The sequence below is a fragment of the Pseudomonas abietaniphila genome, from assembly GCF_900100795.1.
Taxonomy (GTDB): domain Bacteria; phylum Pseudomonadota; class Gammaproteobacteria; order Pseudomonadales; family Pseudomonadaceae; genus Aquipseudomonas; species Aquipseudomonas abietaniphila.
The window spans coordinates 115,343-230,685 of the sequence record NZ_FNCO01000003.1 but is presented as its reverse complement, the minus strand read 5'-3'; the positions used below and the strand labels follow the sequence as shown (position 1 = coordinate 230,685).

Annotated in this window: 87 protein-coding genes (2 of these 87 running past the window's edge); 52 read left to right on the top strand and 35 right to left on the bottom strand. The window is 60.7% G+C overall.

Going from position 1 to position 115,343, the window contains the following annotated elements:
- Positions 1 to 80 carry the 3' portion of a metal ABC transporter ATPase gene (locus tag BLS87_RS07775; protein WP_074751760.1) on the top strand. The gene continues 892 nt to the left of window position 1, outside the view, so 80 of the gene's 972 nt are visible here — the last part of the coding sequence; the start codon falls outside the window, past its left edge; it ends in the stop codon at positions 78 to 80.
- 127 nt (positions 81 to 207) lie between these two features.
- Here BLS87_RS07775 and hldE read toward each other — a convergent pair whose 3' ends face one another.
- Positions 208 to 1,629: a bifunctional D-glycero-beta-D-manno-heptose-7-phosphate kinase/D-glycero-beta-D-manno-heptose 1-phosphate adenylyltransferase HldE gene (hldE, locus tag BLS87_RS07770; protein ID WP_074751758.1), complete on the bottom strand. Its 1,422-nt coding sequence runs from the start codon at positions 1,627 to 1,629 to the stop codon at positions 208 to 210.
- Between the two features lie 309 nt (positions 1,630 to 1,938).
- Entirely contained in the window at positions 1,939 to 3,741 is a 1,803-nt protein-coding gene (gene msbA / locus BLS87_RS07765) for a lipid A export permease/ATP-binding protein MsbA (protein ID WP_074751756.1), read from the bottom strand.
- 106 nt (positions 3,742 to 3,847) lie between these two features.
- Between msbA and BLS87_RS07760 the strand changes: the two genes are divergently transcribed.
- Positions 3,848 to 4,510, top strand: a complete 663-nt coding sequence (locus BLS87_RS07760; protein ID WP_074751754.1) for a phosphotransferase — start codon at positions 3,848 to 3,850, stop codon at positions 4,508 to 4,510.
- Between the two features lie 3 nt (positions 4,511 to 4,513).
- On the opposite strand, the gene BLS87_RS07755 is transcribed toward BLS87_RS07760, so the two are convergent.
- The 7 genes from BLS87_RS07755 to BLS87_RS07725 form a co-directional block, all read right to left on the bottom strand.
- On the bottom strand, positions 4,514 to 5,629 hold the full coding sequence (locus BLS87_RS07755; protein WP_143024328.1) for an O-antigen ligase family protein: 1,116 nt from the start codon (positions 5,627 to 5,629) through the stop codon (positions 4,514 to 4,516).
- Positions 5,630 to 5,724: 95 nt separating this feature from the next.
- The gene (locus tag BLS87_RS07750; RefSeq protein WP_074751752.1) at positions 5,725 to 6,609 is read right to left on the bottom strand and encodes a glycosyltransferase family 2 protein; all 885 of its coding nucleotides are present in this window, start codon (positions 6,607 to 6,609) and stop codon (positions 5,725 to 5,727) included.
- 156 nt (positions 6,610 to 6,765) lie between these two features.
- Positions 6,766 to 7,722 carry a glycosyltransferase family protein gene (locus BLS87_RS07745; protein WP_074751750.1) on the bottom strand — a complete coding sequence of 319 codons (957 nt, stop codon included), beginning with the start codon at positions 7,720 to 7,722 and terminating at the stop codon, positions 6,766 to 6,768.
- 66 nt (positions 7,723 to 7,788) lie between these two features.
- Positions 7,789 to 9,198 carry a PIG-L deacetylase family protein gene (locus tag BLS87_RS07740; protein WP_074751748.1) on the bottom strand — a complete coding sequence of 470 codons (1,410 nt, stop codon included), beginning with the start codon at positions 9,196 to 9,198 and terminating at the stop codon, positions 7,789 to 7,791.
- Positions 9,195 to 10,091: an antimicrobial resistance protein Mig-14 gene (locus BLS87_RS07735; protein WP_074751746.1), complete on the bottom strand. Its 897-nt coding sequence runs from the start codon at positions 10,089 to 10,091 to the stop codon at positions 9,195 to 9,197. The genes BLS87_RS07740 and BLS87_RS07735 overlap by 4 nt, the downstream gene beginning before the upstream one ends.
- Positions 10,091 to 11,221, bottom strand: coding sequence for a glycosyltransferase (locus BLS87_RS07730; RefSeq protein WP_074751744.1), 1,131 nt, complete (start codon positions 11,219 to 11,221; stop codon positions 10,091 to 10,093). The genes BLS87_RS07735 and BLS87_RS07730 overlap by 1 nt, the downstream gene beginning before the upstream one ends.
- Positions 11,205 to 12,962, bottom strand: coding sequence for a carbamoyltransferase family protein (locus tag BLS87_RS07725; RefSeq protein ID WP_074751742.1), 1,758 nt, complete (start codon positions 12,960 to 12,962; stop codon positions 11,205 to 11,207). Before BLS87_RS07725 ends, BLS87_RS07730 begins: the two co-directional genes overlap by 17 nt.
- Positions 12,963 to 13,203: 241 nt before the next feature.
- On the opposite strand from BLS87_RS07725, the gene BLS87_RS07720 reads away from it, so the two are divergent.
- Positions 13,204 to 19,113: a membrane-targeted effector domain-containing toxin gene (locus BLS87_RS07720; protein WP_083370632.1), complete on the top strand. Its 5,910-nt coding sequence runs from the start codon at positions 13,204 to 13,206 to the stop codon at positions 19,111 to 19,113.
- A gap of 57 nt (positions 19,114 to 19,170) precedes the next feature.
- Here BLS87_RS07720 and BLS87_RS07715 read toward each other — a convergent pair whose 3' ends face one another.
- The 8 genes from BLS87_RS07715 to glnE form a co-directional block, all read right to left on the bottom strand.
- The gene (locus BLS87_RS07715; protein WP_074751741.1) at positions 19,171 to 20,610 is read right to left on the bottom strand and encodes a lipopolysaccharide kinase InaA family protein; all 1,440 of its coding nucleotides are present in this window, start codon (positions 20,608 to 20,610) and stop codon (positions 19,171 to 19,173) included.
- A 77-nt stretch (positions 20,611 to 20,687) separates the two neighbouring features.
- Complete coding sequence (locus tag BLS87_RS07710; RefSeq protein WP_074751739.1) at positions 20,688 to 21,443, bottom strand: lipopolysaccharide kinase InaA family protein; 756 nt, start codon at positions 21,441 to 21,443, stop codon at positions 20,688 to 20,690.
- A complete protein-coding gene (locus tag BLS87_RS07705; RefSeq protein WP_074751737.1) occupies positions 21,440 to 22,174 on the bottom strand; it encodes a lipopolysaccharide kinase InaA family protein in 735 nt (244 codons plus the stop codon). Before BLS87_RS07705 ends, BLS87_RS07710 begins: the two co-directional genes overlap by 4 nt.
- Complete coding sequence (rfaP, locus tag BLS87_RS07700) at positions 22,174 to 22,980, bottom strand: lipopolysaccharide core heptose(I) kinase RfaP (protein ID WP_074751735.1); 807 nt, start codon at positions 22,978 to 22,980, stop codon at positions 22,174 to 22,176. The genes BLS87_RS07705 and rfaP overlap by 1 nt, the downstream gene beginning before the upstream one ends.
- Entirely contained in the window at positions 22,977 to 24,101 is a 1,125-nt protein-coding gene (locus tag BLS87_RS07695) for a glycosyltransferase family 4 protein (RefSeq protein ID WP_074751733.1), read from the bottom strand. The genes rfaP and BLS87_RS07695 overlap by 4 nt, the downstream gene beginning before the upstream one ends.
- Positions 24,101 to 25,165, bottom strand: coding sequence for a lipopolysaccharide heptosyltransferase I (waaC, locus tag BLS87_RS07690; protein WP_074751731.1), 1,065 nt, complete (start codon positions 25,163 to 25,165; stop codon positions 24,101 to 24,103). Before waaC ends, BLS87_RS07695 begins: the two co-directional genes overlap by 1 nt.
- A 1-nt stretch (position 25,166) precedes the next feature.
- Entirely contained in the window at positions 25,167 to 26,201 is a 1,035-nt protein-coding gene (gene waaF / locus BLS87_RS07685; RefSeq protein WP_074751729.1) for a lipopolysaccharide heptosyltransferase II, read from the bottom strand.
- Between the two features lie 259 nt (positions 26,202 to 26,460).
- Positions 26,461 to 29,412 (bottom strand): bifunctional [glutamate--ammonia ligase]-adenylyl-L-tyrosine phosphorylase/[glutamate--ammonia-ligase] adenylyltransferase, encoded by a 2,952-nt coding sequence (gene glnE / locus BLS87_RS07680; RefSeq protein ID WP_074751727.1) that lies wholly within the window; start codon positions 29,410 to 29,412, stop codon positions 26,461 to 26,463.
- Positions 29,413 to 29,799: 387 nt separating this feature from the next.
- Here glnE and aceE point away from each other — a divergent pair, with 387 nt between their 5' ends.
- The 4 genes from aceE to msrA all read left to right on the top strand — a co-directional run bounded on the left by aceE (position 29,800) and on the right by msrA (position 38,157).
- A complete protein-coding gene (aceE, locus tag BLS87_RS07675) occupies positions 29,800 to 32,448 on the top strand; it encodes a pyruvate dehydrogenase (acetyl-transferring), homodimeric type (RefSeq protein WP_074751725.1) in 2,649 nt (882 codons plus the stop codon).
- A gap of 150 nt (positions 32,449 to 32,598) precedes the next feature.
- On the top strand, positions 32,599 to 34,257 hold the full coding sequence (aceF, locus tag BLS87_RS07670) for a dihydrolipoyllysine-residue acetyltransferase (RefSeq protein ID WP_074751723.1): 1,659 nt from the start codon (positions 32,599 to 32,601) through the stop codon (positions 34,255 to 34,257).
- Between the two features lie 401 nt (positions 34,258 to 34,658).
- The gene (locus BLS87_RS07665) at positions 34,659 to 37,352 is read left to right on the top strand and encodes a putative bifunctional diguanylate cyclase/phosphodiesterase (protein ID WP_074751721.1); all 2,694 of its coding nucleotides are present in this window, start codon (positions 34,659 to 34,661) and stop codon (positions 37,350 to 37,352) included.
- A gap of 142 nt (positions 37,353 to 37,494) precedes the next feature.
- A complete protein-coding gene (gene msrA / locus BLS87_RS07660; protein ID WP_074751719.1) occupies positions 37,495 to 38,157 on the top strand; it encodes a peptide-methionine (S)-S-oxide reductase MsrA in 663 nt (220 codons plus the stop codon).
- A 155-nt stretch (positions 38,158 to 38,312) separates the two neighbouring features.
- On the opposite strand, the gene BLS87_RS07655 is transcribed toward msrA, so the two are convergent.
- Positions 38,313 to 39,155 (bottom strand): 23S rRNA (adenine(2030)-N(6))-methyltransferase RlmJ, encoded by an 843-nt coding sequence (locus BLS87_RS07655; RefSeq protein WP_074751717.1) that lies wholly within the window; start codon positions 39,153 to 39,155, stop codon positions 38,313 to 38,315.
- A gap of 331 nt (positions 39,156 to 39,486) precedes the next feature.
- On the opposite strand from BLS87_RS07655, the gene BLS87_RS07650 reads away from it, so the two are divergent.
- On the top strand, positions 39,487 to 39,753 hold the full coding sequence (locus BLS87_RS07650) for a hypothetical protein (protein WP_062379143.1): 267 nt from the start codon (positions 39,487 to 39,489) through the stop codon (positions 39,751 to 39,753).
- A 134-nt stretch (positions 39,754 to 39,887) separates the two neighbouring features.
- Here BLS87_RS07650 and gbdR read toward each other — a convergent pair whose 3' ends face one another.
- A complete protein-coding gene (gene gbdR / locus BLS87_RS07645; protein WP_074751715.1) occupies positions 39,888 to 40,991 on the bottom strand; it encodes a choline metabolism transcriptional regulator GbdR in 1,104 nt (367 codons plus the stop codon).
- A gap of 511 nt (positions 40,992 to 41,502) precedes the next feature.
- Entirely contained in the window at positions 41,503 to 42,879 is a 1,377-nt protein-coding gene (locus BLS87_RS07640) for an L-serine ammonia-lyase (RefSeq protein ID WP_074751712.1), read from the bottom strand.
- A gap of 476 nt (positions 42,880 to 43,355) precedes the next feature.
- Here BLS87_RS07640 and BLS87_RS07635 point away from each other — a divergent pair, with 476 nt between their 5' ends.
- The 12 genes from BLS87_RS07635 (at position 43,356) to yccS (ending at position 62,041) form a co-directional block, all read left to right on the top strand.
- Entirely contained in the window at positions 43,356 to 44,303 is a 948-nt protein-coding gene (locus tag BLS87_RS07635; RefSeq protein WP_074751710.1) for a choline ABC transporter substrate-binding protein, read from the top strand.
- A gap of 64 nt (positions 44,304 to 44,367) precedes the next feature.
- Positions 44,368 to 45,216 (top strand): choline ABC transporter permease subunit, encoded by an 849-nt coding sequence (choW, locus tag BLS87_RS07630; protein WP_208605151.1) that lies wholly within the window; start codon positions 44,368 to 44,370, stop codon positions 45,214 to 45,216.
- Positions 45,213 to 46,394: a choline ABC transporter ATP-binding protein gene (gene choV, locus BLS87_RS07625; protein ID WP_074751706.1), complete on the top strand. Its 1,182-nt coding sequence runs from the start codon at positions 45,213 to 45,215 to the stop codon at positions 46,392 to 46,394. Before choW ends, choV begins: the two co-directional genes overlap by 4 nt.
- 447 nt (positions 46,395 to 46,841) lie before the next feature.
- Positions 46,842 to 47,435, top strand: a complete 594-nt coding sequence (gene betI, locus BLS87_RS07620) for a transcriptional regulator BetI (protein ID WP_074751704.1) — start codon at positions 46,842 to 46,844, stop codon at positions 47,433 to 47,435.
- A gap of 77 nt (positions 47,436 to 47,512) precedes the next feature.
- Positions 47,513 to 48,985, top strand: coding sequence for a betaine-aldehyde dehydrogenase (betB, locus tag BLS87_RS07615; RefSeq protein ID WP_074751702.1), 1,473 nt, complete (start codon positions 47,513 to 47,515; stop codon positions 48,983 to 48,985).
- A 178-nt stretch (positions 48,986 to 49,163) separates the two neighbouring features.
- Positions 49,164 to 50,867: a choline dehydrogenase gene (gene betA / locus BLS87_RS07610; RefSeq protein ID WP_074751700.1), complete on the top strand. Its 1,704-nt coding sequence runs from the start codon at positions 49,164 to 49,166 to the stop codon at positions 50,865 to 50,867.
- Between the two features lie 536 nt (positions 50,868 to 51,403).
- Positions 51,404 to 52,846 carry a TldD/PmbA family protein gene (locus BLS87_RS07605; RefSeq protein ID WP_074751698.1) on the top strand — a complete coding sequence of 481 codons (1,443 nt, stop codon included), beginning with the start codon at positions 51,404 to 51,406 and terminating at the stop codon, positions 52,844 to 52,846.
- Positions 52,846 to 54,171 carry a TldD/PmbA family protein gene (locus tag BLS87_RS07600; protein ID WP_074751696.1) on the top strand — a complete coding sequence of 442 codons (1,326 nt, stop codon included), beginning with the start codon at positions 52,846 to 52,848 and terminating at the stop codon, positions 54,169 to 54,171. The genes BLS87_RS07605 and BLS87_RS07600 overlap by 1 nt, the downstream gene beginning before the upstream one ends.
- A gap of 158 nt (positions 54,172 to 54,329) precedes the next feature.
- Positions 54,330 to 55,772, top strand: coding sequence for a multidrug transporter subunit MdtD (gene mdtD / locus BLS87_RS07595; protein ID WP_074751694.1), 1,443 nt, complete (start codon positions 54,330 to 54,332; stop codon positions 55,770 to 55,772).
- A gap of 249 nt (positions 55,773 to 56,021) precedes the next feature.
- The gene (dbpA, locus tag BLS87_RS07590; RefSeq protein WP_074751692.1) at positions 56,022 to 57,401 is read left to right on the top strand and encodes an ATP-dependent RNA helicase DbpA; all 1,380 of its coding nucleotides are present in this window, start codon (positions 56,022 to 56,024) and stop codon (positions 57,399 to 57,401) included.
- Between the two features lie 134 nt (positions 57,402 to 57,535).
- The gene (locus BLS87_RS07585; RefSeq protein WP_074751690.1) at positions 57,536 to 58,714 is read left to right on the top strand and encodes a BaiN/RdsA family NAD(P)/FAD-dependent oxidoreductase; all 1,179 of its coding nucleotides are present in this window, start codon (positions 57,536 to 57,538) and stop codon (positions 58,712 to 58,714) included.
- A gap of 1,119 nt (positions 58,715 to 59,833) precedes the next feature.
- Complete coding sequence (gene yccS, locus BLS87_RS07580; RefSeq protein WP_074751688.1) at positions 59,834 to 62,041, top strand: YccS family putative transporter; 2,208 nt, start codon at positions 59,834 to 59,836, stop codon at positions 62,039 to 62,041.
- Here the strand turns inward: yccS and BLS87_RS07575 are convergent.
- Positions 62,022 to 62,759 carry a substrate-binding periplasmic protein gene (locus BLS87_RS07575; RefSeq protein WP_074751686.1) on the bottom strand — a complete coding sequence of 246 codons (738 nt, stop codon included), beginning with the start codon at positions 62,757 to 62,759 and terminating at the stop codon, positions 62,022 to 62,024. The two genes, yccS and BLS87_RS07575, sit on opposite strands and share 20 nt — an antisense overlap.
- A 326-nt stretch (positions 62,760 to 63,085) precedes the next feature.
- Here BLS87_RS07575 and BLS87_RS07570 point away from each other — a divergent pair, with 326 nt between their 5' ends.
- On the top strand, positions 63,086 to 63,544 hold the full coding sequence (locus tag BLS87_RS07570) for a GNAT family N-acetyltransferase (protein WP_074751684.1): 459 nt from the start codon (positions 63,086 to 63,088) through the stop codon (positions 63,542 to 63,544).
- 150 nt (positions 63,545 to 63,694) lie between these two features.
- Here the strand turns inward: BLS87_RS07570 and BLS87_RS07565 are convergent, their stop codons facing one another.
- The 3 genes from BLS87_RS07565 to BLS87_RS07555 are packed head-to-tail and all read right to left on the bottom strand — an operon-like array spanning position 63,695 to position 66,729.
- Positions 63,695 to 63,991: a winged helix-turn-helix domain-containing protein gene (locus BLS87_RS07565; RefSeq protein WP_074751682.1), complete on the bottom strand. Its 297-nt coding sequence runs from the start codon at positions 63,989 to 63,991 to the stop codon at positions 63,695 to 63,697.
- A gap of 32 nt (positions 63,992 to 64,023) precedes the next feature.
- Entirely contained in the window at positions 64,024 to 64,536 is a 513-nt protein-coding gene (locus BLS87_RS07560) for a YgjP-like metallopeptidase domain-containing protein (protein ID WP_074751680.1), read from the bottom strand.
- A 39-nt stretch (positions 64,537 to 64,575) separates the two neighbouring features.
- Positions 64,576 to 66,729, bottom strand: coding sequence for a two-component system response regulator (locus tag BLS87_RS07555; protein WP_425262204.1), 2,154 nt, complete (start codon positions 66,727 to 66,729; stop codon positions 64,576 to 64,578).
- Positions 66,730 to 67,035: 306 nt separating this feature from the next.
- On the opposite strand from BLS87_RS07555, the gene BLS87_RS07550 reads away from it, so the two are divergent.
- Positions 67,036 to 67,707 carry a polysaccharide lyase family 7 protein gene (locus BLS87_RS07550; RefSeq protein ID WP_074751676.1) on the top strand — a complete coding sequence of 224 codons (672 nt, stop codon included), beginning with the start codon at positions 67,036 to 67,038 and terminating at the stop codon, positions 67,705 to 67,707.
- A gap of 70 nt (positions 67,708 to 67,777) precedes the next feature.
- Here the strand turns inward: BLS87_RS07550 and putP are convergent, their stop codons facing one another.
- Positions 67,778 to 69,262 carry a sodium/proline symporter PutP gene (gene putP, locus BLS87_RS07545; RefSeq protein ID WP_074751674.1) on the bottom strand — a complete coding sequence of 495 codons (1,485 nt, stop codon included), beginning with the start codon at positions 69,260 to 69,262 and terminating at the stop codon, positions 67,778 to 67,780.
- Positions 69,263 to 69,613: 351 nt separating this feature from the next.
- Here putP and putA point away from each other — a divergent pair, with 351 nt between their 5' ends.
- Positions 69,614 to 73,567: a trifunctional transcriptional regulator/proline dehydrogenase/L-glutamate gamma-semialdehyde dehydrogenase gene (gene putA, locus BLS87_RS07540; RefSeq protein ID WP_074751672.1), complete on the top strand. Its 3,954-nt coding sequence runs from the start codon at positions 69,614 to 69,616 to the stop codon at positions 73,565 to 73,567.
- A 258-nt stretch (positions 73,568 to 73,825) separates the two neighbouring features.
- Complete coding sequence (locus BLS87_RS07535) at positions 73,826 to 75,628, top strand: acyl-CoA dehydrogenase (protein ID WP_074751670.1); 1,803 nt, start codon at positions 73,826 to 73,828, stop codon at positions 75,626 to 75,628.
- A 9-nt stretch (positions 75,629 to 75,637) separates the two neighbouring features.
- Here the strand turns inward: BLS87_RS07535 and BLS87_RS07530 are convergent, their stop codons facing one another.
- Together BLS87_RS07530 and BLS87_RS07525 are read right to left on the bottom strand one after the other, a co-directional pair.
- The gene (locus BLS87_RS07530; RefSeq protein ID WP_143024327.1) at positions 75,638 to 78,211 is read right to left on the bottom strand and encodes a dermonecrotic toxin domain-containing protein; all 2,574 of its coding nucleotides are present in this window, start codon (positions 78,209 to 78,211) and stop codon (positions 75,638 to 75,640) included.
- Between the two features lie 93 nt (positions 78,212 to 78,304).
- Positions 78,305 to 80,920 carry a dermonecrotic toxin domain-containing protein gene (locus BLS87_RS07525; protein ID WP_074751666.1) on the bottom strand — a complete coding sequence of 872 codons (2,616 nt, stop codon included), beginning with the start codon at positions 80,918 to 80,920 and terminating at the stop codon, positions 78,305 to 78,307.
- A gap of 245 nt (positions 80,921 to 81,165) precedes the next feature.
- On the opposite strand from BLS87_RS07525, the gene BLS87_RS07520 reads away from it, so the two are divergent.
- From BLS87_RS07520 to selO, 3 genes are read left to right on the top strand one after another with little or no spacing between them, the layout of a single operon-like run.
- On the top strand, positions 81,166 to 82,908 hold the full coding sequence (locus tag BLS87_RS07520) for a potassium/proton antiporter (protein WP_074751664.1): 1,743 nt from the start codon (positions 81,166 to 81,168) through the stop codon (positions 82,906 to 82,908).
- Between the two features lie 36 nt (positions 82,909 to 82,944).
- A complete protein-coding gene (gene mscK, locus BLS87_RS07515) occupies positions 82,945 to 86,325 on the top strand; it encodes a mechanosensitive channel MscK (protein WP_074751662.1) in 3,381 nt (1,126 codons plus the stop codon).
- 48 nt (positions 86,326 to 86,373) lie between these two features.
- Positions 86,374 to 87,837 carry a protein adenylyltransferase SelO gene (gene selO / locus BLS87_RS07510; protein ID WP_074751660.1) on the top strand — a complete coding sequence of 488 codons (1,464 nt, stop codon included), beginning with the start codon at positions 86,374 to 86,376 and terminating at the stop codon, positions 87,835 to 87,837.
- Here the strand turns inward: selO and BLS87_RS07505 are convergent.
- The 3 genes from BLS87_RS07505 to BLS87_RS07495 form a co-directional block, all read right to left on the bottom strand.
- Positions 87,821 to 88,717 carry a hypothetical protein gene (locus BLS87_RS07505; RefSeq protein ID WP_074751658.1) on the bottom strand — a complete coding sequence of 299 codons (897 nt, stop codon included), beginning with the start codon at positions 88,715 to 88,717 and terminating at the stop codon, positions 87,821 to 87,823. The genes selO and BLS87_RS07505 overlap by 17 nt on opposite strands.
- A 67-nt stretch (positions 88,718 to 88,784) precedes the next feature.
- The gene (locus tag BLS87_RS33655; RefSeq protein WP_074751656.1) at positions 88,785 to 89,234 is read right to left on the bottom strand and encodes a hypothetical protein; all 450 of its coding nucleotides are present in this window, start codon (positions 89,232 to 89,234) and stop codon (positions 88,785 to 88,787) included.
- A gap of 150 nt (positions 89,235 to 89,384) precedes the next feature.
- Complete coding sequence (locus tag BLS87_RS07495; protein WP_074751654.1) at positions 89,385 to 90,389, bottom strand: hypothetical protein; 1,005 nt, start codon at positions 90,387 to 90,389, stop codon at positions 89,385 to 89,387.
- A 303-nt stretch (positions 90,390 to 90,692) separates the two neighbouring features.
- On the opposite strand from BLS87_RS07495, the gene trxC reads away from it, so the two are divergent.
- From trxC to BLS87_RS07480, 3 genes are all read left to right on the top strand, one after another.
- On the top strand, positions 90,693 to 91,127 hold the full coding sequence (trxC, locus tag BLS87_RS07490) for a thioredoxin TrxC (RefSeq protein WP_074751652.1): 435 nt from the start codon (positions 90,693 to 90,695) through the stop codon (positions 91,125 to 91,127).
- A 136-nt stretch (positions 91,128 to 91,263) separates the two neighbouring features.
- On the top strand, positions 91,264 to 91,644 hold the full coding sequence (locus tag BLS87_RS07485; RefSeq protein WP_074751650.1) for a PAAR domain-containing protein: 381 nt from the start codon (positions 91,264 to 91,266) through the stop codon (positions 91,642 to 91,644).
- Between the two features lie 366 nt (positions 91,645 to 92,010).
- Positions 92,011 to 92,292 carry a hypothetical protein gene (locus tag BLS87_RS07480; protein WP_074751648.1) on the top strand — a complete coding sequence of 94 codons (282 nt, stop codon included), beginning with the start codon at positions 92,011 to 92,013 and terminating at the stop codon, positions 92,290 to 92,292.
- 89 nt (positions 92,293 to 92,381) lie between these two features.
- On the opposite strand, the gene BLS87_RS07475 is transcribed toward BLS87_RS07480, so the two are convergent.
- Positions 92,382 to 93,161: a ParA family protein gene (locus BLS87_RS07475; protein WP_074751646.1), complete on the bottom strand. Its 780-nt coding sequence runs from the start codon at positions 93,159 to 93,161 to the stop codon at positions 92,382 to 92,384.
- 286 nt (positions 93,162 to 93,447) lie between these two features.
- Between BLS87_RS07475 and BLS87_RS07470 the strand changes: the two genes are divergently transcribed.
- The 21 genes from BLS87_RS07470 to BLS87_RS07370 all read left to right on the top strand — a co-directional run bounded on the left by BLS87_RS07470 (position 93,448) and on the right by BLS87_RS07370 (position 111,360).
- Positions 93,448 to 94,176: a beta-ketoacyl synthase chain length factor gene (locus BLS87_RS07470; protein ID WP_074751644.1), complete on the top strand. Its 729-nt coding sequence runs from the start codon at positions 93,448 to 93,450 to the stop codon at positions 94,174 to 94,176.
- Positions 94,152 to 94,964, top strand: coding sequence for a lysophospholipid acyltransferase family protein (locus BLS87_RS07465; protein ID WP_074751642.1), 813 nt, complete (start codon positions 94,152 to 94,154; stop codon positions 94,962 to 94,964). Before BLS87_RS07470 ends, BLS87_RS07465 begins: the two co-directional genes overlap by 25 nt.
- Positions 94,939 to 95,199: a phosphopantetheine-binding protein gene (locus tag BLS87_RS07460; protein WP_074751640.1), complete on the top strand. Its 261-nt coding sequence runs from the start codon at positions 94,939 to 94,941 to the stop codon at positions 95,197 to 95,199. Before BLS87_RS07465 ends, BLS87_RS07460 begins: the two co-directional genes overlap by 26 nt.
- Positions 95,200 to 95,208: 9 nt before the next feature.
- Positions 95,209 to 95,463 (top strand): acyl carrier protein, encoded by a 255-nt coding sequence (locus BLS87_RS07455; RefSeq protein WP_074751638.1) that lies wholly within the window; start codon positions 95,209 to 95,211, stop codon positions 95,461 to 95,463.
- Positions 95,460 to 96,005 (top strand): COG4648 family protein, encoded by a 546-nt coding sequence (locus BLS87_RS07450; RefSeq protein ID WP_074751636.1) that lies wholly within the window; start codon positions 95,460 to 95,462, stop codon positions 96,003 to 96,005. The genes BLS87_RS07455 and BLS87_RS07450 overlap by 4 nt, the downstream gene beginning before the upstream one ends.
- Complete coding sequence (locus BLS87_RS07445; protein WP_074751634.1) at positions 96,002 to 97,681, top strand: acyl-CoA synthetase family protein; 1,680 nt, start codon at positions 96,002 to 96,004, stop codon at positions 97,679 to 97,681. Before BLS87_RS07450 ends, BLS87_RS07445 begins: the two co-directional genes overlap by 4 nt.
- 65 nt (positions 97,682 to 97,746) lie before the next feature.
- The gene (locus BLS87_RS07440) at positions 97,747 to 98,481 is read left to right on the top strand and encodes a glycosyltransferase family 2 protein (RefSeq protein WP_074751632.1); all 735 of its coding nucleotides are present in this window, start codon (positions 97,747 to 97,749) and stop codon (positions 98,479 to 98,481) included.
- Between the two features lie 59 nt (positions 98,482 to 98,540).
- Entirely contained in the window at positions 98,541 to 99,422 is an 882-nt protein-coding gene (locus BLS87_RS07435; RefSeq protein ID WP_083370646.1) for an LpxL/LpxP family acyltransferase, read from the top strand.
- The gene (locus BLS87_RS07430; RefSeq protein ID WP_074751630.1) at positions 99,403 to 100,947 is read left to right on the top strand and encodes an HAL/PAL/TAL family ammonia-lyase; all 1,545 of its coding nucleotides are present in this window, start codon (positions 99,403 to 99,405) and stop codon (positions 100,945 to 100,947) included. The genes BLS87_RS07435 and BLS87_RS07430 overlap by 20 nt, the downstream gene beginning before the upstream one ends.
- Positions 100,940 to 101,365, top strand: coding sequence for an acyl-CoA thioesterase (locus BLS87_RS07425; protein WP_074751628.1), 426 nt, complete (start codon positions 100,940 to 100,942; stop codon positions 101,363 to 101,365). Before BLS87_RS07430 ends, BLS87_RS07425 begins: the two co-directional genes overlap by 8 nt.
- The gene (locus BLS87_RS07420) at positions 101,362 to 101,973 is read left to right on the top strand and encodes an outer membrane lipoprotein carrier protein LolA (protein ID WP_074751626.1); all 612 of its coding nucleotides are present in this window, start codon (positions 101,362 to 101,364) and stop codon (positions 101,971 to 101,973) included. Before BLS87_RS07425 ends, BLS87_RS07420 begins: the two co-directional genes overlap by 4 nt.
- Positions 101,963 to 104,329: an MMPL family transporter gene (locus BLS87_RS07415; protein ID WP_244165812.1), complete on the top strand. Its 2,367-nt coding sequence runs from the start codon at positions 101,963 to 101,965 to the stop codon at positions 104,327 to 104,329. Before BLS87_RS07420 ends, BLS87_RS07415 begins: the two co-directional genes overlap by 11 nt.
- 1 nt (position 104,330) lies before the next feature.
- Entirely contained in the window at positions 104,331 to 105,563 is a 1,233-nt protein-coding gene (locus BLS87_RS07410) for an NAD(P)/FAD-dependent oxidoreductase (protein ID WP_425262210.1), read from the top strand.
- Complete coding sequence (locus BLS87_RS07405) at positions 105,560 to 106,306, top strand: class I SAM-dependent methyltransferase (protein ID WP_074751620.1); 747 nt, start codon at positions 105,560 to 105,562, stop codon at positions 106,304 to 106,306. The genes BLS87_RS07410 and BLS87_RS07405 overlap by 4 nt, the downstream gene beginning before the upstream one ends.
- Positions 106,303 to 106,791: a DUF3261 domain-containing protein gene (locus BLS87_RS07400; RefSeq protein WP_074751618.1), complete on the top strand. Its 489-nt coding sequence runs from the start codon at positions 106,303 to 106,305 to the stop codon at positions 106,789 to 106,791. The genes BLS87_RS07405 and BLS87_RS07400 overlap by 4 nt, the downstream gene beginning before the upstream one ends.
- Complete coding sequence (locus BLS87_RS07395; RefSeq protein WP_074751616.1) at positions 106,788 to 107,984, top strand: beta-ketoacyl-[acyl-carrier-protein] synthase family protein; 1,197 nt, start codon at positions 106,788 to 106,790, stop codon at positions 107,982 to 107,984. Before BLS87_RS07400 ends, BLS87_RS07395 begins: the two co-directional genes overlap by 4 nt.
- 5 nt (positions 107,985 to 107,989) lie before the next feature.
- Positions 107,990 to 108,454: a hotdog family protein gene (locus BLS87_RS07390; RefSeq protein ID WP_074751614.1), complete on the top strand. Its 465-nt coding sequence runs from the start codon at positions 107,990 to 107,992 to the stop codon at positions 108,452 to 108,454.
- Positions 108,447 to 109,175, top strand: coding sequence for a 3-oxoacyl-ACP reductase FabG (fabG, locus tag BLS87_RS07385; RefSeq protein ID WP_074751612.1), 729 nt, complete (start codon positions 108,447 to 108,449; stop codon positions 109,173 to 109,175). The genes BLS87_RS07390 and fabG overlap by 8 nt, the downstream gene beginning before the upstream one ends.
- The gene (locus BLS87_RS07380) at positions 109,175 to 110,401 is read left to right on the top strand and encodes a beta-ketoacyl-ACP synthase (RefSeq protein WP_074751610.1); all 1,227 of its coding nucleotides are present in this window, start codon (positions 109,175 to 109,177) and stop codon (positions 110,399 to 110,401) included. The genes fabG and BLS87_RS07380 overlap by 1 nt, the downstream gene beginning before the upstream one ends.
- Before the next feature lie 29 nt (positions 110,402 to 110,430).
- Positions 110,431 to 110,886 carry a hypothetical protein gene (locus BLS87_RS07375; protein WP_074751608.1) on the top strand — a complete coding sequence of 152 codons (456 nt, stop codon included), beginning with the start codon at positions 110,431 to 110,433 and terminating at the stop codon, positions 110,884 to 110,886.
- 27 nt (positions 110,887 to 110,913) lie between these two features.
- Complete coding sequence (locus tag BLS87_RS07370) at positions 110,914 to 111,360, top strand: excinuclease (protein ID WP_074751606.1); 447 nt, start codon at positions 110,914 to 110,916, stop codon at positions 111,358 to 111,360.
- A gap of 123 nt (positions 111,361 to 111,483) precedes the next feature.
- On the opposite strand, the gene BLS87_RS07365 is transcribed toward BLS87_RS07370, so the two are convergent.
- Positions 111,484 to 112,374, bottom strand: coding sequence for a LysR family transcriptional regulator (locus BLS87_RS07365; protein WP_074751605.1), 891 nt, complete (start codon positions 112,372 to 112,374; stop codon positions 111,484 to 111,486).
- Positions 112,375 to 112,489: 115 nt separating this feature from the next.
- Here BLS87_RS07365 and BLS87_RS07360 point away from each other — a divergent pair, with 115 nt between their 5' ends.
- Entirely contained in the window at positions 112,490 to 113,758 is a 1,269-nt protein-coding gene (locus BLS87_RS07360) for an MFS transporter (RefSeq protein WP_074751603.1), read from the top strand.
- Positions 113,759 to 113,773: 15 nt separating this feature from the next.
- Here the strand turns inward: BLS87_RS07360 and gspM are convergent, their stop codons facing one another.
- The 3 genes in view from gspM to BLS87_RS07345 are tightly spaced (each overlapping or abutting the next) and all read right to left on the bottom strand, a layout consistent with a single transcriptional unit that may run on beyond the window.
- Entirely contained in the window at positions 113,774 to 114,235 is a 462-nt protein-coding gene (gene gspM / locus BLS87_RS07355; RefSeq protein ID WP_074751601.1) for a type II secretion system protein GspM, read from the bottom strand.
- On the bottom strand, positions 114,232 to 115,341 hold the full coding sequence (gspL, locus tag BLS87_RS07350) for a type II secretion system protein GspL (protein ID WP_074751599.1): 1,110 nt from the start codon (positions 115,339 to 115,341) through the stop codon (positions 114,232 to 114,234). The genes gspM and gspL overlap by 4 nt, the downstream gene beginning before the upstream one ends.
- On the bottom strand, positions 115,338 to 115,343 hold the end of the coding sequence (locus BLS87_RS07345; protein ID WP_074751597.1) for a type II secretion system minor pseudopilin. 852 nt of this gene lie beyond the right edge of the window; 6 of the gene's 858 nt are visible here — the last part of the coding sequence; its start codon lies beyond the right edge, outside the window; its stop codon occupies positions 115,338 to 115,340. The genes gspL and BLS87_RS07345 overlap by 4 nt, the downstream gene beginning before the upstream one ends.

Below are 115,343 nucleotides of genomic sequence, written 5' to 3'. Positions count from 1 at the left end.
AGACCGGCATCAAGCGTCGCTTGAAAGTGGGTGCCAAGCAGCTGCTGCGCATTGCGCGGCAGAAGCTGCATAAAACTTGATCCAGCGTCGCGGGCCTTGCTCAGCTGTAGGAGCGCGCTTGCCCGCGATTGCTATTTGGCCGGATACATTTGTCGGTTGACATGGCTCAATCGTGGGCAAGCGCGCTACTACAACAAAGCGACCTGATTACTGCCCGCGGATTTTCTCGACGATGGCCGTGGTTGAGCTGTTTGCCACCAGGCCCAGTACGCGCACTTCCCCGCCATACGCCTTGACGATCTCGGCGCCAACCACCTGATCGACACCGTAATCGCCGCCCTTGACCAGCACGTCTGGCTTGACGTGAGTGAGCAGATTCTCCGGCGTGCCTTCAGGGAAGCTGATGACCCAATCCACCGCACCCAGACCCGCCAGAACGGCCATTCGCCGGTCCACGCTGTTGATCGGGCGGCCCGGGCCCTTGAGGCGACTGACGGACGCATCGTCGTTGACCGCGACGATCAGACGATCGCCTTGGGCCCGCGCCTGCTCGAGGTAGGTGACATGGCCCGCATGCAGGATGTCGAAGCAACCGTTGGTGAAGACGATCTTCTCGTTGTGAGCCCGCGCATCGTCGATGGCCAGCAGCAACTGATCCAGGCTCAGCACGCCACGTTCAGACCCTTCGGCGCGCTGAATGGCGCGACGCAGTTCCGGGGCGCTGATGGCTGCCGTACCCAGCTTGCCGACAACGATACCCGCCGCCAGGTTGGCCAACGCCACGGCATGCGGCAATTCTTCGCCCGCTGCAATGGCCGCCGCCAGGGTGGAAATCACCGTGTCACCGGCACCGGTGACGTCGAACACTTCGCGAGCGCGCGCAGGCAAATGCAGCGCTGGCTGGTCGGGACGCAACAGCGTCATGCCGTGCTCGCCACGGGTCACCAACAAGGCACCCAGTTCGAGCTCGGCCATCAGTTGTGCGCCTTTGGCGACCAGCTCGGCTTCATCGACACAATGCCCGACGATGGCTTCAAATTCGCTGAGGTTTGGCGTGATGACGCTGGCGCCACGATAGATCGCAAAATCCTTGCCTTTCGGATCGGCCAGGACAGGAATACCACGGTCGCGCGCCGCTTTGATCAACACCTGATGGTTCTTCAACGCGCCTTTGCCGTAGTCGGACAGCACCAGCACCTTGACGCCATCGAGCAGCGAATCCACCTCTTGGCTCAACGACAGCGCGTCGGTGGCAAACGGTTCTTCGAAGTCGATACGCAGCAGTTGCTGGTGGCGGCTCATGACCCGCAATTTGACGATGGTGGGTTGGTGGGCAATGCGTTGAAAGCGCGCCGTTACGCCCGCAGCCTGAAGGCTGTTGCTCAGGCTCTCAGCGGCCTCGTCCTGGCCGGTGACGCCCACGAGGGACGCTTTCGCGCCCAGTGCGGCGATGTTCAACGCAACGTTGGCGGCGCCGCCCGGGCGGTCTTCGATCTGATCGACCTTGACCACCGGCACCGGGGCCTCAGGCGAAATCCTGGAGGTACCGCCATGCCAGTAGCGGTCGAGCATGACATCGCCCACTACCAGAACTGGTGCCTGATCGAAACGCGGCATGGACAACTTCATCGAACAACCCGTAACTAAGAATGAACAGGGGCGGAATCTTAGCACAGGGTTTGCGAAGGCTTGAGGCCTTGGGGAAAAGTCGATGTAACGGCAAGCGCAGAAAACACAGTGAGAGCCGCTTGAGGCAAGACAGCTCCCACAGGCCCGAGGTCTGGACATGGGTTCCTGCATCAACCCGGTCTATGTAGGAGACGTCCGAGGTTACGAGGGCAGCGAAGGCGGTGGCTCAATCACCATGGACGCCGCTGACCCACCGCATTCACCATCAAGCCGGCACACATTCAAAGCGCCTGTCGCTGAACTCGCGCGTTAAACGGCGCCCACCGGCGCCGGCTCGTCCAGTCCCATCGCGTGAAGGCGAGCATAGTAGCCGTTCTGTGCCAGCAACTCAGAATGGGTGCCACGCTCGACGATGCGTCCCTGATCCATGACCAGAATCATATCGGCACGCTCAATGGTCGACAGCCGGTGAGCGATCACCAGCGTGGTACGGCCTTTCATCACCTGATCGAGCGCTGCCTGAATGTGACGCTCGGACTCGGTGTCCAGCGCCGACGTCGCCTCGTCCAGAATGAGCAACGGCGCGTTTTTCAGCAGTGCGCGGGCAATGGCCAGACGCTGACGTTGGCCACCGGAAAGCAATACACCGTTTTCGCCCACCTGAGTGTCGAAGCCTTCTGGCAACTGCTCGACGAACTCTTTCGCGTAGGCGTCGGCTGCAGCGGCCTCGATGTCGGCACGCGGCGCGCCAGCCAGATCGCCGTAAGCGATGTTGTTGGCAACGCTGTCGTTGAACAGGGTCACGTTCTGATTCACCTGAGCAACATGCCTGCGCAGGTTACGCAGGCGATAATCTTCGATCTCGACACCATCGAGCAGGATCTGCCCCGATGTATGGTGATAGAAGCGAGGAATCAGGTTCGCCAGGGTTGACTTGCCACTGCCGGACCGCCCCACCAGGGCGATCATCTGACCCGGCGCCGCCGAGAAGCTGATGTCGTGCAGCACCTGACGTTCGGTTTCAGGGTAAGTGAAGTTCAGGTTGCGAACTTCCAGACGCCCCTCGACCCGATCCCTCTCGATGGTGCCGGTATCGACTTCCGGCTCGACATCAAGCTGTTCGAAAATGCTCTCGGCGCCCGCGACGCCTTTCTGGATCGTCGAGCTGACTTCAGACAGCTGACGAATCGGTTTGGGCAGCAGACCGGCTGCGGTGATGTAGGCCACCAGATCACCGGCGGATGCGTCGCCCCTCAGCCACAGAACAAGGAACATCAGCACGGCCATGGCGGTGTAGATCACCAGTTGCAGCATGGGGGTGTAGACCGCCCCGGTCTTGGTCATGCGCAGTTGCTTGTCGGTGTTGCTGGTGCTGGCCTTGGCGAAGCGCTCTTCTTCGTACTTCTCGCCACCAAAGCTGCGAACGACGCGATAGCCTTGAATGGTTTCCGACGCGACGTGGGTCACGTCACCCATCGCCACCTGGATTTTCTTGCTCTGCTTGCGAAACTTCTTGCTGGAGCTGCCGACCATGAACGCGATCAAGGGCAGGATCGCCAGCATGACGATGGTCAGTTTCCAGTTCATCCACACCAGATACAGGAACAGGAACACGATGGTCAGGCCTTCGCGGATCACGACCTTGATCGCATCGGTCGCAGCCCCCGTGACCATGGTCACGTTGAAGGTGATGCGAGAAATCAGATGCCCGGAGTTGTGCGTATCGAAATACCGGTTCGGCAGAACCAACAGCTTGTTGAAGAGTTCGACGCGCAAATCATGCACCAGGCCCAGAGAGACCTTGGCCAGGAAGTAGTTACCCAGATACGACCCCAGACCCTGCCAGGCCGCGATCAGTACGATCAGCAGCGGCACGGCCTGCAGTAGCTGCAGATCCCTGAGATAAGGCACATTGGGGAACAAGGCCGCTTCAGGGTTGGTCAGGCCGTCGACAAAATATTTGAGAATGCCCGCCAGCATGGGCTGGGTGGAGGCAAAGATCACGAAACCCACAATGCTGAGCAGAAAGATGCCCACGTAAGGCTTCACGTAGTTCAACAGTCGAAGATAGATTTTCAGGCTGGAGGATTCGCTTTTTTCTGGCGTGCTCATAGTCATCGATACGGTAGAAAGAGCCGAAATACTAACACACGGCTTGAGCATTGGGCCTCAGATGGCCGGCTGAGGTATCATGGCCGCCATTTTCGAAGGAGCCCGCATGCGCGCACTCGCCTACTCTGACTACCAAGCCTTACGCAGAGATGCTGAAGTCATAGAAGCAGACTTCTTCGGAGACAAGGTTCTACGCTTGGCCGATGGCAATTTTATGAAGCTGTTCCGGCGCAAGAGGCTGATTTCGTCAGCCGCCTTCTTCCCTTATGCGAAACGCTTCGCCAACAACGCATCCATCCTCCGGAAGCGGGGCATCCCTTGCCCACAGGTGCTCGCCACTTACAGGGTCAGCGATATCGCACGCGATGTCGTCCATTACGAACCGCTCCCTGGCAAGACGCTGCGTCAGCTTATCGCCGAGGACGAACACTTCAATGACCCCGCACTGATCCGACAATTCGGACGCTTCGTGGCCGAACTGCACAGTCAGGGGATCTATTTTCGTTCGCTGCATTTAGGCAACGTGGTGATGACGCCGGAGCATGCGCTGGGGCTCATCGACATTGCCGACATGAAAACCCTGCGCCGCCCTTTGCGCAAAAGCCTGTGCCTGCGCAATTTTCAGCACATGCGCCGCTACAAGAACGACCACGCGTGGTTGCTGCAGCGTAATGGGGATCTGTTTTTCGAGAGCTATATCGAACACAGCAAGCATCATTGGAAACGCCAGACACTCAACGAGCATCTGGCGCTGGCTGAACAGGCTTGATAATTAGCTGATTGCCGGTTTGTTCTCGGACTTCCCGAGGCAGAGCGACAGGACGAACGGCATCCACACCACCATCCACATCGCGCGCGCACGGCCAAAGACGGTAAAGACATCAAACTGCTGTGCGACGGTTGCGAACACCCAGACCATCAAAATGGTCATGCCCAATGTTTCTGCACGGTGGCGCCAGGCGCGCAGCCCAAGCCAGCACCACAACCATATCCAGAGCACCGTAAAGGGCAATCCGTATTGCACAGCGGTGTCGAGGATCATGTTGTGGCAGTGCCCGAAGACCTGACCGCCGGCAGAAACCTCATAGTCACTGCTCAGACCGATGCCCAGCCAGGGGCGTTGCTGAATCAGATCGATTGCCCCCCGCATGAGAATGCTGCGCTCTGAGTCCCCACGCTGGAATATCGACGGTTCGAATATCGCGAATACCGCCGCCGCAAGCAGCGCCAAAACCCCTAACGCTCGGTAGAAGCGCCCGCCACCGAGGAGCACCACGACGGCCGCGACCGCCATGAGCGATACCATCGAACCCCGGCTCCCGGTGAGTATGACGAAGGCCACCGAGCACGCCTGGAGCAGGCCCCAGATAACGCGAGCACTCAGCTTCTGTGGCCACCAGGTGCAACTGAGCACGATGAGTGCAGCGATCGTATAGCCTGCCGGATTGGGGTTATCCATAAACCCGCCGAACCCGTACATGCGGTCGATGCCACGCATTGGATAGGCGATCAGCGCCGCTAGGGAATACAGCCCGGCCAGCCCGCCCCAGAGAATCATCATGGCCTGCAAAGGGCGATTGAAGGTGCGGCCCCAGACAATCCATCCAAGAATCAGCAGGAGGAAGAACACCTCACGCTTGATGATCGTGAGGTATCGCTCAGCATCGTGACTCCAGGACAGCGAGATCAGTGACCAGAAAAACAGCAACAGGAATAGCCAAAGCTCCCGCCGGTTAAGAACCGTGTGGCGAAACTCCGAGAAATAACGCGCCACCAGATAAAAGCCTGGCAGGTAGACAAACGCCGTGAGCAGCCAGCTGTAGAACTTCATCGTAGGGGTCAACAGGACACCTGCGACACTCCAGAACAAGCCGAAGGCCAGCACCACGCCGGCAATACCCAGATGATCAACTATCGAGCGCAACTGCGCACTTCCCTGTGAAACGACCCTGCTTATCAATTGCTGATCCTGTAAAGGCTGAATCACTGCGCACCTTTGGGTTTGCGATATTTAAAAACGAAGTGCCTGAATCTCTTCCACGTCAGGCGATTCCAGCGATGCACAGGCACGCTGGCGAACAAGGCGCGCGCGAACTTCTTGTCTGCCACCACCGACTCTTTCAGTGCCTTGTTGATGATCGCCAGACGCCCGGCCTCGTAGGCAGGATTATCCTTGTACGCCTCGATGACCTTCAGGTCGTAGATCAGCTGACTCTTATAAGCAGTCTTTGAGATGTTCGTGGCATGACGACGGTACAGCGTGACCCGGTCGGGCAGGATGTCGACCTGATAGCCCGCCTCGGCGACCCGGAGGGTCATCTGGAAATCCTGCACCTTGATGGAAGGGTCGTACCCGCCCACCTTGTCGATCGCCGTCCGCCTGTACATGGCCACCGGCGCGCCCACCGCATAGGCATCGGCGAGTAACTCATCGAAGCTCCAGCGCTGGACTTGAGGGTCGGTCACGGGCTTGTGCTTGAGCGGTTTGCCGGTGGCATCGATGTAGATGACTTTGGCGCCTAGCAAACCGACTTCGGGATGTTCCTGCATGTAGCTGACTTGACGACGAATCCGCCCGGCGAGCATCACATCATCGGAATCATGGGTAATGATGAATTCGCCGCGCGCATGGCCCAGCGCGTTATTGAGCGCAGCACTGACACCCATGTTTTCTTGCTGATAGAACTGAAAGCCATGAACCTGACGTAGCGCCTCGATTTTCTGAGCGCTGAGATCGGTTGACCCATCATTCACGACAATGAGTTCGAAATTGTCGTAGTCCTGCTGAAGAATACTGAGCAGGCACTCTTCGATATACAGATCGTGGTTGAAGCACGGCACCAGTACCGAGACTAATGGCCAGTTCATGTACGTACCCAATCCCTGGGTTCCGGCTGCGCGCTCACCTGCCGCCCCGGGAAACGGCAGCGGAGCCCAACGCAACCCGACATTGAAAAAAAAGGCATGCGGACGCTATCTGGATTCACATTGATATCATTATTTTCAGCGCCTAACCCGTTCAAATCAAATCCCTATCGCTGCCCGCAACTTCTCCAACCAGCTTGCCGGTGCCCTGGCACGCAACGCAGGTTCAAGCTCGCGCACAATCCGCGCACCGATTGCGCCGAAGCCGAACTGAGACACTGCCAGATCGCGACCATTCACCGCAATACGCTGCGCCAGATTTGGATCACTGCGCAGCACCGCAAGTTTCGCCTGTAGCTGGGGGATGTCGCTGTAAAACACCACGTTGTGCATGTCCTGCAAACCCAGCGCGCGGTTTTCCGCCTCTCCCTGATCATAGGCAAACAGCACGCAGCCGCACGCCATCGCCTCGAAATTCTTGATCATGTACTCGCCCATGCCCACATCGGCACTGACGAAAAACCGGATCCGGTTCAACGTGTCACAGTATTCCTCGCCGGACTTGGTACGGGTCACGACCAGTTTCTCCACCTGGCCAAGCTCATCGAGCAACGCCTTGCGCCCGCTGTAAGCCACGCTGTTGGTGCTGCCGACGAACGCCAGCTCGATGTCACGCTCGCGCCCCTGATCACTCAGGAGCGTCTGATCGTAGCCCTTGGGGACGAAAACAGCGTCGAAGCCTTCTTGGCGCAGACGTTCGCTGACCATGAACCCGGAGCTGATGACACGCACCCAGGGCAATTTGCGATAGTGAGCGCTGAACTTGCCGGTGTATTTGCACGGGATGTAGTTCTGGTAGGCGTCGTGCTCGAGGATCACCAGATTAGGGACGGTGCGAATGAAGCTCGCCTGACGGATCTCCTGCTTGAACCTCAGGAAGAACACGATACGGTCGTATTTCGTGACGTCGACGTGCTGGCGAAAGTAACGACGCAAATGGCGCTGGTCGTCCGAGGTCAACCAGCGCAGGTCGCAATCGCAACTGGCAGCGACGCCTTCATAGAGGCGATCCAGAATCGCGCGCTGCTCTTTCTGGACCAGAAATAAAACCTTCATGGACATCCTTATAAAACCTGATCATGCCTGCCCGGCCGCTCAACACCCTGAAGGCGTCGAGGGCTATCAGAGCTCCCTGCGCCAGAACAGCTCGTGACGACGCACGGCCTTCCTGAAAAACTCGTTCTCACCTTCCGCAGGCCATCGCCGGCCAGCCAACACCTTCTGCAACCATCGCCGGATCCGACGTTTGAGCGGAGCAGGCGGCTGCAGGTCATGCATCATACCCAAGGCCATGGCCTTGTCTCGCTGTTGTTCGGTATTGAGCTGGATACTGTAGGGTACCAACGCTTGCGAAGCATCGAATACCGGGGGCAGCGCCACGCCACTGTAGGCATTGCCCATTGGCCAGCGGTCGTTGTCGTGCAAGTGATTGGCGTACCCGAGAATCACACTCGGCTGCCATTCCAGCCCCGCCAATGCTTCCAGAACTGCTGCTTGAGAACAGATGTGATCGGGATGAGGGTCAATCGTCGCGTGCGGCATCACCACCACCTGAGGTCGCGCCTGCAGCAACAAAGCCCGCAGGTCAGCGATCAGGTTGTTCCAGGTGGGCGCACCGTCGGCATCGCCGGGCAGCGCCATGGCGTTGAATTGTCGAAACAGGCGCGTGTCGCTCAGATCGGCTTCGCGGGAGGCGACAGGCTGATCGGGAGCGGCCTGCATGGCAGGCAATTGCAAGCAGAAATAACCCAGCTGCACACAACGGGATTCCGGCACACCAGCCCAACGCGGCACCGCGATGCTGTCCCAGGCACGCAGCCGACCCTTGATCCGCGCGGCATCGGCGCGATTCATCCCCATCTGCTGGTAATGCTCGGCTTCGATCTCGCCGGCGGTGAGTGTCACGATCCAGCTTTCCTCGGCCTCGGCGTACAAGCCAAACGCCGCCAGCTCGGCATCATCGGCATGCGGCGCGATGACCATGACCCGCTGACGCCGGGCATCGTCATGGCGGAACGACCACAACCGCAGCGCCCCCTGAATACCGCAGCGACGCCCGCGAATGCGCAGCGTGCCTGCGTTCAACGCGTCGTAAAAACCGGTGAGATTCAGGTAGCGCAAACCGTTCACGCCACGCTCGAACGCCTGGCTGTCGTTCATCTCACCGCTGCTCAGCTCGACAGACGGATCGAAAAAACGCCCCAGCCATGTGCTTTTGATCGGCAGCGCCAGGACCAGCGTCTCGGAACCGTCGAGCGTCAATGGCGGATCGACATGCAACAGGTCGCCACGCAGGGCCGCGCCTGGCACCTCGTTTGGCGCAGGGAACCGGTACTGATAGTCATCGCTTGGCGAATAAAACAGATGGTCGGAGAACCACGCCTCGTGGGCGACCCAACCCAGCACCGCCAGAACCAGCGGCAACCACCAGGCCAACAGGACGCCGAGCGCAATCAGCACCATCAGCGCCACCAGCAGTGCCACGCGCTTGTTACGGCGGTGACGCTTGAGCAATGCCTGCTTGCGGCTCACACCTGAAACACCGGAACGGGGTTGCACCAACGATCCTTGTATTCACGATCGGCGCGACCAAAAGAAAAACGCAGCGGCTTGCCCAGCGCCCGTGCGTGTTCCCAGGCACTTTGCGTATTAAGAAAGCTCAGCACGCTACCGGGGCTGAAATCACGGGTCTGGGGGTCGACGCCACCGTTGATGTATTCGACGCTGATCCACTCAGGCGCCTCAACGCGGTACACCAGTTGAATGGCAATCGGCGCATCGTTAAGGAAGATCACTGAACCGATCAGCAATTCGCGCAGCAGCTCGATCACCTCTCCCATCCGCTCGGCGCCGGTGGCCGCGAAACCCCAGCGACGCTGGAACAGGTCGCAGTACATGTCTGCCAGTTCAGCGCTGGTGAAGTCAGCAACGGGACGAACGACGCCACCGGCCTCTTCAAGCAGCCGCAGTTCGCGACGCTGGTTGTAGCGGAATTTCTTCGACAGGTCTTCGGGCGTACGAGCCATGGCCAATGACTCGGCCTGCGGCTTGAGTGTTGCGATGCGTCCCTGGTTTAGCTCCGACAGATAACGACCATGATGGCGCAGCGGAACCTGAGCATCAGCAGCAATCGGCAGGATCAATTCTGCGTTGCCCAGATCGTAAAGACCCTTCTTGCCATGACGCTTGAGCACGTCCTTGGACAACGCCAGCGAACGCCCCCAGGTCGGGATCGCAGCTTTCAGCTCGCCGTCCTGATGCCATCCCAGGTATCGCACCGGGATTTGCGCCAGGCCCGCCAGACGCTCGACCACCAACGGATGCGTGGCGACACTGCCACCAAAACGTTGCCAGGCGTGTTGATAGGCGGCCGCATCGATCTGCGTCCAGCCACGTTCACGCCAGGCTTGAAAACGATTGAGCATCAGGACTCCGCAGTCAGGTCGGTGACTTGCGGTAGACGCCAGAACACCGAGCGCACAGCTTCGTCGGAGAAGCGATCACGCAGGCGGTCCAGCATCATCTCGGCGCAGGACTCACGCTGCCCGGCATCCAGCCGAGACAGATGAACCAGACCTTGAGCCAGGTGCTCGGCATCTTTCAACGGAAACAGAATGCCAACGCCCTCGACCACTTCCTTGGCGCCGCCGCACGAGGTGGCGATCAGCGGCACGCCGGCGACCATCGCCTCCAGCAACACCATGCCGAACGGTTCGTGATCGGAGCTCAGGGCAAAGGCGTCGAACGCCTTAAAGTAACGACTGGCCTGAGGCACTTGACCCAGCAGCATGACCTCGCGACCAACGCCCAACTCCATCGCCTGCTCTCTGAGGTCCTGCTCCAGACGGCCCTTGCCCACGATCACCAGTAGGCTGCTGGCGGGAAGCCTGGGCAATGCCTGAGTGAATCCGCGCAACAGCGTGGCCTGGTCCTTGTCCGGGTGCAGACGCCCGACGTTACCCACAATCCAGGCGTCCTGCGGCAGACCCAGCGCTTCGCGGGCCTCTTCACGGGACAACTGCGTGGCCGCGAGGGCTTCGACGTCGATGCGGTTGTAGAGCGTCTGGATACGTCCGGTCGGCCACTTCGGCAGGCATTGGCGCATGTCGTCGCGCACGGCGTCCGACACCCCGAGCAAGCTCAGGCGCATGCGAAACAGATGGGCGAACAGCTTGCGGCTGCGGCGCTGGTAATCGCCAAACGCGTGATGCACACCGATCACCGGCAAGCGCGTTGCCAGCAGCGCGATGTAGATCGGTTTGAAGCGATGAGCGATGCAGAACGAGAAATTTCGGGAGGCAGCGATTTTGCGCAAATCGCGAATCGCCCCCAGCTTCAAGCCACGAATGGCCTTGGAGCTGTACTCCATGAACAGCACTTCGTCCGAGGCGCAGTTGTCGGCCACCTCGGCGTCCGCAGTGCCGGTCAGGAATACCGTGGTTACCCGGTATCCCTTGCCCGCGAAGAGGCTGGCGTATTGACGGGCGCAGTCGAGAAACGGCCCGTCATAGCCGTGGCAGAACTGCAACACATGCCGCTCAGCCGAGCGTGTCATAGGTGTCCGCGCCGTCTTTGACCACCAGGATGTCTTCCATGATCAGGTACTGCAGATCCGAGCCGAAGAACATGTTCAGGGCATCGGTCGGCGAACAGATCATCGGTTCGCCACGACGGTTAAGCGAGGTGTTCAGTGACACGCCGTTGCCGGTCAGGTTCTCCAGCGCCTTCATCATGTCGTAGTAGCGCGGGTTGTATTCGCGCTTGAGCACCTGGGCCCGGGACGTACCGTCCTCGTGGACGACTTCCGGCACGCGGGTCTTCCACTCTTCGGCGACTTCAAAGGTGAACGTCATGAACGGCGCCGGGTGATCGATCTTGATCATCTGCGGCGCGACGGTGTCGAGCATCGACGGGCAGAAAGGCCTCCAGCGCTCGCGGAACTTGATCTGGTGGTTGATGCGGTCCGCAACGCCGGCCACGCTTGGGCAACCGATGATCGAACGACCGCCCAATGCACGCGGACCGAACTCCATGCGCCCCTGGAACCAGGCGACCGGGTTGCCGTCGACCATGATTTTGGCGATCTGCTCCGGCATGTTGTCGAGCTTGCGCCATGCGGGCGCGCTCGGGTGACGGGCACAGGCCGCGATCACGTCTTCGTTGCTGTACGACGGGCCGAGGTAGACGTGCTCCATCTTCTCGACTGGCACGCCGCGGGCGTGGGAAACGTAGGCAGCAGCACCGACCGCAGTACCGGCGTCACCGGAGGCCGGCTGAACGAACAGCTCTTTGACTTCCGGACGGGCGATGATTTTCTGGTTCAGCTTGACGTTCAGCGCGCAACCGCCCGCGAACGCGATCTTGCCGGTTTCCTTGAGGATGTCGCCCAGGTAGTGATCCATCATCTGCAGCGCCAGCTTCTCGAACAGCGCTTGCATGCTGGCGGCGTAGTGGATGTACGGCTCGTCGGCGATATCGCCTTCGCGCTTGGGACCCAGCCACTCGATCAGTTTTGGCGAGAAGTAGAAACCCTTGCCCTTCTCTTTATAACGACGCAGGCCGATGACGTTGGCGTATTCGGTGTTGATCACCAGTTCGCCGTTCTCAAAGCTGGCCAGACGCGAGAAGTCGTATTTGCTGGCGTCGCCGTACGGCGCCATGCCCATGACCTTGAACTCGCCGTCGAGCATTTCAAACCCGAGGAACTCGGTGATCGCGCCGTACAGACCGCCCAGGGAATCCGGGTCGAAGAATTCCTTGATCTTGTGGATCTTGCCGTTTTCGCCGTAGCCGAAGAACGTGGTGGCGTACTCGCCCTTGCCATCGATACCCAGGATCGCGGTTTTCTCTTTGAAACCGGAACAGTGATAGGCGCTGGAGGCGTGAGCCAAGTGGTGCTCGACCGGCTCGATCTTGACCTTTTTCGGGTCGAAACCCAGTTGCTCCAGGCACCAGACGATCTTGTTGCGGTAGCGCTTGTAGCGACGGTTGCCCATCAGGATGGCGTCGAGCGCGCGGTCCGGGGCATACCAGTAGCGCTTGGCGTAATGCCAGCGCGCCTCGCCGAACAGGCTGATCGGGGCAAACGGAATGGCGACCACGTCGACGTCGGAAGGCTTGATGCCGGCCTGTTCCAGACAGAACTTCGCCGATTCGTAAGGCATGCGGTTCTTCGCGTGCTTGTCGCGAACGAAGCGCTCTTCTTCGGCGGCCGCCACCAGCTTGCCGTCGATGTACAGGGCCGCGGAAGGATCATGGCTAAGGGCGCCGGACAGGCCAAGGATCGTCAATGCCACTAGGGTCTAGCCTCTTAAGTCTGCGTGCAGGCGGCGTGCGCCTGATCAATAAGGTGTGCCTGGCGCTTGGGCGGCGGGCAGCTAAAGGGCGGGATTATAGCGTAATGAAGCGCCATATGGCGCAGGGCAATAGATATGTACCGCTCAACGCCTGTCGAGTGCTGATTGATTGGGGTCATCAATCACGCGGACCACCCGCACCACTCGTGTCCGTCCCAAAAGGACGGATCAGGAACCCCACATGGACGCACGAAACCCCGCCTCAGCTGTTGCCACCCCTGAACAGGACATCGCGCTGGCCGCGCTGGAACAACTCGGCCGATTGAATACGACGCTGGCCGAAGAGCTCCGCGCCCTGCCCCACGCTTCGACCGCATTGCTGGACGCGATACAAGGCAACGACAACATTGAACGAGAGCGAGAAATCACCGCGCTCCTCGAACGTGTCGACGCGTTCTGGATCGCCCCCTCTGCACAAGGAAACAGTCGACGGGCACTGTTTTCAACTGGACTCCAACAGGCCTTGCAACAGGAAATCGCTCTCAAAATCCACGATCGCGACCTCTGGCCAGACGTTGCGATGCTCTGCGCGACAGAGCAGCCTTCTGCCGTCCGGTCCTGCTCGCTGCACGTCAAACTGAGCGAACGAACATGGGTGGAAATCAAAGGGGCGCTGTTTCTAAGAGCGGCGACCGGCCCTGGCCTGCTGGCCTTGCCGGGTATGGGGCTGACTCAATACGCCAATCAGAAGGCGCTGATTGCGACGGTCGTTCAGTGGCTCAACGACGACGGATTACGAGATGCGCTGCTCATCAACGCCGATCGACTGTATCGAGATGCCGTACGCGCCATCGTTGATGATCCTGACCTGATGCTGGAAACGTTTACCGCGACCGACGTCAGGCTGGCGCCGGTTTCAGGCAATCCCTACGCCTACGCAATCAGCCGTCAGTTGGACAAGCAGCGCCGCGATGTTAGACACGTCTGCATTGAGGGCCACAACTGGCAACCGGAAGTGCGCGCGCTCGTGCTTGAAAACGCCCTCCAGATGCCGGGGCTATTCGGCACTGCCGCCATGATCGAACGACGCAAGCAGGCCCGCCTCGAGTTTCAACTTCGGGCGAGCTGGCCCTACTGGATGAAGCTGGCCGATACCCATGATCGTCAGGAATACCACACCCGGATTACCCGTTACGAGGAGGCTCGCCAGCGACTTCATACCGCTCTGAACGGCGCAACGTCACCCGAGACCTACGCCCGTCTGTGCCTGCAAGCCAGGCTGGCGAACGATCACGGCTACGACCTGGACCCGTCTGCCATTACAGTGAGCACCCAACGCCGTTTACCGGTGACCGACGAAACCTACACCGCGCGCCAGTCTCTGACCTTGCTGGCCCTCTACGGCCTGCATTCGGGAGATCGCCTGGCGGGTTCTGATTTCCTGACCCAAACCGCCCTTTCGATTGAGGGCGTCGCGGCAGCGACCCGCTATCCGCAGCTCACGCCCAACTATGTGGCCGACGTGATCGAAGCGTTGAACGCACGTTCAGGTTTCGGCGAATACCAGCGCACCCTTTACAGCAAGGCAGCCAACCAGGCGTTGATGGCAGAGGCCATCCGCCACCAGGTCTCTGCGTTGGGGTATGCGGCGAAAATGCAGGGCCACCTGACGGGCGAAGATTTCAGCCTGCTCGAGTCCATTACCGACTCGACGCAGGATGGCGGCGTCAACCGTGTACACCTTATCAAGCTCAACCCGCACGGAACGCTGGGCAATCTTCTGGTGTTCAGACAAGAAGACGCGAAGGGTCAGCTCGAGCGACTGATCCTGTTCACCGCCGACGCCCCTCGCAATCAGGCGTTTCAGGCCTTCAACAACGAAAGCCAACTGCGCGACGAGCTGATCACATGGAGCGCCGATGCGTCGATGAGCGACTATCTGCCCCGGCAAATGGACGCGTCCGAACGACCCGCGTTCAGGGAAACGCTCAACGCGCAGGCCCGCCTTCCCGCCCGCGACACGCACTTCATTCAGTTGTCGGACCCGATCGCCTACGACAAGGCGCTGCGCGTCATGGCCAGCGAGCACGTCCGAGTGACGCTTGCCGATCAGAAAATCCATACCCCGCACTGGTACACCCAGGCCAGTGCAGACCAACGCCAGCAACTGGCGAAGCTCGAAAGAGACGCAGCGGGTGCTGTGCACAACTACGCAGCGCATCCGCATACCCATGTTCAGCCGTTCGAAGCCTATGTCCATGAGCGCGCGCGCCAGAAAATCAATCTACTGCTGGGCGTCAGCGCTGGCACGGTCGACCCCGACAGCATCGTTATCACCTCGCCGCGCCAGACGCAGACGTACACCCAGATGGTGCGCGACGGTTACGACGACAGCCTCGACTTCATCAACGAGGGCACCGACTCCATGGCAAGCTTTAGCGGGCCGGATGGCGTCGACCTGAGCGCGCTTACGCCTGCCATCGTGACGGGATCGGTGCGCGGCACATGGCTGGCGGACGAATACAGCGCATTGGTCAAACGTACCTTGCTTGACCCTCAATCGCCGGGCTACGAGTACCGCCGCAACGCCAGCACGCTGATCATTCAATTGCAGATGAAAGCCGCCGCACTGAGAAGCCTGCTGCAAGGGCACATCAGCGCGACTCAGTACTCATGGCTCAACCGGTCAATCGCCTTCCTGAATCGTGACGACACCGCCACTCGCGAGCGTTACCCGGTCTACCCGTTGCAGCTTCATGTGGACAAACCCTTCATTGGTTCGGGACTGACCGGCATTGACCAGATCGTCATTCCCGACACCGCACTGATCCACGTCGAGACGGTACAGGGTTGCTTTGCGTTGATGCCGACCGAGGTCAGACTGGCGGCGCTGCTGTACACCCCGCAGGCGCCGGACGGCATCGAATTCCGACCGTTCCGCCACTTTGCCGACTCACTGAAAAACAGCGCAATGATCGACTACTATAAGGATCGTTGCCGTTTCGCTGCGCGCCGGACGCTGTCGTTCTTCCTCAACGACATGAAAGAAGGCAACGCAAACAAAGCCCCGTTTCTGACGCGCGAACCGATCGCCAACGTCGGCGATGTCTGTTTCAACCGGGTCATCGAGCGCAAGCTGCGCGATGTCGATGACACGACGACAAGCCGCAGCGACATGATCACGCACTTGGTCTGGAGCAGCGTCGAGACCATCGCGACGGCCCTGACCTTGCCCTTCCCACCGGCCAGCTTCGCGGTCGGCGCAGCCCTTTCGCTGCGTGACAGTCTCCTTGCGGTAAAGGCACTCACTGGCGAGCACCCGGAAGACGCCAACGCACTCATCCTCGCCTCGGTCTTTAATGCACTGGGCGCCGCAGGTGACGCCGCGTCGGGCTTGAAAGGCTTTGGCGGCTTCGTGCGCAAGCTGGAAAAACACCCCGCCACCCGGTCGGGATGGACGCCGCTGACACCCGACACCCAGTCAATGGACCACGCCGTTATGCACGCTCTCGACGAGGTCATCCCCGATCGGGTTGTGACGCCGGCGCTGCCCGAGGCCACGACCCGTCTGGGCAACCATGCCGACGGTGTTACCCTGGAAAACGGAAGGCACTGCATCACGATGGATGGCCAGACGTATCAGGTGCAATACGATGCCCAACTGCGGTGCTGGAACATCGTTGACCCCGCCAATCCGTTCGCCTTCTTCGGCAAGCAGCCGGTTCGACTCGATGAAAACGGGAAATGGACGTTGCTGAACCGCACAAACCTTCGCGGAGGCGGCCTGGACAGCCGTGCCGGCTTCACCCCTTTGCAGGAAACGCCGTCCGGCGCGACCGCGATGACCACTGACGTGCTCGAGTATGAACTCCCGGCCCATCTCCAGCCCGTGATGACGCGCATCCTGGGAGCAAGTCCCCAGGATCCTACCCACCTTGGCATGGAGGAATACTTCGAACTGGTCTTCGGCCAGGCTCGCCAAACCTACGCCACCTTGAGAGAAAAGCTCTACAGGGACGCTCAGGCATTCTTCGTCCAACCTGCATTGCCGCCCAGACCGACACTGCCCGCGGTAACGCCTTCAACGCCGATGAGCACCTTCGTCGAAAATGTGTTTGCTCACAGCAATGGCCTGGTAATGAGCGAATCGATCCAGTCGGTGGCCAGCAAACGCCTGCTGCTGCTCAACATGCCGCTGCTGGCGCAGCAACGCGTCGAAGTGATTTACATCGAGCACCTGTTCACCGACAAGCACCTGAACAAGCTGGCCAAGTACAAGGCGCAAGGCTCCAGAATCCGCGCCGGGTCCCACGAAATAAAGGACCATCTCGAGTACCTGAACGATGGCGCGTTGAGTAATCACAGCAGCGAATACGATTATTACCACCTGATCAAACAGGCCCATCGACACAACATCGAAGTGCGCCCTTTCAGCTCGTCAGTGAGCTATCCAATGCTTGAGCATCCCGTGGCAATCGCCGCTGGAGACAGCGCCGCCGCCCAAAAAATGAGCAAGTTTTTCGGCCATACACTTATCAGTGCAGACGTGGCCGCTCATCCGTCCCGTCGCTGGGTAGCATTGCTCGACCACACGCTGGCGACCACCCACGGCGACGTCCCCGGCATTGCCGAACTTCAGGGTGCGATCAGCGTGGAAATCAAGGACGTGCCATCCGGGCGTGTCACACGAATCCGTCGCAAGCCTGAATCCACAAGCCCAGACACTCAACTGAGCGTCTGCGACTTTAAGATCGAATGTGCGAATCCACACCTGGCCGAACCACCGGTCATCCCCGCCAAGCCAACCCGGCTGGATGATGCTTTGCTGCAAAAAATGGACAGCGCGTCCATGGGCGGCACGCACACTGGCGACCACGGATTCCGTTGGGACCCCGAGGCGGGCTGGCAGCGGATCGATGCCGAAGACTGGCTGCCCGACAGCCCGCCCACTGCGCTTCAGCAATCCTTCGTCGATCCCGCGTATGAGGTGCCAACCGATGCCAGGACAACGGTGCATGAACTCGCCCATTTCGAACGCAAGGGGCTGAATCAGGAATATCAGCTTGGAGATTCTGACCTGGAATCGGCGAGATGCGATTTCTTCGCGCGACGCGACCAGCTTGAAAAGGACGCCCGAAACATCGTAGCCGCTCAGCTTCCTCCCCGTCCGACAATGCCGGTGCCGGAACCGCAATGGGACCTGCAGACATTCATCCCGCAGCTATACGCGCACACCGACGGGATGGTCATTGGGGAGTTTCACGCCTCCATTGCCAGCAAGAAACTCATCATCGATAACCTGCCGCTGCTTGCAGAGCAGCAGGTTAAAACGCTGTACATGGAGCATCTGTTGACCGATCTGCATCAAGCCGATCTCGACCGATTCATGGACAGCGGTCAGATGAGCAAACGGTTGCTGCACGACCTCAAAGTGCTGGACCAAGGCCATGTGACCGACCCCAGCGGGGTCTACTCGTTTGAAACGCTGGTGATCAAGACGCAGCAGCACGGGCTCGAAATCCGCGCCATCGACTGTGCCGCGAGTTATCACCTCAAAGGGCTCTCACAAGCTACGTTTACCACGCGCCAGCGGATGATGAATTACTTCGCTTCGCGCACCATCCGCCGTCATCAGGCGGTGATGGGGAGCCATCGCTGGGTTGCGCTGGTGGGCAACAGCCACTCCAACACTTACGCCGACATCGTGCCCGGGCTTGCCGAACTTGAAGGCGGGATCGGGTTGCGCGTGCTCGATGTATCGCCAGGCAGCTCACGCGGTATCACGCTGGACCCCGGTGAGAGTGTGCGAATCCCGCTGCGTAATCGGGAGGAGTTCTTGAAAGGTGATTTCAGGGTAGAGCTGGACGTTCGCACAAGCCCCGTGGCAATCAGGCCACCTCAACCGCTGACGCTCGAGGACCGCCTCTCGCGCCCCGGGATGTTCCTGACCGAGCAGAACGAAAGTGGCGAGTACGTCATCGTTCACAGGTCACGGGATAACGAAATCCATCACACGCCTGTTCGGCTTAACGCGGTGGGCAATGTGTTTGTGGAGCGCCCAAGCTGGACCGCCATACATCAGCGGCCCTATGAAGACATGGACGCGCTGGTGCTGGCGCTGGAGGAGATCAACCTGACCCGGGTGGGTTGAGGCACCACTTCGCGGCAAGGCCGTCATCGCAGGCGGCCTTCTTCGCACGGAACCGATTCAAGGCGTCTTTGGCAGGCGCTGCTCCAGCAACCGGTGCAGCGCGCTGTCGGCGGGCCAGTTGCGCATGAACCGTGCGCGGTCCTTGGCATACGCCGCGGCAAACGTGCCTGCTGAGGTGTGCTGACACATGGCATCGAGGTCGATCAGCGCCCAGCGATCCTGCTGCCAGAACACGTTATGCCCTTTCAGATCGCCATGACTGATGCGCTCACGCCGCAACTGCGCAAAAAGGGTATCCAGCGCCTGCAACTCACTTTCCGGTGCATCGCCCGACGCCACGTAGGGCGCGAAACGTTCGATGATGTCCGGTCCCGGCAGGTACTCGGTGACCAGGTACGCTTTGCGGCGCAGCCAGAAGAACCGCTGCTCCAGCAACGCCAACGGCTTGGGTGTGGCAATGCCCAGGAACATCAGACGATTGCCTTCACGCCACGAATGCCAGGCACGGCTCGGTCGCCAGAATCGCTTGAGCCAATGGGCGAAATTCTTGATGTTGTAACGTTTGATCACCAGCGCCCGGCCCGCGATGTCAGCCTTCGCGACACTCGCTGCACCACCGGTCTTGTACAGATGGCCGCTGTCGATCAATGCATCTGCGCTGTCCAGCACCGGCACCATCGCCGTCTCTTCTTCGCGACGAATCGCGCGCAGGCCGAACGGTCCGTCCTTGACGCTGAACAGGCTGCACTCACGCCCGACCTTGATCAGATAATCCTTCAGGCGCCAACTGCTGACCTTGTCGATCTGTTTTTGCAGCGCCTCGACCGGCAAGCCGTGCTCGCCATTGCTCAGGAGATAATGGACCAACAACTCTTCGGTAAACGGCTCGAGCGACTTGGGCAGTTGCGCAAAGAACACGCCCAGGTTTTCCAGGACCTTTTGCCGGGACAACGGTTGTCCGGCGTTCTCCACGCGAATACCCGCGCCATCGATCAGGTACAGCTTGCCGTCGTGACGCAGCAGGTTGTCCAGGTGCAGGTCTTCTTGCCAGAGACCTTTGCCGTGCATTTGACCGATTGCAGCCAGCGCCTCGCCGAGTACGGCCTGTTGTTCATCGGCAAGGGGCGGCAAGGTTTCCACCGTTTTCCAGGCATCGCCGAGGCTCTGCGCCTTATCCAGAAACTCGAACAGCAACCAGCCGCCTTCGCCCTCTTGCAGACCCTCGGCCAGCAACAGCGGGGTGGTCAGTCCTTGCTCGGCGAGCAACTGGACACCGGCGCGCTCACGCTGAAAGTGTCGAGGGGCCTTTTGCCCGACCAGCAGCTTGGCCAGCACCGGACGCCCGCGCCAGATACCCGCGCCCACATACCGATGCCCCGGCAAAACCCGCAGCAGGCTGAGCAGTTGCAATTGAGCAGGACCGGCAGCATCGGCCAGCGTGATGCTCATCGGCAGCACTGGCGTGCGACCGGCGTTTTTCAGTTCAGACAAACGCATCGGCGCCCTCTTCGACCCATCATGAATTCAACAACCAGTGATGACCTGTGGGAGGTATGCATTCACTGAGACCCGGCCTATCGATTGCTACGTTTATGGCTACCGCGCTTGGCCAGCCGTTGCCACCAGGCCTCGACCAGTCCGCTGTTCCCGGGTGCGTGCAGATACGCGGCGAGCATCTCGCGGATTTCAGCTTCGTTCCAGACCGGCGCGCGGCGCAGCAGCGGTTCCAGGTCCTTGACCCGGTCACGCTGGCCAAAGATCGACTTGCGGGTTTTCTCGAGGTCGATCAGCTGCGCCAGATAGGCACCACCGCGTGCCTTGAGAAAGATGTGTTTCGGGTAAAAACAGCCGTGCACCTGACCCGCCTTGTGCAGCGTGCGCGCCAGTTGTCCACAGGCCTGCAGAATCGCCAGACGCTGGGTTGCGGACAACTCACCCCATTGCGTCAGCAACGTGTCCAGATCGGTCCAGCCATCAAGCGCACGGGTCATCAGGATTGCCCGGCGCTCACCCTCGACCTTCTTTTCACCGTAGAACACCGCATGCAACGCCGGGATCCCGAGCGTCTGGTACAGACTGATGTTGCGAAATTCCCGGGAGAAAGAAGGCTCGCCCAACGGGTGATGCAAGGTGCGGGTCAGGTAATTGCTCTGACGCTTGAGGTAATAGCCAGAGCCTTCCAGCTCCAGGCGAAACACGCTGCTCCAGCCGCCACGCCCGGTGTTGGGCTCGTCGACGGCGTCGAGTTCGACCTCCCACAGCGAGTCGAAATCGGCCAGACCATGGCGCTCAAGCAAGGCGCGGTCGGCATCGGCAATGAAATCACTCATTCGCGCCCCTCGAAAAAGCTGACGATGTGTCGAATGCGTTTTTTGTCCGAATCATTCAGGCGTTCGCGCCCACGGTATTGCAGATAAAAACGCAGGCGCTGGGTGGCGGACAGGTGATATTTGGCGACCTTGTCCAGACACGCCAAGTCCTTGGTGATGCGATAGCGCAGCATGAAGCTGACCCAGAACGCGCCGTTGGGGCAGTCGATCAGGAACACGGTCGAATGATCGTCCACCAGCAAGTTGCGCCACTTCAGGTCGTTATGCGTGAAGTGATGATCGTGCATGGTCCGGGTGTAACGTGCGACCTGCTGGCTGATCGTGTTGACCCAGGAGCGGTCTGCCAATCGCGTGTCATGGGTCCGCGCCAACTCGGACAAATCCTCGGTACGCGGCAGCTCGCGCGTGATCAATGCCCCACGATCATAGGCCGTGCCATTGCGTTCAAGGCCCCACGCCACGACTTCCGCCGTGGGAATGCCCCACTTGGCGAAACGCTTGAGGTTCTGCCATTCGGACTTGACGCGCGGTCGCCCCAGATACCGGCGCAGACCTTTGCCGGCGGCCACATAACGCTTGACGTAGTAATTCACGCCGCCGCGCTCGACCCGGATCACCTCGGACAATGGGTCACGGGTCAGACGCTCGCCCTTCAAGGCAAACACGGCATCGAGCGAGCCGAAATCATCGGCCAGCGCAGCGTACTCAGGCTCAAGGATCCAACCTGCCATCAGAGCGCATCCCCGTAACGCAGTTTGCGCTGATAGAGCTTCTCGGCCTTGCCTTCCAGCCAGCTCAGCAGTGCCGCTTCTTCAGCCAGGATCTGGCGCAGCGGTTGCTGGAAATAGCCCTTGAGGAAACGCAGCTTGTCGCGGCGTGTCAGGCCGATGTCCATCGCCGAAAAGTACAACGCCGCCAGATCCTTGTTGCGCCAGCGCATGGTAATCGCCGGGCGGGTCTGGGCACGGTGCAGGTCGATGACCGACAGCTTGAAGTCCTCGGGGGTGACCGGCTTGTCGGTGTGCAGCAGGAAATGGCAGATGTAGCAGTCGCGGTGATTCACACCCGCGCGGTGCATCATGCCGACCAGCCGCGCCACTTCAGCGATGTACGCACGCTTCATGCGGGGCTCGGGCGGCGCTTTCACCCAGTTGATACTGACGTCTTCCAGACTTTCGGTCGGCGCAAGTTCTTCCGTCACGATGAACGAGTGCTGTGCGGCCGGGTTGCTGCCCCGCTCGCCATACGCCACGGCGGTCATGGTCGGCACACCGGCTTCATGCAAGCGGTTGATCGCCTCCCATTCCTGGCCGGCACCGAGTACCGGCAGCTTGGCGGTCAGCAGGTTTTTGGCGACTTCGCCCCAACCGATGCCGCGATGAATCTTGACGAAGTAACCACGCCCCTCGACTTCGGTGCGCAGCGTGCGGCGGTTTTCCAGTTCGCGATAAACCTGACCGTCCAGCGCCTCGACGGCCTCGAACGCATCACGCCCGGCCCAGAGGGTCTTGAAGGGTTCAGCAAGGATCAGTTTCATCCGTGGTGCTCCACCAGAATCACATCCGCAGCGTGCTGCGGCATGCTGTAAAGGTCAGCCGTGTCGGCGAATGCCAGGCCGTTTCGCGCCCAGGTGACGCGCGCGGCATCGTCCTTGAGCATGCGGGCCAGGTATTGGTTGAGCTGATTCTGCTCGAACGGTTCATCGAGCACCAGGCCACTGTCGGCCTCGGCGATGTAGTGGGCATAGCCGCACACCGCGCTGACCAGCACCGGCAATCCGGCGACCAGCGCCTCCAGGAGCACCGTGCCGGTGTTTTCGTTGTAGGCCGGGTGGATCAACAGGTCGGCGCCCAACAGGAAGCGCGGGATGTCGCTGCGCCCTTTCATGAAGGTCACGTTGTCGCCCAACCCCAGGGCGGTGCTTTGCAACTGAAACACCTTGGGATCGTCCTGACCGATGACAAACAGCCGCGTGCGTTTTCTCAGCTCCGACGGCAAAGCCGCCAGCGCTTTCAGACTGCGATCCACGCCCTTGGTCTTGAACCCGGAGCCGATCTGCACCAGCAGCAAATCGTCATCGTTCAGCTGGAACTCGCGACGGAAACCGGCACGAATCTCGGCAGCGTTTTCCGGGGCGCGGCGATCCTGAGAGATGCCGGGCGGCAACAAGTGAAAACGCTTCAGCGGCGTGTCGTAATGCTTGATGAACAGCGGCTGCTGCACTTCGGAAATCATCAGCACTTCCGTCTTCGCATCCTTGGCGAACACTGCACGCTCGTAGTCGGCGAAGTGGCGATAACGGCCCCAGTATTTGTACAGGCCATGGCGCAGATTCTGCGCTTTGTCTTCGTAGCAGCCGTCGGCGGCGTAATACACGTCCAGCCCAGGCATTTTGTTGAAACCGATCAGCCGGTCGACAGGCCGTTTGGCCAGGTCGGCGTTCATCCAGTCGGTGAGCTTTTCATTGCGGCGATGGTTAAAGATCGCCTTGACCGGCGCGACCAGCACTTCAAAGCCCGGTGGCACGTCGCCTTCCCAGATCAGCGTGTAGACGCGGATCGTGTGGCCACGTTGCTGGCACTCCAGGGCGATGCGCATGAAGTCGCGCTGCAGGCCGCCGAACGGGAAGTACTTATAAAGCACGAATGCCAATTGCATTACGGATGTTCCTTTGCCGGCAACAGCGCGCTCAACTGGCTCGCCACTCGCTCGGGATTCAGGCGAGTGAAGCACATGGGCCACTCGCGTTCGGTATCAACCCGACGCTTGTCTTGCGCCGTCGGTTGATAGGTGCATTTCTTTTGCAGGCACGGCGCGCAGGCGGGGTAATCGCCTGCCAGATGAACCTGCGACTTGCCGTATGCGCCAGTCAGGCCCGGATTGGTCGGGCCGAACAACGACAGGGTCGGCACGTCGAGCGCCGCCGCCAGATGCCCGAGGCCAGTGTCGACGGCAACGCACCCTTGTGCGCTGGCCAGCACCTTGGCGACGCCCGCGAGATTGAGTTTGGGGAGCACCACGGCTTTATCAAGGCCTGAGGCAATTCGCTCGGCCCGGGCTTTCTCTGCCGGGTTGCCCCAAGGCAAATGAACTTCAAGCCCTTGATCGATCATGCGTTCGGCCAGTTGCCGCCAGTACAGCTCAGGCCAGTGCTTGGTGACCCAGGTCGTGCCGTGCAGGAACAAGACAAACGGCGCGCCGGTGCCGGCCTGCAGCAAACGACTGCGGTCCAGCCCGTAATCGCCAAGGCCGGCGGGCACTTCGTAGCCCAACGCCTGGGCGAACAACTGCCGCAACCGCTCGACCGCATGTTGACCACGGGCCACAGGGTACGCCCGATCGTACAACCGTGCGGCCAGTGGCTCGCGCGCTGAGTGCTTGTCCAGGCCGGCGATGGGCGCTTTGACGTAGCGGGTCAGCCAGGCGCTTTTCAGCAGGCCCTGGGCGTCGATCACCAGGTCGTAACGGGTGTCGCGCAAACGCTGTTTGAACTGACGCCACTGGCCATTCTTGAACGTCTGCCAGAGGTTCTTGCGCCAGCGGCGGATCGCGACCGGTATCACACCGGCAACCGCCGGGTGCCAGGTCGGTATCTCGGCGAAGCCTTCTTCGACGACCCAATCGAACTGGATACCCGGCAGCGCACGCATGGCGTCGGTCAGCGCAGGCAGGGTATGAATGACGTCACCCAGCGACGAGGTCTTGATCAGCAATACCCGCAAGTCAGGCAACCTCTACCGGGGTGCCGCCCAGCTGGCTCAGGGCCTGGATGACCGAATCCGGTTCCAGCAGGCGCAGGCAGTTGTAGTGACCGAAACGGCACGTGCGCTCGAAACAGGGGCTGCATTCGATGCCCAGTTGAACGATCTCCACCTGATCGGCCAGCGGCGGCGTGAAGCCCGGCGAGGTCGAGCCGTATACCGCCACCAGTGGTCGGTTCAACGCCGCGGCCACGTGCATCAGGCCGGAATCGTTGGAGACAACCGAGTCGGCACAGGACAGCAGGTCAATGGCTTCCGCCAGCGAGGTGCCGCCACTGAGGTTGACCGACTCTTCGCGCAGGCCGGGAATCAGCCGCTCACGAATGCTTTCACCCACCGGATGATCGTTCTTGGAGCCGAACAGCCAGACCTGCCAGCCCTCGCGGATCTTCGCCTCGGCGACTTTGGCGTAATGCTCGGAAGGCCAGCGCTTGGACTCGCCAAACTCCGCGCCTGGGCAGAGGGCCAATACGGGACGATCCAGGCTCAGGCCGAACTTGGCCAACGCGGCATCGCGGCTGGCGGTTTCGATCTGAAGGCTTGGCTTGGGGTACGGGCGCGGGATCTCGGCGCCTTTTTCATAGGCCAGCGCCATGAAACGCTCGATCATCAGCGGGTATTGCTGTTTATCGAGGGTGCGCACGTCGTTGAGCAGGCCGTAACGAAACTCGCCGCGCCAGCCCGTGCGTTTCGGGATGCCGGCGAAGAACGGCACCAGCGCCGACTTCAACGAGTTCGGCAGCAGGATCGCCTGATCGTACTGGCCCTTCAGGGATTTACCGATGCGACGACGGGTCGCCAGTTCCAGCGCGCCGTGGCCGAGCGGGAAGCTCAAGGCCTTGCGCACCTCGGGCATGCGCTCAAGGATCGGCCGGCTCCACTCGGGCGCCAGCACATCGATTTCGCATTGCGGGTGACGCTGTTTCAGGCACTGGAACAGCGTTTGCGCCATCACCATGTCACCGACCCAGCTGGGCCCTACGATCAGAATTCTCATGCTCAATCCAAAAACGACCAGAAACGAGCAGGGAGGCCCATCAGACTGCGTGACGCTTCCACACAGCCTGACGCCTCCCTGTCATAGCTTTATATATGCCCTTCAATTGGGGCGTTGCAGTGCTGTCACTGCCTGGCTCGCCCCCTGTGGGAGCGAATTCATTCGCGATGAGCCAGACCCATCGACACATCTACGTCGCCTGACACATCTTTCGCGAATGAATTCGCTCCCACAGGGGGTGATGTTTCCTGCGCCAACATCAACTCAACCCCAACTGCGCCCAGATCCGCATCACTTCACGCCGCTCGGCCACAAACTGATCGCCGCTGACCACCCCCGCATCCTTCTGCAAGGCCTGTCGGTGAGCGGCCGAACGATACGCCTTGTACACCTCGCGCAGCAGGCTGGCGTCAGCGGCGGGCATGAGACCCGCCTGCTCCAGACCTTCAAGAATGCGGATGTTATCGGTGTATCGAAGCAGCGCAGGATGCTCTCTGGACCACGCCAAGGCCGCGTATTGCACCATAAATTCGATATCGACGATACCACCGGCGTCCTGCTTGAGATCGAACGACGCCGTGGCTTCGAAGGCATTCGCCCCCTTGCCGGCGGTTGTGCCCTTGGTGCCTAGGTTGTCGCGCATCTTGGCGCGCATCTCGCTGACCTCCTGACGCAGCGTGCCCAGATCCCGCTCGCGGCCCAGCACCGCTGCGCGAACCGCTTCAAATCCATGACCCACATCCGTGCTGCCCACCAGCACCCGGGCACGCACCAATGCCTGATGCTCCCAGGTCCAGGCTTCGTTCTCCTGATACCGGGAAAACGCCCCCAGCGAACTCACCAGCAAGCCCGACGCCCCCGAAGGTCGCAGGCGCATGTCCACTTCGTACAACTGACCGGAGTTGGTTTGCGTGGTGATCAAGTGAATGATCCGCTGGCCCAGACGCGTAAAGAACTGCGCACCATCAATCGGCTTGGCGCCGTCGGTTTCAGCTTGCGGATCGCCATCGTGGATGAACACCAGATCCAGATCGGAACCATGCCCCAGTTCGATCCCGCCGACTTTTCCATAACCGACAATCACAAAGCCGGGGTCGCACACTGTGCCGTCCGGGCGCCGTGGCGCACCATGGCGGGCGACCGTGTGCCGCCACGCCAACGCCAACACCTGCTCCAGAATGGCCTCTGCCAGCCAGGTCAGGTAGTCGCTGACCTTCATCAACGGCAGGCTGCCGGTGATCTCCGACGCCGCGACACGCAGGCTGTGCGCCAGCTTGAAGTGCCGGAGCGCTTCCATCTGCTGTTCAAGATCGTCTTCAGGAATGCGCGTCAGGCGCTCGCGCAACTCGGCGCCCAACTCCAGCGCCTGTGGCGGGCTGAACAGCCGGCCTTCATTGAGCAATTCGTCCAGCAGCAGCGGGAAGCGGGCTATCTGCTCGGCGATCCACGGGCTGGCCGCGCACAAGGTCAGCAGCCGGCGCAGCGCCCCAGGGTTTTCGGTGAGAAGCACCAGATAGGCCGACCGCCGCGCCACGGCCTCAACCAATGGCAGCACACGCTCCAGGACCAGATCAGGGTTGCTGTGTTCGACCGCTTGGGCCAACAGGCGTGGAATGAACGCATCGAGCCGCTCACGCCCCAGACGCTGCATCGAGCGCAGCTGCGAACTGTTGCGCAAATTGCTCAGGTGCTTCAGCGCTTTCTGCGCATCCGAGAATCCGCCTTCCTGCAATTGAAGGGAGGCGCTTTCTTCATTCTGAGACTCTTCCCACAGTGGCAACCACTCGCCGCCGACGATCTCTTCGCCGCCGTCCTCCTGACCCTCTTCTTCATCCGGGTCAGCGATGACTTGCCGGAAATGCCAGTCAACCCGACCGCGCCAATACATAAGCTTCTCGTGGAAGCTGTTCCAGTCGGCAAAGCCCATGATGAACGCGATGCGCGCCTGGTCCCGATCATCCTCGGGCAGCATCTGGGTCTGACGATCCGCAATGGCCTGAATGGCGTGCTCGGTGTAGCGCAGGAATTCATACCCTTGGCGCAGCTCGTCAATGACAGCCGAAGGCAGGTAGCCCTGACCGTCGAGCGTGCGCAACACCTTGAGCAAGGGACGCTGCTGTAGGCTCAGGTCGCGGCCGCCGTGAATCAACTGGAACGCCTGAGCGATGAATTCCACCTCGCGAATGCCGCCCGAACCCAGCTTGATGTTCGCCGCCATGCCCTTGCGCCGGACCTCCTGCTGTATCAGCTGCTTCATGGTGCGCAGCGCTTCGATGGCCGAGAAATCCAGGTAGCGCCGATAAACGAACGGTCGCAGCATTTCCAGCAGCTCGTCACCCTTGGCCTGATCACCACCGACCACCCGGGCCTTGATCATGGCGTAGCGTTCCCAGTCGCGCCCCTGATCCTGGTAGTACTGCTCCAGCGCGTTGAAGCTGAGCACCAGCGCGCCGGATGAGCCATAGGGCCGCAAGCGCATGTCGACGCGAAAGACAAAACCGTCGACCGTCACCGGATCCAGTGCCTTGATCAGGCGCTGGCCCAGGCGAATGAAAAACTCCTGATTATCCAGCGGACGTTTAACCCCCTGGGTTTCGCCGCCCTCGGGGTAGGCGAAGATCAGGTCGATGTCGGACGACAGGTTCAATTCGACGGCGCCAAGCTTGCCCATGCCGAGGATGACCATGTGCTGTGGCTCGCCGCTGCGACGACCGGTGGGCGTTCCGAATTGCTGGCAATGCCGCTCATACAGCCACTGGTACGCGAGGTCGATACTGCCATCGGCCATGTCGGAAAGGTCGCGACAGGTTTCGACCAGATCAGCTTGCCGGGTCAGGTCACGCCAGATAATTCGGACTTGCTGCCGCGTCCTCTGCCGACGTAGATTACGCCCCAGCTCATCGTCACTGGCAGCTTCCTGCACTGCGACGGCCATCTGCTGGCGCAGCTCACCGGCTTTATAGCCACGCTCAAGCTCACCGGATTCGGCGAGGTCGAGCAGCATCTGAGGGTCGCGACTCACCTGATCGGCGACAAAGTCGCTGGCCGCGCAAACGCGATCAAAAGCGGCCAGACGTTCAGCGGGCCAGGCATCGAAAGTCGCCTGACCGGCCTCCGTCAGAGAGACAAGCGCAGCGCGGAACGACTGTTGCGCACGAGTGACCAACGGCAGAAGGACGGCCGGCAGATCAGCCAGCAAAGGGAGGCTCATGGTCTATCCTTGGTCGGCGTTCAAAAGACTACCCGCCGTGGAGGTTGTACACACGATACGGACAGGACTGTCGAACAAAGGTTAAAAATTGCTAGCGCTTCATTATTTTTGGTTGCCAGGATCAGCTTTCACTTGATCTGTTTGTTATTTCAACCAACATTAGCGATTTGTTTCACCGCATGACCCGAGCGAAAACATCGTTCACCTGTAGTTTTACTACTGTATATACAAGTCAAAAAGCTGAAACGGCCAAAGATTTGTAGTAAAACTACACAACGCCGGGTACAACTCCGGCCATCCAAGAATTTTTACGTCGTCTGCCCACAAGGCCAGTCGCAACAAACTCAGGCAACCGATTCTGGAAGCCTTTCCGCCCTGGAGCAAGCCATGCAAGACCTCGATCCCGTCGAAACCCAGGAATGGCTGGACGCCCTGGAATCGGTTCTCGACAAAGAAGGCGAAGACCGTGCTCATTACCTGATGACCCGTATGGGCGAGCTGGCCACACGAAGTGGTACCCAGCTGCCGTACTCCATCACCACGCCTTACCGCAACACCATCCCTGTTACCCGCGAAGCACGCATGCCCGGCGACCTGTTCATGGAACGCCGCATCCGTTCGATCGTTCGCTGGAACGCACTGGCGATGGTCATGCGCGCCAACATGCAAGACCCTGATCTGGGCGGCCACATCTCCACGTTCGCGTCCAGCGCCACGCTGTATGACATCGGCTTCAACTACTTCTTCCAGGCCCCGACCGAAGAACACGGCGGCGACCTGATCTACTATCAAGGTCACGCTTCTCCGGGCATCTACGCTCGCGCCTTCCTTGAAGGTCGCTTGAGCGAAGAGCAGATGCTCAAGTTCCGTCAGGAAGTGGATGGCGGCGGCCTGTCGTCGTACCCGCACCCTCACCTGATGCCGGACTTCTGGCAGTTCCCTACCGTTTCCATGGGCCTGGGCCCGATTACTGCGATCTACCAGGCGCGCTTCATGAAGTACCTGGAAAACCGTGGTTTCATCCCGGCTGGCAAGCAGAAAGTCTGGTGCTTCATCGGTGACGGTGAGTGCGACGAGCCGGAAACCCTGGGCGCCATTTCCCTGGCCGGTCGTGAAAACCTCGACAACCTGATCTTTGTCATCAACTGCAACCTGCAGCGCCTCGACGGCCCGGTTCGCGGTAACGCCAAGATCATCCAGGAACTCGAAGGCGTATTCCGCGGCGCTGCCTGGAACGTCAACAAGGTCATCTGGGGCCGCATGTGGGACCCACTGTTCGCTCAGGACGAAGACGGCCTCATGCAGCGTCGCATGGACAAAGCCATCGACGGCGAGTACCAGAACTACAAGGCCAAAGACGGCGCCTACGTCCGTAAGCACTTCTTCGGCGACGATCCAGAGCTGCTCAAGCGCGTCGAGAACCTGTCCGACGACGAGATCTGGAAACTCAACCGTGGCGGCCACGACCCGTACAAGGTCTACGCGGCGTACCACCAGGCGGTCAACCACAAAGGCCAGCCAACCGTCATCCTGGCCAAGACCATCAAAGGTTACGGTACCGGTGCAGGCGAAGCGAAAAACACCGCGCACAACACCAAGAAGGTCGATATCGAGTCGCTGAAGAAATTCCGTGACCGCTTCGACATTCCGCTGAACGATTCCGAGCTCGAATCGCTGCCGTTCTATCGTCCGGCCGAAGACAGCGCGGAAATGAAATACCTGCGCAAATGCCGTGAGAAGCTCGGTGGCTCCCTGCCGCAGCGCAACCGTGGCAACACCAGCATCCCGACTCCGCCACTGGACACCCTCAAGTCCATTCTGGACGGTTCGGGCGACCGTGAAATCTCCACCACCATGGCGTTCGGTCGTATCCTCGCCTCGATGGTGAAAGACAAGGAACTGGGCAAGCGCATCGTTCCGATCCTCGCCGACGAAGCGCGTACCTTCGGTATGGAAGGCATGTTCCGTCAGCTGGGTATCTACTCGCCAGTCGGCCAGCTTTACGAGCCAGTCGACCGCGATCAGGTGATGTACTACCGCGAAGAGAAAGACGGCCAGATCCTGCAGGAAGGCCTCAACGAGGCAGGCGCGTTCTCCTCGTTCATCGCTGCCGGTACCGCCTACAGCAACTACAACACCCCGATGCTGCCGGTCTACATCTTCTACTCGATGTTCGGCTTCCAGCGTATCGGCGACCTGGCCTGGGCTGCTGGCGATGCACAGACTCGCGGCTTCCTGCTGGGCGGCACCTCCGGGCGTACCACGCTCAACGGTGAAGGCCTGCAACACGAAGACGGTCACAGCCACATCCTGGCCTCGACCATCCCGAACGTGCGCAGCTATGACCCTGCCTATGCCTACGAGCTGGCGGTGATCATGCACGAAGGCACGCACCGGATGATGACGTTGCAGGAAAACGTCTATTACTACATCACCGTGATGAACGAGAACTACCACCAGCCAGCCATGCCGGCCGGGGTCGAAGACGGCATCATCAAGGGCATGTACCTGCTTGAGGAAGACAAGCGCGAAGCGGCTCATCACGTTCAACTGATGGGTTCGGGCACCATCCTCAACGAAGTGCGCGAAGCGGCGAAGATCCTGCGTGAGCAGTTCAACATCGGCGCCGATGTCTGGAGCGTTACCAGCTTCAACGAACTGCGTCGCAACGGCCTGGCCGTTGAGCGTGCCAACCGTTTGAAGCCGGGCCAGAAGCCACAGGTGAGCTACGTTGAAGAGTGCCTCAACGGCCGTAAAGGTCCGGTGATCGCTTCGACCGACTACATGAAACTGTTCGCTGACCAGATCCGTCAGTGGGTTCCGACCAAGGAATACAAAGTCCTGGGCACTGACGGCTACGGCCGCAGCGACAGCCGCAAGAAGCTGCGTCACTTCTTCGAAGTCGACCGTCACTTCGTGGTGCTGGCAGCTCTGGAAGCCCTGGCCGACCGTGGCGACATCGAACCGAAAGTCGTGGCGGAAGCCATCACCAAGTTCGGCATCGACCCGGATAAACGCAACCCGCTGGACTGCTAAGGCCTGCGTTAACGATCGCAAAGCGCGCTGCAACATTGCGCACGACAGCCGAGGATGCGGAATTTACTCCGGTAAATGAGCATCCGAGGCTGTTTTGTCGCACTCCCGGCAGCGCAGTCGAGTGAACAGGTTCTCCTAAGGAGAGACATTGTGAGTGAGTTAATTCGTGTACCCGACATCGGCAGCGGTGACGGTGAAGTCATTGAGTTGTTCGTCAAGGTTGGCGATCGCATCGAAGCCGATCAGAGCCTGCTGACCCTTGAGTCGGATAAGGCGAGCATGGAAATCCCTGCGCCGAAGGCCGGTGTTGTCAAAAGCCTGAAAGTGAAAATCGGCGACCGCCTGAAAGAAGGCGACGAGCTGCTCGAGCTGGAAGTGGAAGGTGAGTCTGCCGCTGCTCCTGCTGCCGAAGCTGCTGCCGAGCCCGCCGCAGCGGCTCCAGCACCTGCTGCTGAAAAACCGGCTGAGGCAGCGCCTGCACCTGCCGCCGCGCCAGCCCCTGCTGCCGAAGCCGCCGTTCAGGACATCCATGTGCCTGACATCGGTTCGTCGGGCAAAGCTCGCATCATCGAACTGCTGGTCAAGGTGGGCGACAGCATCGAAGCTGACCAGTCCCTGATCACGCTGGAGTCCGACAAAGCCTCGATGGAGATTCCTTCTCCAGCCGCTGGCGTTGTCGAGAGCATCAGCGTCAAGGTCGAAGACGAAGTCGGCACTGGCGACCTGATCCTGAAACTGAAAGTGGCCGGTGCTGCACCTGCCGCCGCGCCTGCTCAGGCAGCTGCCCCGGCTCCGGCCAAGGCTGACGCGCCTGCAGCAGCGCCAGCCGCTGCACCTGCGCCGAAAGCCGAAGCGGCCCCTGCGCCTGCAGCCGCTCCTGCCAAAGACGGTGCCAAGGTTCACGCAGGCCCGGCTGTTCGTCAGCTGGCTCGTGAATTCGGCGTCGAGCTGAGCGCTGTGACGGCGACCGGCCCACATGGCCGCGTCCTGAAGGAAGACGTGCAGGTTTACGTCAAATCCATCATGACCAAAGCCAAAGATGCACCGGCTGCTGGCGGCGCTGCCGGCGGCATGGGCATTCCTCCGATTCCGGAAGTCGATTTCAGCCGCTTCGGCGAAATCGAAGAAGTGCCGATGACTCGCCTGATGCAACTGGGCGCAACCGGTCTGCACCGCAGCTGGCTGAATATCCCGCACGTCACTCAGTTCGATCAGGCCGACATCACCGACCTGGAAGCTTTCCGCGTTGCGCAGAAAGCCGTTGCCGAAAAAGCGGGCGTGAAGCTGACCGTATTGCCTCTGCTGCTCAAGTCCTGCGCGCACCTGCTCAAGGAGCTGCCGGACTTCAACAGCTCGCTGGCACCCAGCGGCAAGGCAATCATCCGCAAGAAATACGTCAACATCGGTTTCGCCGTGGACACGCCGGACGGCCTGTTGGTCCCAGTGATCAAGAACGTCGACCAGAAGAGCCTGCTGCAACTGGCTGCCGAAGCCGCCGAGCTGGCTGAGAAAGCACGCAGCAAAAAGCTGTCGGCCAACGACATGCAAGGTGCCTGCTTCACGATCTCCAGCCTGGGTCACATTGGCGGCACCGGCTTCACGCCGATCGTCAACGCGCCTGAAGTGGCGATCCTGGGTGTGTCCAAGGCCACCATGCAACCGGTCTGGGACGGCAAGGCTTTCCAGCCACGCCTGATGCTGCCGTTGTCACTCTCCTACGATCACCGTGTGATCAACGGCGCTGCAGCGGCTCGCTTCACCAAGCGTCTGAGCGATTTGCTGGCGGATATCCGTACGATTCTGCTGTAAGCCGTACAAGGCCCGTTTCCCATGAAACGGGCCTTCGCTGTTTTTCGAGCTGCCACGCTCGTACCTCAACCCCGCCCATTTGGCGGGGCTTTTTTTGGGCGCAGGTTTTTGGGGGTTGGTGTTGGTGTTGGGGCTGGGAACGATCACTACAACAACTCTCTAACGAAGGGACATCCGCAACAAAAGCGCCAACCGTGAGCACCAAAATCAGGCACTTACCGGCCTTTCCCGACAAATCCGACCAACAACCTTTAGTTAATCCCCGATTTGCCGACAGATTTATAGCACTAAGCCATCGCGCTCACTTGTCAGCCCGTTCGCCATGATGCAACCTTGCGACACGCGATTTAACGATGGGCTCCTTGCCCATCCGCGACAGTACTCTTAAAGCGAGTTCCTTCATGAAAAGCCAACCTGATGCTGCCGCCCGATCGGCAGCCGAGGTCGTGACGCAATTGCCGGTGCCCTCGCGGCTCGGCATGCTGCGTTTCGAGCGGCTGAATGAACCCAGCTGGGCGATGCTGTACCTGGATCCCAACTGCGAAAAGCAGTTCGACATGCCGGCCATGGAGCTGTGCGCCCTCATCGGCGCGCCTTATGCCAGCCTGATGGAACCGGAGGCTCGCTACCATTTGCACGATGCCGTACAGATGCAACTGGCCAGCAACTCGCATTACGTCATCCGCTACACCCTTCACACGACTCGCGGCCCGCTGGGCCTGCTTGAGATCGGAGAAGGCTACAAGCAGCACAACCGTCACCTGCTGCGCGGCTATCTGATGGTGGTGGATGAGGTGTTCGACGCCAGTGAGCTGGCGTTCAGCCCGGATCTGGAAGTTCAGAACTCGCGCCTGCAGATCGCCCTGGAGCTGAATCAGCGCGCTCAACACGAACAGCTGCAGCACCTTGAACGGGTTCGCGCGCAGCAGAGCTTGATCCTGCGCCTGGCGCGCCATCGCTACAGCTCCAGCAACTCCTTGCAGGAAGCCGCCGAGCTGATCACCAAGAGCGCTTGCGAGATCTACGACATTGATCGCGCGGCCATCTGGAACCTCAACGGCCAGACACTCGAGCCCATCGCCGAGTATCGCCGGGACATCGACGGTTACTTCAAACCCGCCGCCATCGACATCAGTCGCTACCCCAGCTATCTGGAAGCGCTGCACACCAGTCGTGCCATCGACGCCAATGACGTGCAGCTCGACCCGCGCACCCGTGAGCTGGCCGAAAGCCTCGGGCCGCGTGACATCAACGCGATTCTGGACGCCAGCATACGCATCGACGGCCACGTCGTGGGCGTGTTGTGCCTGGAACAGACCGGCACGGCGCGCGACTGGCAGTCCGACGAGATCGCCTTTGCGGGCGAGCTGGCCGACCAGTTCGCGCAGGCGATCAACAACCACAATCGTCGCACCGCCACCAACGCACTGCACCTGTTCCAGCGTGCCGTGGAGCAGAGCGCCAATGCGTTTTTGCTGGTCAATTGCGACGGCGTGGTCGAGTACGTCAACCCAAGTTTCACCGAGATCACCCAGTACACCGCGGATGAAGTCCATGGCCATCGCCTGTCGGAACTCCCCGCGCTGGAAAATCTCAACTCGCTGTTGCTGGACGCCAATTCAAGCCTGGTAAGCGGCAACAGCTGGCAGGGCGAATTCAAGAGCCGTCGCAAGAACCTCGAACCGTACTGGGGCCAATTGTCGATTTCCAAAGTCTATGGCGACAACCGCGAGCTGACCCATTACATCGGCATCTACGAAGACATTACCCAGGCCAAGCTCTCCCAGCAGCGGATCGAGCGCCTGGCGTACACCGACAACCTGACCAATCTGGGCAACCGTCCGGCGTTCATCCGCACCCTCGACGAGCACTTTGCCCGGGACATCGAAACGCCGATCAGCCTGCTGCTGGTGGACATCGACAACTTCAAGCGCATCAACGACAGCCTCGGTCACCAGACCGGTGACAAGTTGCTGATCAGCCTCGCGCGGCGTCTGCGCAACAGCCTGAGCCCGACCGGGATTCTCGCGCGCTTTGCCAGTAACGAGTTCGCCGTGCTGCTCGACGACACCGGTCCCGAGGACGGTCAACGTATCGCCAGTCAGGTGCTGACGACGCTGGACAAGCCCATGTTCGTCGATAACCAGCTGATCAGCGTGACGGGCTCCGTCGGCCTGGCCTGCGCGCCCCTGCACGGTCGTGACCCGCAAACCCTGATGAAGAACGCCGGTCTGGCGCTGCACAAGGCCAAGGCCAACGGCAAGCATCAGGTCCAGGTGTTCACCGAAGCGCTCAACGCCGAGGCCAGCTACAAGCTGTTCGTCGAAAACAACCTGCGGCGCGCCCTGACGCAAAACGAGCTGGAAGTCTTCTATCAGCCCAAGCTGTGCCTGCGCACCGGGCGCTTGTTGGGCATGGAAGCGTTGTTGCGCTGGAACCATCCGGAAAAGGGCATGATCCGACCGGACCAGTTCATCAGCGTCGCCGAGGAGACCGGCCTGATCATTCCGATCGGCAAATGGGTCGCGCGCCAGTCCTGCCGCATGAGCAAGCAACTCACCGCTGCCGGTTACGGCAAGCTGCACGTGGCGATCAACGTCTCGCCCAAACAGTTCTCCGACCCGGAACTGGTGACCTCGCTCGCCAACATCTTGCGCGAAGAACAGCTCGACCCGTCGCTGCTGGAGCTGGAGCTCACTGAAGGCTTGCTGCTGGAAGCCACCGAAGATACGCGCCTGCAACTGGAATCCCTGAAGACTCTCGGCCTGACGCTGGCGATGGACGACTTCGGCACCGGTTACTCTTCCTTCAGCTACCTGAAGAAATTCCCGATCGACGTGATCAAGATCGACCGCAGCTTCATCCGCGACATTCCAGACGATCAGGACGACATGGAAATCACCTCGGCGGTCATCGCCATGGCGCACAACCTCAAGCTGACGGTGGTCGCGGAAGGCATCGAGACCGCCGAGCAACTGGCGTTTCTGCGTCGCCACCGCTGCGACGTAGGCCAGGGTTATCTGTTCGACAAACCCATCCCGGGCGAAGACCTGATCAACGCCTTGCGGCGCTATCCACGCGGGCCGCAGCTCTGACGCCAAAGGTTCGCTCCCCTTCCCCGCTCGTTCCATGTACGGCACACTTGTCGCCTTTCATTTGTAACAACACAATCTGACCCCATATACGTCCTTCACTGACAAACCCTGTCGGTTGTCCTGTCCCTGAGAGGTCTACCTCATGGCCCTGCGCTCGGAAATCCTTGTGAACAAAAACGAACTCCCTACTGCCCAGCAAGCGCTGCCGGGCCGCGAAACCCCGATGTCTCTGCCGGAAACACATTTCGTCAATGGCAAACCGCTGCTGGGCCCGTTCTTTCAAGAGGTCGAATTCGCCATCTTCGGCCTGGGTTGCTTCTGGGGCGCCGAGCGTCGTTTCTGGCAACGTGATGGCGTTGTCAGCACAGTCGTGGGCTACGCGGGCGGGTTTACGCCAAACCCGACGTACGAAGAAGTGTGTTCCGGCCTGACCGGCCACAGCGAAGTGGTGCTGGTGGTGTATGAGCCGGAGAAGGTCAGCTATCAAGAGCTGCTGGCGATGTTCTGGGAACTGCACAACCCGACACAAGGCATGCGCCAGGGCAACGACATCGGCACCCAATACCGATCGGTGATTTACGCCACCACGCCTGAACAGCTGGAAGCAGCCCAAGCCAGCGCCGAGGTGTTTCAGGCGGAACTGACCAAGGCCGGTCTGGGGGACATCACCACGGAGATCGACCAGGCGCCGACCGTGTACTTCGCTGAGGCGTATCACCAGCAATACCTGGCCAAGAACCCGCAAGGCTATTGCGGGATTGGCGGCACGGGCGTTTGCATGCCGCCGAGCCTGAACCAGGCTTGAGCCAAACGGGCTGAAGGATCAACACCGATACACTGTAGGAGCCGGCTTGCTGGCGAATGCGTCAGGTCAGACAACACATTGTTTACTGATCCACCGGTTCGCCAGCAAGCCGGCTCCTACAGCGGCGGTGTTCGCCACACGAGCACCTCAGGCAATCAGCTCTCAGCAATCAGCCAGTCCATCGTCCAGTCACCCTGAGTCTGGCCCAGCTTCTCAGCCAGCCAAGGCAGCAGCTCACGCAGCTCCTCCTCCAGGCCCCACGGCGGGTTGGCGATGGCCATGCCTGAGCCGTTCAGGCTGTTCGGCGTGTCCAGTGGATGCACCAGCAATTCCACACGCAACAGCTTCGGCGCGCCGGTTTCGGCCAGTTCTTGATAGAAACGCTTGAGCGCACGCTGGTCCTTGACCGGATACCAGATGGCGGCAACGGTCTGACGCATGCGGCCAATGGCTTCCTTGAGCGCCACCGAGCAGCGTTTCATCTCGTCGAGTTGCTCGAACGGCGGGTCGATCAGCATCACCGCGCGTTTTTCCTGCACCGGCAGCAAGGCCCGCGGCACATGCCAGCCCTCACCCAGGTGCACCGCCACGCGGCGGTCGTATTTCATGTTGTCCTTGAGCAGCGCGCCATCTTCAGGGTGTTTCTCGTTGAGCAACACGCGGTCCTGCTCACGGGTCAGACGTCGCGCCAGCTCAGGCGAACCGGGGTAGTAGCGCAATTCGCCGGTCTTGCGGTTCATCTGGCGAATCACGTCCAGATAGCCCGCAGCCATCGGCGGCACATCGTGCGCGTCCCACAAACGGCCGATGCCTTCGATCCACTCGCCGGTACGCGTGGCCTGATCACCTTGCAGGTCGTACAGACCCAGACCCGCGTGGGTGTCGAGGTAGGCGAGCGGCTGCTCCTTGCGCGACATCAGCGCGATCAAGCGAGTCAGGACGATGTGTTTGAAGACGTCGGCGTGGTTGCCGGCGTGGAAGGCGTGACGGTAGTTCATGGCGGCTCCTGGAAGGCTGCGGAGTTTAACAAAACAGCCGCCATTGCGCAGACCGCTCGTGCCCCACCGCGCACGGGAAACCAAATCACAGGCAAAAAAAGCCCCGGTTAAGCCGTTACAAAACCGGGGTTGAGGGACATGCGCGGCCCAGAGGGTGACCAAACCGTGGCCCGCGCAATTTGAATGTGGCGATTATGCCGAATGAACTAAATGGTTACATAGCCAAAACCGACGTGCTGTTGCGTATGCCAGACATTGCCGACGACAGGTATTGCCGAGCGTGCGCGGCGCTACCAGAATCGGCTCAATCCCAATAAAAGGAGCGAGCGTCATGATGCATGCGGACCTGATCGACCAGGACGATCTACTGGGTCAACTCAGATCGATCGGCTTTGAAATGCCTTCCGGCGCCACCGCTGAGCAAGCCTGCGCACAGGTTGTGTGTGGCTTGAACGACGACCGCGCCCGAGCACTGCGCCAATTGGTGGAAAAGATGCTCACCAGCAGCGCAACCATCTTGCCAGCGGTGCGTCAGGCGATTGATCAGCAGTTATTGCCGGCGTTGGCGACGTATAACAAAGCTCGTACGCAGGCATAACATCGCGATCTGCTGCGACATTAAACATTGTAGGAGCCGGCTTGCTGGCGAACCGGTCTTGTCAGCGACGCCATCCGTCACTGGCCTACCGCATTCGCCAGCAAGCCGGCTCCTACCGTTTGAAGCGCTGCTTTTTACAACCTCACACTCGCAAACGTCGACTCGTTGCGCGCTTGGCTCATTGCCGACAGCGGGCCGGAGAGCGGTGCCAGGACCATGGCCTGAGGAATCGGCATCATCGCCACTTGTTGCGCGGTGTTGGAGCCTACGCGTTCGTCGCGTGGAGGTATGCCGAAGTATTCGCGGTAGCACTTGGAGAAGTGTGGCGTGGACACGAAGCCGCAGACCGAGGCGACTTCGATGATCGACATCGGCGTTTGCTTGAGTAACTGACGCGCACGGATCAGGCGCAGTTTCAGGTAGTAACGCGATGGCGAGCAGTGCAGGTATTTCTGGAACAGCCTTTCAAGCTGACGCCGGGAAACCGAAACGTAGACCGCCAGCTCGTCGAGGTCAATGGGCTCCTCGAGGTTGGCCTCCATCAGCGCCACGATTTCCTGCAGCTTCGGCTGGTTGGTGCCGAGCATGTGTTTAAGCGGCACACGCTGGTGATCCTGTTCGTTACGAATGCGCTCATAAACGAACATCTCCGAGATCGCGGCGGACAGCTCACGCCCGTGATCGCGACTGATCAGGTGCAGCATCATGTCCAGCGGGGCGGTGCCGCCGGAGCTGGTGAAGCGGTTACGGTCGAGGGTGAACAGGCGCGTGCTCATGGCAACACGCGGGAAAGCTTCCTGCATCGCCGCCAGACATTCCCAGTGCACGCTGCAATCGAAGCCGTCCAGAAGACCGGCACAGGCCAGCGCCCAGCTGCCGGTGCACACGGCGCCGAGGCGACGGGACTGGCGCGCCTGGCTCTGCAGCCAGCTCACGTGTTCACGGGTCACAGTGCGTTGAATACCGACGCCGCCACAAACGATCACGGTGTCCAGCACCGGCGCCTTGTGCATCGAAGCATCAGGGGTGATTTGCAGACCGTCGCTGGCCCAGACCTGGCCGCCGTCAGCGCTCAGGGTGGTCCAGCGATACAGCTCACGACCGGACAACTGGTTCGCCATGCGCAGTGGCTCAACCGCAGATGCGAGCGAGATGAGTGTGAAATTGTCCAGCAGCAGAAAGCCGATGGATTGAGGCGCACGGTTCTGGGGTTGAGCCCCGGAGTTGAACGAAGTCATCACGGTATCTCCTCACACATAAAGCGGTTGATGGCCCCAGTTAGAGGCTCTTGTTGTTTGGCTCTCGTCAGTGGAGAGCTTTGCTATTGCAACGCAAATGCCATGCCTAAAGTTGAATGGGCATTCAATAAACCCTGATTGCGACGTCGCGATGCGTCTATTCGGGAGCGACATGGCTGTTCCGATAGCGACCTATCGATCCCGAAGCCACGGAAACAAAGGGAGGGATGAGCAATTCGGTAGCACTTGTGTGAATTGCCGAAATCTCTGACGCCGACGAGTGTCACCCCAAGCACGGGTGACCGACGGCAGGCCTGTGAACGCGTGTGCAGCATGGCTTTGCGCCATGTCCACAAGGCTCACGCGCCAAAAGGCAGCGGCGGGTTTGAAACGTGATTCAAAAGCGAGCAGAACCGTTTGAGGTGGCCGCTCAGTATCCAGCGCGCCCCCGCCTTACGCTTTCGTGGGCAAGCTCACGAAAGCGTCGGAACAAGCGCCGCCGAGTCACAGGTCAGCACTCAACCGCACTGACCGCCAACCCGCCGCGCGAGGTCTCTTTGTATTTGTCATGCATATCAGCGCCGGTGTCGCGCATGGTGCGAATCACCCGGTCCAGCGAGATGAAGTGATTGCCGTCGCCACGCAGCGCCATCTGTGCGGCATTGATCGCCTTTACGGCGGCAATGGCATTGCGCTCGATGCAAGGCACTTGAACCAGGCCGCCGACCGGATCGCAGGTCAGACCCAGGTTGTGTTCCAGGCCGATTTCGGCGGCGTTGCACAATTGCGCCGGGGTTGCACCGAGGATGTCCGCCAGCCCGGCCGCCGCCATGGCACACGCCGAACCCACTTCACCCTGACACCCCACCTCGGCGCCTGAGATCGAGGCATTTTTCTTACACAGGATGCCGATCGATGCGGCACCCAGGAAATAATCCACCACGTTGGCTTCGCTGACTTCATCGCTGAATTTGACGAAGTAATGCAGCACCGCCGGAATGATCCCCGCCGCGCCGTTGGTAGGCGCCGTCACCATGCGCCCGCCCGCCGCGTTCTCTTCATTGACCGCCAGGGCGAACAGGTTGACCCATTCCATGGCGCTCAATGTCGATCCGATCACGTTTGGTTTGTTGAGCTCTTGCAGGCTGCGGTGCAGGCGCGCTGCACGCCGACGCACGTTCAGGCCGCCCGGCAAAATACCTTCATGTTTGAGGCCATGCTCCACGCAGTCCTGCATGGCGCGCCACAAGCGCATCAGGCCGGAGCGAATCTCCTCTTCGCTGCGCCAGACTTTCTCGTTCGCCATCATCAGTTCCGAGACGCGCAGGCCGTGTTTTTCGCACAGCATCAACAGCTCATCGGCACTGGAGAAATCGTAAGGCAGCACAGTGTTGTCCATGTCCAGCACGCCGCTGGCGGCTTGCGCTTCATCGACCACAAACCCGCCGCCCACCGAATAGTAGGTGTCGCGGTGCAACTCGCCGCTCACATCGAAGGCGATCAAGGTCATGGCGTTGGGATGAAAGGGCAGGTTTTCGTCGATCAGCTGCATGTCGCGCTGCCAGACGAAAGCGATCGGGTGATCGCCGTTGAGCTTCAGGGTGTCGGTTTCACGCAGTTCGGCAATGTGCTGACCGATCAGCGTCGGGTCGATTGCGTCAGGCCATTCACCCATCAAGCCCATGATCACGGCATTGTCGCTGCCGTGCCCGACGCCGGTGGCTGACAGTGATCCGTACAGGCGCACTTCAATGCGTGAAGCCGACGCCAACTGGTCGCGTTCACGCAAGCCTTGAACGAATAACGCCGCTGCGCGCATCGGCCCCACGGTGTGAGAACTGGAAGGGCCGATACCGATCTTGAACAGGTCGAACACGCTGATAGCCATTAACCGCAAACCTCCGCAAAACAGGGTTCCCGGCGCGCCAGGCGGCCGGCGACGGAACTGCTACGCTCAAGCTGCTATCCGTCGAGATGGCGGCATCATCAGCCTTTTATCTCGAAGGGCGGCGTCTCACACCGACCCACTCTTGTCCACGAACGTCGCGGCTACACAGAAGCCTCCAGGAGCACATCCCCCAGAAGAAGAGCCACTGTTTTCGACACTTTTTGCCGCATCGACACTCGAAAACCATTCGGCGACCGGGGAAAAAATCTGTAAGCGACGTCACTGACACTGGATACGACCCCCTCTGTACTGGATACGACGCACCCTGTAGGCGTTTGTTTTTCCCTGTTACATGATCGTTGTCGACTCAATCGCCAGACGCAGTGATAGAGCTGTTTTCCCACTTGACTCGCCGACACCCAAAAACGCGTCAGCCCTGACTGATGACGAGAAGAAAACACCTAAGGAGTCCAACCATGAAAGGTTCACACAAGCTATTGCTGGGCGTTGCGCTGAGTCTGCCCTTGCTGGCCCAGGCCGCAGAGCCCGAGGCGTGCAAGACAGTCAATTTTTCTGATGTAGGCTGGACCGACATTACCGCAACCACCGCCACCACCAGCGTCGTCCTTCAGTCTCTGGGCTACAAAACCAAGACCACCATGATTTCCGTACCGGTGACCTACAAGTCGCTGGCCGATGGCAAAAACATGGACGTGTTCCTCGGCAACTGGATGCCGACCATGGAAAACGACATCAAGGCTTACCGCGACGCCGGCACCGTCGAAGTGGTGCGCACCAACCTCACAGGCGCCAAATACACACTGGCCGTACCGCAAGCGCTGTACGACAAAGGCCTGCATGATTTCGCCGACATCGCCAAATTCAAGAAAGAGCTCGACGGCAAGATCTACGGCATCGAGCCTGGCAACGACGGCAACCGCCTGATCCAGAGCATGATCGACAAAGACGCATTCGGCCTGAAAACCGCGGGTTTCAAAGTCGTCGAATCGAGCGAAGCCGGCATGCTCTCCCAAGTGGACCGCGCCGCCAAGCGCGACACCGCCGTGGTGTTCCTGGGCTGGGCGCCGCACCCGATGAACAAGCGCTTCAAGATCCAGTACCTGACGGGCGGTGACGACTTCTTCGGCCCGGACTTCGGTGCCGCGACCGTGGCCACCAACACGCGCAAGGGCTACACCCAGGAGTGCAGCAACGTCGGCCAGTTGCTGAAGAACCTGCAGTTCACCGTCGACATGGAAAGCGAACTGATGGGCAACATTCTGGACGACAAGATGAAGCCTGAAGCCGCCGCCAAGGCGTGGCTGAAGAAAAACCCTCAAGTACTCGACACCTGGCTGGCGGGTGTCACCACAGTGGACGGTAAACCTGGCCTGGAAGCCGCAAAAGCCGAGCTGACGAAGTAACTCGACACGCAGGCGGGTTCGCCCGCCTGTTGTCCTCTTTTCATCCCGCACGCGGACAATCGATATCATGCTGACTGATCATAAACTCCCCCTAGGCCAGTACATCGCAGGCTTTGTCGAATGGCTGACCCAACACGGCGCCAACACATTCGACGCCATTGCCTCGACTCTGGAAACCATGATCCATGGACTGACCGCCGGTCTGACCTGGTTCAATCCTTTTGTCCTGATCGGCCTGATTGCTCTGCTTGCACACTTCATTCAGCGCAAGTGGGGCCTGACCGCCTTTGTCGTCATTTCGTTTCTGCTGATCCTGAACCTGGGGTATTGGCAGGAAACCATGGAAACCCTCGCCCAGGTGCTGTTCGCCACCCTGGTCTGCGTGGTGATTGGCGTGCCGCTGGGCATTGTTGCCGCGCACAAGCCGATGTTTTACACCTGCATGCGTCCCGTCCTCGACCTGATGCAGACGGTGCCGACGTTCGTTTACCTGATTCCAACCCTGACCCTCTTCGGGCTGGGCGTGGTACCGGGTCTGATTTCGACGGTGGTGTTCGCGATTGCCGCACCCATCCGACTGACCTACCTGGGCATCTGCGATGTCCCGCAAGAACTCCTCGACGCCGGCAAGGCCTTCGGCTGCTCCCGCCGTCAACTGCTGTCACGAATCGAACTGCCCCACGCCATGCCTAGCATCGCGGCCGGTATCACCCAGTGCATCATGCTGTCACTGTCGATGGTGGTGATCGCAGCGCTGGTGGGTGCCGACGGTCTGGGCAAACCTGTGGTCAACGCACTGAACACTGCTGATATCGCACTGGGCTTCGAAGCAGGCCTTGCGATCGTATTGCTGGCGATCATGCTCGACCGTATCTGCAAACAACCCGACGCTAAAGTGAGGGCGGACGCATGAGCATCATCAAATTCGACCAGGTAGACGTCGTCTTCTCCAAAGACCCGCGCGAGGCTCTCAAGCTGCTGGATCAGGGCCTGGCGCGGCCAGAAATCCTGAAGAAAACCGGCCAGATCGTTGGCGTGGAAAAAGCCAGCCTGGAAATCAACAAAGGCGAAATCTGCGTGCTGATGGGCTTGTCCGGCTCGGGCAAATCCAGCCTGCTGCGCTGCATCAACGGCCTGAACACGGTCAGCCGTGGTTCGCTGTTCGTCGAGCACGAAGGCAAGCAGATCAACATCGCCAACTGCACCCCGGCTGAACTGAAAATGATGCGCACCAAGCGCATCGCGATGGTGTTCCAGAAGTTTGCCCTGATGCCGTGGCTGACCGTTCGCGAAAACATCAGCTTCGGTCTGGAAATGCAGGGTCGGCCCGAGAAGGAACGTCGCCAGTTGGTGGACGAGAAACTCGAGCTGGTGGGCCTGACCCAATGGCGTAACAAGAAGCCTGACGAGCTGTCCGGCGGCATGCAGCAGCGTGTGGGCCTGGCCCGCGCGCTGGCAATGGACGCCGACATCCTGCTGATGGACGAACCGTTCTCGGCGCTCGACCCGCTGATCCGCCAAGGCCTGCAGGATGAATTGCTGGCCCTGCAGAAGAAACTGAACAAGACCATTGTGTTCGTGAGCCACGACCTGGACGAAGCCCTGAAGCTGGGCACCCGGATCGCGATCATGAAGGACGGCCGGATCATCCAGTACAGCGTGCCGGAAGAGATCGTGCTGAACCCTGCGGACGAATACGTGCGCACCTTCGTCGCCCATACCAACCCGCTCAACGTTCTGTGTGGCCGCAGCCTGATGCGTCCGATCACCGATTGCACCCGCATCAACGGGTCGCAAGTGTGCCTGGACCCGGGCGACGATTCCTGGATCGATCTGGCAGACGGCAACACGATCACAGGCCTGCGCCAGCACGGCGCGGCGGTTGACCTGCAGAGCTGGGAACCCGGTCAGGCGGTTGAGAACCTGGGTCGTCGACCGACCGTCGTGCACTCGGACATCGGCATGCGTGAAGCGCTGCAGATTCGTTACCACACCGGCAACAAGCTGGTGCTGCAAGAGAACAACAAACTGGTCGGCATCCTGGGTGACAGCGAGCTGTACCACGCGCTGCTCGGTAAAAATCACGGCTAAACGCACCACCCGACTGTAGGGGCGCGCTTGGTCTGGGCCGCATTCGGACGATTGCGTAGTGTCAGGCGCCAACGATGTTAAATGTGCCGACCTCATCGCGGGCAAGCGCGCTCCTACAGGGGAACGATCAGCAATCCGGTAAGCGCGACGTCGGAAACTGTAGGAGCGAGGCTTGTCCCGCGATCTGCCGGGAACCGGCAGCAAAGCCCAGCGAATGCGGTGTGCCTGACACCCTCAAGGTGGATGGATTTACTGCCGCTGCGCACCAGATCGCGGGACAAGCCACGCTCCTACAGGTGATTGGCTTAAGGCACGGAATCAGAGGCTTGCAGGGCCTTTCCGCACGCCCATCATTTTTTGTTGATTGAACGTTCAATAAAAAAGCACTAGACTGGGGGCCGTTTTTCAGTCTTTCACGATCACCCGGCGAGCCACGGAGACTCACAGATGCCCAAGGTCGGTATGCAACCCATTCGTCGTCAGCAGCTGATTCAGGCCACGCTTTCGGCCGTCGATCAGGTCGGGATGGGCGATGCGAGCATCGCGTTGATCGCCAAACTGGCGGGCGTCTCCAACGGCATCATCAGTCACTACTTCCAGGACAAGAACGGCCTGATCGCAGCGACCATGCGCCACCTGATGAATGCACTGATCATCAACGTTGCAGCACGCAGACAGGCACTGACCGATGACAGCCCCCGGGCGCATCTGAAAGTCATCATCGAGGGCAACTTCGACGCCAGTCAGGTCAACGGACCGGCCATGAAAACCTGGCTCGCGTTCTGGGCCACCAGCATGCATTCACCGTCGCTGCACCGGTTACAGCGCATCAACGATCACCGCCTGTATTCCAACCTGTGCTGCCAGTTTCGCCGCGTGCTGCCATTGGATGACGCACGCACCGCAGCCCGCGGCCTGGCGGCACTGATCGATGGGCTGTGGTTGCGCGGCGCGCTTTCCGGCGATGCCTTCGACACCGAACAGGCGCAACAACTCGCCTACGAGTACATGGATTTCCAATTGGCAAAAGCGGCACGCTGACACAGCCGCCCGACATCGACCGGCACTGCGCTCAGCGCACTCGGTCACCGTCATTCACAGACAACTGCGAGGACTTTATGGCCCGTTTCGAACTGCAAAAACTCTACATTGACGGTGGTTACGTCGACGCCAGCAGCGACGCGACCTTCGAAGCCATCAACCCGGCCAACGGCGAAGTGCTTGCCCAGGTCCAACGGGCCAGTCAGGCCGACGTGGAGCGCGCTGTCGTCAGCGCCGAGAAGGGCCAGAAACTCTGGGCTGCCATGACCGCCATGGAGCGCTCGCGCGTTCTGCGTCGTGCTGTCGACATCCTGCGTGAGCGCAACGATGAGCTGGCCGCGCTCGAAACCCTGGACACCGGCAAAGCGATCTCCGAAACCAAATACGTCGACATCGTGACCGGCGCGGATGTGCTGGAGTACTACGCCGGTCTGGTCCCGGCGATCGAAGGCGAACAGATTCCGCTGCGCAGCTCTTCCTTCGTTTATACCCGCCGCGAGCCGCTGGGCGTCACCGTCGGCATCGGCGCCTGGAACTACCCGATCCAGATCGCCCTGTGGAAATCCGCACCGGCACTTGCAGCCGGCAACGCGATGATCTTCAAGCCGAGCGAAGTCACCTCGCTGACCACGCTGAAACTGGCTGAGATCTACACCGAAGCCGGCTTGCCCGACGGCGTGTTCAACGTCCTGACCGGCAGCGGCCGCGAAGTCGGCACTTGGCTGACCGAGCACCCGCGCATCGAGAAAATCTCGTTCACCGGCGGCACCGACACGGGCAAGAAAGTCATGGCCAGCGCCTCCAGTTCGTCGCTCAAGGAAGTGACCATGGAGCTGGGCGGCAAGTCGCCGCTGATCATTTTCGACGACGCCGACCTGGATCGCGCCGCCGACATCGCCATGATGGCCAACTTCTACAGCTCCGGCCAGGTCTGCACCAACGGCACGCGGGTGTTCGTACCGGGCGCACTCAAGTCGGCATTCGAAGCCAAGATTCTGGAACGCGTCAATCGCATCCGCGTCGGCAACCCGGAAGATGACAACACCAACTTCGGCCCGCTGGTGAGCTTCGCGCACATGGAAAGCGTGTTGGGCTACATCGCCAAGGGCAAGGATGAAGGCGCACGCCTGTTGGTCGGTGGCGATCGTTTGACCGAGGGCGAATTCGCCAAAGGCGCATTTGTTGCGCCGACCGTTTTCACCGACTGCAAAGACGACATGACCATCGTCAAAGAAGAGATCTTCGGCCCGGTCATGAGCATCCTCAGTTATGAATCCGAGGACGAAGTGATCCGCCGCGCCAACGATACCGAAATGGGTCTGGCCGCCGGCATCGTGACCAAAGACCTGAACCGCGCCCACCGCGTGATTCACCAACTGGAAGCCGGTATCTGCTGGATCAACGCCTGGGGCGAGTCCGACGCCAAGATGCCGGTCGGTGGTTACAAGCAATCGGGTGTGGGCCGTGAGAACGGGATCAGCTCGCTGGCGCAGTACACCCGCATCAAATCGGTACAGGTCGAGCTGGGTGATTACGCGTCGGTGTTCTGACCGACGCATCATCGGTGCCGCTGAGGCAGCGCCGATATACGTGTAGGAGCCGGCTTGCTGGCGAACGCGGTGAGTCAGTCACCGATGTCGAATGACGTGACGCATTCGCCAGCAAGCCGGCTCCTACAGGCTCCAGATCGCATCTCCCCCCGCCACAACTTTCTGAACGGAGGATTTCATGCCTCAGGAATTCGATTACATCATCATTGGCGCCGGCTCTGCCGGTAACACCCTGGCAGCCCGTCTCACCGAAGACGCGGGCGTCACCGTCCTGCTGCTCGAAGCCGGCGGCCCGGATTACCGCGCCGACTTCCGCACCCAAATGCCTGCCGCGCTGGCGTTCCCGCTTCAGGGCCGTCGCTACAACTGGGCTTACGAAACCGAGCCCGAGCCGCACATGAACAACCGCCGGATGGAATGCGGTCGTGGCAAGGGCCTGGGCGGCTCGTCGCTGATCAACGGCATGTGCTACATCCGTGGCAACGCGATGGACTATGACGGCTGGGCGAAATTGCCGGGGCTGGAAGAGTGGACCTACCTCGACTGCCTGCCGTACTTCCGCAAGGCTGAAACCCGCGACATAGGCCCGAATGACTACCATGGCGGCGAAGGCCCGGTCAGCGTGACCACACCCAAAGCGGGCAACAACCCGTTGTTTGCCGCGATGGTGGAAGCCGGTGTTCAGGCGGGTTATCCCCGCACCGAAGACCTCAACGGCTACCAGCAGGAAGGCTTCGGCCCGATGGATCGCACGGTCACCCCGTTCGGTCGTCGCGCCAGCACGGCACGTGGCTACCTGGACGAGGCCAAGAAGCGCTCGACCCTGACCATCGTCACCCACGCGCTGACCGATCGCATTCTGTTCGAAGGCAAGCGCGCCGTGGGCGTGGCGTATCTGGTGGGCGACAGCGACACCCGCATCGAGGCCCGTGCGCGCAAGGAAGTCTTGCTGTGCAGCGGCGCGATTGCTTCACCTCAGGTGTTGCAACGCTCCGGCGTCGGCCCTGCCGCGCTGCTGAACAAGCTCGACATCCCTGTGGTTCATGACCTGCCGGGCGTGGGTGAAAACCTTCAGGACCACCTGGAGATGTACCTGCAATACGCTTGCAAGGAGCCGGTCTCGCTGTACCCTTCCCTGCTCTGGTGGAACCAGCCGGCCATCGGTGCCGAGTGGATGTTCCTGGGCAAAGGTATCGGCGCCAGCAACCAGTTCGAGGCGGGTGGTTTCATTCGTTCGCGCGAAGAGTTCGAGTGGCCGAACATCCAGTACCACTTCCTGCCGGTGGCGATTAACTACAACGGCAGCAAAGGCGTTCAGGAACATGGCTTCCAGGCCCACGTGGGTTCGATGCGCTCGCCGAGTCGCGGCCGCGTGCAGTTGAAGTCCAAGAACCCGCGCGACTACCCGAGCATTCTGTTCAACTACATGGCCACCGAGCAGGATTGGCAGGAGTTCCGCGACGGCATCCGCCTGACCCGCGAAATCATGCAGCAGCCTGCGCTGGACAAGTACCGGGGTCGCGAGATCAGCCCGGGCATCGAGGTGCAGACCGACGAGCAGCTTGACCAGTTCGTCCGTGAACACGCAGAGACGGCGTATCACCCGTCCTGCTCGTGCAAGATGGGCACGGATGAAATGGCCGTGGTCGACAGCGAAGGCCGTGTGCACGGGATGCAGAACCTGCGCGTGGTCGACGCCTCGATCATGCCGATCATCACCACCGGCAACCTGAATGCGCCCACGATCATGATCGCCGAAAAAATCGCCGACAAGATCCGTGGTCGCGCGCCGTTGCCGCGCAGCACCGCGAAGTACTTCGTCGCAGGCGATGCACCGGCGCGTGGCAAGCCGATGCGTGAAGCTGCCCAAACTGCGCGCTGAGCCAACCGCTCGCTTCCCGGGACAGAACCCCAACCCTGTGGGAGCGAGCTTGCTCGCGAATGCATCAGCACTGCAGCATTGAGGGTGGCTGACACTACGCATTCGCCACCGTCGTAACCTCCGGCAGCTCCTACAGAGAGTGCGTCACACACTGGATTCGTCTGACGCAAGACTCGCTCAGCGGCGAATTTCTGTGTGCTGAGCATTATCCTGTGGGAGCTCCTACAGAGAGTGCGTCACACACTGGATTCGTCTGACGCAAGACTCGCTCAGCGGCGAATTTCTGTGTGCTGAGCATTATCCTGTGGGAGCTCCTACAGAGAGTGTGTGACACACTGGATTTCCTCTGACGCGAGACTCGCTCAGCGGCGAATTTCTGGTTGCTGAGCATTATCCTGTGGGAGCTGCCGGAGGTTACGACGGTGGCGAAGAGGTCGGTACAGCCGATGCATACCCTTCTTAGCTCTCCGCCCGAAGGCTCAAGCGCGCTATGATTCGGACCATTGCCTGTCCGAATCGCCAAGGAGCCTTCCTGCATGTTCGACTTCTCCGCTCAACTCAAGCAGCGGTTCGCCGCCCTGCAGAGCAGCGCCCAGTTTTTCTCCCTGCGCTACGTCAAACAGACCAGTCAGCACCTGTCCGTGCGCAAGAACGTCGCAGAACCACCGCAGCTCAGCACCGATGAAGGCGTGATGCTCACCGTGCGCATTCGTGGCGTCGAAGCGTATGCGGCCACCAACGACCTCTCGCAACAGGGTTTACAGGCCGCGCTCGAACGGGCCGAAGCTCAGGCCCGCATGCTCGCCCCGTACTCACTGCTCGACCTGCGCGAACAGGCGGTCGCGACCAGCCGCGCCGACTACCTCTCACCCAACCTGACCAGCGCCTTCCCGTCGCTCAGCGAGTGTTACGCCCTGCTCGGCAGCGAATCAGCGTCCGTGCCCAAGGACGATCGCCTGGTCAACTGGCAAGTCAGCCTGGGGTTGGAAAACGTCGAACAGATCTACCTCAACAGTGCCGGCGCCGAGATCCGTCAGGCTCAGCGCTTTGTATTCCCCGGTCTCAGCGTCACGGCCTACGACGGCAAAGACAGCCAGACGCGTAGCCTGGGCCGCGAGAACTTCGGCCAGCAAGGCGGTGCGGAAGTCATCACCTCCTGCGGCATCATTGGGGCCGCGGCCAACGTCGCCGATCAGGCGCTGCAGTTGATCCTGGCAACCAACACCCCGAGCGGCCCTCGCGACCTGTTGCTGACGCCGGACCAGATGATCCTGCAAATCCATGAGTCCATCGGCCATCCGCTGGAGTTGGACCGCATCCTCGGTGACGAGCGCAATTACGCCGGCACCAGCTTCGTCAAAGCCAGCGACTTCGGCACCCTGCAATACGGCTCGAACCTGCTCAACGTGACCTTCGACCCGGAGATTCCCGAGCAACTGGCGAGCTATGGCTATGACGACGACGGCACCCCGGCCAGCAAGCAGTTCCTGATCAAGGACGGCATCCTCGAACGCCCTCTGGGCGGTGCGCTGTCGCAATACCGTTCCGGCATGGAAGGCGTTGCCAACAGCCGCGCCTGTAGCTGGAACCGCGCGCCCATCGACCGCATGGCCAACCTCAACATCGAGCCGGGCGATCAATCGATGGCGCAACTGATCAGCGGTATCGAGCACGGCATCTTGATGAGCACCAACCGCTCGTGGTCGATCGACGATGCGCGCAACAAATTCCAGTTCGGCTGTGAATGGGGTCAGTTGATCGAGAATGGCGAGCTCAAGGGTGTGGTGAAAAACCCGAACTACCGCGCCATTTCCGCGCAGTTCTGGCGCAACCTCAGCGCCGTTGGCGACGCGAGCACCTTCAAGGTCCTCGGCACGCCGAACTGCGGCAAAGGCGAGCCCAACCAGGTGGTGCGCGTCGGCCATGCTTCGCCCGCCTGCGTATTTGCAAACGTCGATGTTTTCGGAGGTGACGCCTGATGTCCCATCAAGCCCGATTCAATGCCTTGGCCGACTGGCTGCGCGGCGCTGTCACGCCCCAGGAACGCTTCACCCTGAGCTACAACGCCGAGGCGTCGGATTTCATTCGGTTCAACCACGCCAAAGTGCGCCAGGCCGGTCACGTGCAGCAGGCCAGCCTGCAGTTCAAATTGATCGAAGACGGTCGGCACGCCGACCTGAACCTGACGCTGTCCGGCGACGAAACCGTGGACCGTCAGCGCCTGAACGAAGCACTGCACCAACTTCGCGAAACCCTGACGCTGCTGCCGGTCGACCCTTATCTGCTGCTCAACGACGACGCCTGGCAAAGCAGCAATGTTCAGGACGCGCCGTTGCCCAACAGCGCCCGCGTGGTCGAACAGATCGCGCAACTGGGCGAAGGCCTAGACCTGGTCGGCATCTACGCCGCTGGGCCGATCTATCGCGGATTCGCCAGCTCCAGCGGCGCGCTGGGTTGGCATCAGGCAAACAGCTTTAACGTTGACTGGAGCCTGTTCCACGAAAACGGTCAGGCCGTGAAGGCCAACTACGCGGGTCACGCGTGGGACGACGAGGCATTCGCCCGACGCTTCACCCTTGCCCGCGAGCAGCTGGAGTTTCTGGGGCATCCTTCGCACCCGCTGCCGCCAGGCCAGTACCGGGCGTATCTGGCGCCTGCCGCACTGGAAGAAGTCATGAGCATGCTGTGCTGGGGCGGTTTCTCGGCGCAATCGCTGGCGGACAAGACCAGTCCGCTGCAGCGTCTTTATGACGGTCATGCGACGCTGAATCCGTTGGTGAGCCTGGGTGAGCAGGTCACGGGCTCATTGTCGCCAGCGTTCTCGAGTGAAGGTTATCCACGCGCCGACCTGTCGCTGGTGGTCGACGGTGTTGCGAAGGATCGCCTGATCGACTCACGCAGCGCGGCCGAGTACAACCTGACCGCCAACGGCGCCGGCTGGGGCGAATCGCCCAGCGCGCTGAGCATGAACGGCGGCTCGTTGGCCCTGGACGATGTGCTCAAGGCGCTGGGCACCGGGCTGTACATCAGCAACCTGTGGTACCTGAACTTCTCCGACCGCACCGCCGGACGAATCACCGGGATGACCCGCTTTGCGACGTTCTGGGTGGAGAACGGCAAGATCAAGGCGCCAGTGAGCACCATGCGCTTCGACGACAGTCTTTTCAGTCTGCTGGGCAGCGCCCTCGAGCAATTGACCAGTGAAAGGGAACTCATCCTGTCGGCGAGTACCTACAGTCAACGTCAGACGGCCTCGAATCTGCTGCCGGGCGCATTGGTGAGCAGGCTGACGTTGACCCTCTAGCCAGACGCAATCCATGTAGGAGCGCGCTTGCCCGCGATTGCGGTGGGCCTGTGATGTAGATGTCGCCTGACACACCGCAATCGCGGGCAAGCGCGCTCCTACAGGAACTGCGAGACTTCCCCAAGTTATACACAACCAGTAAGGACCTCGAACTTCACATGCCGACCTCGACGCCGCCACTGGACGCCCGAACCCTGCGCTGGATGCCCTGGGTCATCGCCATTGCGTTTTTCATGCAAAGCCTGGACGGCACGATTCTCAACACGGCCCTGCCGTCCATGGCCCGTTCGCTGTCCGAAGACCCGCTGCGCATGCAGTCGGTGATCATCGCGTACATGCTGACGATTGCCTTGCTGATTCCCGCGTCGGGGTGGATTTCCGACCGGTTCGGGATCAAGCGCATTTTCTTCAGCGCCATCTTGCTGTTCAGCTTTGGCTCGCTGCTGTGTGCGGCCGCCAACTCCCTCGGCATGCTGGTTACCGCGCGGGTGGTGCAGGGTCTGGGCGGCGCTCTGATGATGCCGGTGGGCCGGTTGATCGTGCTACGCGCTTACCCGCGAGCCGAGCTGGTGCGCATCCTGAGCTTCATCACCATGCCCGCCCTGCTCGGCCCGCTGATGGGTCCGACGGTGGGCGGTTGGCTGGTGGAATACTTGAGCTGGCACTGGATCTTTCTGATCAACATTCCGGTCGGCATCCTGGGATGCTTCGCCGTGCGCAAGTTCATCCCGGACCTACAGGGTGGCGGTCGCACGCGTTTCGATCTGGTGGGGTTTGCGCTGTTCGGCGCATCGATGGTGCTGATCACCATCGCCCTGGAAGGCTTGGGCGAACTGCGTCTGCCGCACCTGCGCGTGGTGATGCTGCTGTTCGGCGGGATGGCGTGCCTGGCCGCGTACTGGTTGCGCGCCGGCCACGTGGAGTCGCCGCTGTTTTCGGCCTCGCTGTTTCGCACCCGAAGTTTCGCCGTCGGCATCATGGGCAACCTGTTCGCACGACTGGGCAGCGGTGCGTTGCCCTTTCTCGTGCCCTTGATGCTGCAAGTGGCGCTGGGTTACTCGCCCTCCCACGCCGGGATGAGCATGATCCCGCTGGCGCTGGCGGCAATGTTCGCCAAACCGCTGGCCACCCGGGCCATCGAGCGTCTGGGGTATCGTATTGTCCTGACCGGCAACACGCTGCTGCTCGGGATCCTGCTGGCGAGCATGGCGCTGGTCGATGCCGACACGCCGTACTGGGTATTGCTGATTCATCTGGCGTTTTTGGGCGGTGTGAACTCGCTGCAGTTCTCGGCGATGAATGCGGTCACGCTGATCGATCTCGATGACGCCAGCGCAGCCAGCGGCAACAGCCTGCTTTCCGTGGTGGCTCAGTTGTCCCTGAGCCTGGGCGTCGCCTGCGCGGCCGCGTTGCTGGGCGGGTTTACGGACGACGTGTCGACCGGCGAGGTCAGCAGCGTGCTGGGTGCATTCCAGCTGACGTTCCTGTGCGTGGGCGTGCTGGCCATGCTGGCGGCGTCGATTTTCCTGCAGCTTTCACCGCGCATGCCACCGGAAATTCCGCCACGCAAGCCACAGACCGAGCCGGAAATCGAGGCGTGATGCGATCCGCTGGCTAAACGCGGATCTATTGTGGGAGCGAATTCATTCGCGAGAGGCCGGTGCATCCGACACATGTCTGTCGGCCTTAGAACTTTTCGCGAATGAATTCGCTCCCACAGGGAACCGATGGTTACAGGACAAACGCGAAAAATGAACCGCCCAATTCCCCCACCATTTATCGCCCGCGCCCCCAAGGCAGGGCCCGCGACCTGATACACTGCGCGACATTTTGTTTTGCAGGCCACCCTTGTGACTAACACCGCGTTCAATTCACTGCCCCTTTCCGCTGCCATGCTGGCTAACCTGGAATCCCTTGGTTATGCCGAGATGACGCCGATTCAGGCGCAGAGCCTGCCGGTGATGCTCAAGGGCATGGACCTGATTGCCCAGGCCAAAACCGGCTCCGGCAAGACGGCGGCCTTCGGTATCGGCCTGCTGAACCCGATCAATCCGCGCTACTTCGGCTGCCAGGCACTGATCCTGTGCCCGACCCGTGAGCTGGCGGATCAGGTCGCCAAGGAAATCCGTCGTCTGGCCCGCGCCGAAGACAACATCAAGGTCCTGACCCTGTGCGGCGGCGTGTCCTTCGGCCCGCAGATCGGCTCGCTGGAGCACGGCGCGCACATCATCGTCGGCACGCCGGGCCGCATCCAGCAGCACTTGCGCAAAGGCTCGTTGGTGCTGGACGGCCTGAACACGCTGGTCCTCGACGAAGCCGACCGCATGCTCGACATGGGTTTCTATGACTCGATCGCGGACATCATCGAGCAGACCCCGGAGCGCCGTCAGACGTTGCTGTTCTCCGCCACCTACCCGGTCGGCATCAAGCAACTGGCCTCCAAGTTCATGCGCGATCCGCAGACCGTGAAGGTCGAAGCGCTGCACGCCGACAGCCAGATCGAGCAGATTTTCTACGAGATTTCCCCTGAGCAACGCCTGGAAGCGGTGGTGAAGGTCCTCGACCATTTCCGTCCGCAGTCCTGCGTGGCGTTCTGTTTCACCAAGCAGCAGGTTCAGGAAGTGGTCGATCACCTGACCGCCAAAGGCATGTCGGCGGTGGGCCTGCACGGTGACCTGGAGCAGCGTGATCGCGATCAGGTGCTGGCGATGTTCGCCAACCGCAGCACCTCGGTACTGGTCGCAACTGACGTGGCCGCCCGCGGTCTGGACATCGATGCCCTGGACATGGTGATCAACGTCGAGCTGGCCCGTGACTCGGAAATCCACATTCACCGCGTCGGCCGTACCGGTCGCGCAGGCGAGACCGGCATCGCCGTCAGTCTCGTTGCGCCGGGCGAAAGCCAGCGTGCACGCGCCGTGGAAGAACTGCAGAAAGCGCCTCTTAACTGGCAACAGTACGACCAGCTGACGCGCAAAGAAGGCGGCAAGCTGCTGCCCCCAATGACGACCCTCTGCATCGGCTCGGGCCGCAAGGACAAACTTCGTCCGGGCGACATCCTTGGCGCGCTGACGGGCGAAGCGGGTGTTCCGGGCACTCAGGTCGGCAAGATCGCGATTTTCGATTTCCAGGCTTATGTGGCGGTCGAGCGCAGCATCGCCAAGCAGGCGCTGGAGCGTCTGAACAACGGCAAGATCAAGGGCAAGTCGTTGCGGGTGCGGATTTTGTAAGCATCCGAAACGCCGCATTTGATCGTTCCCACGCTCTGAGTGGCGACGCGGAGCGTCGCACCATGCGTTCCCACGCAGAGCGTGGGAACGATCAAGCCTTCTGACACACCACCGATTCTCCTGAGGACACCGCTTTGCCCGTTACTGACGTTGTGATCATCGGCGCTGGCGCCGCAGGTTTGATGTGTGCGTTTACCGCGGCCAATCGTGGCCGCAAGGTCATGCTGATCGATCACGCGAACAAGCCGGGCAAGAAAATCCTCATGTCAGGCGGTGGCCGCTGCAACTTCACCAATATGTACACCGAGCCCGCCAACTTCCTCTCGCAAAATCCGCACTTCTGCAAATCCGCGCTGGCCCGCTACACCCAGTGGGATTTCATTGAGCTGGTCGGTAAACACGGCGTGCCGTACCACGAGAAGAAACTCGGCCAGCTGTTCTGCGACAACAAGTCCAGCGACATTCTTGGCCTGTTGCTGAGCGAGTGCGAGGCCGCAGGCGTCAGCTTGCACATGGACACGTCGGTGCAGACCATCGAGAAAACCGAGACCGGCTACCTGCTGAGCACGACTCTGGGCGACATCAGCTGCGAGTCGCTGGTGATCGCCACGGGTGGCCTGTCGATTCCGACACTGGGCGCCACAGGCTTCGGCTATCAGGTCGGCAAGCAGTTCGGTCACACCCTGCTGCCGACCCGCGCAGGCCTGGTGCCATTCACCATCACCGATCAGCTCAAAGCGCTGTGCACCGAACTGACCGGCACTTCGGTGGACTGCCTCGTGAGCTGCAACGACGTCAGCTTCCGCGAGAACATCCTGTTCACCCATCGCGGCCTCAGCGGTCCGGCAATCTTGCAGATTTCTTCGTTCTGGCATCCGGGCGATGCCGTGGAAATCAACCTGATGCCCGATCACGACGCCCACCGCTGGTTGACCGAGCAACAAGCCGAACGCCCCAACAGCGAGCTGAAAACCCTGCTCGGCGAGATCTTCACCAAGAAGATGGCCAACCTGATTGCAGACCAGTGGTTCGTGTCCAGACCGATGAAGCAATACACCCACGCCGAACTGGCCGACATCGCCAATAAGCTGTCGAGCTGGCAAGTGGTTCCCGCCGGGACCGAAGGCTATCGCACGGCCGAAGTGACGCTGGGCGGGATCGACACGCGGGAGGTGTCGTCCAAAACCATGGAGTCGCTTAAATCGCCGAAGCTGTACTTCATCGGAGAAGTGCTGGACGTCAGCGGGCATCTGGGCGGCTTCAACTTTCAGTGGGCCTGGGCTTCCGCGTATGCGGCGGCGCAGTACGTCTGAGCCGGCTCCCCGGATTGTGACGCGATGACGCGGTCCCTGTAGGAGCAATCCGAGGTTACGAGGGTCGCGAAGAGGCCGGGGCAGTCAACACACCTCTGGCCGCTGAAAAACCGCATTCGCCACCGTCGTAACCTCCGGCAGCTCCTACAAGGGTACTTCCTGATACCCCCGCAGGTTTGTGTCGGATACTTTGTGCCGGACAGATGGCACCACGCGGTCTCTGTAGGAGCAATCCGAGGTTACGAGGGTCGCGAAGAGGCCGGGGCAGTCGACACACCTCTGGCAGCTGAAAGACCGCATTCGCCACCGTCGTAACCTCCGGCAGCTCCTACAGGGGTACTACCGGATACTCCAACAGGTTTGGTGTCGGATGCTCCCACGGTTTTTGTGTCGGGCAGGAACGATGGCACAACGCGGTCTCTGTAGGAGCAATCCGAGGTTACGAGGGTCGCGAAGAGGCCGGGGCAGTCAACACATCTCTGGCGGCTGAAAAACCGCATTCGCCACCGTGGTAACCTCCGGCAGCTCCTACAGGGGTACTGCCGGATCCCCCGCAGGCTTGTGTCGGATGCTCCCACGGGGTTTGTGCCGGGCAGGACCGATGGCACCACGCGGTCCCTGTAGGAGCAATCCGAGGTTACGAGCGTCGCGAAGAGGCCGGGGCAGTCGACACACCTCTGGCAGCTGAAAGACCGCATTCGCCACCGTCGTAACCTCCGGCAGCTCCTACAGGGGTACTGCCGGATACTCCTACAGGTTTGGTGTCGAATGCTCCCACGGTTTTTGTGCCGGGCAGGAACGACGGCACCACGCGGTCTCTGTAGGGGCAATCCGAGGTTACGAGTGTCGCGAAGAGGCCGGGGCAGTCAACACACCTCTGGCCGCTGAAAAACCGCATTCGCCACCGTCGTAACCTCCGGCAGCTCCTACAAGGGTATTGCCGGATACCCCCGCAGGTTGGTGTCGGATGCTCCCACGGGGTTTGTGCCGGGCAGCGCCCAAAGGGCTGGGCGTCTATGGCGAATTTGGAATAAATTTTGCCAAGCGGATGTACAGCGCGCACCGGGCGCTGTACATATCCCACAGCAGAATTAATCGCGAACAAGGCCGTCAGCGTTCATGGCATCGAAATCGTTGCGCAACACCTTCCGCCGCCTCTGGGCGCTGGACAAGTTTTCCTACAGCGTGCGGGTTTTCATCGCGCTGACCGGCAGCATGGCGCTGTGCTGGTACCAAAATGAAATGTCGCTGGTCATCCCCCTGTTCCTCGGGATTATCGCCAGCGCCCTGTCCGAAACCGATGACAGCTGGCAAGGCCGCCTCAATGCCCTGGCGGTGACGCTGGTGTGCTTCAGCATCGCGGCGCTGTCCGTAGAGTTGCTGTTCCCCTACCCCGTCCTGTTCATTTGCGCGTTCGCCCTGGCGGCGTTCTGCCTGACCATGCTCGGCGCCTTGGGCGAACGTTATGGCGCCATCGCCTACGCGACGCTGATTCTGTCGGTCTACACCATGATCGGCGTGGACCAGCGCGGCGGCGAAGTCACCGACTTCTGGCACGAACCGATGCTGCTGGTGGCGGGGGCCGCGTGGTATGGCTTGCTGTCCGTGCTGTGGCAAATGCTGTTTTCCAACCAACCCGTGCAACAGGCACTGGCGCGGTTGTTTCGCGAACTGGGCCTGTACTTGAAGCTGAAATCGGAGCTTTTCGAGCCGATTCGTACCCTGGACGTCGAAGCCCGGCGCCTGGAGCTGGCCAAACAGAACGGCAAGGTCGTGGCCGCGCTCAACGTGACCAAGGAAATCATCCTCAACCGGGTCGGCAGCGGGCGTCCTGGCTCCAAAGTCAGCCGCTACCTGAAGCTGTATTTCCTCGCCCAGGACATCCACGAGCGTGCCAGTTCCTCGCATTATCCTTACAACTCGCTGGCCGAGGCGTTCTTCCACAGCGACGTGCTGTTCCGCTGTCAGCGCCTGCTGCGCCAACAAGGCAACGCCTGCCGCGACTTGTCGGTGTCTATCCAGTTGCGCCAACCGTTTATCTACGACGACAGCTTCGCCCATGCCCTGGACGACCTGCGCGCCTCCCTCGAACACTTGAGGATTCAGAGCAATCCCGCGTGGCGTGGATTGCTGCGCTCTCTGCGCGCACTGGCGAACAATCTGGGGACGCTGGATCGCCTGCTCAGCGATGCAAGCAACCCGGACGCGCTCGCCGATGCCACCGACAGCAGCCTGCTGGACCGCTCTCCCCGCACCCTCAAAGACGTCGTCACCCGCATCCGTCTGCAGCTGACGCCCACGTCACTTTTATTCCGGCACGCCCTGCGCCTGCCGCTGGCGTTGGTGATCGGCTACATCATGCTTCACCTGATTCACCCGTCGCAGGGCTACTGGATCATCCTGACCACGGTCTTTGTCTGTCAGCCAAGCTACGGCGCCACACGACGCAAACTCGGCCAGAGAATCATCGGCACCGCCATCGGCCTGACCGCCGGCTGGATTCTGTTCGACCTGATCACCACACCGGTTCTGCAATCGATGTGCGCGGTGCTGGCCGGCGTGGTGTTCTTCGTCAACCGCACCACGCGCTACACGCTTTCGACGGCTGCAATCACCGTCATGATCCTGTTCTGCTTCAATCAGGTCGGAAACGGTTACGGGTTGTTCCTGCCACGCCTGATGGACACCTTGCTGGGCAGCCTCATCGCAGGCCTGGCCGTGCTGTTGTTCCTGCCTGACTGGCAAGGTCGTCGCCTGAACAAAGTGCTGGCCAACACCTTGTCCTGCAACAGCATTTATCTGCGTCAGATCATGCAGCAATACGCGCAAGGCAAAAGTGACGACCTGGCGTATCGGCTTGCCCGCCGTAACGCCCACAACGCCGACGCTGCCCTCTCGACCACGCTGGCAAACATGCTTATGGAGCCTGGGCACTTCCGCAAGGAAGCCGACGTGGGCTTCCGCTTCCTGGTGCTGTCGCACACGCTGCTCAGTTATTTGTCGGGCCTGGGCGCGCACCGGGACACCCAACTGCCGGGTGATGCGCGGGAGCAATTGATCGAGGGCGCCGGCGCCAGCCTGGCCGCGAGCATCGATGAGATCGCCCAGAGCCTGGCAACACGTCAACCTGTCGCGGTGCACAGCGATGCCGAGGAGGCGCTGGCCGCGGATCTGGAGCAGATGCCGGAAGAGCTCGACGAGGCTCAGCGGCTGGTGCAGACCCAATTGGCATTGATCTGCCGCCAGCTCGGGCCGTTGCGCACACTCGCCGCGCACTTGATCAAGGCGCCGGAGAAAGTGTCGGACATTACAGACCGTGCAGCTTGAACAGCTTGTCGTAAGTGCCGTCGGTTTTCATGGCCGCGATGGCCTTGTCGAAGTCCGCGACGATTTTTTCGTGATCGGGATTCTTCAGGCTGACCAGAATATGCAGGCTGTTTTCACTCAGTGATTTGGGCAGGAATTCAACGCTGTCGCGCACCTCATCAGGCTCGCGACTGAGCGCAAAACGAGCGGCGTACTCATCTTCAACGGTTAATTCCACTCGCCCCGCCGCCAACATCCGCACGGCGGTCGAGAAGCTCGCAACCAGCACCTTTTTCAAATCGGCATCGCTGTCGAACGCGGGCGAGTACGCGTAACTGCGCACCACGGCGATTGAGTACGGGTGCAGTTGGGTGAGGTTCTGGTAGTCGATGGTTGAAGTCTTGCGCTTGAGAAAGCGTAAGCGGTTGATCAGGTACTCGCCGGAAAACTGGCCGATGCGCGTACGGTCTTCGCTGTACCAGGCATTGATCAGGATGTCGTAGCGCCCCTCGCTGGCACCATGGATGGCTCGCGCCCAAGGCACTTGCTCGTATTCGGTGGTGTAACCGGCACGGCCCAGGGCGGTGCGGATCAAGTCGGTGGAGAGCCCGCCGTTAAGCAGCGAAACATCCGCATAAGGCGCCCAAGCGTCTCCTGCCAGCCGCAGCTTCTGCGCCAGGGCGTCCTGCGCGATCAGCAGCAACCCCAACAGACCCACGGCTCGAAGCAAACGCGACATGCTCAAAATCCTTAGGCAGACGGCCAGTCTGCAATGGTTTCAGCGGCAATAAAGCGACACTGTGACGTCCCTGGTACGAGCAACGGGCAATTTGCATGGCCCCGATATGGCGATGTATAGCGATAGCAAGTGGCCTTCATTGAAGACCTGTTCCACGTTTTCCACAACTGTTAAGAGGACGATGTTTGTGCGGTCGTTCAAAAAAGTCGCACAAGAAAACAATGGCATGCGCCGCCCACCTGTGAAGGGTCACCACACGGTGACTTTGGGCTGACAGCAATATGCGTTTAGTATCCGTCATGGACTTCTTTTCGTGAGCTGGCGACATGTCGATCAACTGGATTTGCAAACACCATACCGCCCTGAGCAAAGAGCAGCTGTACGCCATCCTGCAACTGCGCGCGCAGGTGTTCGTGGTGGAGCAGAAATGCTGGTATCAGGACGTCGACGGTCAGGATTTACTGGGCGACACCCGGCATTTGATGGCGTGGCAAGACAACGAACTGGTGGCGTACCTGCGCCTGCTGGACCCGATCCAGCAGAACGGTGACGTGACCATCGGCCGTGTGGTGACTGCTCCATCAATGCGCAACAAGGGCATGGGCCACGAACTGATGGTGCAGGCGCTGGAACACGCGGAGCGCAACTGGCCGGACCAGCCGATCTATCTGTCCGCGCAGGCGCATCTGCAGGGTTACTACAGCCGTTATGGTTTTAATCCGGTGGGCGAGGTGTATGTCGAAGATGGCATCCCGCACCTCGGCATGCGCCGGGATCTGGATTGAGATTGTAAGTCTCCTCAACCGGCGTTGTGCGCAGGACCTGTGGGAGCGAATTCATTCGCGATACGGGAGTAGAGTCGATACAGGTGTATCGGATGTAACCACTTCTCGCGAATGAATTCGCTCCCACAGTCTCTATCTCTGGCCATCCCCTCAGGGATACCCCAACACCGCTTTGACCTGCTGCAGGTTCTGCACAATCCACTGCCTGTCGATCGCGCCCCAATCGCGAATCCGGTAACCGCCTGCGTGGTTACGCCCGCCGTCCAGTTGCTCGAACTCACAGACGATGTCCAGATCGGCCAGCGCCGCGATGGTGTCCTGCGCGGTGCGGCGCGGCATGCCCGTGACGTTGGTCAAGGCCGGGACGCTGCTGGCGATCCCGCTGTCGATCAGGTACGCCACGTACAGACGGCGATAGAAGCTGCTTTTGGTCTTGCTGACGTCCATCGTCAGGTCCTTGTCGAAGATAAAGGTGATCGCTAACCCTGCTGCATGTCCCGCCATGTCAGGTAGATGCGCAGATCGAACTCCAACTGGTGGTAACCCGGCTGCATGTGTTCGCACAACTGGTAGAACGCCTTGTTGTGCTCGGTCTCTTTGAAGTGCGCGAGTTCGTGAACCACGATCATCTTGAGGAACTCGGGGGCGGCGTCCTTGAACAACGACGCCACGCGGATTTCCTTCTTCGCCTTGAGCTTGCCGCCCTGCACACGGGACACCGTGGTGTGCAAACCCAGCGCACGGTGCGTCAGGTCCAGGCGGTTGTCGAAGAGCACTTTGTCGATGCCAGGCGCATTGCGCAGGTATTCCTGCTTGAGCGAGAGTGCGTACGCGTACAGCGCCTTGTCGCTCTGCACGTCATGACGTCCCGGATAGCGTTGCTCCAGGTAGGCGCCCAGTTTGTCCTGAGCAATCAGTTGCCGGACCTGATCCTGCAAGGAAGCCGGATAGGCCTGCAGATATTTGAGCGGCGTTGTTGCAGTGAAGGTCATGTTTAGATCGAAGGCGTTAAAAGGCGGCAGTCTACCGCGTCAGTGCTGTTCAAGCAGCGGATGCGTCGTGGGCAGAACAATCGGCTCGACAAAACGCACGGCCTCGTCCGGCGTCATCGGGTGCGCCAGCAGGAAGCCCTGAATGATCTCGCAGCCGTTGGCCACCAGCCATTGATACTGCTCCAGCGTTTCCACGCCCTCGGCGATGACCTCAATGTTCAGCATCCGGCACAAATCCATAATGGTGCGCGCCACGGCAAGATCACGCGGCGAACTCATCATGCCGCTGATGAAGTGCCGGTCGATCTTCAGCGTATCCAGGTCGAGGTTTCGCAGGTGGGCCAGCGAGCTGTCACCTGCGCCAAAGTCATCCAGTGAAACTCGCACGCCGATGTCGTGCAGGCTTTGCAGTTGCTTGCGACTGTGCACCAGGTTGTGAACCAGCGAGGGCTCGGTGATTTCAACTTCCAGCTGGCGTGGTTGCAGGCCGTGATTGTGCATGGCGCGCTGCAACTCGGCCGCCAGATTGGGCATGCTGAATTGCGCCGGGCTGACACTGACGCTCATCACCAGATCAGCCGGAAAGACTCCTTCCCACCGCTGCAGCTGTGCTGCGCCCTGCTCGAAGATCCACCCACCCAGTTTGTTGATCAGCCGGGTTTCTTCCAGCAACGGGATGAACAAGCTCGAAGGCACATCGCCAGCGTCCGGGTGATTCCAGCGCAAGAGCGCCTCGAAGCCACGGGTTCGCCCCGTGATCACGTTGATCTGCGGCTGGTAGACGATAGAGAAGTCCTTGCCTTCGATTGCCGTGCGCACGCTTTCTTCGAGCATTAACCGAGAACGGGCGCGACCGTTCATGTACTGATCGTAGAAGCGGTACTGCTGACGGCCTGCGCGCTTGGCCTCGTACATGGCAATGTCCGCCGCGCGCAACAAGCCGTCCAGGTGGGTGCCGCAGTCCGGGTACACCGCGATCCCGATGCTGGCGCCCAACGTTGCTTCGATCCCGTCGACATGACGCCGGGCAGACACGCGATCAATCAGTTTTTCCGCGACTTTGGCGGCATGCTCGGGAAAGTCCAGCCCGTCGATCACGACCACGAACTCGTCGCCGCCCATGCGCGCCAGCACGTCATACGGGCGCAGGCACTCCTTCAACTGCTCGGCAACCCAGACCAGCACCTGATCCCCGGCATCATGACCCAGCGAGTCGTTCACGTGCTTGAAGCCGTCCAGATCGAGGTACAGGACCACCAGGTACTTACCGGCGTGCTCGTTACGCAACAACATGCCTTCGACGGTCTGGTAGAAACCACGACGGTTGAGCAGGCCAGTCAGTGAGTCGGTCACGGCCTGTTGCTCAAGCTGACTGTAGAGATCTCGCACTACCGACATGTCGAGCACGCTCAACACCATCGCTTTCTGTTCTTCCGGCAAGGGCGCGCAAGACAACGCCACCGGCAACTGGCGCCCCTCAGGCGTGCGCATGACGGCATCGTGAACCCGATAGGTGTCGGCGCGTCGGTAGTGATGATAGAACCCCGAGTCGGTCCACTCAGTGACCGCCGGCTCCTCCAGATAACAGCACAACCCGGTGCCACGCAGCTCGCCGTCGGTCATGCCCAGCAATCGACAGATCGCCGGATTGGCAAAGCTGATGATGCCGTCCTCGTTGACCACCAGAATCCCTTCAGCAACGTTGGCCAATACCGAGGCGTTGAACGCTCGTGCCGACTCCAGCTCGCGGCTGAGTTTCTGCAAGGCGCGCCGATTGTGCTGATGCTCCAGCAGGGCCTGAACCTTGGGCTTGAGGATGTTGGGGTCGAACGGTTTGAACAGGTAGTCCACCGCACCGCTGGCATAGCCTTTATGCACGGCGTCGCGGGATTGTTCGTTGGCGGTCAGGAAAATGATCGGCGTCAGGCGCGTTCGCTGACTGCCGCGCATCAGGCGGGCAACTTCAAAACCGTCCATTTCGGGCATCTGCACATCGAGCAGGACGAGGTCGACGTCTACATCAAGCAGCAGCCCCAGCGCCTCCATGCCAGAACTGGCGGTGACGATTTCCCAGTCCTGACGCTGCAGGACAGCACGCATCGTGACCAGGTTTTCTGGATAGTCGTCGACGACCAACAAGACTGACTTGCCGTTGGGAGGTTGGGATTGCGCGCATTCCATGCTGCTACTCATTCACTTCTACTGCCTTGTGAAGGGGCTCCGCCCATGATCCGATTGGCGCTTACTCTAGACCCGAATGGAAAAAAAAGAAGCAGAGCCACCGTTTTGCCATCCAAAATCGGGATCCAACCCGACTAACGGTCATCGCCCTGAGCGGTCGCCCCACCCTGCCGCGCATCAAATATAGCGGCACATTGACCTCAGCCACTCGACGGATTCACGTTAACAAACGGCGAGGCGAAACGTATAAGGGGACCCCCTCAAACCCTTGCGCCAGACACGTTTGCTGGCAATGAGACATATCGGACGAAAGACAACATGATTGATTTGGGAACCTGGAATCTGAGCATTCCAGTGGGCTCGCCCCCCACCACCATTGAAACAAAGCAGCTACTCCAGGGTTACGACGACAAGTACTTCACCTCAGGGTCATCGAATATCAGCTTCTGGGCGCCAGTGACCGGCGCAAGGACCGCCAACGCGATCTACCCACGCACCGAGTTGCGCGAAACCTGGTCCAACGGCACGCTGCATAACTGGACCTACACCGAAGCCGACAACTTTCTGAACGCCAAGCTCAAGGTCATTCAGGTCCCGTCTTCCGGGCGCGTGGTGATCGGTCAGATCCACGTGTACGAGAGCACTCAACCACTGTTGAAGCTCGAATATCAATACCAGGATGCCACCAAGGACGGGATCATCGTCGCCAAAGTGCGATTCCATCCCAACGACAAGAAGCCGCGCATCTTCACCATTGCTGAAGGCATCCATCTCAACGAAACCTTCAATTACGTCATCCACCTCAACAAGGCCGGGCTGCTCAGTGTGAAGGCGCACAATATGGTGTGGAACGACCGCATCAGCGCGACCTGGAGCAAGCAGCAGCTGTACTTCAAGGCCGGGGTCTATACCCAGGACAACACCGGGTATACCAGCGAAGGCGGCAAGGCGATGTTCTTCAATCTGGATGTCGATCACAACAAGTCCTGACCGAGCGTCTGCCCCAAATGAAAAAGCCCGCGCTTCCAGGAAGTGCGGGCTTTTAGTAAGGCCAGACGATTTACGCTGCGCGGTACTCTTTTTCAGCCGCGTCGAATCGCGCCTGCATGCCGGCTGAAGGGCCTTTGCCCAGCAGGCTGAACACCACAATGGCGAGGCTGGCGAAGATGAAGCCCGGAATGATTTCGTACAGGCCCAGCAGCTCGAAATGCTTCCAGACCACGACCGTCACAGCGCCCACCAGAATGCCGGCCAACGCGCCATTGCGGGTCATGCCTTTCCACATCACGGAGATGAGCACGACAGGACCGAACGCAGCACCGAAGCCTGCCCATGCGTAGCTGACCAATCCCAGCACCCGGTTCTCAGGGTTGGCGGCCAGGGCAATGGCGATCAACGCCACCAGCAGCACCATCACACGACCGACCCACACCAGCTCACGCTGCGAAGCCTGCTTGCGCAGGAACGCTTTGTAGAAGTCTTCGGTCAGCGCGCTAGAACACACCAGCAACTGACAGCTCAAGGTGCTCATGACCGCCGCCAGAATCGCCGACAGCAACACGCCCGCGATCCATGGATTGAACAGGATCTTGGCCAGTTCGATGAACACACGCTCGTGGTTTTCTGTGACAGGGCCTGCAACCTCCGGATGCGCCGAGAAGTAGGCGATGCCGAAGAAGCCCACGGCGACCGTGCCACCCAGGCACAGGATCATCCAGGTCATGGAGATACGGCGAGCCTTGGCGATCGACTTGACCGAATCCGCCGCCATGAAGCGGGCCAGGATATGCGGCTGGCCGAAGTAACCCAGCCCCCAACCCATCAAGGAAATCACACCGATGAAGGTGGTGTTCTTGAGCATGTCGAAGCTGGTCGGATCTTTCGCCTCGATGGCCAGGAACGTGGTGTCGACGCCACCGGTGGCCAGCAGAACGATGATTGGCGTGAGGATAAGGGCGAAAATCATCAGTGTGGCTTGCACCGTATCGGTCCAGCTCACGGCCAGGAAGCCACCGATGAAGGTGTAGGCGATGGTGGCAGCGGCGCCAGCCCAGAGTGCCGTTTCGTACGACATGCCAAAGGTGCTTTCGAACAGACGCGCACCTGCAACGATGCCCGAGGCGCAGTAGATGGTGAAGAACACCAGAATCACGATGGCCGAAATCACCCGCAGCAAGCCACTGGTGTCTTCGAACCGGCTGGCGAAGTAATCCGGCAGGGTCAACGCATCGCCGTTGTGCTCGGTCTGGACGCGCAAACGACCGGCGACGAACAGCCAGTTCAGATAAGCGCCCACGATCAGCCCGATGGCGATCCAGCTTTCCGACAGACCCGACAGGTAGATGGCACCCGGCAAGCCCATGAGCAGCCAGCCGCTCATGTCGGAAGCACCCGCTGAAAGCGCAGTGACGACGCTCCCGAGGCTACGTCCGCCCAGAATGTAATCCGACAGGTTGTTGGTGGAGCGATAAGCCATGAGTCCGATCAGAACCATGGCCGCGATGTAGATCACAAACGTGATCAGAGTAGGATTGCTGATGCTCATTGTGTGTCCGTGCGTTGTTTTTATGGCAGGAGCAACGGGTTGCACCAAGGGCGCGCATGCTAGTCAACATCGCAAGCCGGGCGCAACCCAGAGATGAGAATTAGTTTCAACTTTTCCTTCATAAATTGTAACCAACTGGAATTCCTGCTCTTTTTTTGCGCGCTGCGATGCCTCTTGCAGGCCGCTGGCACCAAGGCTGTGCGCCGGATTTCCCGCCTTCGTCCGCCCGTGGACGGTTCATCGGAAATATCTGGAAAAAACCGGTTGCACCCGGTTGCACCCTTACTTTCACGCAGCTACTCTTGGCGGCAGCTATAGCCACACACATGGTGGCTCTTATGAGGACAAAACATGGCGACCACCACCCTGGGTGTCAAACTCGACGACCCGACCCGCGAGCGATTGAAAGCGGCTGCGCAGTCCATTGACCGGACCCCGCACTGGCTCATCAAGCAGGCGATTTTCAATTACCTGGAAAAACTCGAGGGTGGTGCAACCCTTAGCGAACTCAACGGCCAAGGCAACAAGGACGCCGATGACCAAGGCGAACTGCCGGTGGATAACGCCCATCAAGCGTTCCTCGAGTTCGCCGAAAGCATCCTGCCCCAGTCCGTACTGCGCGCAGCCATCACCTCGGCCTATCGCCGCCCGGAGCCTGAGGTCGTGCCGATGTTGCTGGAACAGGCACGGCTGCCTGCTCCGATGGCTGACGCAACGCACAAGCTGGCCGCTTCGATTGCCGAAAAGCTGCGCAACCAGAAGAGCGCAGGCGGTCGCGCCGGTATCGTGCAGGGCCTGTTGCAAGAGTTCTCGCTGTCGTCCCAGGAAGGCGTGGCCCTGATGTGTCTGGCCGAAGCGCTGTTGCGCATCCCGGACAAAGGCACTCGCGATGCGCTGATCCGCGACAAGATCAGCACCGGTAACTGGCATCCGCATCTGGGCAACAGCCCGTCGCTGTTCGTCAATGCCGCCACGTGGGGTCTGCTGCTGACCGGCAAACTGGTCAGCACCCACAACGAAGCCGGCCTGACGTCCTCGCTGAGCCGCATCATTGGCAAGTCCGGCGAACCGATGATCCGCAAGGGCGTCGACATGGCCATGCGCCTGATGGGCGAGCAGTTCGTCACCGGCGAAACCATCGGCGAAGCCTTGGCCAACGCCAGCAAGTTCGAAGCCAAAGGCTTCCGTTATTCCTACGACATGCTCGGTGAAGCAGCGCTGACCGAACACGACGCGCAGAAGTACCTCGCCTCGTACGAGCAGGCGATCCATTCCATCGGCAAGGCGTCGCACGGCCGCGGCATTTACGAAGGCCCGGGCATCTCCATCAAGCTCTCGGCGCTGCACCCGCGCTACAGCCGCGCGCAGTACGAGCGTGTGATGGAAGAGCTGTACCCGCGCCTGCTGTCCCTCACCCTGCTGGCCAAGCAATACGACATCGGTCTGAACATCGATGCCGAAGAAGCCGACCGCCTGGAGCTGTCGCTGGACCTGCTCGAACGCCTCTGTTTCGAACCGCAGCTGACCGGCTGGAACGGCATCGGCTTCGTGATTCAGGCTTACCAGAAACGCTGCCCGTACGTGATTGACTACGTCATCGATCTGGCCCGTCGCAGCCGTCATCGCCTGATGATCCGTCTGGTGAAAGGCGCTTACTGGGACAGCGAAATCAAGCGCGCCCAGGTAGAAGGCCTGGAAGGCTATCCGGTCTACACCCGAAAGGTGTACACCGACGTCTCCTACATTGCGTGCGCGCGCAAACTGCTGTCGGTACCGGAAGTCATCTACCCGCAGTTCGCGACTCACAACGCCCATACCCTGTCGGCGATCTACCACATTGCCGGTCAGAACTATTACCCCGGCCAGTACGAGTTCCAGTGCCTCCACGGCATGGGCGAGCCGCTGTACGAGCAGGTTGTCGGCAAGGTCGCCGATGGCAAGCTGAATCGGCCGTGCCGTGTGTACGCCCCGGTAGGGACTCACGAAACCCTGTTGGCGTATCTGGTTCGTCGCCTGCTGGAAAACGGCGCCAACACCTCGTTCGTAAACCGCATTGCCGACCAGTCGATCTCCATTCAGGAACTGGTCGCCGACCCGGTATCGAGCATCGAACGCATGGCCACGCAAGAAGGGGGTTTCGGCCTGCCGCACCCACGCATTCCATTGCCGCGTGACCTGTATGGCCGCGAACGCGCCAACTCGGCCGGTATCGACATGGCCAACGAACATCGCCTGGCCTCACTGTCCTCGGCACTGCTTGCCACTGCGCACAACGACTGGAAAGCCGGCCCGATGCTGGGCAGTCCGGTCAGCGCGGGCGCCGAAGCGCCTGTTCTGAACCCGTCTGACCTGCGCGACGTCGTCGGCCATGTTCAGGAAGCGAGCCTGGAAGACGTCGACAATGCGCTGCTCAGCGCCCTCAGCGCAGGCCCGATCTGGCAAGCCACGCCGCCCGCCGAACGCGCCGCCATCCTTGAGCGCGCCGCCGACCTGATGGAAGCCGACATCCAGCCGCTGATGGGGCTGCTGGCCCGTGAAGCCGGCAAAACCTACGCCAACGCCATCGCCGAAGTCCGCGAGGCCGTGGATTTCCTGCGCTATTACGCCGTTCAGGCCCGCTACGACTTCAGCAACGACGCGCACCGCCCGCTGGGCCCGGTGGTGTGCATCAGCCCGTGGAACTTCCCGCTGGCAATTTTCAGCGGTCAAGTCGCTGCTGCTCTGGCCGCCGGTAACCCCGTGCTGGCCAAGCCTGCCGAGCAAACGCCGCTGGTGGCCGCACAGGCCGTGCGTATCCTGCTCGAAGCCGGCATTCCGGAAGGCGTGGTGCAACTGCTGCCGGGCCGTGGTGAAACCGTCGGAGCGCGACTGGTGGGTGATGAGCGCGTCAAAGGCGTGATGTTCACCGGTTCCACCGAAGTCGCGCGTCTGCTGCAACGCAACATCGCCGGTCGTCTTGATGCGCAAGGTCGTCCGATTCCGCTGATCGCCGAAACCGGTGGCCAGAACGCGATGATCGTCGACTCCTCCGCCCTGACCGAGCAAGTGGTCATCGACGTGGTGTCGTCCGCTTTCGACAGCGCCGGTCAGCGTTGCTCGGCGCTGCGGGTACTCTGCCTGCAGGAAGATTCCGCCGACCGCGTCATCGAAATGCTCAAAGGTGCCATGGCTGAAAACCGCCTCGGCAACCCGGAACGCTTGTCGGTCGACATTGGTCCGGTGATCGACGCCGACGCCAAAGCCGGCATCGAGAAACACATCCAGGCCATGCGTGACAAAGGCCGCAACGTGTATCAGGTTGCCATCGCCGACAGCGACGAGATCAAGCGTGGCACCTACGTCATGCCGACCCTGATCGAGCTGGAAAGCTTCGACGAACTGCAACGTGAAATCTTCGGCCCGGTCCTGCACGTCGTGCGCTACAAGCGCAAAGAACTGGACCAACTGATCGCACAGATCAACGCCTCCGGTTACGGCCTGACGCTGGGCGTGCACACGCGCATCGACGAAACCATCGCCAAGGTGATCGACTCGGTCAACGCCGGCAACATGTACGTGAACCGCAACATCGTCGGTGCCGTGGTGGGTGTACAGCCGTTTGGTGGCGAAGGCCTGTCGGGGACGGGCCCGAAAGCCGGTGGCCCGCTGTACCTGTACCGCTTGCTGTCGACCCGCCCCGTCGATGCCGTGCAGAGGTCGTTCGCCAGCCGTGATGCCGAAACTGCGCCGGACACACGCATGCGTGAAACCCTGCTCAAGCCGCTGACCGCACTGAAGGCCTGGGCTGCCAGCCAACAGCTGACAGAGCTCGACACCCTGTGCACGCAGTTCGCCGAGCAATCGCAAAGCGGCGTCACCCGCCTGTTGGCGGGCCCAACCGGCGAGCGCAACAGCTACAGCATCCTGCCGCGCGAGCACGTGCTGTGTCTGGCCGACGACGAAGCCGACTTGCTGACCCAACTCGCAGCCGTGATGGCCGTCGGCAGCACGGCCATCGTGCCGGACAACGAGCTGAGCAAGCCGCTTTACAAACGCCTGCCAAAAGACGTTCAGGCACGCATCAAGCTGGTGAGCGACTGGAACAAGGACGACGTCGTCATCGACGCCGTCCTGCACCACGGCGACTCCGACCAGTTGCGTGCCATCTGCGAGCAGGTTGCCCAACGCAGCGGCGCCATCGTGGGCGTCCACGGCCTGTCCAAAGGCGAAACCGGCATCGCGCTGGAACGTCTGGTGATTGAACGTGCATTGAGCGTTAACACGGCTGCGGCAGGTGGTAATGCGAGCTTGATGACGATCGGGTAGCTTCAGGTGCCTGCTTCATGTAACAGACGGCACGCAATCCCCGTGTAGGAGCGCGCTTGCCCGCGATGCGTCAACGCAGACACCACAACGGTGTCTGATTGATCGCAATCGCGGGCAAGCGCGCTCCTGCCGTTTCGCGATGCTCGTCGCGACTGAATTCGACCCCCGTTCTACCCCTCCATCACCCAGATCAATCTTGCTGTTCACCCCTTTCTGGCACACCTAGACTCACGGCACTCCACCAAAAGGTACACCGCCATGTCCGAGACGCTGCTCAGTTCACGCAATCTGGCTTTCGAGCTGTATGAAGTGCTGGATGCCGAAGCGCTGACGCAACGTGAGCGTTTTGCCGAACACAACCGCGAGACGTTCGACGCAGCGATCACCACCGCCCGGACCATCGCCGAGAAGTACTTCGCGCCGCACAACCGCAAGAACGATGAAAACGAGCCCCGTTATGAGAACGGCGAGGCCGTTTTGATTCCTGAGGTGAAGCCCGCCGTGGACGCGTTTCTGGAGGCCGGCTTTCTGAACGCGGCGCGCAGCTTTGAAGCGGGCGGCATGCAATTACCGACGCTGCTGTCTCAAGCCTGTTTCGCGCATTTTCAGTCGGCCAACGCGGCGTCGACGTCGTACCCGTTTCTGACCATGGGCGCGGCGAATCTCATCGAAAACTTCGGCAGCGATGAGCAGAAGCAGCGTTTCCTGCAACCAATGATCGAGGGGCGCTTCTTCGGCACCATGGCCTTGACCGAGCCGCATGCGGGCTCGTCGCTGTCGGACATTCGTACCCGTGCCGAGCCCGCCGAAGACGGCACCTACCGGCTGCGCGGCAACAAGATCTTTATCTCTGGCGGCGACCATCCGCTGTCGGAAAACATCGTGCATCTGGTGCTGGCCAAACTGCCTGACGCACCGCCGGGCGTGAAGGGCATTTCGCTGTTCATCGTGCCGAAGTTTCTGGTCAACGACGACGGCAGTCTTGGCGCGCGCAACGATGTGCTGCTGGCCGGACTGTTTCACAAAATGGGCTGGCGCGGGACGACGTCCACGGCGCTGAATTTTGGCGACAACGCCGAGTGTGTCGGCTATCTGGTCGGCAAGCCGCACCACGGCCTGAGCTATATGTTCCAGATGATGAACGAAGCCCGGATAGGCGTGGGCATGGGCGCGGTCATGCTGGGTTACGCCGGTTATCTTTACTCGCTGGAGTACGCCCGCGAGCGGCCGCAAGGTCGGCTGCCAGACAGCAAGAACCCGGAAAGCGCACCGGTCTCGATCATTCAGCACGCGGATGTCAAACGCATGCTGCTGACCCAGAAAGCCTACGTGGAAGGCTCGTTCGACCTGGGGCTTTACGCGGCCCGCCTGTTCGACGACACGCAGACAGGCGAAACCGAAGATCAGCGCAAGCTCGCCCATGAACTGCTCGACCTGCTGACGCCAATCGTCAAATCCTGGCCCTCGGAGTTTTGCCTCAAGGCCAACGAACTGGCGATCCAGATTCTCGGCGGGCATGGCTACACGCGTGAATACCCGGTCGAGCAGTACTACCGCGACAACCGCCTCAATCCGATTCATGAAGGCACCCACGGCATTCAGTCGCTGGATCTGCTGGGCCGCAAGCTGGCGCAGAACGGTGGCGCGGGCCTCAAGCAGTTGGTCAGGTTGATTGCCGATACCTGTGAGCGTGCACACGCGCACGAATCGCTCTCCACACTGCGCCAGCCGCTGGAGCAACTCGTCGCTCGGCTGCAATCGGTCACCCTGGAGTTGCTCACCGATCTCGCTCAAGGGAAGGTCACGGCCACGCTGGCCAACTCCGCGCTGTACCTTAAGGCCTTTGGTCACACGGTCATCGGCTGGCGCTGGCTGGAACAAGCCATCCGCGCGCAGGAAGGACTGAATACCGGCAACACGGCCGACGCGGATTTCTACAAAGGAAAGCTTCAGGCGGCCCGGTACTTCCTGACCTGGGAAGTACCGGCCTGCCATCACGAACTGTCCATTTTGCAAGCCCGAGATGATGTGTGCCTGTCGATGCAGAACGACTGGTTCTGACTCAGCGCATCAGGATCTCGGCGGGAAGAAAGCGTCCACCAGCGCCTTTGCGTCTTCACCCAGTTTGGCGGCGTACTGGTCTCGGCTGAACGCCTCACCGGTGCGCAAGTCATACGCGGGGCCCGACACCTGCTCGACCGGGATCTGTCTGAGCTGGACATTCATGAACCGGTAGTTGCTGCCCGCCACTTCTTCGATGCGCTGAATCTGGAAGTAGTGGCCCGGCAGAAACACGGATTCGACCTCATTCGGGCTCTCCGAGAACGGGCTGATGGGAGTCGCGTTCAAGTATTCGCCCGCCGGTAATTCGAATACGACCGAGGTGTCGTCAAACGTGATCGCACCTACGTGGCTCGCCGATGAGGCCCCGCCCTGGCTACTGGCGAACACCCTGGCGATGTAAGGGTTTTCACTGAACGAAGTAACGTCCGTATTGACCAGCACGTCGCCTGCCTTGAGCTTGCCCTCACGAAATACCCTCCCCGAAGTGCCTCGCTCACCACTGCCACCTCGATACAACGCGACGTCATTGTTGGGCTCTACCTCCGAGATGTCCTCGACCAGACGCTCGAGCGCCTCGATTTGATCCGTACCCCGCTGCTCTCCCGTGCGCAAGAAAACGTTGTAGGCATCGTCGTCCTCGGTATAGCGGGTGATCGCACCACCGAAGTAAGCATTGTCTGTGGTTTTGAATACCCGGTGCTTTTCATTCCAGGCGTCGATAACCACGTCTTCGCCCTCTGAGTCGGAAACCACTTCCTCGTCGGAGTCCAGTTCGTACACATTGACCGCCGACGCCTGACGCTGATTACCCAACGCTGACAGGCGCCGCTCTTCGTCCAGATTGAATTGCATGTGGGTGTCCCAGAAGGGCGACGAGGTCGTGGCATAAGGTTTCGCCGCCTGGGAACCGGATGCCTTGGGCGATTCACCTGGCGTCTCCACCGGCGGCTTGCCGCCCACCAGTTTTGGCGGCTGAAGCAACTCCCATTGATCCAGCGCATTGAGGCGAACCGGCCGAGCGCCGCTGAACGCGAACGGATTGTGGGGATCCACGATGGCCCAGGTGTTGAGGTCGTTCAGGTACCGCACGCGGTAGGGCAGATCACCCAGGGTGATCCAGGTTTCGCCGTTTTCCAGCACATGGACGCCGCGGGTGTTTACGTTCCCGGTGTCTGCGGGGATGTCGTCCAATACCTCATTACCCTCAAGGCCCGCCAGTGACTCAGTGTCCGTTCCGGATGCACGCTCTGGTAACGGCGCAGCTTCTCCCGCACGACCGATACTGGCCAACAGCGGCAGGTTGAGAAACAGGTACACCGCGTTGATGATCGCGCCGATCACGCCCGCCTTGCGCAGCGTCTTGGTACGCCCATGGATGGCTTGGTCGATATTCAAACCAACACTGGCGATGCCGGCGCCCACCAGGCTCAGCGCAACCGGCCACGCCAGCGGCGCCACACCGCCGGCCATACGGATGAACGCGCCCAGATAGCCGATCCACATCTGTTTGCGCAGGCTGGCATTGCTGGTCAATTGGGCGTTGAGGTCCTCGTTCATTTCACGCTGCGCTGTGTCGCGCAAGCGCTCGAAAACAGACTGCGGGCTCGCGGCCGGGGAATCGCCAATGAGCGTCTGCTCGGCCGACCATGGCTGAGCAGCGCGCGCGGACAGTCTGGCGTCTGCAAATGCCAGCTGCTCGGCCCCTCGTGCGAAATGCGACACCAGCGCCGCCTTCGTTTCAGGCTCGCGCAGTTGCGATTGCACCCATTGATACAGCGCGGGTTCATCGGCAAAACACTGGAACATCGGTTGCACATCGGGCTTGAACACGATCCGGCGTCCCTGCCCATTCTTGATGAGCAGCATGTCTCTGGCTTCGTGCCCTGCAAGCTGAAACACCTGCATCGTCACACCCGCCGAAAAACCCGGGTTCTCCTGCAGCATGTCCCACGTCACGTGGGGGTCGGTAGCACCGGTGACCGCCATCAGCACGGTCTGAAAATCGTCCATCGATAACCGCTTTTTGCTCAACGCCAAGCCTGCCGATGACAGCAGGTTGATCTTGGCGAGCGTGCAGAAATCCTGCTCATGAGCACGCCAGAACGCCTCGACCTTGTGTTTCAAATCCGTGGCGAAATCCAGCTTCCAGAAATCCTGCAGCACGTCGCTGGGCAGCATCGGGACTTCATTGTGTTCGTTGTAAAAGCGTTGATCGGCACCCACCGTGTAAAAGCCGCTGTAGGTGTTCAGCTCATCAGCGGACACCGTGTCACTGGCACTGAAGCGGTGCATGACCAGTTCGATCAGCGTCATGGATTCGGACGGCGGCCCTACGTGTTCCCAACCTGTGAAGGTGGCGCCGCTGTTGTTCGCCCGGTTAAAGCGGTGCCAATACACCTTCGCGGGATCCAAGGGTTTGCCCGTGTGCTTGATGACAATCGCACGGGCAGCCTGAAACGCCATGGCGTAAAGGTCGGGGTATGTCCCCATGAGCGCGGCGGCGCGTCGTTGAAGCGTCCCGCCGTCAGATAACGCGCGGGGCGCGTTGATGGTGGTCATTCCGAGCGTGGTTGACTGCATGACTTCCTGTCCTTGTCTGTAGGAAAGTCATGCACGTAATCAGCTTGAAAAAAGCCGGAGGCGGTAACTATTTATGGGGCAGTGCTTTAGCGGTCACACCTGCGAAGTCAGCACTTGAGGAAAGAAACGATCCACCAGCGATGTGCCCTCAGGCCCCAGCAACGCTGCATAGGCCGCGCGACTGAACGGCTCGCCAGTGCGCATATTCAACAGCTGTCGACCCGCAACCGGTGCTGACACTTCTTTGATTCGCACCCTCATGAACCGGTAGAAGGCGCCGCGCACCTCATCGAGCTGCTCGATCTGGAAATAGCGCCCAGGCAGAAACACCGACTCAGCCTCTCCGGGGCTGGTCGAGAACGGCGCAATCGGCGTTGCATTCAGGTACTGCTTTGCCGGCAGTTCGAACACCACCGAACTGTCGTCAAAGGTAACCGGTGCCGTGATGGAAACAGCGTTGGCGCCCGCTTGATTGCTGGCGAACGTGCGCGCCTGATAGGGGTTTTCGCTGAAGGAGGCTATGTCGGTGTTGGTGAGCACATCACCCACCTGAACGCGGCCACTGCGAAAGAACTGTCCCGAGGTGCTTCGCTCACCGCTGCCGCCACGATACAGCGTGACGTCATTGTTAAAGCCCAATGTGCCGATGTCATCGACGAACCGCCGGATGTCCTCGACCTGTTCGGCCGTCGTCGCCAATCCGGGGTGCTCTGCGTCTTCGTAGACCGTGCCGGTACGCAGGTACTGGTTATAGACCCCGCCATCATCGGTGTAGCGACGAATATTGGGGCCATGAAATGTCGCATCGGGGGTTCTGAACACCCGGTGCGTGGCGTCCCACGGATCAATGTGAACCTCCTCGCCTTCGGAGTCGGTCACCACCTCTTCTTCCGGCTCCATCCGGTAGATATCCATGACGGCTTCCTGACGCGCAATCGCCGCCTCCGCCAGGTGCTTTTCCTCGTAAACGTTGATCAGCATGTAGTGATCCCAGAAGGTGGAACCCGTTACACCGTAGGCCGTGGAGGTTGGCTGCACGGATGAACCCAAGGGAACGTCAAAAGGAGCACCGCCCGCCAGGCCGATTCTGGCGACCTGCTCCCACTCCCCGTGAGGGTTCAGGAAAACAGGCGGCCCCGAAGAAAAAGCGAACGGGTTCTGGGGGTCCACCACCTTCCAACCGGGCAACGATTCATCGAACAGCACCCGGTAGGGCAGTCCGCCCAGCGTGATCCATGTTTCTCCGTTTGCGAGCTGTTGAATGCCCCGCCATCTTCCTGTGGTCGCCTGCGGCGTCACCCCGTCGAGGGTCAGATGGTTACCGTTCAGGTTGGCCAGTGCGTCCACCGCGGGCTCTTGGCTGACGGGCACTGACGACGACACTGCCTCGTCCGCCCCGCGCACTGCGGCACGGGCGCTGCCGGTCAAAAGGGGTAAATTGAAGGCCAGGTAAATGGCATTGACGATCGCGCCCAATACGCCGGCCTTGCGCTGAGCGGCCGTCTTGCCCGAGAAGGCCTGGTCAATGTTCAACCCGATATTGACGGCACTGGCGCCGATCACCGCCAATGCGATCGGCCAGCCCAACAACGCAAGGTTGCCCGAGACCCGAACGAAGGCATCGAGATACCCCATCCAGATTTTCTTGCACAGTTCGGTGTTGCTGGTCAACAGCACGCGAGCATCGGCCGCCATGTCCTCTTTGGCGTTATCACGCAAATACTCGAACGGATCACCCGGGATCGGTTCTTTGATCTGATTGACCAAGACCCGGCCCTCTTCCCATTCGTGGACGAGTAACCTGTCGATAAGCTGATCGAACGCTGCGATGCGCGTCGGCAGATCAACGGATGTACGCAGAAAGTGATTGCGTGCCGCTTCACGGGTGGCCGTTGACGCAAAGCGTGCCTTGACCCAATCAAACACCTCACGCGCCCCGGCAAAGCGATGAAACGGCGTGAGTTCCCCAGGGACATACAGCGTTTGGGCACCGTGCTCGTCGACCATTCGCAGGATGTCGCGCGCCTTGAAGCCGCCGATATCCAGCCAGTGGAACGTGTTTTTGGTCGTCGACCGGACGGGTGCTTGCAGCAAGGCGCGCGTGGGGCTGGCGATCCCCTCGCCCAACATCCCGTCGATCAACGCATCGAAATCCGCAATGGAGATCTGCCCATCGCGCAATGAGCGCCCTGCTGCCGCAAGGTATTCAACCTTGGCGAGCACGCAGAAGGTCTGATCATGATCGCGCCAGAACCGTTCGCGTTTCTGCTGATAGCCCACGCTGAAATCCAGCGCCCAAAAATCCGCAAGAACGTCTCGGGCGAGCAGCGGCACCTCGTTGTTGTCGTTGAAAATGCCGTGATCCGCCCGGTCGGTGTAAAAGCCTCCGTACATCGAAAGCTCGTCAGTTGACACCTGATCCTGTGGAGTAAAACGGCGCATGAGCAACTCGATCAGGGTCATCGACTCGACCGGCTTGCCCGCATGCTCCCAACCGGAAAACGTCCGAGGACTGCTGACCGCGCCGCTGAATCGATGCCAGTAGACAGTCTCCGGGTCTAGCCGCTTACCGGTGCGTTTAAAGATGATGCGCTGGGCGGCACGACGGGCCATGTCATGCAGATCCGGATAGTCGGCGACATACTGGCGAGCGGTTTCCCGCACTACCTGTTGGTCATTGGGATTGAACTGAAGCGTTGCAGAAGTCATGGCTTCCTGAGTCCTTGAAGGAGGGAAGCCGTACGTGATCACAGGCCGTCCAGCCTGCTGCGATAGATAGTTATGTCATGCGCGAACGCGGTCACCCCGATTGCGATCAGCCTTCGGGCGCGCCACGTATTAATTGGCAAAGCTTTGACAGCCTGCCAATTCAACAGGTTAAATCCCTTGGCACGCCGACTGCATGGTCAGTCCGCCCGTGCTTTCAATTTCTGCTTATGTCTGGAGTACCGCCCTTGGATGCCACGACCATCAACAGCCTGTTCCTGATCGGCGCGTTGCTGGTGGGTGCAAGTATTCTGGTCAGCTCGCTGTCCTCGCGCCTCGGCATTCCGATTCTGGTGATCATCCTGGCGGTCGGTATGGTCGCGGGCGTCGACGGCGGCGGCATCATCTTCGACAACTACCCCACCGCGTATCTGGTCGGCAACCTCGCACTCGCGGTGATCCTGCTCGACGGCGGCTTGCGAACGCGGGTCGCGAGCTTCCGCGTAGCGCTCTGGCCCGCACTGTCGCTCGCCACGGTTGGCGTGCTGATCACCACCGGGCTGACCGGCATGGTTGCGGCCTGGCTGTTTGACCTGAACATCATTCAAGGCTTGCTGATCGGCGCTATCGTCGGTTCCACGGACGCTGCAGCCGTCTTCTCGTTGCTCGGCGGCAAGGGCCTGAACGAGCGGGTGACCGCCAGCCTTGAGATCGAATCCGGCAGCAACGACCCGATGGCGGTGTTCCTCACCGTCACCTTGATCGACATGCTGTCCAGCGGCCAGACCGGGCTGCACTGGAGCCTGCTGGGGCATCTGATTCAGGAGTTCGGCATCGGCGGCATCATCGGTCTGGGCGGCGGCTGGTTGATGCTGCAACTGGTCAACCGAATCAATCTGGCCAACGGCCTCTATCCGATCCTCGTGGTCGCAGGCGGCCTGGCGGTGTTCGCGTTGACCAATGCCATCCACGGCAGCGGCTTTCTGGCGGTGTATCTGTGTGGCCTGGTGCTCGGCAACAAACCGATCCGCAGCCGTCACGGCATTTTGCACATGCTCGACGGCATGGCCTGGCTGGCGCAGATCGGCATGTTCCTGGTGCTGGGCCTGCTGGTCACGCCCCATGACCTGCTGCCCATCGCCCTGCCCGCTCTGGGCCTGGCGCTGTGGATGATTCTGGTGGCGCGCCCGCTGTCGGTGCTCGCCGGCCTGCTTCCGTTCCGGGTGTTTCACGGTCGCGAAAAGGCGTTCATTGCCTGGGTCGGCCTGCGCGGAGCGGTCCCGATCATTCTGGCGGTGTTCCCGTTGATGGCGGGCCTGCCGCACGCTCAGCTGTACTTCAACCTGGCGTTCTTTATCGTGCTCGTCTCGCTGCTGGTTCAGGGCACGAGCCTGCCGTGGGTCGCCAAATGGCTGAAGGTGACGGTCCCGCCAGATCCTGCCCCGATCTCACGAGCGGCGCTGGAAGTCCACGTGACCAGCGAGTGGGAGTTGTTCGTTTACCGACTCGGCGCGGAAAAATGGTGCATCGGCGCCGCCCTTCGCGAGCTGAAAATGCCGGAAGGCACACGCATCGCTGCCCTTTTTCGGGGTCAGCAACTGCTCCATCCGTCGGGTAGTACGGTTCTGGAGACCGGTGACCTGCTCTGCGTCATTGGCCATGAACACAACCTTCCGGCGCTCGGAAAGCTGTTCAGCCAGGCACCACAAAGGGGTCTGGATTTGCGCTTCTTCGGCGACTTCGTGCTCGAGGGAGACGCTCAGCTCGGGGCTGTCGCGGCGTTGTACGGTTTGAAGCTCGACGGCCTGGATTCGAATATGCCGCTCAGCCAGTTCATCATTCAGAAGAATCGCGGCGCCCCAATTGTCGGCGACCAGGTCGAATGGAACGGAACTATTTGGACAGTTGCGGTTATGGACGGGAACAAGATCCTCAAAGTGGGCGTCAGATTCCCCGAAGGAAGCCGCCCGGGTCCCGGGCTCTTCCTCTAAACTGCTCTCCTTTCCTGATTGTTCGACCCGGTGTCTATGTTCACGCTGCGTACTTTTTTTGCCTCTGCCCTGCTTGGGCTATGCCTGTCGTCACTCCCGGCGCTTGCCGCCGACACGCCTCCACCTTCCAGCGAAGCCGTTCAGCAGAGCCTGGACAAGATCGCCGACCGGAAACTGTCGCCTGACGATCAAAAGGCCATGCAGCAAGTGCTGGAGCAGACGCTCGGTTTCCTCGCCAGCCAGAAGGACAACCAGAAGAAGCTCGATGACCTGAAGAAACAGCTGGCCGACGCGCCCAGGCAGACCGCCGAGAACCAGAAAGAGCTGACGCGCCTCAAAGGCATTCGTCAGGTGCCTGTCGCCCAGCGTTACGCCAACATGAGCGTTCCGCAACTTGAGCAGATGCTCAGCGACCGCAGCACCCAGCAGGCCGACCTGCAGAAAGCCCTGAACGATGCCAACAGCATGACGATTACCGCGCAGACCCGCCCCGAGCGTGCGCAAGCGGAAATCAGCAGCAGCCAGACGCGCATCCAGACCATCAACGGCATCCTCAAGAGCGGCAAGGACGCTGGCAAGGCCATCAATGCCGACCAGCGCAATCAGCTGAACGCCGAACTGGCCTCGATCAACGCCTTGATCGCGCTGCGTCGTCAGGAACTGGCAGGCAACAGCCAATTGCAGGATCTGGGCGGTAGCCAACGTGACTTACTCACCGAGAAGGTCGCCCGTCAGGATCAGGAAATCCAGGACCTGCAGACCCTGATCAACGACAAACGCCGCGCGCAGTCCCAGGAAACCGTGACGCAGCTGTCGATCGAAGCGCAGAAGGCCGGCGGAAGCAGCCTGTTGGCGACTGAAAGTGCGGCGAACCTCAAACTCTCCGACTACCTGTTGCGCGGCACCGACCGCCTCAACGAACTGACGCAACAGAACCTCAAGACCAAGACCCAGCTGGACGCCATCACCCAGACCGATCAGGCGCTGGACGAGCAGATCAACGTGTTGAGCGGCAGCCTGCTGCTCTCCAAGATTCTCTACAAACAGAAGCAGTCTCTGCCCAAGCTGAAACTCGACAGCGGCCTGGCCGACGAAATCGCCGACATCCGCCTGTATCAGTTCGAGGTCAATCAGCAGCGCGAACAGATGAGCAACCCGAGCAACTACGTCGACAGCTTGCTGGCAACGCAGAAGCCGGAAGACGTCACCCCGGCGCTGCGCAAGACTTTGCTGGACCTGGCAACCACCCGAACCGACCTGCTGGAACGCCTCAACCGCGAACTGAGCGCGCTGCTCAACGAGTCCATCACGTTGCAGCTGAACCAGAAGCAACTGGTCAGCACGGCGCTTAGCCTGCGTCAGACCCTCGACGAGCAGATGTTCTGGATCCCGAGCAACAAACCGCTGGATCTGGAATGGTTCGAGCGCGTTCAGCCGCGCTTGATGAAACAGATCACCACCCTGCCCTGGACCTCCAGCCTCAGTGAACTGGCCGACGGCCTGACCCAGCGCCCCCTGATTTTCCTGCCGCTGCTGCTGGTGATCGGCGCCTTGATGTGGAAGCGCAAGGCGCTCTACGACAAGCTCAACCGGCTGCACGGGGACATCGGACACTTCAAGCGTGATCGGCAGTGGCAAACGCCGCTGGCGATTTTCATCAACATCCTGCTGGCCATGCCGCTGTCACTCGCGCTGGCGTCGTGTGCGCTGGCGCTGCAGATCGACGCGCGGGAACAGAACGTCAATCTGGGCGCGGCACTGTTGCAAATTTCGCTGGCCTGGCTGGTGTTCTACACCGCGTACCGCATTCTGGCGCCGGGTGGCGTGGCGCAGCTGCACTTCCGCTGGGAAAAGCCTCAGGTGGAATTTTTGCGCGGCTGGATTCGTCGTTTGGGTCTGGTGGTGCTGGCGCTGGTCACCGTGGTTGCCGTCGCGGAGCATGAACCTTCGGCGTTGGCGGACGATGTCATCGGCATCGCCGTGGTGCTGACTTGCTACGCCCTGATGACGTGGTTGCTCGGCCGTTTGCTGCTCACCAGCCCGACCCACCAGAACGCCTCACTGTTCCGTCGTGCAGTGGGCCTCGCCTTCACCGCGCTGCCGGTCGCGCTGTTCGTTGCCGTGTGCTTCGGCTACTACTACACCGCGCTGAAACTCAGCGACCGACTGATCGATACCCTCTACGTCCTCATGCTGTGGCTGGTCATCGAAGCCGCCTTCGTTCGCGGCCTTGGCGTCGCGGCGCGGCGTCTGGCCTATCAGCGAGCGCTGGCCAAACGTCAGGCTGCCAAAGAGGCGGGCGACGGCGAGATACCGGTGGAAGAGCCGACACTGGACATCGAACAGGTCAACCAGCAGTCGCTGCGACTGATTCGTCTGGCCTTGCTGGCCGGTTTCGTCGGGGCCCTGTACTTCGTCTGGGCCGACCTGATCACGGTGTTCTCGTACCTGGACAACATCACCCTGTACGAATACACGAGTGGCACCGGCGCCAACATGAGCATGGTGCCGATCAGCCTGGGCGACCTCATCGGCGCACTGGTGATCATCGGCATCACCTTCGTGCTGGCGGGTAACCTGCCCGGTCTGCTGGAAGTGCTGGTGCTGTCCAAGCTGAACCTCAAGCAGGGCAGCTCGTACGCCACCACAACGCTGCTGTCCTACATCATCGCGGGCGTCGGTTTCGTCTCCACGCTGTCGGCATTGGGCGTCAGCTGGGACAAGCTGCAATGGCTGGTCGCCGCACTCTCGGTTGGCCTGGGTTTCGGCATGCAGGAGATCTTCGCGAACTTCATCTCCGGCATCATGATCCTGTTCGAACGCCCGGTGCGGATCGGCGATACCATCACCATCGGCAACCTGTCGGGGACGGTGAGCAAGATCCGCATTCGTGCAACGACCATCACCGACTTCGACCGCAAAGACATCATTGTCCCGAACAAGACGTTCATTACCGGGCAACTGATCAACTGGTCGCTGACCGACACCATCACCCGCGTCACGCTCAAGCTTGGCGTGGACTACGGCTCCGATCTGGACCTTGTTCGCAACCTTCTGCTCAAGGCCGCACGTGAAAACCCTCGGGTTCTGAAGGAACCTGAGCCGATCGTCTATTTCCTGAATTTCGGTGAGAGCACGCTCGACCACGAACTGCGCATGCACGTGCGCGACCTTGGGGACCGCAACCCGGTGCTCGACGAGATCAACCGCTTCATCAACAAAGAATTCAAGAAGCAGCACATCAATATTTCGTTCCGGCAGATGGAGGTTTACCTCAAGAACATGCAGGGACAGGAGTACAAAATGGTGCCGATCGAGCCAGAGCCGAAATACATCGCTCCGGCGCCTGCCTCGCCGACTGCCATGCCCTCCGCCCCGAAGGATGTGCCTGAGCCGCCGGACGTCAAGCTCGACTGACCCGAAGAATCCCAGCAGAATGGTCGGACATTCTGCTGGAGGCATCCCTTGAAAGCCCTCGACGAGCTGACCTTCGATAATCGCTTCGCCCGCCTGGGCGACGCGTTTTCCACGTCCGTACTGCCCGAACCCATTGCCGAGCCACGCCTGGTGGTCGCAAGCGATGCGGCCTTGGCGCTACTGGACCTGGACGCTGCGCAAGCCGAAGAGCCGGTGTTCGCCGAGCTGTTCAGCGGCCACAAGCTATGGGCTGAAGCCGACCCGCGCGCCATGGTCTATTCCGGCCATCAATTCGGTTCCTACAATCCACGCCTGGGCGATGGCCGTGGCCTGTTGCTCGGCGAGGTGTACAACGACGCAGGCGAACATTGGGACCTGCACCTCAAGGGCGCAGGCCAAACGCCCTACTCGCGCATGGGCGACGGTCGCGCCGTGTTGCGCTCCTCCATCCGCGAATTTCTCGCGTCCGAAGCACTACACGCGCTGGGCATCCCGACCAGTCGCGCGGGTTGCGTGATCGGCTCGAGTACGCCGGTCTGGCGGGAAAAGCAGGAACGCGCAGCGATGGTGTTGCGGCTTGCGCAAAGCCACGTGCGCTTCGGCAGCCTCGAATATTTCTTCTACACCAAGCAGAACGATCAGTTGAAAGAACTGGCCGACCACGTCCTGTCGCTGCACTACGCCGAATGTCTGGAACAGCCGGAACCCTATCTGGCGATGTTCCGCACGATCGTCGAACGTCAGGCCGAACTGATCGCCAAGTGGCAGGCCTACGGTTTTTGCCACGGCGTGATGAACACCGACAACATGTCGATTCTGGGCATCACATTCGACTTCGGTCCGTTTGCCTTTCTGGACGACTTCGATCAGAACTTCATCTGCAACCACTCGGATCACGAAGGGCGTTACTCCTTCAGCAATCAAGTGCCGATTGGCCAGTGGAACCTCAGCGCACTCGCTCAAGCCCTGACGCCGTTCATCAGCGTCGAAGCCTTGCGTGAAGCACTGGGCATGTTCTTGCCGCTGTACCAGGCGCACTACCTGGATCTGATGCGTCGCCGCCTTGGCCTGACGACGGCCGAAGATGACGATGCCGACCTCATCGCCCGTTTGCTGCAACTGATGCAGAACAGCGCCGTCGACTACAGCCTGTTCTTCCGCCGCCTGGGCGAAGAGTCCGCCGACATCGCCGTCAGTCGCCTGCGCGACGACTTCGTCGACATGCTCGGCTTCGACGCTTGGGCCCAGATGTACATAGCCCGCATCGCCCGCGAACCGGCCGCAAATCAGGAAGACCGTCGCGCCCGGATGCACGCCGTCAACCCGCTCTACATCCTGCGCAACTACCTCGCCCAGCGCGCCATCGAAGCCGCCGAGCAAGGCGACTACAGCGAAGTCCGTCGGCTGCATCAAGTGCTGTGCACGCCATTCGAAGAACAGCCCGGCATGGACAGTTATGCACAGCGTCCGCCGGATTGGGGCAAGCATCTGGAGATCAGTTGTTCGTCGTAGTGATCGACGAGGGTTCGGCATCACGAGAGGGAGAAGGCTTATCGAAAAAAGAGGCCGAGGTGGGCGCCTGCGCAGAGTGCTTTTGTACAGAGAGGTCACTTATGGCCTCTGCCTCTTTTTTCTCTGACACCGCGATACTCGCCAGAATGTCGTACAAATTGAGTCCTCGCTCCGCCAGCTCATTTGGCTCCCCACCGGGGCTGGCCAACTCCACACGAATCTTCTCAAGTAACTCAGCTTCGTAATCTCCTGGGTAGCAATCCTGAACCTGCTCAATCTTTGGCAGCCCTCTGTAGAAGTTCAGGACCTCCGTGAGGAACACCGGAACCCTCCCAGTTTGCGCGCTTTCCAATTGGCAGCGAGTGACCGCTCCTTTCTCCCATTCAGACTTGATACGCTCACTTTCAGACCACGCCGCCCGCCGCTCATTGATGGTGTAACCGCCACTGTCATCGTAAGCAATGAGTGACAACTGATCTCGAGACAAGCCCGCAAACGGATTTTTTGCGTAACGGCTACCGTTGATGGTTTGGTTGACGTATTCGGTGGCCTGTTTCGCACGAGCCAGGTGTTCGGCATCATCTGTGTCGGGCTGCTCCAAATCGTGCCGGGATTTCCCGAACGTGTACCCGTCCAACGCAAAATTGTTTATCTGCTTCTTTGCATAAGCAGCCAGTTCATCACGAGACAGTTCCTGTTCTCGTTTGCTGGATCGAAGCGCGCTTTCACTTAATTGCCGGGCCAGCAGAGACACATTTGCGTTATCCGTCTGCACCCTCGAAGAATCTGGCTCTTTCACAACCTCACTGCCAGCGGTGGTTTCTTTGTCCACTTTCACACTGACAGGTGCCGTTATCGCAACGCCTATGCCTTGGATCATATCGCCCTCCAGTATTGTCATATTAAAGATGGCCAGCTATTTAGCGGCCACCCTTAAGCTGAGCCTATTAACGCATTATGAGATTTACGCTCCAATCGTGATTGGAGTAGTTAACAGTGGTGATACTGATGTCACATCTTGCACCACCACTGGCGACAGCGTTTTTATTCCACTTGGGTGTTCTGACACCGCCCGGCGTGGAGTTCATCAGATAACTGGTCGTGAACTGGCACGACTTACCCCCGGATTTGTACGTCACCATCGCATAGGTAATGGGTGAAGAGCCCGTCGCACTTACGATATAACTTCGAGTACCTCCGCTCTCCACATTGGAAGGTTTTGGAGAGGCGTTCGAATACGTCGTCAATTCGTTCCTGCTACTACCGGACTGGTAAGTCGCAACCTCCGTCGTATTGTTAGTAAAGCTTACGGTAACCTGCGGCGTCGCAATAGCCGATCCTGCACTAAGCATTGCAATCACCGACATGGCAGTTTTAATCGTCTTGGCATTTCTCATTTTGAACATCCTTTTTTATTAGATCTAAAAAAAGCTAATCAGATACCAACAATCACCACAACGACTCGAACGGATAGTCCTTTCGGAGCACAACACCATTACCCTCTTTGCAACTCCCATAAGCGTTCAGTCTTGAAGTGATACCGCCGACTATTCTGCAGTCGGCGTCGAACTGCTCACCGCCTCGCCCTTACCCATTGACGCGGTGGCGCTCGATCCACCAGGGAGGGACGTTGATAGGGACGCTGCCTGTACGGGTTTGACCGCCTTGGCCGCAGAGGCCTCTTGCTTGGCCCATCGTTCATTCCACGACACTGGCGTCGCCGAAGTCCTGGGGGTGAATTTCTTTCTGAGCAGCGGACTGCCCGGGTCGGCCTTGCTTTTCTGGGTGTCGACGATCCCGGCAAGGATGTCGTAAAGCGTCAGTTTGCGATCGCCGCCCTGACGGGTCACGACGCCCGGGAAACTCGGCAGAGCGGGATCGGACTTGATCCTTGCTTTAAGCAGGGTCTCGGTGTCCTTTGGGTAGTCCACCGCTTTTTCGATCGCAGGCAGCGACTTGTAGTAGCTGAGGGCTTCGTTGTAGAACTTTGTCGCGTTGCCTGTGCGGGCTTGCTCGAGGATACCGGCGGGAATAGCGGTCTTGCGCCAGGCATCGTCGATTTTCTGCACGCCCTGGTACGCCGCGCGTCGTTCGTTCAGGGTAAACGCGCCGCTGTCATCGTAGGCAATCACGTTGAGCTGTTCGCGAGACAGCTTCTCAAACGGGCTCTTCGCATTCGAGTGACCAGCCAGCGTCAGGGTGACAAACTCACTGGCCCTTCGCGCCCGGTCCAACAGCTCGGGGTCACGCGTATCGGGCACTTCCATCGCCCGGGTGTAGTTGTTGGCCTTGGGCGATTCGACCAGAAATTCGTTGATGCGATTGAGGCCATACTTGCCTAACTCGGCATGGGTCATGACCGCATCCCGCGCGGCCGCACGCGCCGTGCTTTCGCTCAGTTGGCTGGCAAGGGTTGAGAAGGTCGCCTTGTCGGCAGGCGTTTTCGTGGTTTTATCCACAACGGCCGGATCACTCGGTTTTTCGGAAGAGGTCGACGCGGCCACCTTGTTCGGCATGATGGCGGAAAGAGCGTTTTGCAACTGACTGATCATCGGCGTTTCCCTGGCAATGAAGGGTCAGGGGCGGCTGTCCGGAAGGTGGATTGATAGCCCCTTGATGGGAGGCTATCGATGGAGATGCAGGGCGGATAGCTGGGCGAACGGGGGGTTCTTTAGGATAAACCACAGAAACAAAATCGCCTGTACACCCGCGCGTCCAAGGTCGCGAACGTATTAATCAAGACATCCTGAGCGTTGCCGGGCACTCAAGAACATGAGGTGAGCACTCAGCTTGATAAAACCCGCCCCAGCCTCCACTTATCGGTTATCAGCCCTTCTCTATTTCAGGTAGCCACCATGTCTGACGCGCTGTTGATCCCCTGCCCTCACTGCAACGGCCTCAATCGCATCCCTGCGAACCGGGTCGGTGATCAGCCCAAATGCGGTCGCTGCAAGCAGTCTGTTCTGCTGACGAAGCCGTTCAACCTCACCCAAGGCGACTACGCCAGTCAGATCAAGGGCGATCTGCCGTTGTTGGTGGATGTCTGGGCGGACTGGTGCGGGCCGTGCAAATCCTTTGCGCCCACCTTCGAGCAGGCGGCCGTGCAGTTGAGCGGTCGCGTGCGTCTGGCGAAGCTGGACAGTGAAGCCAATCAGCAACTTTCGGCCCAGTTGGGCATTCGTTCGATTCCCAGCCTGATTCTGTTCAAGAACGGCCGCGAAGTCGCGCGCCAGAGCGGCGCCATGCCGCTTCAGCAACTGATCGCCTGGCTCGCCAGCCACGGAATTTGACAGCTGTTTCGCCAGAGCTTGAAGTGCACGACAGCCAACGATGTAGGTCATTTCTGAAAGCGCTTTTCAGCACGACGGTCGCCGACATCAGCGTCTAGGGTTTGCCATTCCCACCGCAACCCTGGAGCAGTAAGCGATGACACGTGCGATCAGAGAAGGCGACGCGACGACGACAGGCGGCACCGTTTTGAAGGCCTCGGGATCACTGACATGGGAGGACCGCCGCCTGGCCCGCATGGGGGACCCGGTATGGTGTCCCGAATGCGAGCAAGTCGGGTTCATTGCCCAGGGCAACCCGACCTTCATCGATCAGTTGATCGCCGTGGCCACGCACACGCAGACCGTGAAATGTGGCTGCGCAGAAGGCAGCAATCGACTGATCGCCAGCCAGGATCATCTGGTGGCGGATATGGACGCGGCCATTGCCATTCCGAAGGATGAGGCAGAGCAGGCGCGTAAGCGGGCGAAACGCCTGACGAAATCCATCCAGATAGAACATCCACCGAGAGTGGTTTAGACGCTCTGTTGCACATCATTAACAGAGAGGGCTCTACGGATTTTTCATACAAGACACCGCGAAGGCACTGACAGCACCTAGGCATGGCGTTGCGTACCGTGGACGACTTTGATTTTTCCGTTGTTCGGCGAGTGCCGGGCGTACGGCAGAAGCAAGCTATCGACGGGAGTTTCTATGGCTTTTCACGGACGATTCGTAATCAATAACTCAGAATTTTCGCCCTTGACCATTTTCGGCATCGGCAAGTTCATGGCCTTCTCTGGCAACAGCGTTTACCGGAATCGGGGCACGCGTTGACCGGCGCCAGCAAAATACCCGTGAGGTCCACGGGGTTGCACGCTTATGGGTGGATAGAGGTCATCGCACATGCAAGCACTTGCCCATAAGGCGTGTAAGGTTTTACTGTTTTTGACTCTGCTGATACTCGCGGTGTTATTCCTGCACACGTATCCATATCCCATGCCCGCGGAACAACTTGAATACTGGTTCCATGCGGCAAGTTGTTTAGGTATAGCCAACCCGGAGGACCTCTATTTTCCCACCATGTGGGTGATTGACCTCATCGCCGCCACAGTCGCGTATCGCGTGATTATCAAGCTGTGCAGCAAATCACCCACACCAGCCCCTCGCCTGCCAGCAGATAACTAGCGTCGTGCAGGCCTATTGCTGGGATGGACGACGTATTGCTTATGACCATTACGTCCTGAGGTGTGGCTACCGCTAGCGCCTGCGCCCCCTCAGTCAGCCGCGTTGCTCTCCAACAACCGATGCAACTCCACAAACTGCTGGCTCAGCTTGTGCCGAGGGTCCAGATGGATGAGCGGCATGTTGGCCTGATGCGATTCGCGCATCTTCACCGAGCTGTTGAGGTAGACCGGCAGCACCGGCAATCCCTCGGCGATCAGTTCGTCGAGAATCTGTTGCGGCAGGCTGGCGCGTGACTGGAACTGGTTGACGATGATCCCTTCCACTTCCAGCTCTTCGTTGTGGTCCTCCTTCAACTCGTCGATTTCCTTGAGCAAGCCATAGAGGGCCTGGCGCGAGAAGCTGTCGCAATCGAAGGGTATCAACACGCGGTCTGCGGCAATCAATGCCGACACGGCATAGAAATTCAACGCGGGCGGTGTATCCAGATAGATACGGTCGTAATCCTCGTCGAGCTCTTCCAGCAATTTACGCAGCTTGTTGATCTTGTGCTTGGCCTCGAGCTTGGGCTGCAGGTCGGCCAGTTCGGCGGTCGCCGTCACCACGTGCAGATTCTCGAAGGGCGTCTCGTAGATATCGACCTGGTTTTTCTTCGAGAACGGGCCGGCGGAAAGCGTGTGCTTGAAAAAGTCGGCGATGCCCATGGGAATGTCCTCGCCGGTCAAACCCGTCAGGTATTGCGTCGAGTTGGCCTGAGCATCGAGGTCGATCAAGAGCGTCCGGTGGCCCTCATGGGCACTCACGGCCGCCAGATTGCAGGCAATGCTCGACTTGCCAACGCCACCTTTCTGATTGAACACCACACGCCGCATGTGAAAACTCCCTGTTGCTGTGTTGCAGTGGAGGATCGCCCGGCGACCCGATGAATGGGCCGAGTCTAGGCAAACCCTGCTACTAGGGCGAGCGCTTCAGGCAAAAGAGACAACAGAAACGGACGAATCCTACGTGAATACGTGAAATTACCTACTTACAAATTGCTACAGATCGCATGCATCGGGATAATGCCCGCCACTCGGTGATAGCGCCGCGCCATGGTTGGTGTCACTTCGGATACTCGAAGCCAGGAAGTAAGCCCGCATAGGGGCGGGATGATAATTCGTGATCAACTTCAACATTGCACAGTGGCGCGCGTGGGCTCCCGGGCTGACGACGGTCGAGGACTGGCGCCAATGGGGCGAGAACCCGACACGCCTGAGCGATCAGGGCGAAGCGCCAGACGTGTCTTTTCTGCCCGCCATGCAACGGCGACGCCTGAGCCGCTTGGCGCGGATGGCGTTCAGTGTGGGTTGGCCGCTGGCTGAAGGGCACGCACAACTGCCGCTGGTGTTTGTCTCACGACACGGCGAGACGCCCCGCACCTTCGAGATCCTAAGTGATCTGGCGGCCGATCAGCCATTGTCGCCGACCCAATTCAGCCTTTCTGTGCACAACGCCGTGATTGGCCTGTGGTCCATCCTGCGCAACGAAACCAGTGAAATGACAGCCTTGGCGGCAGCGGGTGACGGGCTTGAGCATGGTGTGCTGGAAGCCGCGACGTTGCTGAACGAAGGGGCACCCGCCGTATTGCTGATCGTGACCGAAGAGCAGCCCCCTGCCGCCTATGCCCCCTGGATCGACGACGTGCCGTTCCCCTATGCACTCGGGCTTTTGTTGACGCCAGGCGACGAATGGCAGCTGGCGTTAAGCACTTGTCAGTCTAACGACGGCGCGAATGTCTCCGGCAAATGGCCACACGCCCTCAACCTTTTACGCGCGCTGTCGACACAACAGTGCGCTTTGCAGCATCCCTGGAAAAACCGGCAATGGAACTGGCAACACAACCGCTGAGCAAAAGTCGCGACGCCTACTACTGGCGACTGCTGACAACAGCCCTGAGTTTCGCCCTTTTCGGGCTGGGCGGGTTGTGCCTGCGTTTGGCGATATTTCCGTTGCTGGCATTACTGCCGGGCAACGCCTGTGCCCATCAACGCCGCGCCCGCCGGACCATCAGCCGTTTGTTCTGGACGTTCATCCGCTTTATGGCCAGGGTCGGCGTGCTGACCTACGAAGTCGAAGGCGCCGAGTGCCTGGGACGCCCGGGCCAGATGATCATTGCCAACCATCCCTCACTGATCGATGTGGTGTTTCTGATCGGCCTGGTGCGTGACGCCAACTGCGTGGTCAAGCAGAGCCTGTGGCAGAACCCGTTCACCCGGGGCCCGGTCCGCTCCACCGGTTATGTGAGCAATGACGGCAGCGCGGACATGCTGGAGAACGCCGCCCATCTGCTGCAGACCGGCCAGACCCTCATCATTTTCCCCGAAGGCACGCGCACCCAACCGGGCAAGGCGCCTGCGTTCCATCGCGGTGCGGCGGCCATCGCGCTGCGCGGCGCGAACGTCATCACCCCGGTCACGATCCATGTGTCGCCGACCACCCTGACCAAGGCCGAACCCTGGTACCGCATTCCCCTGCGCCGCCCGCATTTTCACCTGCGTGTGGGCAACGATATCGACCCAGCGGCGTTTGCCGCGCTTGGCCCGGCCCCTGTGGCGTCGCGCAAGCTCAATGACCATCTGCATCACCACTTCATCAAGGAGCTCGCCACAGATGAGCGATCTGCACCTGGAAATTAAACAGCTGATCATCGATGCCTTGGGCCTCGAAGACATCAGCACCCATGACATCGGCAACGACCAGACGCTGTTTGGCGAAGGTCTGGGCCTGGACTCGGTCGACGCCCTGGAGCTGGGCCTGGCCATTCAGAAACGCTACGGCATCAAGATCGATGCCGACGCCAAAGACACACGCACCCACTTCACCAGCGTCGACAGCCTCGCGGCCTTCGTCAACGCACGCCAAGTGGCCTGAGGACTGAACATGCAATCCCGTGAAGACATCTTCGAAACCCTGCGCACTGCAATGGTTGAGCTGTTCGAACTTGAACCTGAGCGCGTTACCCTCGAAGCCAATCTGTATCAGGACCTCGAAATCGACAGCATCGATGCCGTCGACCTGATCGACCACATCAAACGCAAGACCGGCAAGAAAATCGCCGCCGAAGAGTTCAAGTCCGTACGCACCGTCGGCGATGTGGTCGAAGCGGTTTACCGCTTGGTCAACGCCGCCGCATGAGTCGCCTGACCGGCCTGCTACTGGTGCTTGCGGGCGTGCTGTACCCGTTCGCCGTGTATTTCGGCATGGAGCACTTCTCGCCCTGGCAATTCGCGCTGTTGCTCGGCTCTCTGTGGGCGGCCCGGGTACTGACCGGTGAGCGACGTCCGGATAACCTGGGCATGGCACTGGTCGCCATCGGCTTTTGTCTGCTGCTGGTCGTCTTTGACAGCTCGCGACTGTTGCGCTGGTATCCCGTGCTGATCAGCGGTTTCATGCTGACGCTGTTCGGACTTAGCCTGTTGCGGGGTATGCCGATGGTGGAGCGGCTGGCTCGCCTGACAGACCCCGACCTGCCAGACATCGCCATCCGCTATACGCGCCACGTCACGCAGGTCTGGTGCCTGTTTTTCCTGTTCAATGGCCTGGTGGCTGCCGCGCTTACGCTATGGGCGCCGCTGAGTTGGTGGACGCTGTACACCGGCCTCATTGCCTACGGTTTGATGGCGACGCTGTTTGCCGCCGAATGGATCGTTCGCCAGCGTGTTCGAGGCCGTGCATGAGCTGGATGAACCTTGAACGGCTGTTGCTGGACGCTGATCCCACCCGTGAGGTTGCTCACTCGCCCGCCTTGAGCCATGCGCAGTGGCGTGAACGAACGTTGGGTGTCGCCAGCGCGCTGCAAGCGCGAGGGGTATCCAGCGTCGCCATTCACCTGGAAGACGCCGGCGATCTCGCCGTGGCCCTGTTCGCCGCATGGCGCGCGGGCGTCAGTGTCCTGCTGCCGTCCGACCTGCAGGCGCAAACCCGTGAGCGCTGGACGCACCGCGTTGACCTGTGGCTCACCGATCTCCCCGGCGATATTCAACTGGACACCCTGAGCGCTGACCCACTCGAACCGGCATCCCTGGACCTGGACACGTGCGTGTTGAGCCTGTGCACCTCCGGCTCGAGCGGCGAGCCCAAGCTGATCGAGAAAAAGCTTCGGCAACTGGCCAATGAAGTCACGGCCCTGGAGCGGTTGTGGGGCGCGGACCTGGGCCACGCCTGCATCATCGGCAGCGTGGCTGCGCAACATATCTACGGACTGCTGTTCCGGGTTTTGTGGCCGCTGTGCGCCGGTCGTCGTTTCGTGCGAAAGCAATTGCCCTTCCCCGAAGACCTGCAGCGGGCGAGTCGCGAGCATGAATCGTTCGCCTGGGTCGCGAGCCCTGCCCTGCTCAAGCGCATGGGCGATAACCTCGACTGGAGCAGCATGAGCGCTGTGCGCCGGGTGTTTTCGTCCGGAGGCGCTTTGCCGACAGACGCCGCACAGAGCCTGCATGACCGCCTGGGTCAGTGGCCGACAGAAATTCTTGGCAGCTCGGAAACCGGTGGGATTGCCTGGCGTCAGGGCGATCCGTTGTGGCGCGCGTTTGACGACGTGAAGCTGAGCCAGGACGACGATGGCGCGCTTCGCATCGAATCCCCTTATCTGCCTGCCGGGCACGTCGAGCAGACGGCGGACGCTGCACGGTTTACCGAGGAGGGTCGCTTCGAACTGCTGGGTCGGCTGGACCGCATCGTCAAACTGGAAGAAAAGCGCATTTCCCTGCCGCTGCTCGAACAAGCGCTCACCACTCATGATTGGGTCAGCGAAGCCCGCTTTGGCGTGGTGCGAGAAAACCGGGCATCGCTGGGCGCGCTGGTGGTGCTGAGCGCCAGCGGTGTTCACGCCTTGCGCAATCAGGGCCGGCGCGCGCTGACCAACGCCTTGCGCCAGCATCTGGTGCCTCACTGCGAGGCGCTTGCGCTGCCAAGGCGTTGGCGTCTGTTGACCCAGCTGCCGCTCAACCCCCAGGGCAAGCTGCCTCAAGCGCAGGTGGAGGCCCTGTTGGTGGCGCCCCGCATTCAAGGGCCTGAACGGGTCAGCCAGCAGCAGGTCGGTGACGAACTGCAACTTGAGCTGGTCGTGCCCCTGGACCTGGCGCATTTCACCGGGCACTTCCCCGGCACGCCGATTCTGCCGGGCGTGGTGCAGGTGGATTGGGCGATCACGCTGGGTCAAGGCTTGATGAGCCTGCCGCCCCGTTTCGCGGGCATGGAAGTGCTCAAGTTTCAGCAACTGGTGCGCCCCGGCGATCGCCTCAGCCTTACGCTTCGCTTCGATCAGGAGCGCGGCAAGCTGCATTTCGCTTACCGCAATGGCGAAGCGGCCTGCTCCAGTGGACGGATTTTGTGGGTGAATGCAGGTGTTTGATTCGCCTCCAAACCGCTCGCGGAACACAGTCCCGGTGCAGCGTCGTGTTCGAAAAGGATTTTTCAATGCATAACCCCTGCGCCGTTATCCCGGTTTACAACCACGAACTGGCCGTACCTGCCGTGGTTCAGGAGCTGCTGGACGCGGGTTTGCCGTGCGTTCTGGTCGATGACGCCAGCAGCCCCGCTTGCGCCGCCGTGCTCCAGACACTGGCCGGGCAGGACAACGTGTTTCTCGTGCAACTGCCCGTCAATCAGGGCAAGGGCGGTGCGGTCATGGCCGGGTTGCGTGAGGCGGCGAAGCTGGGCTTCAGCCACGCGCTGCAGGTCGATGCGGACGGTCAGCACGACCTGAACGACATCGCCGTGTTCCTCGACAGCTCCCGCCAGCACCCGAAGTCGCTGATCTGTGGCTATCCCCAATACGACGCCAGCGTGCCGAAAGGTCGCCTGTACGCCCGCTACCTGACGCACGTCTGGGTCTGGATCAACAGCCTGTCGTTGCAGATTCCCGACTCCATGTGCGGGTTTCGCGTCTACCCGCTCAAACCGGTTCTGCACCTGATCGACACCGTGAATCTGGGCAAGCGCATGGACTTCGACCCGGAAATTCTCGTGCGCCTGTCGTGGCGCAATCAGCCGATGCAGTGGCTGCCGACCAAGGTGCATTACCCGCAGGACGGGCTCTCGCATTTCCGGCTGTTTCATGACAACGCGCTGATTTCGAAGATGCACGCCAAGCTGTTCTTCGGCATGTTGGCGCGCTTTCCGCTGATTCTCTGGCGGCGGTGGCTGCCGTGAGCGAGGGCGAGAACAAACAGCATTGGGCCGAACACGAAGAGCGCGGCAGTTTCCTTTTGATGAAACTCACCGCCTGGGGCGTCAAGGTCCTCGGACGCCGCGTGTTGAGCCCGATACTGCACGGCATCGTGTTGTACTTTTTCCTGTTCGGTCGTAGCGCTCGTCGCAGTGCCTGGCAATACCAGCAACGCCTGGCCGACTCGACTCAGCGACATGAACTGCGCCCCACCACCTGGCGTGTCTTCAAGCAGTTCATGGCCTTCGCCGAGGCGTTGCTGGACAAGCTCGACGTCTGGAACGGCAAGCTTGGCCTTGAGCAGATCGAAATCATCGACTCCGCCAACCTGCGCGATCAATTGCGCGGCGAGCGTGGGCAGATGCTGGTGGGCGCACATTTGGGCAACCTCGAAGTCTGTCGCGCACTCGCCGAACTGGGCGAAAAAGTCACGATGAACGTGCTGGTCCACACCAAGCACGCCGAGCGCTTCAATCGCCTGCTGGGCGAAGCCGGCGCCACCAACTTGCGGCTGATTCAAGTCAGCGAACTGGACCCGGCAATCATGCTGCAACTGAGCCAGCGCCTGGACCGCGGTGAGTGGCTGGCGATTGCCGGCGACCGCGTCCCGCTGCACGGCGGACGCAACGTTCGGGTGGACTTTCTCGGCCACTCGGCAGCGTTCCCTCAAGGCCCATGGCTGCTGGCCGGCCTGTTGAAGTGCCCGATCAACCTGATTTTCTGTCTCAAAGGCTCTGCCGGTTATCGCGTGGTGCTCGAGCCGTTTGCCGCCGCCATCGAATGGCGGCGCAGTGATCGCCAGCAGGTGATCGCGCAATGGACTCAACGTTACGCCGACCGTCTGGCGCACTACTGCCTGCAAGCGCCGCAGCAGTGGTTCAACTTCTACCCGTTCTGGAAATCCGATGACGAACCAAGCACCTGAGCCGATCATCTTCGGCGAGCGTCCTCTGAGCATTGAGGAAGTCCTGGCCCTGTCCAACCGGCAGCGCCCGACCGCGCTGCAAAGCGACAAGGACTATCGCCAGCGCATCGCCAAGGGGGCGCAGTTCCTCGATTCCCTGCTCGACAAGGAAGGCGTGATCTACGGCGTCACCACCGGCTATGGCGACTCTTGCGTCGTCGCTGTGCCGCTGCAACACGTCGAGGCGCTGCCACGTCATCTGTACACCTTCCACGGCTGCGGGCTGGGCAAACTGCTCGACGCTCAGGCGACCCGTGCGGTATTGGCCGCCCGCCTGCGCTCCCTGTGCCATGGCGTGTCGGGCGTTCGCGTCGAACTGCTGGAGCGTCTGCAGGCGTTTCTTGACCACGACATCCTGCCACTGATTCCGGAAGAAGGGTCGGTCGGCGCCAGCGGCGACCTGACCCCGCTTTCGTATGTCGCGGCCACGCTGTCCGGCGAGCGCGACGTGATGTTCAACGGCGAGCGTCGCCCGTCTGCGGATGTGCACCGTCAGCTCGGCTGGGACCCGCTGGTGCTGCGCCCGAAGGAAGCGCTGGCGCTGATGAACGGCACCGCGGTCATGACCGGCCTGGCGTGTCTGGCGTTTGCCCGCGCTGACTACCTGTTGAAACTCGCGACCCGCATCACGGCGCTGAACGTAGTGGCCCTGCAAGGCAATCCGGAGCACTTCGACGAGCGTCTGTTCGCCGCCAAACCGCATCCGGGTCAGATGCAAGTTGCCGCCTGGCTGCGCAAGGACCTGGCCATCGACGCACCCACCGCGCCGCTGCATCGCTTGCAGGATCGGTATTCCCTGCGTTGCGCGCCCCACGTACTGGGCGTGCTGGCCGACAGCCTGAACTGGCTGCGCGGCTTCATCGAGATCGAGCTCAACAGCGCCAACGACAACCCGATCATCGACGCCGAAGCTGAGCGCGTGCTGCACGGCGGCCACTTCTACGGCGGTCACATTGCTTTCGCCATGGACAGCCTGAAGAACCTGGTCGCCAACGTCGCCGACCTGCTGGATCGCCAACTGGCGCTGCTGGTGGACGAGCGTTACAACCATGGACTGCCGAGCAATCTGTCCGGCGCTGCGGCGGATCGCGCAATGATCAACCACGGCTTCAAGGCCGTGCAGATCGGCACCAGTGCCTGGACCGCCGAAGCGCTGAAAAACACCATGCCCGCCAGCGTGTTCTCCCGCTCCACCGAGTGCCACAACCAGGACAAGGTGAGCATGGGCACCATCGCCGCTCGCGACGCCATTCGCGTGCTGGAGTTGACCGAACAGGTCGCGGCAGCGGCATTGATCGCTGCCAATCAGGGCGTCTGGTTGCGCAGCCGCGATACCGAAGCACGACCGCTTCCTCCGGTGCTGGCCGCCATGCACGCGCAACTGCGTGAAGACTTCCCGCCCGTCATCGAAGACCGCGCGCTGGAGGGTGAACTGCGCCTGTGTCTGAAGCGCATCGCCGACCAGCACTGGAGGCTGCATGCGTAGCAAAGGCGTTATCCACGAAGACACCGAAGTGCTGGTGCCGTTTTTCGACGTCGACACCATGCACGTGGTCTGGCACGGGCATTACGTGAAATACCTGGAAGTCGCGCGCTGCGCACTGCTCGACAAACTCGGGCACAACTACACCCACATGCTCGAATCGGGTTACGCGTGGCCGGTGATCGACCTGCAACTGCGTTACGTGCGCGGCGCAGTGTTCGGCCAACGCATCAACGTGCGCGCCAGCCTCGTGGAATGGGAAAACCGTCTGAAGATCGATTACCTGATCACAGACAAGGTGACGGGTGAACGTCTGACCCGCGCCAGTACCGTCCAGGTGGCCGTCGACGTCAACAGTCGCGAAATGCAGCTGGCCTCGCCCAAGGTGTTCGTCGCCGCCGTCGAGAGGGTGTTGTCATGAAGCGCACTGGCAAAGCATTTTGCACGTTGCTGCTGCTGAGCCTGACGACGCTGGCCCACGCCTTCGACCTGCAGCAACTCAGCGAGCAACTGGCGAAACCGAGTGTGATCCATGGACGTTTCGTTCAGGAAAAACACTTGCGTTCGCTGCCGCAACCGCTGACCAGCAAGGGCAACTTCGTGCTGGCGAAAGACTTCGGCTTGTTGTGGCTGTTGAATACGCCGCTCAAACAGGATTACCGCATCACCTCCGCGGGCATCGCCCGGCGCGCGATGGATGAAGACGGCCACTGGCAAATGCTTCCCGGCAAAAGCGCAGGTGCCGAGCAGAACCGGTTGTTCCTGGCGGTACTGCAAGGTGACAGCAGCGGCTTGCAGCGTGATTTCGACTTGCACGTGACCGGCGACGCCCAGGCATGGCAACTGACACTGGTGCCACGCTCTTTGCTGCTGCAACAGGTGTTCAAGCAGATCAACATTGACGGCGGCGCGCTGGTTCAACGTATCGAGCTGTTGGAAACCCAGGGCGACAGCACCCTGCTGAAGATGATCGACAGCACCAGCGCTACACCGCTGAGCGATTCGGAGCGCGCTGATTTTGCGCCTTGAACGTCTGTTGCCGCGCCTGTTCCTGATCGTCCTGCTGGCCGTGCTCGCACTGGCGGGCTGGCAATGGCACGCCGGCGCGCCCCTGTCGGCGAACTTGATGGAACTGGTCCCCGGCAGCAGCCCTGACGCCCTGGAGCTGCGCGCCGAGCAACGTATTCAAGAGCCGTTGAACCGCGAAATGCTGGTGCTGGTCGGGCATGCCGATCAACTGAAAGCGGTAGAACTGGCCCATAAGATCAGTGATCAATGGCAGGCGAGCGATCTGTTTGAAAAGGTTCAGTGGAACCTGCAGGCCGACCTTCCAGCGTTGCGTGAGCAACTGCTGCAAGGCCGACTGGCGATGCTGTCGGACAGCGACCGAACGCAATTGATCGAACAGCCCCAGGCGTTCATTCAGAAACGTGTCCAAAGCCTGTTCGACCCGTTCGGCGGTTTCAGCCTGGTGCCCAGCCAGGATGACTGGCTGGGGCTGACCGGCCGCATCCAGAACAGCCAGCCCACCCAGGGTTCGGTGCAACTGGACATCGGCAGCGGCGCGCTGATCGCCCACGCCGACGGCAAGCACTGGGTGCTGTTGAGGGCGCGAACCAAGGCGGACGCGTTCGACATGAGCCTGCCGCTGAAGGTTTCGGCGCTGCTCGATGAGGCGCGCGCCCAGGCCAGCCAGACCGACGCTCAATTACTGGCAGCCAGCGGCCTGCTGTACGCGGCCCATGGTCAGCAGCAAGCCACGCGGGAAATCACCTGGGTCGGCGGCGGTGCCATCCTGGGCATCCTTCTTCTGTTGCTGCTGGCCTTCAAACGCTGGCGGGTTTTGCTGGCGTTCTTGCCGGTCGTGGTCGGCATGCTGTTCGGTGCCACCGCCTGCATTGCGCTGTTCGGCAAGATGCACGTCATGACACTGGTGTTGGGCTCGAGTCTGATCGGCGTTGCCGTTGACTACCCACTGCATTACCTGTCCAAGGGCTGGAGCCTGCAACCGTGGCGCAGCTGGCCGGCATTGCGCCTGACCGTGTCGGGCCTGAGCCTGAGTCTGGCCACCAGTTGCATCGGCTACCTTGCGCTGGCCTGGACACCGTTCCCTGCCCTGACGCAGATTGCCGTGTTCTCCGCCGCCGGCCTGATCGGGGCATACCTGACGGCCGTGTGCCTCTTACCTGCTCTGCTCCGGGGCGTCGAGCTGCGCCCGGCACAATGGCCGCTCAAGGTCGCTGAACGCCTGATGGGCCTTCGCGCCCGACTGCTGAGCCGCGTCAGCACGCCGGTCCTGCTGGGTTTACTGCTGATTTTTTGCGCGACCGGCTTGTGGCAACTGACCACGAAAAACGACATCCGCCAGTGGATCGCCGCGCCCCAAAGCCTCACCGATGAAGCGCGCGCGGTGGCGCGCATCACCGGCTATCAGCCCACCAGCCAGTTCTTTCTGGTGCGCGGCGCGGATCAGCAGCAGTTGCTGGAGCGGCAAGCCGCACTCAGTCAGCGGCTGGATCAACTGGTCGCGCTCGGCAAGCTGCAAGGGTATCTGTCGCTCAACCAGCAGGTGGCCACGCCAACCGAACAACAAGCCACGCGCAAGGCACTCGATACGTTGCCCGATCATTGGCAACCGCTGCTGGAACTGGGCGTACCGGTGGAAGCGCTAAACAAAGAGCTGGCAACGCTGCGGGCCCTGCCGCCGCAGGACATCGATCAGGTATTGGCCGGCCCGTTGGGCGAGCCTTGGCGCCTGCTGTGGATGGGCAACGCTGACGGTGGCGTCGCCGGCATCGTCAGCCTTCAGGGTCTGAACGATGCCAATCTGCTTCGCAGCCAGGCGCAGGACTTACCCGGGGTGCAACTGGTTGATCGCCTGGGCGACCTGAACAAGGTGTTTGCCGCCACCCAGATCAGCGCCGCTGAACTGAAGCTGCTGTCCTGCGTGCTGATCGTCCTGTTGCTGATCGTACCGTTTGGCCTGGGCGGCGCGCTGCGGGTGATCGCGCTACCGTTGCTGGCCGCCGTGTGCAGCCTGGCGAGCCTGGGCTGGCTGGGTCAGCCGCTGACGCTGTTCAGCCTGTTCGGTCTGTTGCTGGTCACGGCCATCAGCGTCGATTACGCGATTCTCATGCGCGAGCAGGTCGGCGGCGCCGCCGTCAGCCTGCTGGGCACCTTGCTCGCGGCAGCCACCACGTGGCTGTCGTTCGGCTTGCTGGCGATTTCCAGCACACCGGCAGTCAGCAACTTCGGCCTGTCGGTGAGCCTGGGCCTGGCGTTCAGCTTCCTGCTCGCGCCATGGGCTGGCGATGACCGTCCTCTACCCTCGCACGACGCCAATACCGTCAAACACTCGAAAAGGAAACCTTGTGCCAATAGCTGAAATGGAATGTCGCCCGATCGTCGTGGTGGGTGCCGGCCCAGCCGGAGCCATCGCCGCTGCACTGCTCAAACGTCAGGGCCACGACGTCCTGATCATCGAGCGCCAGCAATTCCCGCGGTTCTCCATTGGTGAAAGCCTGCTGTCACACTGCCTGGACTTCGTCGAGGAAGCCGGCATGCTCGACGCCGTAAAGGCCGCAGGATTCCAGCTCAAGAACGGCGCGGCATTCGCGTGCGGTGAGCATTACAGCGCATTCGATTTTGGTGAAACGTTCAGCAACGGCAAGCCGACAACCTTTCAGGTGCAGCGCGCCCATTTCGACAAACTGCTGGCAGATGAAGCGGCGCGACAGGGCGTGGAAATCCGTTACCAGCAAACCATCACGGCGGCTGACTTTGCAGGCGAGCAACCGGTGCTCGACGTACAGCGCGCCGATGGCACCGCCTACCGAGTGCAGGCAGGCTTCGTACTGGACGCCAGCGGTTACGGCCGCGTATTGCCCCGCTTGCTGGATCTGGAAGCGCCGTCGAACTTCCCGCTACGTCAGGCGGTGTTCACCCACGTCGAAGACCGCGTCGATGATCAGGGCTTTGATCGCGAGAAAATTCTGGTCACGGTTCACCCCACGATGCGCGATGTGTGGTTCTGGTCGATCCCGTTCAGCGATGGTCGCTGCTCGGTGGGCGTCGTCGCCTCCGCAGAGCGCTTTAAAGACAAGCCTGCCGATCTGGACGCCTGTCTGCGCGCGTTCATCGACGAAACACCGAGCCTGAGCCGCGTACTGCAAAACGCTGTCTGGGACACCCCCGCGCGCACCATCGGGGGCTACGCGGCCAACGTCAAAACCTTGCACGGCAAGGGCTTCGCGCTGCTGGGAAACGCAGCGGAGTTCCTCGACCCGGTGTTTTCGTCAGGCGTAACCATCGCCATGCGCTCGGCCAGCATGGCCGCTGGCGTGCTGCACCGTCAGCTGCAAGGCGAGGCCGTGGACTGGGAAAACGAGTTCGCTGTCCCCTTGAAGCGCGGCGTGGACACCTTCCGCGCGTATGTCGAGGGCTGGTACGAAGGTGGTTTCCAGGACGTCATTTTCTACCCCGATAGCACCGACGACATTCGCCGCATGATCTGTTCGATCCTGGCCGGTTATGCGTGGGATGAGCGCAATCCGTTCGTTGCCGAACCCAAGCGCCGCCTGCGTATGCTGGCCGAGATCTGTGCGAGGACCGACCGATGAGCGAACAGTTCTTCAGCGACAGTTACGTCGAAGAAACCCGGCTGGGGTTCCTGTTCCTGCGCAGCCACACCTGGCAGCATCACGTGCTGCGTGTCGCGACCAACGACCTGCGCAGCCTGTTCACCGAGCAGCCGCCACACCATCCCGTGATACTCGACGCCGGTTGCGGTCAGGGGAAGTCCTTTCAGTACCTGCACAAGGTGTTCAACCCGGCGCAGATTCTCGGTGTCGATGCCGACCCGCTCAGTCTGAAACTCAGCGCCGAAGAAGCCCAACGCCGTCGTTTGAACGTCGAGCTGATCGGCAGTGACTGCGCCGCCCTGACGCTTGCTGATGCCAGCGTCGATATGGTGTTCTGCCACCAGACCTTCCATCACCTGGTCGAACAGGAAAAGGCCCTCGCCGAGTTCTATCGCGTGCTCAAGCCGGGGGGTTATCTGCTGTTCGCCGAGTCCACCGAAGCCTACATCGACACCTGGGTAATTCGCTGGTTCTTCCGCCATCCGATGCACGTGCAGAAGAGCGCGGCGCAATATCTGGACATGCTGCGCACAGAAGGTTTTCAATTTGTCGCACAGAACGTTTCCTACCCCTATTTGTGGTGGAGCCGCGCCAGGGACTTTGGCGTGCTGGAACGTCTGAAACTGGTTAAACCCAAGCCCTTTGGTGAGCGTGAAGAGACATTGGTCAATGTCGTCGCACGCAAACCGCCACAGGCATCACTTGAAGGTGACACACCATGATTCGCGCCCTTTTGCTGGTTTGCGTGCTGTTGCTGAGCGCTTGCACCAGCCACGCCCCTCTGCCCGCGCAAATCCCGCACATCAAGTTCCCGCAGCAATTGCATGTGCAACGCGAGCAGGCCGGTCAACGTCAGGACTGGCTCTTGGTGGTTCAGAAAGAACGCCATGGCCTGCGCTGGTCGTTGATGGACCCGCTGGGTATTCCGGTGGCACGCCAGCAATTGCGCGAATACACCTGGAAGGCTGACGGGCTGTTACCGCCAAACCCCGAAGCGCGGGAGTTGTTCGCGGCCGTTTTGTTCGCCCTGACCTCGGAGCAAGAGGTCCGCTTCGACTACCCCGGCGTCCAGCTGCTGCCCCACGGGCGCATGATGGAAGATCGCTGGCGAGTCGATTACGCGTCGGAAGGCATCTTCCGGATCACCCTGGAAAGTGGCGAACTGAAATACGTCGTCAGCCCGCTCGAAGGCAAGGCTTCGAAATGAATGCCTACCTTAATGCACTGGGGCTGATCTGCTCGCTGGGCGACGACCGCGCAAGCGTTGCGCGCACGCTGTTCGCCGGCGACACCTCGTGCATGCAAGCCGAAAGCGGTTGGGTGCCGGAACGTTCGTTGCCGGTCGCCGCCGTGAGAAGCCCGCTGCCGGACATCCCGGTCGCGCTTGTTCAGCAAACCAGTCGCAACAACCAGCTGCTGTTGGCGGCCGCCCTGCAGATCGAGCCCGACATCAAGCAAGCCATCGCCCGCTACGGCCGTGACCGCATCGGCGTGATCCTCGGCACCAGCACCTCGGGTATCGACGAGGCCAGTCGGGGCATTGCCACGTACCTGCGCGACGATGCGTTTCCCGAAGACTATGACTACCGTCAGCAGGAGCTCAGCGCCCCCGCCAATTTCCTGAGCGCGTGGCTTGAATTGAGCGGTCCGGCGTATGTGATTTCCACCGCCTGCACCTCTAGCGCCCGCGCACTGCAGAGTGCTCGACGCCTGCTGGACATGAACCTGTGCGACGCCGTGCTGTGTGGCGGCGTGGACAGTTTGTGCCGGTTGACGCTGAACGGTTTTTCATCGCTGGAGGCGGTTTCCAGCGAGCGCTGCAACCCGTTTTCGGTCAACCGCAGCGGCATCAACATCGGCGAGGCGGCCGTGCTGTTTCTGATGACGCGAGAAGCCAGCCGCGACCACCGCATTGCCTTGCTGGGTGCCGGCGCCAGCTCCGACGCCCATCATATTTCCGCGCCAGAACCCCATGGACGCGGCGCACAACAGGCCATGCAAAAGGCGCTGAACAACGCGGGCGTGCACGCTGATGAGATCGATTATCTGAACCTGCACGGCACGGCGACCCAACACAACGACTCGATGGAAAGCCTGGCGGTCAGCGCAGTGTTCCCCAACGGCGTGCCGTGCTCGTCCACCAAACCCCTGAGCGGCCATACCCTCGGCGCGGCAGGCGCACTGGAAGCGGCGTTCTGCTGGCTGGCCCTGTCGCCTGCAAACCCCGACCGGCAGTTACCGCCTCATGTGTGGGACGCTCAGGCCGATACAAACCTGCCTGCCATGGCCTGGGTAAAACCGGGCGATACGCTGCAGTCCCATTCACCGCGTCGCCTGATGAGCAACTCGTTTGCCTTCGGTGGCAACAACGTCAGCCTGATCATCGGAGAAGGAGCGTGAACTCAATGACCCCATCTCCGTGGCCCCCCGCCGCCCTGCTGCCTCACGCGGGCGACATGATCCTCATCGACGACGTGCTGGGGTTCGACGAAGAACAGATCCGCACCCGCATCAACGTGCGGCCCGGCGGCCTGTTCAATCGCCCGGACGGCAGCCTTCCGGCCTGGGTCGCCATCGAACTGATGGCCCAGAGCGTCGCGGCCTACGCGGGCTGTCAGGCGCGCGTGAAGGGGGAACCGGTGGCGCTGGGTTTTCTCTTGGGCACGCGCAAATTCGAGTGCAACGTCGAGCATTTTCCGGCGGGCAGCGAACTGATCATCCACGCGCAACGCTCACTACAGGATGACAGCGGCATGGGTGTGTTCGAGTGCAATCTGAGCGGCCCTGGCATTCAGGCCACTGCCCGCCTCAACGTTTATCGTCCGCCACAATCGGCGGACTATCTGGCCGAAGGAGCCGTACATGACTGACTCAATCCTGGTCACCGGTTCCAGCCGTGGCATCGGCCGCGCCATCGCCTTGCGTCTGGCGCAGGCCGGTTACGATATCGTGCTGCACTGTCGCAGCGGTCGCACCGAAGCCGAAGCCGTTCAACACGACATTCAGGCACTGGGCCAACAGGCTCGCGTGTTGCAGTTCGACGTGGCCGATCGCGCTGCCTGCAAGTCCATCCTCGAGACTGACGTGGAAACACACGGCGCGTATTACGGCGTGGTGTGCAACGCAGGTCTGACCCGCGATGGCGCATTTCCAGCGCTGACCGATGAGGATTGGGACATGGTCATGCGCACCAACCTGGACGGTTTCTATAACGTTCTGCACCCGGTCATGATGCCGATGATTCGCCGCCGCGCCGCGGGCCGGATTGTCTGCATCACGTCGGTTTCCGGCCTGATCGGCAACCGTGGCCAGGTCAACTACAGCGCGTCCAAGGCCGGGGTGATCGGAGCGGCCAAGGCGCTGGCAATCGAGCTGGGCAAACGCAAGATCACCGTCAACTGCGTCGCGCCGGGTCTGATCGACACCGCGATGCTCGACGAAAACGTGCCGGTGGATGAACTGATGAAGATGATCCCTGCGCAACGCATGGGCACCCCGGAAGAAGTCGCCGGTGCCGTGAATTTTCTGATGTCGGCGGAAGCTTCGTACATCACCCGCCAGGTCCTGGCGGTCAACGGAGGCTTGTGCTGATGAAGCGCGTCGTCGTCACCGGCATGGCCGGTATCACTTCGCTGGGCAGCGACTGGGCCAGCATCGAAGCCCATTTCAGCCGCAACCGCAGCGGCATTCGGCGCATGGACGAATGGGACCGTTTCAGCGAACTGAACACGCGTCTGGCAGGCCCCATCGATGACTTTGCCGTTCCGTCGCACTGGACCCGCAAACAACTGCGCAGCATGGGCCGTGTCTCCCGTCTGGCGGTCGGCGCCTCGGAACAGGCGCTTCAGGACGCTGGATTGCTCGGCGACCCCATCATTCGTGACGGGCGCATGGGCGTGGCCTGCGGCTCGTCCACCGGCAGTACGGACGAGATCAAAGCGTTCGGCAACATGCTGCTGAACTCGGTGGCCGAAGGCCTCAACGCCAACTCGTACGTGCGCATGATGCCGCACACCACGGCGGCGAATATCAGCATCTTCTTCAACCTCACCGGACGCCTGATTCCAACGTCCAGCGCCTGCACCAGTGGCAGTCAGGGCGTGGGTTACGCTTACGAGGCCATCAAGTTCGGGCGCCTGCCATTGATGCTCGCCGGAGGCGCGGAAGAGCTGTGCCCGACTGAAGCGATGGTGTTCGACGCGCTGTACGCCACCAGCCTGAAAAACGACGCGCCGCACACCAGCCCGCGCCCTTATGACAGTGGCCGCGACGGCCTGGTGATCGGCGAAGGTGGCGGCATGCTGGTGCTCGAGGAGCTGGAACACGCGCTCGCCCGTGGCGCGAACATCCATGCAGAGATCGTCGGTTTCGGCAGCAACGCCGACGGCGTACACACCACGCGCCCCGAGCAACTGACCATGCGCCGGGCGATGGAACTGGCCCTGGAAGACGCGAATCTTTCACCGGACGCCATCGGCTACGTCAACGGACACGGCACCGCCACCGAGCAGGGCGACATTGCCGAAACGCTCGCCACCCACAGCCTGTTTGGTTCGCGCATGCCCATCAGCTCGCAGAAAAGTTTTCTCGGCCACACGCTGGGAGCCTGCGGCGCCCTCGAGTCCTGGTTCAGCATCGAGATGATGAACCGCGACCGCTACATCCACACCCTCAACCTGGACGACGTCGACAGCCGCTGCGGCGAGCTGGATTACCTGCGCGGCGAACCCCGGCGCATGAGTCACGAGTTCGTGATGAACAACAATTTCGCTTTTGGCGGGGTCAACACGTCGTTGATTTTCCGTCGCTGGCCGTGATCGCTTTACCCATCCTTTGGAGAAATGGAATGCCCTCCCTGCTTCGCGCGTCACTGATCGTGCTGACCCTGTTATCCGTCGCAGCTTGTACCAGTAAACCGCTGGTCACCCCTGACCGCACCCTTCCAACGACACTGCATGCCGATCATGAACAAATGAAACAGGCGATCCTGACCACACTGGTCAAACGCAAATGGAGCGTGCAGCGGGTCGGTCCGGACCTCGTTCAGGCAGAGATCACCGTGCGCGGGCAGTACCATGCAGAAATCGATATCCCGTACACCGCCGATCACTACCAGATCAAATACCGCGACAGCCGAGAGCTCAGCTACAAAGACGGCAAGATCCACAAGAACTACAACCGCTGGGTGCGACTGCTGGACAAGGGCATCCTGCGCGAGTTGCGCGACGATCAGGCTGAAACCACCGCGAAGAACATGGCAAACGGCGTAACGCCCCAAGGCATTACCCAAGCCGCGCAGTAATTGTTGTCCACCTCAAGGAGCGAAACCATGAAGCTGAAAATGTTGGCCGCCACGGCCGCAATCGTTTTGGGCACCCTGCCGGGCATTAGCCAGGCACGTGATACCGCGCTGTATTTGCCGTTCGACAAGGTCGTTGCGCAGATGCTTCAGGAGAAGAAGCTCGATGGCTCGGTGAAGTTCTACCTGGCGGGCGTACAGCCCAAGGGCAAGGTGACCGTGCTGTCGCCGAACGCTGCGACCAACAAGAAAACCAACGCCTTCAACAAGACCGATACCGAAGCGTGCGAGTGGGTACTGCAGTCGGCGATCCTGCAGTTGAATGAGGCTGCCAAAGGTGCGGGTGCCAACGCAGTGGTCAACATCGCCAGCTACTACAAAAAGATCGAGCGCAAGGACCCGGCCACTTACGAGTGCCATGCCGGAGCGTTGATGGCCGGCGTCGCGCTGAAGGGCGACCTGGCGAAGGTGCAGTGATTTCCCGATCCTGATTACCTTGTAGGAGCACGCTTGCCTGCGATTGAGTCCTCACATCCAACCTCGTGGATGTCTGACACAACGCAATCGCGGGCAAGCGTGCTCATACAGAAGGCAACTTCGTCACCCTGCCTTACGCGTCACCAACTCGACAAACGCCTTCGCCATCGGCGATTTCTGATCCTTGCGCTGCACCAGCCACACCGCCGACGTCGCTTCGGGATCGAGCAACGTTCGATACACCACACCATCGATCCGCATCCGTTGGTACGACGCGGGCAGCACTGTCACGCCCAATCCCGCCGCCACCAGGCCGATGATGGTCATGGCCTCGCCTGCCTCCTGAGTGAACATCGGGCTGAATCCCGCCTCCCGGGCCAGATCCAACAGTTGCGCATATAACCCGCTGCCATAGGTCCGGGGAAAGAACACGAAAGGCTCCGTCGCCAGTTCTTTGAGGTACATGCCCTGTTCGCTGCCCGCCGCCAGAGGGTGATCGGAACGGAAGACCGCCACCAGCGGTTCGCGCAACAGCTCCACCGCCACCAAAGAATCCGGTAACGGCAAGGGTCGCATGATGCCGACCTGCATCGACTCTTCCTCAAGCCGCTCGGCAACTTCTTTGCTGCTCATTTCCTGCAACGCCAAATGGACTGCAGGGTAACGTTGCCGAAAGGCAAAGATCGCCTGAGGGATGCTGGAGGTGAATGGGGCAGACGCGGTGAACCCGATCTTCAATTCCCCCAATTCCCCCAACTGCGCACGGCGCGCCACATCAGAGGCCTTTTCGACCTGCGCCAGTACCAGGCGCGCTTCGTCGAGGAACAGTCTGCCCGCCTCACTGAGTTCCACTCGTCGGTTGGTTCGCTCGAACAGGCGCGCGCCCAGCTCCTGCTCCAGCGCTTGAATCTGCTGGCTCAGCGGCGGTTGCGAGATGCCGAGCACCTCGGCGGCGCGTCCAAAATGCAGCTCTTCGGCAACGGCGATGAAGTAACGCAGGTGACGTAATTCCATGACAATCCTATTAGGTCGTCAAACCTATCAAACAGGTCGAACAATATATTGGAAAGAATCGTTAGCCAGCGATATTCTTTTTTACATCGCCGCCCGCTTCTCCCAGAGGTCCATCGTGAATACTGCTGCACCCCCCGCCGCGTCCGAGTCTGAAATGATCGAAGCCGCTATCCCGCTGGGCGATACCTACATCGAAAAAGACACGCCTGCGTTCATTCGCACCGTCCTCGCTCTGTTCTCCGGCGGCTTCGCCACGTTTGCCCTGCTCTATTGCGTGCAACCGATGATGCCGGTGCTGTCCCGGGAGTTTTCGATCAACGCGGCCCAGAGCAGCCTGATTTTGTCGGTGTCCACCGCCATGCTCGCCATCGGCCTGTTGATCACGGGGCCGATTTCTGACCGTCTGGGCCGTAAACCGGTGATGGTCTTCGCGCTGTTCTCAGCCGCCTTTTTCACCATCGCAAGTGCCCTGATGCCGACGTGGGAAGGCGTGCTGGTGACTCGCGCGCTGGTCGGGCTTTCGTTGAGCGGGCTGGCGGCGGTAGGCATGACTTACCTCAGTGAAGAGATTCATCCGCAGAACATTGGCTTGGCCATGGGGCTGTACATTGGCGGCAACGCCATTGGCGGCATGAGCGGGCGGCTGATCACAGGCGTGCTGAGCGACTTCGTCAGTTGGCACACCTCGCTGTTGATCATGGGATTGATCGCCCTCGGCGCTGCCGGTCTGTTCTGGAAGTTTCTACCGCCCTCGCGCAACTTCCGGCCCAATCCGCTGAACGCCCGTAACCTGCTGGAAGGCTTCGTCCTGCAGTTCCGCGATGCAGGGTTGCCGCTGCTGTTCCTCGAAGGCTTCCTGCTGATGGGCGCCTTCGTCACGCTGTTCAACTACATCGGCTATCGCCTGCTGGCCGATCCTTACAACCTGAGCCAGGCGGTGGTTGGCCTGTTCTCGGTCGTGTATCTGTCGGGGATCTACAGCTCGGCAAAAATCGGCGCACTGGCGGACAGGCTCGGACGCCGAAACGTGCTGTGGGCCGTGATCGTGCTCATGCTGGTGGGTCTGGCCCTGACCCTGTTCACCCCGCTGGCCGTCGTGGTCATTGGCGTGCTGATGTTCACCTTTGGCTTCTTCGGTGCTCACTCGGTCGCCAGCAGCTGGATCGGCCGCCGCGCGATCAAAGCCAAGGGGCAGGCGTCCTCGCTGTACCTGTTCAGCTACTACGCCGGCTCAAGCGTCGCGGGCACCGGCGGTGGCGTGTTCTGGCATTACGCCGGCTGGAACGGCATCGGCGTGTTCATCGGTTTGGTCTTGCTCGCGGCGTTGGGCGTGGCGCTGAAACTTGCCAAGGTGCAGCCCTTGGCGGTGAATGTGCAGGTCTAGGCACGTCCTCGTTACTCAATTAACGCCCCAGGCCACCCGAGCATGCAGCTGATTTTCCTGCCTGTCCAATGTGAGGCTTTGCATGTGTGCGCCCTCACGCTCGCCCTGAATCAGCCAGCTGAGTAGCGCGCCTGCTTCGCCACTGACGACCACGCGCAGGCTTGCCGAATCCCTGTTCAGCTCCAATAACTCAAGACCCGCGGCTGTTGCGCTGTCGCTTATCCGGCTGGCCCAGGGCTGACCCACGCTGGATCGGCGCGTGGGTTTGGCGCGCCGCATTTCCGACACTAACGACAGACGCTGCTGATAGCTGCGCTCAGCGCGTTCAAGGCGTTGTTTGGTTGGCTGCCAGACGCCGCTGATCAAACCGACCGATAGCAGAAACATTGCAAGCACGATGAGCATCAGTTGGTCGCGCCGCCCAAATTGCTGCCAGCGTCCCGTGAACGCCGCGAACCATTGCGATCGAGGTTTCATTTGGCTCCGCCCTGCAGGGTCAATAATGCTTTCACACCATCACGGCTCTTGCTGGCGCCTTCCAACCGGACCGGTAGCCCGCTCTCCACGCCGCGCTCCTGTAGCCGCTCCAACGCGTCGAAACTGCCGGCATTCAGCGATAACGTCCAACCCTCAGTCGCGCTGAATTCCGCTCGCTGCACCTGCACACCGCTGCCCCCCACAACCTGCTCCGCCACCTGCAAAAGCGCGCTCATCGGCCCCCGCTCTTCTGCGGCATTACCCTGCAACGCTTTGAGCTGCGCCGACAGATCGACGACGCGGGTCTGGTCTGGATAAAGACTGTGAAAACGCTGTAGGCTTTGCTCATACAGTTGCCCGGCCAATGACTCAAGATGCTGAGCACGCGCAAGACTGAAGCCCCACGACAGCAGAAAGCCCCCCATCATCGCCAGCAGCAATCGGCCCCAGAGCCAACCCTGACGCGAGGGACGAAACTCACCCTGCATCAGATTGATCGAATCTCGGTTGCTGGCGCTGAGCAATGCGCTTAACCCCGGACAATCGTCAGAGCGCTCATCCCTCCAACGGATATCAATGGGCAGGCGATGACGCATGACGTCGAGCGCCTGCTCCGACAACGCGAGTCGACCCTCGATTGATCCGCCCAACATCCACCGACCGCTCCACCAGACCCCATAGGGCCGATCCGTGGGCAGCCTGTCGGCATCGACCCAAACGTCAATCACCTGAATGCCAGCGCGCTGAAACGCATCCAGAATGCCGAGCAGCGTCGGCTTGCTGATGATCAACAGTGGAAACCGACGCTCCCGATCCGGCTTTCCAATGGCAAGGTGCAGTTGGTCCAGGTCCTCGCTGAGCTGTTCCTCCACGGCATAGGCGAGCACCTGAGCGCGGGGCGTGCGCCGTCCAGGCCAGGGTTCGCTTCGCAGCCAGCTGCAGAGTTCCATGGGCAGGATCAACTGAACGCCAACCCCTGAAAGCGCGTTTCCGGCTTCGGACAAAGGACAGGAACGCTCAGAGCCTTCATCGCTCCAGTACCTTACAGGGCAAATCCCGTCGAGGTCATTGAAGCCTTCAGGGGTGAGGTAAAGCCAGGTACTCATGG

Coding starts and splice junctions, on each gene's coding strand:
- hldE (WP_074751758.1), bottom strand. CDS start 1,629: ATGAAGTTGTCCATGCCGCGTTTCGATCAGGCACCAGTTCTGGTAGTG.
- msbA (WP_074751756.1), bottom strand. CDS start 3,741: ATGAGCACGCCAGAAAAAAGCGAATCCTCCAGCCTGAAAATCTATCTT.
- BLS87_RS07760 (WP_074751754.1), top strand. CDS start 3,848: ATGCGCGCACTCGCCTACTCTGACTACCAAGCCTTACGCAGAGATGCT.
- BLS87_RS07750 (WP_074751752.1), bottom strand. CDS start 6,609: ATGAACTGGCCATTAGTCTCGGTACTGGTGCCGTGCTTCAACCACGAT.
- BLS87_RS07745 (WP_074751750.1), bottom strand. CDS start 7,722: ATGAAGGTTTTATTTCTGGTCCAGAAAGAGCAGCGCGCGATTCTGGAT.
- BLS87_RS07735 (WP_074751746.1), bottom strand. CDS start 10,091: ATGCTCAATCGTTTTCAAGCCTGGCGTGAACGTGGCTGGACGCAGATC.
- BLS87_RS07730 (WP_074751744.1), bottom strand. CDS start 11,221: ATGACACGCTCGGCTGAGCGGCATGTGTTGCAGTTCTGCCACGGCTAT.
- BLS87_RS07720 (WP_083370632.1), top strand. CDS start 13,204: ATGGACGCACGAAACCCCGCCTCAGCTGTTGCCACCCCTGAACAGGAC.
- BLS87_RS07715 (WP_074751741.1), bottom strand. CDS start 20,610: ATGCGTTTGTCTGAACTGAAAAACGCCGGTCGCACGCCAGTGCTGCCG.
- BLS87_RS07710 (WP_074751739.1), bottom strand. CDS start 21,443: ATGAGTGATTTCATTGCCGATGCCGACCGCGCCTTGCTTGAGCGCCAT.
- BLS87_RS07705 (WP_074751737.1), bottom strand. CDS start 22,174: ATGGCAGGTTGGATCCTTGAGCCTGAGTACGCTGCGCTGGCCGATGAT.
- rfaP (WP_074751735.1), bottom strand. CDS start 22,980: ATGAAACTGATCCTTGCTGAACCCTTCAAGACCCTCTGGGCCGGGCGT.
- BLS87_RS07695 (WP_074751733.1), bottom strand. CDS start 24,101: ATGCAATTGGCATTCGTGCTTTATAAGTACTTCCCGTTCGGCGGCCTG.
- waaF (WP_074751729.1), bottom strand. CDS start 26,201: ATGAGAATTCTGATCGTAGGGCCCAGCTGGGTCGGTGACATGGTGATG.
- glnE (WP_074751727.1), bottom strand. CDS start 29,412: ATGAGCCTCCCTTTGCTGGCTGATCTGCCGGCCGTCCTTCTGCCGTTG.
- aceE (WP_074751725.1), top strand. CDS start 29,800: ATGCAAGACCTCGATCCCGTCGAAACCCAGGAATGGCTGGACGCCCTG.
- BLS87_RS07665 (WP_074751721.1), top strand. CDS start 34,659: ATGAAAAGCCAACCTGATGCTGCCGCCCGATCGGCAGCCGAGGTCGTG.
- msrA (WP_074751719.1), top strand. CDS start 37,495: ATGGCCCTGCGCTCGGAAATCCTTGTGAACAAAAACGAACTCCCTACT.
- BLS87_RS07655 (WP_074751717.1), bottom strand. CDS start 39,155: ATGAACTACCGTCACGCCTTCCACGCCGGCAACCACGCCGACGTCTTC.
- BLS87_RS07650 (WP_062379143.1), top strand. CDS start 39,487: ATGATGCATGCGGACCTGATCGACCAGGACGATCTACTGGGTCAACTC.
- gbdR (WP_074751715.1), bottom strand. CDS start 40,991: ATGACTTCGTTCAACTCCGGGGCTCAACCCCAGAACCGTGCGCCTCAA.
- BLS87_RS07640 (WP_074751712.1), bottom strand. CDS start 42,879: ATGGCTATCAGCGTGTTCGACCTGTTCAAGATCGGTATCGGCCCTTCC.
- BLS87_RS07635 (WP_074751710.1), top strand. CDS start 43,356: ATGAAAGGTTCACACAAGCTATTGCTGGGCGTTGCGCTGAGTCTGCCC.
- choV (WP_074751706.1), top strand. CDS start 45,213: ATGAGCATCATCAAATTCGACCAGGTAGACGTCGTCTTCTCCAAAGAC.
- betI (WP_074751704.1), top strand. CDS start 46,842: ATGCCCAAGGTCGGTATGCAACCCATTCGTCGTCAGCAGCTGATTCAG.
- betB (WP_074751702.1), top strand. CDS start 47,513: ATGGCCCGTTTCGAACTGCAAAAACTCTACATTGACGGTGGTTACGTC.
- betA (WP_074751700.1), top strand. CDS start 49,164: ATGCCTCAGGAATTCGATTACATCATCATTGGCGCCGGCTCTGCCGGT.
- BLS87_RS07605 (WP_074751698.1), top strand. CDS start 51,404: ATGTTCGACTTCTCCGCTCAACTCAAGCAGCGGTTCGCCGCCCTGCAG.
- BLS87_RS07600 (WP_074751696.1), top strand. CDS start 52,846: ATGTCCCATCAAGCCCGATTCAATGCCTTGGCCGACTGGCTGCGCGGC.
- mdtD (WP_074751694.1), top strand. CDS start 54,330: ATGCCGACCTCGACGCCGCCACTGGACGCCCGAACCCTGCGCTGGATG.
- yccS (WP_074751688.1), top strand. CDS start 59,834: ATGGCATCGAAATCGTTGCGCAACACCTTCCGCCGCCTCTGGGCGCTG.
- BLS87_RS07575 (WP_074751686.1), bottom strand. CDS start 62,759: ATGTCGCGTTTGCTTCGAGCCGTGGGTCTGTTGGGGTTGCTGCTGATC.
- BLS87_RS07570 (WP_074751684.1), top strand. CDS start 63,086: ATGTCGATCAACTGGATTTGCAAACACCATACCGCCCTGAGCAAAGAG.
- BLS87_RS07565 (WP_074751682.1), bottom strand. CDS start 63,991: ATGGACGTCAGCAAGACCAAAAGCAGCTTCTATCGCCGTCTGTACGTG.
- BLS87_RS07560 (WP_074751680.1), bottom strand. CDS start 64,536: ATGACCTTCACTGCAACAACGCCGCTCAAATATCTGCAGGCCTATCCG.
- BLS87_RS07555 (WP_425262204.1), bottom strand. CDS start 66,729: ATGAGTAGCAGCATGGAATGCGCGCAATCCCAACCTCCCAACGGCAAG.
- BLS87_RS07550 (WP_074751676.1), top strand. CDS start 67,036: ATGATTGATTTGGGAACCTGGAATCTGAGCATTCCAGTGGGCTCGCCC.
- putP (WP_074751674.1), bottom strand. CDS start 69,262: ATGAGCATCAGCAATCCTACTCTGATCACGTTTGTGATCTACATCGCG.
- putA (WP_074751672.1), top strand. CDS start 69,614: ATGGCGACCACCACCCTGGGTGTCAAACTCGACGACCCGACCCGCGAG.
- BLS87_RS07535 (WP_074751670.1), top strand. CDS start 73,826: ATGTCCGAGACGCTGCTCAGTTCACGCAATCTGGCTTTCGAGCTGTAT.
- BLS87_RS07530 (WP_143024327.1), bottom strand. CDS start 78,211: ATGCAGTCAACCACGCTCGGAATGACCACCATCAACGCGCCCCGCGCG.
- BLS87_RS07525 (WP_074751666.1), bottom strand. CDS start 80,920: ATGACTTCTGCAACGCTTCAGTTCAATCCCAATGACCAACAGGTAGTG.
- mscK (WP_074751662.1), top strand. CDS start 82,945: ATGTTCACGCTGCGTACTTTTTTTGCCTCTGCCCTGCTTGGGCTATGC.
- BLS87_RS07505 (WP_074751658.1), bottom strand. CDS start 88,717: ATGATCCAAGGCATAGGCGTTGCGATAACGGCACCTGTCAGTGTGAAA.
- BLS87_RS33655 (WP_074751656.1), bottom strand. CDS start 89,234: ATGAGAAATGCCAAGACGATTAAAACTGCCATGTCGGTGATTGCAATG.
- BLS87_RS07495 (WP_074751654.1), bottom strand. CDS start 90,389: ATGATCAGTCAGTTGCAAAACGCTCTTTCCGCCATCATGCCGAACAAG.
- trxC (WP_074751652.1), top strand. CDS start 90,693: ATGTCTGACGCGCTGTTGATCCCCTGCCCTCACTGCAACGGCCTCAAT.
- BLS87_RS07485 (WP_074751650.1), top strand. CDS start 91,264: ATGACACGTGCGATCAGAGAAGGCGACGCGACGACGACAGGCGGCACC.
- BLS87_RS07480 (WP_074751648.1), top strand. CDS start 92,011: ATGCAAGCACTTGCCCATAAGGCGTGTAAGGTTTTACTGTTTTTGACT.
- BLS87_RS07475 (WP_074751646.1), bottom strand. CDS start 93,161: ATGCGGCGTGTGGTGTTCAATCAGAAAGGTGGCGTTGGCAAGTCGAGC.
- BLS87_RS07465 (WP_074751642.1), top strand. CDS start 94,152: ATGGAACTGGCAACACAACCGCTGAGCAAAAGTCGCGACGCCTACTAC.
- BLS87_RS07460 (WP_074751640.1), top strand. CDS start 94,939: ATGAGCGATCTGCACCTGGAAATTAAACAGCTGATCATCGATGCCTTG.
- BLS87_RS07455 (WP_074751638.1), top strand. CDS start 95,209: ATGCAATCCCGTGAAGACATCTTCGAAACCCTGCGCACTGCAATGGTT.
- BLS87_RS07450 (WP_074751636.1), top strand. CDS start 95,460: ATGAGTCGCCTGACCGGCCTGCTACTGGTGCTTGCGGGCGTGCTGTAC.
- BLS87_RS07445 (WP_074751634.1), top strand. CDS start 96,002: ATGAGCTGGATGAACCTTGAACGGCTGTTGCTGGACGCTGATCCCACC.
- BLS87_RS07440 (WP_074751632.1), top strand. CDS start 97,747: ATGCATAACCCCTGCGCCGTTATCCCGGTTTACAACCACGAACTGGCC.
- BLS87_RS07435 (WP_083370646.1), top strand. CDS start 98,541: ATGAAACTCACCGCCTGGGGCGTCAAGGTCCTCGGACGCCGCGTGTTG.
- BLS87_RS07430 (WP_074751630.1), top strand. CDS start 99,403: ATGACGAACCAAGCACCTGAGCCGATCATCTTCGGCGAGCGTCCTCTG.
- BLS87_RS07425 (WP_074751628.1), top strand. CDS start 100,940: ATGCGTAGCAAAGGCGTTATCCACGAAGACACCGAAGTGCTGGTGCCG.
- BLS87_RS07420 (WP_074751626.1), top strand. CDS start 101,362: ATGAAGCGCACTGGCAAAGCATTTTGCACGTTGCTGCTGCTGAGCCTG.
- BLS87_RS07410 (WP_425262210.1), top strand. CDS start 104,331: ATGGAATGTCGCCCGATCGTCGTGGTGGGTGCCGGCCCAGCCGGAGCC.
- BLS87_RS07405 (WP_074751620.1), top strand. CDS start 105,560: ATGAGCGAACAGTTCTTCAGCGACAGTTACGTCGAAGAAACCCGGCTG.
- BLS87_RS07400 (WP_074751618.1), top strand. CDS start 106,303: ATGATTCGCGCCCTTTTGCTGGTTTGCGTGCTGTTGCTGAGCGCTTGC.
- BLS87_RS07395 (WP_074751616.1), top strand. CDS start 106,788: ATGAATGCCTACCTTAATGCACTGGGGCTGATCTGCTCGCTGGGCGAC.
- BLS87_RS07390 (WP_074751614.1), top strand. CDS start 107,990: ATGACCCCATCTCCGTGGCCCCCCGCCGCCCTGCTGCCTCACGCGGGC.
- fabG (WP_074751612.1), top strand. CDS start 108,447: ATGACTGACTCAATCCTGGTCACCGGTTCCAGCCGTGGCATCGGCCGC.
- BLS87_RS07380 (WP_074751610.1), top strand. CDS start 109,175: ATGAAGCGCGTCGTCGTCACCGGCATGGCCGGTATCACTTCGCTGGGC.
- BLS87_RS07375 (WP_074751608.1), top strand. CDS start 110,431: ATGCCCTCCCTGCTTCGCGCGTCACTGATCGTGCTGACCCTGTTATCC.
- BLS87_RS07370 (WP_074751606.1), top strand. CDS start 110,914: ATGAAGCTGAAAATGTTGGCCGCCACGGCCGCAATCGTTTTGGGCACC.
- BLS87_RS07365 (WP_074751605.1), bottom strand. CDS start 112,374: ATGGAATTACGTCACCTGCGTTACTTCATCGCCGTTGCCGAAGAGCTG.
- gspM (WP_074751601.1), bottom strand. CDS start 114,235: ATGAAACCTCGATCGCAATGGTTCGCGGCGTTCACGGGACGCTGGCAG.
- gspL (WP_074751599.1), bottom strand. CDS start 115,341: ATGAGTACCTGGCTTTACCTCACCCCTGAAGGCTTCAATGACCTCGAC.